The 113855-nt window shown below is 74.1% G+C and carries 105 protein-coding genes, 1 pseudogene and 2 riboswitches (1 of these 108 running past the window's edge); of the genes and pseudogenes, 60 read left to right on the top strand and 46 right to left on the bottom strand.

The window, feature by feature from the left end:
• Positions 1-255, top strand: partial view of a carboxylesterase gene (locus K353_RS09380; RefSeq protein ID WP_111553120.1) — the final stretch only. 525 nt of this gene lie to the left of the window's left edge; the window shows 255 of its 780 coding nt (coding positions 526-780); its start codon lies beyond the left edge, outside the window; it ends in the stop codon at positions 253-255.
• A gap of 10 nt (positions 256-265) precedes the next feature.
• Positions 266-904 carry a hypothetical protein gene (locus K353_RS09375; protein WP_233533469.1) on the top strand — a complete coding sequence of 213 codons (639 nt, stop codon included), beginning with the start codon at positions 266-268 and terminating at the stop codon, positions 902-904.
• Positions 905-984: 80 nt separating this feature from the next.
• Here the strand turns inward: K353_RS09375 and K353_RS09370 are convergent, their stop codons facing one another.
• The 5 genes from K353_RS09370 to K353_RS09350 all read right to left on the bottom strand — a co-directional run bounded on the left by K353_RS09370 (position 985) and on the right by K353_RS09350 (position 5096).
• The gene (locus tag K353_RS09370) at positions 985-1758 is read right to left on the bottom strand and encodes an endonuclease/exonuclease/phosphatase family protein (protein WP_111553119.1); all 774 of its coding nucleotides are present in this window, start codon (positions 1756-1758) and stop codon (positions 985-987) included.
• A gap of 187 nt (positions 1759-1945) precedes the next feature.
• Positions 1946-2887, bottom strand: coding sequence for an ROK family glucokinase (locus K353_RS09365; protein ID WP_111553118.1), 942 nt, complete (start codon positions 2885-2887; stop codon positions 1946-1948).
• A 196-nt stretch (positions 2888-3083) separates the two neighbouring features.
• Positions 3084-3461 carry a DUF5304 family protein gene (locus K353_RS09360; RefSeq protein WP_111553117.1) on the bottom strand — a complete coding sequence of 126 codons (378 nt, stop codon included), beginning with the start codon at positions 3459-3461 and terminating at the stop codon, positions 3084-3086.
• A gap of 28 nt (positions 3462-3489) precedes the next feature.
• A complete protein-coding gene (locus K353_RS09355; protein WP_111553116.1) occupies positions 3490-4656 on the bottom strand; it encodes an ArsA family ATPase in 1167 nt (388 codons plus the stop codon).
• 8 nt (positions 4657-4664) lie between these two features.
• The gene (locus K353_RS09350) at positions 4665-5096 is read right to left on the bottom strand and encodes an SRPBCC family protein (RefSeq protein WP_111553115.1); all 432 of its coding nucleotides are present in this window, start codon (positions 5094-5096) and stop codon (positions 4665-4667) included.
• 248 nt (positions 5097-5344) lie between these two features.
• Here K353_RS09350 and K353_RS09345 point away from each other — a divergent pair, with 248 nt between their 5' ends.
• On the top strand, positions 5345-7141 hold the full coding sequence (locus K353_RS09345; protein WP_111553114.1) for a long-chain fatty acid--CoA ligase: 1797 nt from the start codon (positions 5345-5347) through the stop codon (positions 7139-7141).
• 70 nt (positions 7142-7211) lie between these two features.
• Here K353_RS09345 and K353_RS09340 read toward each other — a convergent pair whose 3' ends face one another.
• Positions 7212-8357 (bottom strand): glycosyltransferase family 4 protein, encoded by a 1146-nt coding sequence (locus K353_RS09340; RefSeq protein WP_111553113.1) that lies wholly within the window; start codon positions 8355-8357, stop codon positions 7212-7214.
• Positions 8358-8672: 315 nt separating this feature from the next.
• On the opposite strand from K353_RS09340, the gene K353_RS09335 reads away from it, so the two are divergent.
• Together K353_RS09335 and K353_RS09330 are read left to right on the top strand one after the other, a co-directional pair.
• Positions 8673-10031 (top strand): glycosyltransferase family 87 protein, encoded by a 1359-nt coding sequence (locus tag K353_RS09335; RefSeq protein ID WP_111553112.1) that lies wholly within the window; start codon positions 8673-8675, stop codon positions 10029-10031.
• A 140-nt stretch (positions 10032-10171) separates the two neighbouring features.
• Entirely contained in the window at positions 10172-11074 is a 903-nt protein-coding gene (locus K353_RS09330; RefSeq protein WP_111553111.1) for a carbohydrate kinase family protein, read from the top strand.
• Between the two features lie 84 nt (positions 11075-11158).
• On the opposite strand, the gene K353_RS09325 is transcribed toward K353_RS09330, so the two are convergent.
• The 6 genes from K353_RS09325 to K353_RS09300 form a co-directional block, all read right to left on the bottom strand.
• The gene (locus tag K353_RS09325) at positions 11159-12238 is read right to left on the bottom strand and encodes a hypothetical protein (protein ID WP_111553110.1); all 1080 of its coding nucleotides are present in this window, start codon (positions 12236-12238) and stop codon (positions 11159-11161) included.
• 197 nt (positions 12239-12435) lie between these two features.
• Positions 12436-13497: a C40 family peptidase gene (locus tag K353_RS36820; RefSeq protein ID WP_111553109.1), complete on the bottom strand. Its 1062-nt coding sequence runs from the start codon at positions 13495-13497 to the stop codon at positions 12436-12438.
• A 207-nt stretch (positions 13498-13704) separates the two neighbouring features.
• Positions 13705-14799, bottom strand: coding sequence for a C40 family peptidase (locus K353_RS09315; RefSeq protein ID WP_111553240.1), 1095 nt, complete (start codon positions 14797-14799; stop codon positions 13705-13707).
• A 10-nt stretch (positions 14800-14809) separates the two neighbouring features.
• Positions 14810-14963, bottom strand: a riboswitch (cyclic di-AMP (ydaO/yuaA leader).
• Positions 14964-15379: 416 nt separating this feature from the next.
• The gene (locus tag K353_RS09310) at positions 15380-16420 is read right to left on the bottom strand and encodes a C40 family peptidase (protein ID WP_100835843.1); all 1041 of its coding nucleotides are present in this window, start codon (positions 16418-16420) and stop codon (positions 15380-15382) included.
• Between the two features lie 183 nt (positions 16421-16603).
• Positions 16604-17983 carry an NYN domain-containing protein gene (locus tag K353_RS09305; protein ID WP_111553108.1) on the bottom strand — a complete coding sequence of 460 codons (1380 nt, stop codon included), beginning with the start codon at positions 17981-17983 and terminating at the stop codon, positions 16604-16606.
• A gap of 179 nt (positions 17984-18162) precedes the next feature.
• On the bottom strand, positions 18163-18429 hold the full coding sequence (locus K353_RS09300) for a hypothetical protein (protein WP_100835845.1): 267 nt from the start codon (positions 18427-18429) through the stop codon (positions 18163-18165).
• 149 nt (positions 18430-18578) lie between these two features.
• On the opposite strand from K353_RS09300, the gene K353_RS09295 reads away from it, so the two are divergent.
• Together K353_RS09295 and K353_RS09290 are read left to right on the top strand one after the other, a co-directional pair.
• Positions 18579-19382 carry a rhomboid family intramembrane serine protease gene (locus K353_RS09295; RefSeq protein WP_233533468.1) on the top strand — a complete coding sequence of 268 codons (804 nt, stop codon included), beginning with the start codon at positions 18579-18581 and terminating at the stop codon, positions 19380-19382.
• Positions 19379-19660, top strand: coding sequence for an Lrp/AsnC ligand binding domain-containing protein (locus K353_RS09290; RefSeq protein ID WP_111553106.1), 282 nt, complete (start codon positions 19379-19381; stop codon positions 19658-19660). The genes K353_RS09295 and K353_RS09290 overlap by 4 nt, the downstream gene beginning before the upstream one ends.
• A 4-nt stretch (positions 19661-19664) precedes the next feature.
• Here the strand turns inward: K353_RS09290 and K353_RS09285 are convergent, their stop codons facing one another.
• The 3 genes from K353_RS09285 to K353_RS09275 form a co-directional block, all read right to left on the bottom strand.
• Positions 19665-21029 carry an aminotransferase class V-fold PLP-dependent enzyme gene (locus K353_RS09285; RefSeq protein ID WP_111553105.1) on the bottom strand — a complete coding sequence of 455 codons (1365 nt, stop codon included), beginning with the start codon at positions 21027-21029 and terminating at the stop codon, positions 19665-19667.
• A 47-nt stretch (positions 21030-21076) separates the two neighbouring features.
• Positions 21077-21194, bottom strand: a riboswitch (SAM riboswitch).
• A gap of 155 nt (positions 21195-21349) precedes the next feature.
• Positions 21350-22423 (bottom strand): anthranilate phosphoribosyltransferase, encoded by a 1074-nt coding sequence (trpD, locus tag K353_RS09280; protein WP_111553104.1) that lies wholly within the window; start codon positions 22421-22423, stop codon positions 21350-21352.
• Positions 22424-22551: 128 nt separating this feature from the next.
• Entirely contained in the window at positions 22552-22977 is a 426-nt protein-coding gene (locus tag K353_RS09275; RefSeq protein WP_111553103.1) for a hypothetical protein, read from the bottom strand.
• Between the two features lie 304 nt (positions 22978-23281).
• Between K353_RS09275 and K353_RS09270 the strand changes: the two genes are divergently transcribed.
• The 5 genes from K353_RS09270 (at position 23282) to K353_RS09250 (ending at position 28012) form a co-directional block, all read left to right on the top strand.
• Positions 23282-23902 carry a heme-copper oxidase subunit III gene (locus K353_RS09270; protein ID WP_030460978.1) on the top strand — a complete coding sequence of 207 codons (621 nt, stop codon included), beginning with the start codon at positions 23282-23284 and terminating at the stop codon, positions 23900-23902.
• Positions 23903-23994: 92 nt separating this feature from the next.
• On the top strand, positions 23995-24816 hold the full coding sequence (locus K353_RS09265) for a c-type cytochrome (RefSeq protein WP_111553102.1): 822 nt from the start codon (positions 23995-23997) through the stop codon (positions 24814-24816).
• A gap of 8 nt (positions 24817-24824) precedes the next feature.
• Positions 24825-25880, top strand: coding sequence for a ubiquinol-cytochrome c reductase iron-sulfur subunit (locus K353_RS09260; RefSeq protein ID WP_233533467.1), 1056 nt, complete (start codon positions 24825-24827; stop codon positions 25878-25880).
• A complete protein-coding gene (locus K353_RS09255; RefSeq protein ID WP_111553100.1) occupies positions 25877-27538 on the top strand; it encodes a ubiquinol-cytochrome c reductase cytochrome b subunit in 1662 nt (553 codons plus the stop codon). Before K353_RS09260 ends, K353_RS09255 begins: the two co-directional genes overlap by 4 nt.
• Positions 27539-27646: 108 nt before the next feature.
• The gene (locus tag K353_RS09250) at positions 27647-28012 is read left to right on the top strand and encodes a GntR family transcriptional regulator (RefSeq protein ID WP_111553099.1); all 366 of its coding nucleotides are present in this window, start codon (positions 27647-27649) and stop codon (positions 28010-28012) included.
• A gap of 67 nt (positions 28013-28079) precedes the next feature.
• On the opposite strand, the gene K353_RS09245 is transcribed toward K353_RS09250, so the two are convergent.
• The 4 genes from K353_RS09245 to coxB form a co-directional block, all read right to left on the bottom strand.
• Positions 28080-29375, bottom strand: coding sequence for an Ig-like domain-containing protein (locus K353_RS09245; protein WP_233533466.1), 1296 nt, complete (start codon positions 29373-29375; stop codon positions 28080-28082).
• A gap of 170 nt (positions 29376-29545) precedes the next feature.
• A complete protein-coding gene (locus K353_RS09240; RefSeq protein ID WP_111553097.1) occupies positions 29546-29962 on the bottom strand; it encodes a cytochrome c oxidase subunit 4 in 417 nt (138 codons plus the stop codon).
• Positions 29959-31737 (bottom strand): cytochrome c oxidase subunit I, encoded by a 1779-nt coding sequence (ctaD, locus tag K353_RS09235; RefSeq protein ID WP_111553096.1) that lies wholly within the window; start codon positions 31735-31737, stop codon positions 29959-29961. The genes K353_RS09240 and ctaD overlap by 4 nt, the downstream gene beginning before the upstream one ends.
• Entirely contained in the window at positions 31734-32594 is an 861-nt protein-coding gene (gene coxB / locus K353_RS09230; protein WP_111553095.1) for a cytochrome c oxidase subunit II, read from the bottom strand. The genes ctaD and coxB overlap by 4 nt, the downstream gene beginning before the upstream one ends.
• A gap of 363 nt (positions 32595-32957) precedes the next feature.
• Here coxB and K353_RS09225 point away from each other — a divergent pair, with 363 nt between their 5' ends.
• Entirely contained in the window at positions 32958-34361 is a 1404-nt protein-coding gene (locus K353_RS09225; RefSeq protein ID WP_111553094.1) for a cysteine desulfurase/sulfurtransferase TusA family protein, read from the top strand.
• 36 nt (positions 34362-34397) lie between these two features.
• Here the strand turns inward: K353_RS09225 and K353_RS09220 are convergent, their stop codons facing one another.
• Positions 34398-35375 (bottom strand): carbohydrate kinase family protein, encoded by a 978-nt coding sequence (locus tag K353_RS09220; RefSeq protein ID WP_111553093.1) that lies wholly within the window; start codon positions 35373-35375, stop codon positions 34398-34400.
• A gap of 203 nt (positions 35376-35578) precedes the next feature.
• Here K353_RS09220 and K353_RS09215 point away from each other — a divergent pair, with 203 nt between their 5' ends.
• Together K353_RS09215 and K353_RS09210 are read left to right on the top strand one after the other, a co-directional pair.
• The gene (locus tag K353_RS09215) at positions 35579-35797 is read left to right on the top strand and encodes a hypothetical protein (RefSeq protein WP_111553092.1); all 219 of its coding nucleotides are present in this window, start codon (positions 35579-35581) and stop codon (positions 35795-35797) included.
• Positions 35798-35903: 106 nt separating this feature from the next.
• Positions 35904-36512, top strand: coding sequence for a hypothetical protein (locus K353_RS09210; protein WP_111553091.1), 609 nt, complete (start codon positions 35904-35906; stop codon positions 36510-36512).
• A gap of 96 nt (positions 36513-36608) precedes the next feature.
• Here the strand turns inward: K353_RS09210 and erpA are convergent, their stop codons facing one another.
• Positions 36609-36962 carry an iron-sulfur cluster insertion protein ErpA gene (erpA, locus tag K353_RS09205; protein WP_111553090.1) on the bottom strand — a complete coding sequence of 118 codons (354 nt, stop codon included), beginning with the start codon at positions 36960-36962 and terminating at the stop codon, positions 36609-36611.
• Positions 36963-37168: 206 nt separating this feature from the next.
• Here erpA and K353_RS09200 point away from each other — a divergent pair, with 206 nt between their 5' ends.
• Entirely contained in the window at positions 37169-38050 is an 882-nt protein-coding gene (locus K353_RS09200; RefSeq protein WP_111553089.1) for a GNAT family N-acetyltransferase, read from the top strand.
• A gap of 16 nt (positions 38051-38066) precedes the next feature.
• Here K353_RS09200 and K353_RS09195 read toward each other — a convergent pair whose 3' ends face one another.
• From K353_RS09195 to K353_RS09185, 3 genes are all read right to left on the bottom strand, one after another.
• Positions 38067-39449: a pyridoxal-dependent decarboxylase gene (locus K353_RS09195; RefSeq protein ID WP_111553088.1), complete on the bottom strand. Its 1383-nt coding sequence runs from the start codon at positions 39447-39449 to the stop codon at positions 38067-38069.
• 136 nt (positions 39450-39585) lie between these two features.
• A complete protein-coding gene (locus K353_RS09190) occupies positions 39586-40062 on the bottom strand; it encodes an Lrp/AsnC family transcriptional regulator (protein ID WP_100835865.1) in 477 nt (158 codons plus the stop codon).
• An 88-nt stretch (positions 40063-40150) separates the two neighbouring features.
• Entirely contained in the window at positions 40151-41077 is a 927-nt protein-coding gene (locus K353_RS09185; protein ID WP_111553087.1) for an NADP-dependent oxidoreductase, read from the bottom strand.
• Between the two features lie 181 nt (positions 41078-41258).
• Here K353_RS09185 and nadA point away from each other — a divergent pair, with 181 nt between their 5' ends.
• Positions 41259-42440: a quinolinate synthase NadA gene (nadA, locus tag K353_RS09180; protein WP_100835866.1), complete on the top strand. Its 1182-nt coding sequence runs from the start codon at positions 41259-41261 to the stop codon at positions 42438-42440.
• A gap of 134 nt (positions 42441-42574) precedes the next feature.
• On the opposite strand, the gene K353_RS09175 is transcribed toward nadA, so the two are convergent.
• The gene (locus K353_RS09175; protein WP_111553086.1) at positions 42575-42868 is read right to left on the bottom strand and encodes a hypothetical protein; all 294 of its coding nucleotides are present in this window, start codon (positions 42866-42868) and stop codon (positions 42575-42577) included.
• 26 nt (positions 42869-42894) lie between these two features.
• A complete protein-coding gene (locus K353_RS09170) occupies positions 42895-43668 on the bottom strand; it encodes a PspA/IM30 family protein (protein WP_233533465.1) in 774 nt (257 codons plus the stop codon).
• Positions 43669-43887: 219 nt separating this feature from the next.
• On the opposite strand from K353_RS09170, the gene K353_RS09165 reads away from it, so the two are divergent.
• Both K353_RS09165 and K353_RS09160 read left to right on the top strand, forming a co-directional pair.
• Entirely contained in the window at positions 43888-44490 is a 603-nt protein-coding gene (locus K353_RS09165; RefSeq protein ID WP_111553084.1) for a DUF3043 domain-containing protein, read from the top strand.
• 191 nt (positions 44491-44681) lie between these two features.
• On the top strand, positions 44682-45392 hold the full coding sequence (locus tag K353_RS09160) for a class I SAM-dependent methyltransferase (RefSeq protein ID WP_111553083.1): 711 nt from the start codon (positions 44682-44684) through the stop codon (positions 45390-45392).
• Positions 45393-45501: 109 nt separating this feature from the next.
• Here K353_RS09160 and K353_RS09155 read toward each other — a convergent pair whose 3' ends face one another.
• Positions 45502-45702 carry a hypothetical protein gene (locus tag K353_RS09155; RefSeq protein WP_111553082.1) on the bottom strand — a complete coding sequence of 67 codons (201 nt, stop codon included), beginning with the start codon at positions 45700-45702 and terminating at the stop codon, positions 45502-45504.
• 104 nt (positions 45703-45806) lie between these two features.
• On the opposite strand from K353_RS09155, the pseudogene cobU reads away from it, so the two are divergent.
• The 7 genes and pseudogenes from cobU to K353_RS09120 all read left to right on the top strand — a co-directional run.
• Positions 45807-46355 (top strand): annotated as a pseudogene (gene cobU / locus K353_RS09150) (bifunctional adenosylcobinamide kinase/adenosylcobinamide-phosphate guanylyltransferase); the annotation flags it as partial.
• Between the two features lie 11 nt (positions 46356-46366).
• Entirely contained in the window at positions 46367-47485 is a 1119-nt protein-coding gene (locus K353_RS09145) for a nicotinate-nucleotide--dimethylbenzimidazole phosphoribosyltransferase (protein ID WP_111553080.1), read from the top strand.
• A gap of 265 nt (positions 47486-47750) precedes the next feature.
• The gene (locus tag K353_RS09140; RefSeq protein ID WP_233533463.1) at positions 47751-48479 is read left to right on the top strand and encodes an adenosylcobinamide-GDP ribazoletransferase; all 729 of its coding nucleotides are present in this window, start codon (positions 47751-47753) and stop codon (positions 48477-48479) included.
• Between the two features lie 223 nt (positions 48480-48702).
• Positions 48703-50199 (top strand): leucyl aminopeptidase, encoded by a 1497-nt coding sequence (locus K353_RS09135; RefSeq protein ID WP_111553079.1) that lies wholly within the window; start codon positions 48703-48705, stop codon positions 50197-50199.
• A 364-nt stretch (positions 50200-50563) separates the two neighbouring features.
• A complete protein-coding gene (lpdA, locus tag K353_RS09130) occupies positions 50564-51970 on the top strand; it encodes a dihydrolipoyl dehydrogenase (RefSeq protein WP_370447576.1) in 1407 nt (468 codons plus the stop codon).
• 57 nt (positions 51971-52027) lie between these two features.
• Positions 52028-53839 carry a 2-oxoglutarate dehydrogenase, E2 component, dihydrolipoamide succinyltransferase gene (gene sucB, locus K353_RS09125; RefSeq protein WP_111553077.1) on the top strand — a complete coding sequence of 604 codons (1812 nt, stop codon included), beginning with the start codon at positions 52028-52030 and terminating at the stop codon, positions 53837-53839.
• 133 nt (positions 53840-53972) lie between these two features.
• The gene (locus K353_RS09120; RefSeq protein ID WP_111553076.1) at positions 53973-54488 is read left to right on the top strand and encodes a DUF4240 domain-containing protein; all 516 of its coding nucleotides are present in this window, start codon (positions 53973-53975) and stop codon (positions 54486-54488) included.
• A gap of 199 nt (positions 54489-54687) precedes the next feature.
• Here the strand turns inward: K353_RS09120 and K353_RS09115 are convergent, their stop codons facing one another.
• Positions 54688-55191 (bottom strand): GNAT family N-acetyltransferase, encoded by a 504-nt coding sequence (locus tag K353_RS09115; RefSeq protein WP_111553075.1) that lies wholly within the window; start codon positions 55189-55191, stop codon positions 54688-54690.
• A 58-nt stretch (positions 55192-55249) separates the two neighbouring features.
• Here K353_RS09115 and K353_RS09110 point away from each other — a divergent pair, with 58 nt between their 5' ends.
• The gene (locus K353_RS09110; RefSeq protein WP_199528047.1) at positions 55250-56173 is read left to right on the top strand and encodes a TIGR01777 family oxidoreductase; all 924 of its coding nucleotides are present in this window, start codon (positions 55250-55252) and stop codon (positions 56171-56173) included.
• A 387-nt stretch (positions 56174-56560) separates the two neighbouring features.
• Positions 56561-57883, top strand: coding sequence for an FAD-dependent oxidoreductase (locus K353_RS09105; RefSeq protein ID WP_111553073.1), 1323 nt, complete (start codon positions 56561-56563; stop codon positions 57881-57883).
• 54 nt (positions 57884-57937) lie between these two features.
• Here K353_RS09105 and K353_RS09100 read toward each other — a convergent pair whose 3' ends face one another.
• On the bottom strand, positions 57938-59548 hold the full coding sequence (locus K353_RS09100; RefSeq protein ID WP_233533462.1) for a regulator: 1611 nt from the start codon (positions 59546-59548) through the stop codon (positions 57938-57940).
• Between the two features lie 297 nt (positions 59549-59845).
• Here K353_RS09100 and K353_RS09095 point away from each other — a divergent pair, with 297 nt between their 5' ends.
• From K353_RS09095 to K353_RS09065, 7 genes are all read left to right on the top strand, one after another.
• Positions 59846-60619, top strand: coding sequence for a 3-hydroxybutyrate dehydrogenase (locus tag K353_RS09095; RefSeq protein WP_111553072.1), 774 nt, complete (start codon positions 59846-59848; stop codon positions 60617-60619).
• Between the two features lie 58 nt (positions 60620-60677).
• Positions 60678-62033 (top strand): MFS transporter, encoded by a 1356-nt coding sequence (locus K353_RS09090; protein ID WP_111553071.1) that lies wholly within the window; start codon positions 60678-60680, stop codon positions 62031-62033.
• 119 nt (positions 62034-62152) lie between these two features.
• A complete protein-coding gene (locus K353_RS09085; protein WP_111553070.1) occupies positions 62153-64045 on the top strand; it encodes a GAF domain-containing protein in 1893 nt (630 codons plus the stop codon).
• A 113-nt stretch (positions 64046-64158) separates the two neighbouring features.
• On the top strand, positions 64159-64932 hold the full coding sequence (gene lipB, locus K353_RS09080; protein ID WP_233533480.1) for a lipoyl(octanoyl) transferase LipB: 774 nt from the start codon (positions 64159-64161) through the stop codon (positions 64930-64932).
• A 182-nt stretch (positions 64933-65114) separates the two neighbouring features.
• Positions 65115-66071, top strand: a complete 957-nt coding sequence (locus K353_RS09075; protein ID WP_033254401.1) for a lipoyl synthase — start codon at positions 65115-65117, stop codon at positions 66069-66071.
• Positions 66072-66311: 240 nt separating this feature from the next.
• Positions 66312-66464 carry a hypothetical protein gene (locus tag K353_RS09070; RefSeq protein ID WP_199528046.1) on the top strand — a complete coding sequence of 51 codons (153 nt, stop codon included), beginning with the start codon at positions 66312-66314 and terminating at the stop codon, positions 66462-66464.
• Positions 66465-66585: 121 nt separating this feature from the next.
• Positions 66586-67272, top strand: coding sequence for a DUF4191 domain-containing protein (locus K353_RS09065; protein WP_111553068.1), 687 nt, complete (start codon positions 66586-66588; stop codon positions 67270-67272).
• A gap of 169 nt (positions 67273-67441) precedes the next feature.
• On the opposite strand, the gene K353_RS09060 is transcribed toward K353_RS09065, so the two are convergent.
• Positions 67442-67909, bottom strand: a complete 468-nt coding sequence (locus K353_RS09060; RefSeq protein WP_111553067.1) for an RDD family protein — start codon at positions 67907-67909, stop codon at positions 67442-67444.
• A 319-nt stretch (positions 67910-68228) separates the two neighbouring features.
• Here K353_RS09060 and glnA point away from each other — a divergent pair, with 319 nt between their 5' ends.
• On the top strand, positions 68229-69641 hold the full coding sequence (gene glnA / locus K353_RS09055) for a type I glutamate--ammonia ligase (RefSeq protein WP_111553066.1): 1413 nt from the start codon (positions 68229-68231) through the stop codon (positions 69639-69641).
• Between the two features lie 529 nt (positions 69642-70170).
• Here glnA and K353_RS09050 read toward each other — a convergent pair.
• Positions 70171-71451 (bottom strand): glycoside hydrolase family 6 protein, encoded by a 1281-nt coding sequence (locus K353_RS09050; RefSeq protein WP_233533461.1) that lies wholly within the window; start codon positions 71449-71451, stop codon positions 70171-70173.
• 718 nt (positions 71452-72169) lie between these two features.
• Here K353_RS09050 and K353_RS09045 point away from each other — a divergent pair.
• The 8 genes from K353_RS09045 to K353_RS09010 all read left to right on the top strand — a co-directional run bounded on the left by K353_RS09045 (position 72170) and on the right by K353_RS09010 (position 82334).
• Positions 72170-73237: a LacI family DNA-binding transcriptional regulator gene (locus K353_RS09045; protein ID WP_111553064.1), complete on the top strand. Its 1068-nt coding sequence runs from the start codon at positions 72170-72172 to the stop codon at positions 73235-73237.
• A 647-nt stretch (positions 73238-73884) separates the two neighbouring features.
• Positions 73885-75384, top strand: coding sequence for a GH1 family beta-glucosidase (locus tag K353_RS09040; RefSeq protein ID WP_111553063.1), 1500 nt, complete (start codon positions 73885-73887; stop codon positions 75382-75384).
• A 14-nt stretch (positions 75385-75398) separates the two neighbouring features.
• Complete coding sequence (locus K353_RS09035; protein ID WP_111553062.1) at positions 75399-76385, top strand: ABC transporter permease; 987 nt, start codon at positions 75399-75401, stop codon at positions 76383-76385.
• A 3-nt stretch (positions 76386-76388) separates the two neighbouring features.
• Positions 76389-77402 carry an ABC transporter permease gene (locus K353_RS09030; RefSeq protein WP_111553061.1) on the top strand — a complete coding sequence of 338 codons (1014 nt, stop codon included), beginning with the start codon at positions 76389-76391 and terminating at the stop codon, positions 77400-77402.
• Positions 77399-78436, top strand: a complete 1038-nt coding sequence (locus tag K353_RS09025; protein ID WP_111553060.1) for an ABC transporter ATP-binding protein — start codon at positions 77399-77401, stop codon at positions 78434-78436. The genes K353_RS09030 and K353_RS09025 overlap by 4 nt, the downstream gene beginning before the upstream one ends.
• 29 nt (positions 78437-78465) lie before the next feature.
• Positions 78466-79524 (top strand): ABC transporter ATP-binding protein, encoded by a 1059-nt coding sequence (locus K353_RS09020; protein WP_199528053.1) that lies wholly within the window; start codon positions 78466-78468, stop codon positions 79522-79524.
• A gap of 137 nt (positions 79525-79661) precedes the next feature.
• Positions 79662-81356: an ABC transporter substrate-binding protein gene (locus tag K353_RS09015; RefSeq protein WP_111553059.1), complete on the top strand. Its 1695-nt coding sequence runs from the start codon at positions 79662-79664 to the stop codon at positions 81354-81356.
• Positions 81357-81548: 192 nt separating this feature from the next.
• Positions 81549-82334 (top strand): glycoside hydrolase family 16 protein, encoded by a 786-nt coding sequence (locus K353_RS09010; RefSeq protein ID WP_111553058.1) that lies wholly within the window; start codon positions 81549-81551, stop codon positions 82332-82334.
• A 137-nt stretch (positions 82335-82471) separates the two neighbouring features.
• On the opposite strand, the gene K353_RS09005 is transcribed toward K353_RS09010, so the two are convergent.
• Positions 82472-82945, bottom strand: a complete 474-nt coding sequence (locus tag K353_RS09005) for a DoxX family protein (RefSeq protein WP_111553057.1) — start codon at positions 82943-82945, stop codon at positions 82472-82474.
• A gap of 202 nt (positions 82946-83147) precedes the next feature.
• Between K353_RS09005 and K353_RS35430 the strand changes: the two genes are divergently transcribed.
• Positions 83148-83330, top strand: a complete 183-nt coding sequence (locus K353_RS35430) for an FBP domain-containing protein (RefSeq protein WP_370447575.1) — start codon at positions 83148-83150, stop codon at positions 83328-83330.
• A complete protein-coding gene (locus K353_RS35425) occupies positions 83309-83401 on the top strand; it encodes an FBP domain-containing protein (RefSeq protein WP_233533459.1) in 93 nt (30 codons plus the stop codon). The genes K353_RS35430 and K353_RS35425 overlap by 22 nt, the downstream gene beginning before the upstream one ends.
• Positions 83402-83625: 224 nt before the next feature.
• On the opposite strand, the gene K353_RS08995 is transcribed toward K353_RS35425, so the two are convergent.
• On the bottom strand, positions 83626-84201 hold the full coding sequence (locus tag K353_RS08995; RefSeq protein WP_111553056.1) for a TetR/AcrR family transcriptional regulator: 576 nt from the start codon (positions 84199-84201) through the stop codon (positions 83626-83628).
• Positions 84202-84437: 236 nt separating this feature from the next.
• Between K353_RS08995 and dacB the strand changes: the two genes are divergently transcribed.
• From dacB to K353_RS08950, 9 genes are all read left to right on the top strand, one after another.
• Positions 84438-86051 (top strand): D-alanyl-D-alanine carboxypeptidase/D-alanyl-D-alanine-endopeptidase, encoded by a 1614-nt coding sequence (gene dacB, locus K353_RS08990; RefSeq protein WP_111553055.1) that lies wholly within the window; start codon positions 84438-84440, stop codon positions 86049-86051.
• A gap of 140 nt (positions 86052-86191) precedes the next feature.
• Positions 86192-86809, top strand: coding sequence for a TetR/AcrR family transcriptional regulator (locus K353_RS08985; protein ID WP_111553054.1), 618 nt, complete (start codon positions 86192-86194; stop codon positions 86807-86809).
• Positions 86806-88164: an MFS transporter gene (locus tag K353_RS08980; RefSeq protein ID WP_111553053.1), complete on the top strand. Its 1359-nt coding sequence runs from the start codon at positions 86806-86808 to the stop codon at positions 88162-88164. The genes K353_RS08985 and K353_RS08980 overlap by 4 nt, the downstream gene beginning before the upstream one ends.
• On the top strand, positions 88161-89627 hold the full coding sequence (locus K353_RS08975) for an aspartate aminotransferase family protein (protein WP_111553052.1): 1467 nt from the start codon (positions 88161-88163) through the stop codon (positions 89625-89627). Before K353_RS08980 ends, K353_RS08975 begins: the two co-directional genes overlap by 4 nt.
• 230 nt (positions 89628-89857) lie before the next feature.
• On the top strand, positions 89858-90226 hold the full coding sequence (locus K353_RS08970; protein ID WP_158585375.1) for a type VII secretion target: 369 nt from the start codon (positions 89858-89860) through the stop codon (positions 90224-90226).
• A 2-nt stretch (positions 90227-90228) separates the two neighbouring features.
• Positions 90229-91992, top strand: coding sequence for an alpha/beta hydrolase (locus tag K353_RS08965; RefSeq protein ID WP_111553050.1), 1764 nt, complete (start codon positions 90229-90231; stop codon positions 91990-91992).
• Positions 91989-92486, top strand: a complete 498-nt coding sequence (locus K353_RS08960; RefSeq protein WP_100835908.1) for a hypothetical protein — start codon at positions 91989-91991, stop codon at positions 92484-92486. The genes K353_RS08965 and K353_RS08960 overlap by 4 nt, the downstream gene beginning before the upstream one ends.
• A 104-nt stretch (positions 92487-92590) precedes the next feature.
• A complete protein-coding gene (locus K353_RS08955; protein ID WP_111553049.1) occupies positions 92591-93163 on the top strand; it encodes a hypothetical protein in 573 nt (190 codons plus the stop codon).
• Between the two features lie 353 nt (positions 93164-93516).
• Positions 93517-94431, top strand: a complete 915-nt coding sequence (locus K353_RS08950) for an ABC transporter substrate-binding protein (RefSeq protein WP_158585374.1) — start codon at positions 93517-93519, stop codon at positions 94429-94431.
• Positions 94432-94506: 75 nt separating this feature from the next.
• On the opposite strand, the gene K353_RS08945 is transcribed toward K353_RS08950, so the two are convergent.
• Positions 94507-95787 carry a PP2C family protein-serine/threonine phosphatase gene (locus K353_RS08945; RefSeq protein WP_111553047.1) on the bottom strand — a complete coding sequence of 427 codons (1281 nt, stop codon included), beginning with the start codon at positions 95785-95787 and terminating at the stop codon, positions 94507-94509.
• A gap of 322 nt (positions 95788-96109) precedes the next feature.
• On the opposite strand from K353_RS08945, the gene K353_RS08940 reads away from it, so the two are divergent.
• Both K353_RS08940 and K353_RS08935 read left to right on the top strand, forming a co-directional pair.
• Positions 96110-96469, top strand: coding sequence for an arsenate reductase family protein (locus K353_RS08940; RefSeq protein WP_111553046.1), 360 nt, complete (start codon positions 96110-96112; stop codon positions 96467-96469).
• A gap of 196 nt (positions 96470-96665) precedes the next feature.
• Entirely contained in the window at positions 96666-97547 is an 882-nt protein-coding gene (locus K353_RS08935) for a siderophore-interacting protein (RefSeq protein ID WP_111553045.1), read from the top strand.
• A gap of 125 nt (positions 97548-97672) precedes the next feature.
• Here K353_RS08935 and K353_RS08930 read toward each other — a convergent pair whose 3' ends face one another.
• Positions 97673-98071 carry a VOC family protein gene (locus K353_RS08930; RefSeq protein WP_111553044.1) on the bottom strand — a complete coding sequence of 133 codons (399 nt, stop codon included), beginning with the start codon at positions 98069-98071 and terminating at the stop codon, positions 97673-97675.
• Between the two features lie 129 nt (positions 98072-98200).
• On the opposite strand from K353_RS08930, the gene K353_RS08925 reads away from it, so the two are divergent.
• Positions 98201-99283 (top strand): YafY family protein, encoded by a 1083-nt coding sequence (locus K353_RS08925; protein ID WP_111553043.1) that lies wholly within the window; start codon positions 98201-98203, stop codon positions 99281-99283.
• A gap of 20 nt (positions 99284-99303) precedes the next feature.
• On the opposite strand, the gene K353_RS08920 is transcribed toward K353_RS08925, so the two are convergent.
• Positions 99304-99855, bottom strand: a complete 552-nt coding sequence (locus K353_RS08920; RefSeq protein ID WP_111553042.1) for a DUF1697 domain-containing protein — start codon at positions 99853-99855, stop codon at positions 99304-99306.
• Positions 99856-99925: 70 nt separating this feature from the next.
• Here K353_RS08920 and K353_RS08915 point away from each other — a divergent pair, with 70 nt between their 5' ends.
• Positions 99926-100399, top strand: coding sequence for a pyridoxamine 5'-phosphate oxidase family protein (locus K353_RS08915; RefSeq protein WP_111553041.1), 474 nt, complete (start codon positions 99926-99928; stop codon positions 100397-100399).
• A 104-nt stretch (positions 100400-100503) separates the two neighbouring features.
• Here the strand turns inward: K353_RS08915 and K353_RS08910 are convergent, their stop codons facing one another.
• The 5 genes from K353_RS08910 to K353_RS08890 all read right to left on the bottom strand — a co-directional run bounded on the left by K353_RS08910 (position 100504) and on the right by K353_RS08890 (position 105483).
• A complete protein-coding gene (locus tag K353_RS08910; RefSeq protein ID WP_111553040.1) occupies positions 100504-101544 on the bottom strand; it encodes an NAD(P)-dependent alcohol dehydrogenase in 1041 nt (346 codons plus the stop codon).
• A gap of 147 nt (positions 101545-101691) precedes the next feature.
• The gene (locus tag K353_RS08905; RefSeq protein ID WP_111553039.1) at positions 101692-102447 is read right to left on the bottom strand and encodes an SDR family NAD(P)-dependent oxidoreductase; all 756 of its coding nucleotides are present in this window, start codon (positions 102445-102447) and stop codon (positions 101692-101694) included.
• Between the two features lie 130 nt (positions 102448-102577).
• Positions 102578-103357, bottom strand: coding sequence for a TetR/AcrR family transcriptional regulator (locus K353_RS08900; RefSeq protein ID WP_233533458.1), 780 nt, complete (start codon positions 103355-103357; stop codon positions 102578-102580).
• Between the two features lie 122 nt (positions 103358-103479).
• Positions 103480-104223 carry a hemerythrin domain-containing protein gene (locus K353_RS08895; RefSeq protein WP_111553038.1) on the bottom strand — a complete coding sequence of 248 codons (744 nt, stop codon included), beginning with the start codon at positions 104221-104223 and terminating at the stop codon, positions 103480-103482.
• 225 nt (positions 104224-104448) lie between these two features.
• A complete protein-coding gene (locus K353_RS08890) occupies positions 104449-105483 on the bottom strand; it encodes an esterase family protein (RefSeq protein WP_111553037.1) in 1035 nt (344 codons plus the stop codon).
• Between the two features lie 335 nt (positions 105484-105818).
• Here K353_RS08890 and K353_RS08885 point away from each other — a divergent pair, with 335 nt between their 5' ends.
• The gene (locus tag K353_RS08885) at positions 105819-106607 is read left to right on the top strand and encodes an SDR family oxidoreductase (protein WP_111553036.1); all 789 of its coding nucleotides are present in this window, start codon (positions 105819-105821) and stop codon (positions 106605-106607) included.
• A gap of 84 nt (positions 106608-106691) precedes the next feature.
• On the opposite strand, the gene K353_RS08875 is transcribed toward K353_RS08885, so the two are convergent.
• From K353_RS08875 to K353_RS08855, 5 genes are all read right to left on the bottom strand, one after another.
• Positions 106692-108806, bottom strand: a complete 2115-nt coding sequence (locus tag K353_RS08875) for a carbohydrate binding domain-containing protein (RefSeq protein WP_233533457.1) — start codon at positions 108804-108806, stop codon at positions 106692-106694.
• Positions 108807-109126: 320 nt separating this feature from the next.
• Positions 109127-110299, bottom strand: a complete 1173-nt coding sequence (locus tag K353_RS08870) for a macrolide family glycosyltransferase (RefSeq protein WP_370447574.1) — start codon at positions 110297-110299, stop codon at positions 109127-109129.
• A gap of 257 nt (positions 110300-110556) precedes the next feature.
• Positions 110557-110895 (bottom strand): P-II family nitrogen regulator, encoded by a 339-nt coding sequence (locus K353_RS08865; RefSeq protein WP_111553035.1) that lies wholly within the window; start codon positions 110893-110895, stop codon positions 110557-110559.
• Positions 110892-112220 (bottom strand): ammonium transporter, encoded by a 1329-nt coding sequence (locus K353_RS08860; protein WP_111553034.1) that lies wholly within the window; start codon positions 112218-112220, stop codon positions 110892-110894. Before K353_RS08860 ends, K353_RS08865 begins: the two co-directional genes overlap by 4 nt.
• A gap of 183 nt (positions 112221-112403) precedes the next feature.
• The coding region (locus K353_RS08855; RefSeq protein ID WP_199528045.1) for a M4 family metallopeptidase at positions 112404-113855 on the bottom strand (1452 nt) is incomplete at its 5' end.

The raw sequence follows: 113855 nt of genomic DNA, 5'->3' as shown, positions 1-113855 counted from the left end.
CGGGCGGGAATGCCGGCGGTGACCCAGCCGGTTCTGCTGATGCACAGTCCGCAGGACCACGTGGTCTCGCCGCGCAACTCGGCCATGGTGCTCGCCCGGATATCCTCGACCGATGTGACGGAGCTGCTGCTCGACCGCAGCTTCCACGTGGCCACGCTGGACCACGACGCCGGTCTGATCTTCGGGGCGAGCCTCGACTTCGTCCGGCGGCTGGCCCCGGCAGCGGCGGTCGATGCCGGGAACCACTCGGGCTGAAAGGCCGAATGTGAACGAGACCAGCAAGGCGAACGACGACGAGGACCTGCCCCGCGAGGACTCCCAGGCGGCCGGGCCGGAGACCGCCGGGTCGGAGGCCGCCGGGGCCGTCGGGGCCGGGCCCGAACCGGCTCCGCGCCGCCCCGCCGCGGGCAGCCAGGCCGAGCAGGACGCGATCTTCGCCGCGCTGGTCGCCCAGTTCGACGATCCGGTCGACCTCACCGATCCGGCCTGGCCCGAGGTGGAGAACCTGCGGGCGCAGGACGAGCGGGAGCGGGGGCGGCGGGGCCCGACCGCCCCCACCACCAGCAACGGCGGCCTGGGCGACTTCACGCCGCGCCCGGTCCCCCGGCCGGGGGACGGACCGCGCGACTACACGCCGGCCGAGGACGAGGACGAGGGCCACTTCGTGCCGCCGGAGCCCCCGCCGCTGCCCGCCGCCGACACCACCGCCAAGTTCGCCTGGCTGGCGGTGCTGGGCGGGCCGGCGCTGCTGCTGTTCGACGCGGTGGTCTGGCGCGAGGTCTCCGGCTGGCCCGCCTGGGTCGGCATCCTGTCCTTCCTGGGCGGCTTCGGCACCCTGGTGGCCCGGATGAAGGACCGCGACGAGGACGAGCCGGAGGACCCGAACGGCGGCGCCGTGGTCTGAGCGGGCCGCGCCGCCCGGGGCCGGACGACCGCCCGGCCCCGCCCACCGCGCCCCGCCCGGCCGGCTCGCTCGCTCGCTCGCTACGGCGCGGTCTGCTCCGGCGCGGGGATGCGCAGCGTCGCGAGCACCGGCAGGTGGTCGGTGGCCGCCCGCAGGTCCGCCTCCGTGACGCCCGGCAGCGGGTAGGGCACGCCGCAGCCCAGCACCTCGACGTCCGGGGTGGCGAACACCCCGTCGATCCGCTGGTAGGGCTGCTTGGGCACCGAGGTGTACGTCCCGCCCCAGGGGGCCTTGGCGTGCGCGTCGGTGAGTTCCGCCGCGAGGGCGCGCCAACCCGGCCCTTCCGGGGGCTCGTTGAAGTCTCCGGCGATCACGCCCGGTTCGCCGGGGCGGAGTTGGGCCCGCAGCAGGGCGAACTGCCGCAGCCGCTCGGCCGGTTCGAGGCTCAGGTGGCAGCTGGTCACCGAGAACGGGCGGCTGCCGCCGATCCGCAGCAGCGCACTGGCGAAGCCGCGGGCGTGCAGCCCGCGGGTCTTCGGCAGCAGCGCGTCCCGCAGCTCCAGCAGGTCGACCCGCAGGTTCCCCAGCAGCAGCGGTCCGGCCGCCACCCGTCCGCCGCCGGCCAGGATCACCGTCCCGGTCCGGTGGGCGAGCCAGGCCGCCGCCTTCTCGGTCTTCCAGTAGCGGGGCGACTCCTGCACGCACACCACGTCCGGCTCGCAGGCCCGGATCACCCGGGCCACCGCGGCCCGGTCGTCCCGCAGCGACCGCACGTTGTAGCTCAGCACCCGCACCCGCCGCGCCCCGTCCGGCTCCACCCCGGAGGACGCCAACCCAGCCTCAGTGTCCGTCACCTGACCGACAGTAACAGGCGCCGGGCGCGCGCAGCGCGAAAAACCGGGCGCGCGGGGAGGGGCCCGGGGACGGGCGGGCGGCGGTGCGCGAGCAGGGGCGCGGGGCCGGGTGCGCGGCGTTCACCCGCCGCCGCGTGCCCGGCCCCGCGCCCCTGTTCTCCGCTTCTCCGCGCGGTGCGCCCGCGCGTCAGATCCGGGCCAGGTCGGCCGCGCCGGCGATGCCCGCGGCCGAACCCATCGACGCCAGCACCACGTTGGCGCGGGGCCGGGCCGGGCCGCCGGTCAGGTACGTCCCGAAGCTCGCCGCGACCGGGTCGAGCAGCAGGTTGCCGGAGTCGGAGACGCCGCCGCCGAGGACGAAGACGCCCGGGTCGAACAGCGCGGCGAGGTCGGCCATGCCGCGGCCGAGCCAGTCGGCGAGCTCGGCGTAGCAGGACAGCGCCAGCGCGTCGCCCTCCTCGGCGGCCTCGGTGATGTGGATGCCGCGGATGGTCTCGGCGACGCCGTCGTTGAGTTCGAGCATCCGCTTGCCGGCGATCGGGTCGGCGGCGGCGCGCTCGCGGCCGTAGCGGCGCAGCGCCCGCCCGGAGCCGTACTGCTCCCAGCAGCCGTGGCCGCCGCAGCCGCACTCCAGGCCGTCGGGGACCATGTTCAGGTGGCCGATCTCGCCGGCCACGCCGAACCGGCCGCGGTGCAGCCGACCGTCGAGGACGATGCCGCCGCCGATGCCGGTGCCGACGGTGATCAGGACCATGTCCTCGTACTCGGCGGCGGCGCCGAACCGGAACTCGGCCCAGGCGGCGCAGTTGGCGTCGTTCTCGACGACGGTCTCCAGGCCGGTGAGTTCCTCGACGCGCTGCTTGAGGGGCTCGTTCTCCCAGGCGATGTTGGGCGCCATCAGGACGGTGGAGCGGTCCCGGTTGACGAAGCCGGGGGCGCCGACGCCGACCGCCGCGACGTCGGGAAACTGGTCCTTCAACTCCCGTACGCCCTGGGCGATGGCGTCGACCGCCCACTGGGGGTCGGCCGGGGTGGGCACCCGGGTCTTGGCCAGAATCTCGCCGGACTCGTCGACCACGCCTGCTGCGATCTTGGTACCGCCGACGTCCACGCCGATGGTCAGAGCCATGTGTCCCTCAGCTATTCACTCGTTCCCGCTCAGCGGAACCGTACCCGCTGAGGGGTACCCACGTATACAGCCTGGCGTACATTATTCGAAGGCAATTCCCGACCCATTGGTCATGGTGCCTTCAGAAGTCATACCAACGGTACCGTTCGGTAATGCATTGCCACCCTAGCGTGACAATGCCATTCGGCCGCCTTAACTACTTGTCGGGGGCTTCGGCGGCCCCGTCCAGGTCCACCCGTTCGGTCCCGGCGTGTTGGGGCGCGGACCAGCTCCGTTCGTGCCCGGCCACGGCGGCCCGGTAGGCGGCCAGCAACTCCCCGCCGGCGGCGGCGAGGTGGCCGTACACCTCGGGGTTCGACTCGCGCAGCCGGCCGCCGAACTCCACGGCCTTGCCGCCCAGTGCGGTGGCGAACTTCCGCACCTCCTCCACCAGCGGCGCGAACTCCCCCGCGCCGCCGGGCCGCTCCTGGCCCTGCTCCCGCTCCCGGCCCTGCTCCTGCTCCTGCTCCTGGCCCGGGTCCTGCTCCTGGCCCGGGTCCTGGCCCTGCTCCTGGTCCTGCTGTTCCGTGCTCACCGCGCCACTCCTCGTCCCTCGGTACCGGCTAGCCCCGCGGCCACAGCGCGGGATCGGGCGTGAACCGCACCGACAGCACCCCGTCCGCCAGCCCGGCCCCGCTGACCGTGCAACGGCGCAGGGCGGACGGGAGTGCCAGGACCCGCCGGTAACCTCCGACGCCGAGCACCAACTCGTCGCCGCGGCGCAGCAGTTCCAGGTCGCCCCGGTCGGCGCCGGGCAGCGGCAGGTGCCAGAGCAGCCGGTTCTCGGCGGCCAGCCGGTCCTCGACCCGCGGGTCGGCGGGGGCGGGCGGCCGGGGGGCGCCGGCGGCGTAGAGCCGTTCGGCCAGCGCCTCCGGGCCGCCGTCGGGCTGCCGGGCGACCAGCACCGGGACTTCGCCCAACTGCTCGGCGACAGCGGCCAGTTGCTCGTCCTGCCGGGCGGCCGTGGCGGCCAGCCAGGGGTCCGCGGAGCCGAGCGCGGCGGCGGGCAGCGCGCCGTGCGCGACGACGGCGTCCAGCGGCAGGCCGTGCAGGGCCAGCCCGGCCCTGATCCGGGCCAGCGCCCGGGGGGCGGGCCGGGCGGCGTCCAGCACCAGGCGGACGGTGGTGCCGGGGGCGGTGATCGCGGCGGCGGCCTCGGCGAGCGCGGCGGAGGCGGCGGCCCGGGCCTCGAACAGCCGGTCGGTGGGCATCGGGACGCCGGCCAGGTTGGCCAGCAGCGGGCGCAGCGCGCGGGCGGCCTGGCGCTGCTCGGGCAGCAGCCGGGCCAGGTAGCGCTCCAGTTGGGCGGGCAGCGCGAGGGTGGCGATCAGTTCGGCGGGCGGCGGGGCGGCGACCACCAGCACCTCGGCCTTGGCCCGGGGCAGGGCGCGCAGCAGGGCGAGGGCCCGGGTGCCGGGCAGCGGGGCGAGTTCGTCGGGGTCGAGCGGCTGGGCGCCGATCAGGTCGAGCGCGGGGGCGAGCCGGTCGCGGTAGCCGTCGAGGGCGGTCCGGAAGGCGGCCTGCTCGTCGAGCCGGGCGGCGGCCAGGTGCGGTTCCAGCTCGACGGGCTCGGGGCCGAGCCGGACGCCGAGCAGGTCGTCGGCGGTGCGGTGCGGGTCGTCGGCGGCCAGCAGCAGGGTGTCGCTGCCCCGCCGGGCGTGGTGCAGGGCGGTGGCGGCGGCGATCCGGGCGGACTCCGGGCCGGTGACCAGTACGGTGCGGGTGGCCACGAGCCGGATCAGCCCTCGACGCGCTTCTTCAGGCCGGCCAGGGCCCGGTCGATGATGACCTTCTCGGCCTTGCGCTTGATCATGCCGAGCATCGGGATCTTGACGTCCACGGCCAGCTGGTAGGTGACCTCGGTGCCCTTGTCGGCGGCGGCGAGCGCGTACGAGCCGTCCAGGGCGCGCAGCATCTGGCTGCTGACCAGCGTCCAGCCGACCTCGCGGTCGCCGTCCCAGGTGTAGGCCAGGGTGTGCTCGTCGCGGATCGCGCCGGCGTCCAGCAGCAGCCGCACCTTGGCGGCGCGGCCGTCGGGGCCGGTCTCCAGGACGTCGATCTCCTTCACCTCGCCGGTCCACTCCGGGTAGGCGGCGAAGTCGGCGATCACCGCCATGACCTCGGCCGGGGTGGCGTCGATGACAATGCTCGACCTGGTGTGCTCCGCCATTGCGGCCTCCGCGATCTCCCTGTGCTGCTGTGCGCCCAGCAGAGGCTATCGCGGGCGGGGCCGCCCGCTTCCCGCGCGGGCACCTACCGGCGGGTCACCTCCGCGCTGCCGTAGGGTTCGGTTCGGTCCACCCGCCCTTCCGACCTGCGGTGTGACGATCGGAACACCCGGGCCGACCCCCCTGGCCGAATCCGCCTACCCGGCAGTAACGTCCAGTCGTCCCGCAGCGTCGCAGACGAGGAGCAGTCTTGCTCGACGAGTTCAGCCTTCCGGCCCGCTACCAGGTACCGAGCGACGGCAACCTCGCCGACCTGGTCCACCAGAACGCGGAGCGGCACCCGGGCGTCGCTGTGCTCAGCCGCAAGTCCGCCGGGCAGTGGCAGGACCTCACCGCCGCCCAGTTCCTCGCCGAGGTGCACGCCGTCGCCAAGGGCCTGGTCGCCACCGGCGTCGCCCCCGGCGACCGGGTCGCCGTGATGTCCCGCACCCGCTACGAGTGGACGCTGCTCGACTTCGCGATCTGGACCGCCGGCGCGATCACCGTCCCGGTGTACGAGACCTCCTCCGCCGAGCAGGTGCAGTGGATCCTCGGCGACTCCGGCGCCCTCGCCGTCGTCACCGAGACCGACCAGCACGCCGCCGTGGTCGACGACGTCCGCGGCGCCCTGCCCGGGCTGGCGCACACCTGGCAGATCGAGCGGGGCGGCATCGCGGCCCTGACCCTGGCCGGCGCCGGCGTGGACGACGCGGTGATCGCCGAACGCCGGGCGCTGGCCGGGCCGGACTCGATCGCCACCATCGTCTACACCTCCGGCACCACCGGCCGCCCCAAGGGCTGCCAGCTCACCCACGGCAACTTCCTCGCCGAACTGGGCAACGTCACCGCCCGGATGCCCGAGCTGTTCCGCACCGGCGAGTCCTCCGTCCTGCTGTTCCTGCCGCTGGCCCACGTGCTCGGCCGGATCGCCGAGATCGCCGCCGCCATCGCCCCGGTCAAGCTCGGCCACGTCTCCGACGTCAAGAACGTCACCGAGGAGCTCGGCTCCTTCAAGCCGACCCTGATCCTCGGCGTCCCCCGGGTCTTCGAGAAGGTCTACAACACCGCCCGCGCCAAGGCCCAGTCCGACGGCAAGGGCGGGATCTTCGACCGCGCCGCCGACACCGCCGTCGCCTACAGCCGCGCCCTCGACACCGGCCGCCCCCCGCTCGGCCTGCGCCTGCGGCACGCGGTCTTCGACCGGCTGGTCTACCGCAAGCTCCGCAGCGCCCTCGGCGGGCGCTGCCGGTACGCCATCTCCGGCGGCGCCCCGCTCGGCGAGCGGCTCGGCCACTTCTACCGCGGCATCGGCTTCGTCGTCCTGGAGGGCTACGGCCTCACCGAGTCCTGCGCCGCGACCGCCTTCAACCCGCACGACAAGCCGAAGATCGGCACCGTCGGCCAGCCGCTGCCCGGCTCCGCGGTCCGGATCGCCGAGGACGGCGAGGTCCTGCTCAAGGGCCCGCAGGTCTTCACCGGCTACTGGAACAACCCCGCCGCCACCGCCGACGCCCTGCGGGACGGCTGGTTCGCCACCGGCGACCTCGGCTCGCTGGACGACGAGGGCTACCTGACCATCACCGGCCGCAAGAAGGAGATCATCGTCACCGCCGGCGGCAAGAACGTCGCCCCCGCGGTGATCGAGGACCGGATCCGCGCCCACGCGATCGTCGGCGAGGTCATGGTGGTCGGCGACCGCAGGCCCTTCATCGCCTGCCTGGTCACCGTGGACGACGAGTTCTTCCCGCGCTGGAAGGCCCTCAACGGCAAGCCCGCCGACGCCACCGTCGAACAGCTCCGCGACGACCCCGACCTGCTCGCCGCCGTCCAGGCCGCGATCGACGACGGCAACCAGGCCGTCTCGCACGCCGAGGCGGTGAAGAAGTTCCGCCTCCTCACCACCACCTTCACCGAGGCCGGCGGCCACCTCACGCCCTCCCTCAAGCTCAAGCGCAACGTCGTCCTCAAGGACTTCGCCGCCGAGGTCGAGGCGCTCTACACCAGGTGAGACGGCCAGGTGAGACGGGCCCGGGGGCGCGGGGAACCGCGCGGCCGGGCCCGCCTCCCGTCCCGCCGGCCTACCGCTCGGGCGACAGCAGCCCCGTGAGCCGCTCCGCGAGCATGTCCCAGCGCCAGGCCGCGTGCACCCACGCGCGCCCGGCCTCGCCCAGCTCGCGGCGCAGCCCCTCGTCGCCCAGCAGCCGCACCAGCCGTTCCGCGAGCAGCGCCTCACCGCCCACGCCCGGCACCACGTACCCGGTCTCGCCCTCGCGGACTGCGTCCGGCGCCCCGCCCGAGTCCCCGGCGACCACCGGCAGTCCGGTCGCGGACGCCTCCAGGTAGACGATGCCCAGGCCCTCGACGTCCAGGCCGCCCCGGCGGGTGCGGCAGGGCATGGCGAAGACGTCGCCGGCCCCGTAGTGCGCGGGCAGTTCCTCCCAGGGCACCGCGCCGGTGAAGACCACCGAGGAGCGGACGCCCACCGTGTCGACGAGCTTCTCCAGCTCGGCCCGGTACGGCCCGCCGCCGACGATCAGCAGCACCGCGTCGGGCTGGGCGGCCAGCACCCGCGGCAGGGCCCGGATCAGCGTGTCCTGGCCCTTGCGCGGCACCAGCCGCGACACGCAGACCACCACCGGCCGGTCGCTGAGCCCGAGCCGGGCCCGCACCGCGTCCCCGCCGGAGTCCGGCCGGAAGGTGGACTCGTCGACGCCGGGCGGCAGTTGGACCATCCGGCGGGCGGCGGCCGGGCCGACCGCCCGGGCGATCCGGGCGCGAGTGTACTCGCCGAGGTAGGTCAGCACGTCCGTCCCGGCCCCGATCCGGCGCAGCAGCTGGGCGGAGACCGGGAGTTGGGCCCAGGCGGCCTCGTGCCCGTGGGTCATGCCGAGCAGCCGTCCGGCACCGGCCCGGCGCAGCGCGGGGGCCATCAGGCCGAGCGGGGCGGCGGCGCCGAACCAGACCGAGGCGCAGCCCTCCGCCCGGAGGATCTCGGCGGCGCGGCGGGCCACCCGCGGTGTCGGGACCATCATCCTCGTCCGGTCCCGGATCACCGGGAAGGGCTGCCGGGCGTCGAACTCGGCGGCCTCCCGGCCGTCCCGCCAGGTGGAGGCGTACACCACGACCGACCCGGCGGGCTGCCGGACGGCCATGTTGTGCACGAACGCCTGGATTCCGCCGGGCCTGGGCGGGAAGTCGTTGGTGACGATGAGGGTCTTGTGCATGCCGCGGCTCGCTCGGTCGGGGGGTGCTCGGACTACCTGTGAGTGGTCCGTACGATAGGTCACCGTGCCCGTCCACCGGGAACGCGGGCCGCGCCGCCGGCCGCCCCGGCCACCGCACCGCCGACCGCACCGCCGGTCCGGCGGACGGGGGCCGGAACGGCACCGGACCGGAGCCGCCCGCCGCCCGGGCGGTCCGGACACGGTTCGGTGACGTCGGGAGCGCCGCCGCAACCGTTCGGGCCGGTCGGCGGTCCTTCCGGTGGGGCCCCGTCCGCCCGGTGTTCCGGCGTGCACGCGACGACCTGAAGGAGCGCAGTGGAGTCAGCCCAGGCCGAGAGGCCCGGTGGCGCGGAGCCGTCGGCGCCGGCATCCCCGGCCGTTGCCGCGCCGAGCCGCCGTCCGCTGTGGGCGCTGGCCGGCGGCTGGGTGGCGACCAGGGTGCTGGTCGTCCTGATGGCTGTCAACGTGCTGAAGATCGGCGACGTGAGCTCCGACATCTCGGTGATCTACCACAGCTGGTACGAGGTGCTGCGCACCGGCACCTTCCCGCTGGACGACGTGACCTGGCAGTACCCGCCGGGTGCGGCGCTGGTGATCCTGCTGCCGGGGCTGCTGCCCTGGTCGTACCTGGTGTCGTTCTTCGTGATCTGCGGGGTGGTGGACGCGGCCGCGATGGCGCTGCTGATGCGGGCGGGCGTCCGCCGGGGCGGCAGCTACCTGGGCGGCTGGTACTGGGTGGTGGGCGTGCCGCTGCTGGGGCCGACGGCGTACTGCCGGTACGACATCATCGTGACGGCGCTGGCGGTGGCCGGCCTGCTGGTGATGCTGCGGCGCCCGGCGCTGAGCGGGGTGCTGCTGGGCCTGGGCGGCCTGTTGAAGGTGTGGCCGCTGCTGGCGCTGATCGGCTCGCCGCGCGGGCGGCGGACCCGGCGGGCGTGGACCTCGGCGGTGGCGTTCGCGGCGGCGCTGGGGTTCCTGCTGACGGCGGGCATGAACGGGGCGTTCGAGTTCCTGAAGTTCCAGTCGGAGCGCGGCATCGAGATCGAGTCGGTGGGCGCGCTGCCGCTGCACTTCGCCCGGCTGGCGGGGTCGTGGCACGGCACCGTCACGATGAACTACGGCTCGACGGAGTTCCTCGGGCCGTGGGTGCCGGTGATCTCCAAGGTGATGGTCGGGCTGTCGGTGCTGGGCTTCGGCTGGCTGCTGGTGTGGCGGCTGCGGGCGGCCCGCTGGACGGCGGCGACCACCTTCGACGCGGCGCTGTGCGCGCTGCTGATCTTCGTCACGACCAGCCGGGTGATCAGCCCGCAGTACCTGATCTGGGTGGTCGGCCTGGTCGCGGTCTGCCTGACGGTGCGCGGCAGCAGCCAGCGCCCGGTGGCGGTGCCGGTGCTGGTGGCGGCGGCGCTGACCACCCTGGAGTTCCCGGTGATGTTCGGCTCGGTGAACCACAGCGAGCTGGACGGCGTGCTGGTGCTGGCCGCCCGCAACCTGCTGCTGGTGGCGTGCACGGTGCTGTCGGCGTACCGGCTGTGGCGCTCGACCCGGCAGCGGGAGGCGCCGACCACGGTGGTGCTGCCGGCCGGGCAGGTCGGCCCGCAGTACCCGGTGCGCCCGGGCATCGCCTACGAGCAGGACCTGCTGGACGACCTCACCCCGGCCGACCGCCCCTGACCCGGCCCTCCCCGGTACTGCCCCGGCCCTCCCCCGGTCCTGTCCCGGCCCCCCGGTCTTGTCCCGGCCCGCCCCGGACCACCCCCTGCAAGTTTCTGAAATTCCTTGCAGTGCGGGTCCCGGGCTGCCACCATCGCCGGATGATCGACTACGACATCCTGATCGTCGGTGGCGTCGGCGTGGACACCATCGTGCGGGTGGACCGGCTGGAGGTCCCGCCGGGCCGCGACTCGCTGGCCGTCCCCCCGGTGCTGGACTACCCGGCGCACACCGGCAACGGCGTGGCCCTGGCCTGCCTGGCGCTCGGCCTGCGCACCAAGTTCGCCGACTTCCTCGGCGACGACCCGCAGGGCGCCCTGGTGCTGGCCGAGTACGCCCGCCGCGGCCTGGACTTCAGCCACCTGCCCGCCCCGGCCGGCACCCCGCGCAGCGTCAACCTGGTCGACCGGGACGGCCTGCGGTTCTCCTTCTACGACGGCCGGCACCCGGCGGACGCCCGGCTGCCGCGCGCGTTCTGGCTGCCGCTGCTGGAGCGCTCGGCGCACGTCCACCTGTCGATCACCGGCGTCAACCGGGACATGTACCCGGACATCGAGCGGCTGGGCCGCAGCAGCTCCACCGACCTGCACGCCTGGGACGGCGCCGACGAGCACCACCTGCACTACGCCCTCCGCTCGGACCTGGTGTTCCTCTCCGCGGCCCGCCTCGGGGGCCGTCCGGAGGCGGTGATGCGCGCGGTGCTGGCCCGGGGCCGGGCCGAGCTGGTGGTGGCCACCGCGGGCGCGGACGGCGCCTTCCTGCTGACCCAGGAGGACGCCGCGCCCCGGCACTTCCCGGCGGTCGACCCGGGCGCCCCGGTCGTGGACAGCAACGGCGCGGGCGACGCCTTCGTCGCCGGCTTCCTGCACCGGCGGCTGGCGGGCCGCCCGGTGGAGGAGTGCATGCGGGCCGGCGCGGTGGCCGGGGCGTACACCTGCACCGTCGCGGGCACCCACACCGCGTTCCTGGACGCGCCCGGCCTGGAGCGGGCGCTCGACGCCTGAGCGCGGCACCCGGCCCGGTCCAGCCCAGCCCGGACCGACCGGACCGACCCGACCCGACCGGACCCGCCCGCCCGCTCGCCCGGATCAGCTCCGGAGCCGGGCCACCTCGGCCGTCCACTCCTTGGTGAACTCCGCGACGCCGATCCCGAGTTGGGCCTTCATGGCGCGCTCCAGCCCGCCCTCGCCGAAGGCCCCGACGGTGCGGTAGAGCGCCACCAGCCGGTCCTGCCCGTGCCGGCGGGCGATCAGGTCGCAGGCCAGCCAGGCCAGCTCGTAGGCCTGGGCGATGCCGGCCGCACCGGCCGTGAACGCCTCGTTGGCGGGCAGCGCGGCGGGCAGCCGCCCGGCCTGGACGTCCTTGGCCAGCTCGGGGGCGATCTGCCGGGCGGTGCGCCCGGCGTCCCGGTAGCCGGTGTAGTCGGCGACGCCCTCGGAGAGCCACAGCGGCGTCCAGGACCTGGTGTCGGCCCGGGTCGCGACGTGGGTGGCCTCGTGGGTGACCACCACCCGGCGGCCGAGTTCGCTGAGCTGCCGGTACGCGTCGGGGTTGACCACGATCCGGTCGGCGGGGGTGTGCACGGGGGCGCCGCCGACCGCCAGGGTGACCGCCGCTATGCCCTGGTAGGCGTCCGCGGAGACGTCCATCCGGCGGGCGAACTGCTGCTCGGTGAGCGGCAGTTCGAGCAGCAGCCGGCCCGCGAACGGCCCCCAGACGGCCTCCACCGCGGGCACCGCCCGGTCCGCCAGCTCGGCCAGCGCGGCCAGTTCCGCCGCCTCGCCGAGGCCGAGCACCAGGCCGCGCCTGCCCTCCGCGGTCCGGACGGTGCCCAGGTCCCAGGGCGCGGCCGCGCCGGTCGGCACCTCCCGGGCCACCCGCCAGCCGGCCGCCTCGCGCACCAGCTCGACCTGCCGCTCCAGCAGCACCGGGTAGTCGTCCACCCCGGCCAGCCGGTAGCCCAGTTCGGCGCCGACCCGCACCCGGTCCGCGTCGGCGGGCGGCTCGGCGAAGGAGGTCAGCTTCAGCGTGTAGGCGGCGAAGCGCAGCCCGGCGGTCCGGGTCAGCAGGTCCCGGTCGGCCTCCTCGGCGCCGTCCGCGGAGCCCGCCAGCAGCCCGGCGGTGTCCCGGCCGGCCACCGCGCGGGCCCGCTGCTCCAGCAGCCGCACGGCGGTCTCCCGCAGCCCGGGCGGTGGCGCGGGCGGCGCGGCGGGGGCCGGCCGGGCGGGCCGGACCGGCGGGAGCGAGAGCTGGGCGGCCCCGGCGGCGGCCAGCAGCAGGGCGGCCCGCCGGGACAGCGGAGCGCCGGCCCGGCCCGGCCCGGTGGCCGTCGCCGGGTCGGTGACCGGGGGCTCGTCGACGAGGCTCAGACCCGTACCACCGTGTTGACCGGCATCGCGCCGACGCTCTCGTAGCGGACCCGGGCCCCGGGGTAGGGGGCGTGCACGACGACGCCCCCGCCGGCGTACATGCCGACGTGGTGCCTGTCGCTGTAGAAGATCACCAGGTCTCCGGGCCGGGCTTCGGCGAGGCTCACCCGCCGGCCGGCCGTGGCCTGTCCCTGCGAGGTCCGCGGCAGGGTCACTCCGGCCTGCCGCCACGACCAGTACATCAGACCGGAGCAGTCGAAGGTGCCGGGGCCGGTCGATCCGTAGACGTAGGGGGAGCCGATCTTGGAGAGGGCGGCGGCCAGCGCGGCGGCGGCCCGGTCGGAGGAGGGCGGCTGGTCGCCGAGGTCGATCCGGTCGGTGCCGCGGGTGGCGCGCTGCCGGGCCGCCCGGGCGTCGTCGGCCGTCAGGCGGGCCCGCTCGGCCGGGGCGAGGCCGTTCAGCAGCCGCTGGGCCCCGGCCAGCCGCTCGCGGACCTCGTCCTTGGCGGCGGACAGCCGCTGCCTGGCCCGCTCCAGCTCGTCGAGCTTGGCGCCGGCCTCGTGCCGGCGCTCGTCGAGCCGCCGGGCCCGCTCGGCCAGCTCGCGCAGCCGGTCGCCCTGCCGGGCGGTGGCCTGTTCGAGCGAGCGGGCGCCGGTCAGGTAGCCGGCCGGGTCCTGGTCGAGCATCAGCCGGACGGCGGGGTCGATGCCCTGGGACCGGTACTCGGCGGCGGCGACGGCGCCCAGGTCGCCGCGCATCCGGTTGAGCTCCTCCTGCCCGGCGGCGACCTGGTCCTGGAGGGCGCCGGCCTCGGCCTGGAGCCGCCGCTGCTGCTCCAGCGCGGCGTTGCACTGCTCGGAGGCCCGCTCGGCCTCCTCGTAGAGCTGGTCGACCCGGGCCTTGACCTCGCCGCGGTTGGGCGGGTCGGCGGGGCTGAGCGGGGCCGCGGCGGCCCCGCCCACGGTCAGGCCGAGCGCGCCGGTGGCGGCGGCGGTGAGCGCCAGGGCGCGGGCGAGGCGCTGGACGCCGGGCAGTGGGGTGCGGCGGGGCACGGACACGCGCGACGGCTCCGTTCTGCGGCCGGCCTCCGCCGCCGCCCGCGGTCGGACGGCCGTCCTCGCGGGGGCCCGGGGGCAGAGGTTAGCGATTCGGAGCGATCCAGTCCAAACCCTGACAGCACCGAATATTTGACCCCGAATCGGGCATCCGAACGAGAGCGGCCCGGCACCCCGTGCGGGGTACCGGGCCGGGGCCTCGACGGAGCGTCAGATCCGGACGATCCGGTTGATCGGCATCGCGGTCGCCGACTCGTAGCGGACCTGCGCGCCGGTGTGCGGGGCGTGGATGATCTGCCCGTTGCCGACGTACATGCCGACGTGGTGCTGGTCGCCGTAGTAGATGATCAGGTCGCCCGGGCGGGCGTTGGCGATGTTGGTGCCGAGGCTGGTGCCGGCCCCGGCCTGCGCCTGCGAGGTGCGCGGGATGGACACCCCGGCCTGCTTGTAGGCCCACTGCATCAGCCCGGAGCAGTCGAAGGTGCTCGGTCCGGCCGCGCCGTAGGAGTACCAGCTGCCCAGCTTGGAGGCCGCCGCACCGACCGCGTTGCCCGAGAAGCTGGAGGACGCCGGGGCGTTCAGCTCCGCCCGGCCGCTGTCGCGGGAGGCCCGCGGCTGCTGCTGCTGTTGCTGCTGCTGCGCGGAGTCGGCCTTCGCCTTGGCGTCCGCGGCGGCCTTGGCCTCGGCGGCGGCGAGCTGCTCGCGCTCCTGCTGGGTCAGCGTGTTGAGCAGTTCCTGGGCCTTGGCCAGCTTCGCCTGGACGTCCTCCTTGTCGGCCTTGAGGGCCTTGGTGGTGGTGTCCAGTTCGGCGAGCTTGCTCTCGGCCTCCTCGCGCTGCGCGTCGAGCTTGGCCTGCTCGTTCTGGAAGGTCTTGAGCAGGTCGGCCTGGGTGGAGCCGACCGCGTTCAGCGCGCCGGCCTGGCCCAGGAAGGTGTCCGGGCTGCTGGAGAGCATCAGCTGCATGGTCTGCGGCATGGTGCCGGTGCGGTACTGCTCGGCGGCGATGCCGGCCAGCGACTCCCGGGCGGAGGTCACCTGCTCCTGCTGCCGGGCGAGCTGGTCCTGGAGCTGGCCGACCTGCTTCTGCAGGTCCTGCTGCTTCTCGACCGAGGCGTTGAGCGCCTCCGTCTTCACCTCGGCCTGCTCGTTGAGCTCGTCGACCTGGGCCTTGACCTGGTCCTTGGTCGGTGCCGGGTCGGCGTGCGCCCCGCCCTGGGCGGAGAGCGCCACGGCAGCGGCGGCGGTGGCAGTGAGAATCGAGACCCGGGCACGGCCGATGGGCTTGGGACGGCGATGGGACGCCACGAAGGCGGACTCCTTCTTCCTCACACCGCCTACCGGGTGAGCTGACGGGTTCGGGCTGGAAGAGATGCCCTACGGCGCTTCACCGACCGCGCGCGGCGGTCGGCCCGGCGCCGATTCACCCCGGGGGAACGTGGTTCCCCGGCTCCGTTCGACAGCACCCCCGCAGGGGTATCCCCGTCGGCAGACCCAGTGTTGACGGTCTGCCCGCTGCGTCACGGACTCGGCGGCGACCTCCGCCGCCGCCCCCTTGGGCGATCGACACTGCGGTGGTCGAAGCACGACCCTAGTAACCGATCCGTGATCCGTTCAAATCCTTGTCGGAAAAAAATCTGGTTCTGAATCAAATACCGCGACACTTATGACCGAACGTGATCGGTTCACCACCCAGCACGGAGCAATTCTCACCCTGCGGTCGAGAAACACCACACCCGGGCGTGTCACGGATCACAGCAGGATCCCGACCCGCCCGGGCGTGTCACAGTGCGTCAGTTGTCGCCCGGTGGGGCGTTTGTCCGATTCGCCGGGCCGTCGACCAACCCCGGCCGGAGTCGGTCCGCCGGGTCAGACCCGACCCGCCCGGTCAGACCCGGCGGATGGTGGAGATCGGCAGGGTGTCGACCTTCATCGTCTTCACCACGTCACCGGTGCGCGGCGCGTGCACCACCAGGCCGTTGCCGATGTACATGCCGACGTGGTGCCGGTCGCCGTAGTAGATGACCAGGTCGCCGGGCTGCGCGTTGTGCCAGTCGGTGCCCACGTTGGTGCCGTAGCTGCCCTGCGACTGCGAGGTGCGCGGCAGCGAGACGCCGGCCTGCTTGTACGCCCACACCATCAGGCCCGAGCAGTCGAAGGTGCTCGACCCGGTGGCGCCCCAGACGTACGCCGAGCCCTGCTTGCCCAGCGCGGCCGCCACCGCGGTCGCCGCGTATCCGCTGGCCGGCGGCAGGGTGGACGGGTCGACCCGGGAGGCGCTGCGCGAGGCGGTGCCGCCGCCGGAGCCGCGGAGGATGGAGGCGCGGTCCGCGGCGTTCAGCTTGGAGAGCAGCTTCTGCGCCTCGGCGAGCTTGGCGTTCACGTCGTTCTTGGCGTCGTTGAGCGCCTGGGTCTGGCTGTCCAGCTCCTGGAGGACCTGGGAGGCCTCCTGCTTCTGCTGGTCCAGGCGGCGCTGCTGGTCCTTGAGCGACTTGAGCGTCTCGGCCTGGGTGCTGGCCGCCTGCCCGAAGGAGGTGGCCTGGGTGAGGTACTGGTCCGGGTTCGAGGAGAGCATCAGCTGCATCGACGGGTCGACGCCGCCCTGCCGGTACTGGTCGCCGGCCACCGCCGCCAGCCCGGAGGCCAGCTCGGTCAACTGCTCCTGGCCGCGGGCCACCTGGTCCTGCAGGTCGTCGGCCTGCTTGCGCAGCTGGTCGGCCCGCTCCTTGGCGCCGTTGTACTTCTCGGCGGACTGCTCCTGCTCCTCCAGCAGCTTGTCGACCTGCGCCTTCACCTCGTCCTTGTTCGGCTGGGCCGGGGCGGCGTGCGCGCTGGCCTGGGCCGTCAGGGCGACCGCGGTCGCGGCGGCAGCGGTGAACACGGAGATCCGCGCACGGCTCGGCTGCTTGGGACGGCGGTGGGAGGCCAAGGGGGAGCTCCTTCTTCCTGCTGGACTCACCCCGACGAGTGATGGTCCGGAATATAGGTTTGACGCCAGACCCTAGTGAAGTCCCGGCCCCCGCGTCCACTCCCGGGGGCTTCCGGATGCCCGCCCCCGCCCCCTTTCACGGGACCGTCACACTCCGGCCGCCCGGGGGCCTCCGACCGCCCCTCAGCTGCGCGCCAGCCGGTTCAGCAGCAGCACCGAGGCCACCGGCCGCGCCCCCGCCGTGCGGACCCCGTCGGCGACCTCCCGGTCGGCGGAGACCACCACCACCGGACGGCCCTGCGGCTCGGCCCGCACCAGCCGGCGGATCAGCTCGTCCGCGGTCTCCCCGGTCCGGCTGAAGCGCACCCGCACCCCGCGCGGCGGGGCCATGATCACCGGCACGTCCAGGTCCTGACCGTCGAACACGCAGGTCACCTCGGCCTGGGTGCGCTGGGCCAGCATCGCCAGCCCGCCCAGCAGCCGCATCCGCTGCTGCTCCAGCGGCAGTTGGGGGTAGCCGGTCTTGGTCACGTTGTAGCCGTCCACCACCAGGTGGACCTGCGGGATGGCCAGCAGCTGGTCCAGCAGCGCCGGGTCGTCCTCGGCCAGACCGCGCCGGGCCACGTCGTGCGGCGAGGCCGAGCCGGGCTCGACCGCCTCCACCAGGTCGGCCGGGCGCAGCGCGGTCACCGGCAGCGCCAGCTCGCGCTGGAGGCCCTGGGCCGACTGCAGCACGCTGTCCAGCAGCAGCCGCAGCCGCATGTCCTCGACGCTGCGGCCCTCCCGGGCGGTGCGCCGCCCGCTCTCCACCGCGGCCTCCAGCTCGGTGACCCGGTGCCGCAGCCGCCGGGCCTCGCTCTCGGCGGTGCTGCGCTCGGCGGCGGCGGCGGCCCGGACCTCGGCCAGCTCCCCGGACAGCCGGCGGTTCTCGGCCTGCGCCCGCCGGGTGTCCGCCTCCAGCGAGCGGACCTTCTTGCGCAGCGACTCCGCCTCCCGGCGCACCCCCTCGGCCTCGGCCCGGTGCCGCTCCAGCTCGCCGCGGGCCGCGGCCCGGGCCTCGGCCAGCTCCTCCTGGAGCTTCCCGGCCAGCCGGGCGGCCTCGGCGGCGGCGCCCTCGGCGTCGACCCGCTCGGCCTCCTCGCCGGCCTCCTCCACCAGCCGGGCCCAGCCGGACGGGCGGACCAGGTAGGCGGCGGCGGCCACGTCCATCGGGTCGGCGGCGGCCGGGACGGCGCCCGACTCCAGGGCCTGCACCAGGTCGGGCTGGCCGAGCCGCAGCCGTTCGGCTATCCGGACCCGGAACGCCGGGTCCGACTCCAGCGCGGCGGCCAGCGCGGTCCCCGCGTACTTGGCCCGCCGGGCCGGGGTGAACTTGGCGTACGGGCGCAGCGAGGCGGGCAGCTCGCCCGGGGCGATGCCGCCGAGCGCGTCCGAGGCGATGCCGACCACCCGCCGGCGCACGCCCTCGGGCAGGGGGCGCCCGGCCGTCTCCGCCGCGTCGTCCCGGGCCGGGGCGGGCGCGGTCCCGTCCGGGCCCGCCGGCGCGTTCGCTGCCTCCGCCACTGTCCTCGGCTCCGATCCTGGTCCTGGCGGGCCCTCCCGGCGGGTGCCGGGCGGGCGTTGGTGTCCGCCGCTGCTGCCAATTGTCCCGTCTACCGTGCCGCTCCGACAGCACCCCGCCGACGAGTGCGCCCCGCGCCCCCGTCCGGGCCGGACGGGAACGCGGGGCGGTGGGGACGGCGTCAGCCCTGCTGGGCCCCGCCCTCCGCGGACTCCTCGGCGCCGGGACGGGCCACCAGCTCGACCTGGTCGACGGCGTTGCACCAGCGGCAGCGCACGGACTCGATGGTCTCCGCGAGCACCTGGGTCTCCTCGACCTTGGACTCGCCGGAGAGGTCGAAGTGCAGGAAGTCGGTCACCCGGGACGAACGGGTGACGTCGAAGCGGGTCAGGTTGCCGCACAGGGTGCAGCGCCAGCGGGTCTCGGCGGTCGGCGCGGCAATGCTCATCAGTGGTCCCTCTCGGCTGGTCCCGGTTCCGGGCCTCCAGCCTATTGCCTGCCGCCGGACGGGCGGATCACCGGTCCACAGCCCGGACGCTCACCCGCCCGGAGCAGCGCCCGGTGTCGCGGGTGCGCCCCCGAGGAATGCTGACCGGCATGGTGCTCTCCGCCCCCGCCCGGGCCGGTTCGCCGGCGGCCGAGCGGGCCGCCCGCACCCCGGTCGCCAGCTACCTGCTGATCGCCCTGGCCGCGCTGGCCATGCTGCTCGGCCCGTCCGGCCCGAACCCGCTGTACGGCAGCGGCGACGCCCGGGCCTGCGCCGAGCAGCGCTACGAGCACCGCTGGGGCGCCGTCCCGGCCGAGCTGCTGGGGGGCCGTCCGCTGACGGCGGCCCAGCTGTCGGCGCTCCCCCCGGCGGCGCCCGGCTGCGTGCTGCCGGCCACCCCCGGCAAGATCCCCGAACTGTCGGTGCTGACCGCGCTGTTCGTCCACGCGGGCTGGCTGCACCTGGTGGGGAACCTGCTGTTCCTGTTCGTCTTCGGCCCGGCCGTGGAGGCCCGGCTGGGCCGGGTCCGCTTCCTGGTCGGCTACCTGGCGATCGGCTACCTGGCCACCTACGGCTACGCGCTGGCCGAGGCGGGCACGCCGGACGCGGTACGGGCGCTGGTCGGCGCGTCCGGCGCGATCGCCGGGGTGCTGGGCGCGTTCCTGCGGCTGTACCCGAGGGCCCGGGTGACCGCGCTGGTGCCGGCCCTGCTCTTCCTGCCGCTGCGCTTCCCGGCCTGGCTGGTGCTCGGCCTGTGGTTCGCGCTGCAGTTCTGGTCGGTCACCTCCGGCGGCGACGGGGTGGCCTACCTGGTGCACGTGATCGGCTTCGTGACGGGCTGGCTGTTCGCGTGGGCCGCCCGTCCGGCGGGCGATACCCTGGGCGCACCTTCTCGAACGGGAGTCGCCCAGTGATCACCGCGATCGTCCTCATCAACACCGACGTCGACCGGATTCCCGAGATCGCCGAGGCGATCGCCGCGATCGAGGGCGTCAGCGAGGTCTACTCCGTCACCGGCACCTACGACCTGGTCGCGATGGTCCGGGTCCGGGGCCACGAGGACCTGGCCGAGGTGATCCCCGGCCGCCTCAACAAGGTCCCGGGCGTCTCCAACACCGAGACCCACATCGCCTTCCGCACCTACTCCCAGCACGACCTGGAGGCCGCGTTCTCGCTCGGCCTGGACGGCTGAGCGCTCAGCGCTGCTGCTGGGTGTCGACCACGCAGCGGCCGCCCTCGTTGCGGTAGGTCCACTTCGCGCCGTCGCTGACCAGCTCGCGCACCGCGGTCAGGAACCGGTCCAGGTGCTCGACGGGCGTCCCGGCGCCGAAGCTGACCCGGATCGCGTTCAGGCTGCGCTCGCCGGGCAGCGAGGACTCCGGCGCCCCGCACTCGCTCGGGGCGCTCTCCTCACCGCCGAGCAGGGTGCGCACCAGCGGGTGCGCGCAGAACAGCCCGTCCCGGACGCCGATGCCGTACTCGGCGGAGAGCGCGGCCGAGAAGTGCGAGCTGTTCCAGCCGCGCACCACGAACGACACCACGCCGACCCGGTCGGAGCCCTCGCCGAACAGGCTGAGGACCCGCACCTCGGGGACCGCCGCCAGGCCCTCGGTCAGCTTCGCCACCAGCGCCCGCTCCCGGGCCTCCAGCGCCTCGAAGCCGGCCTCGTCCAGCGCCCGGCAGGCCGAGGCGATCGCGTACGCGCCGATCACGTTCGGCGAACCGGCCTCGTGCCGCGCCGGGCCGGTGTGCCACTCCACCGCCACCGCGCCGTCCAGCTCGCGGGCCACCGTCCGGCTCGCCCCGCCGCCGGCCAGGTACGGCTCGGCGGCGTCCAGCCAGTCCGAGCGGCCCGCCAGCACCCCGGCGCCGAACGGCGCGTACAGCTTGTGCCCGGAGAACGCGACCCAGTCGACGTCCGACTCCCGCACCGAGACCCGGTGGTGGGGTGCCAGCTGGGCCGCGTCCAGCACCACCCGGGCACCGTAGCGGTGCGCGACGGCGGTCAGCTCCCCGACCGGCCACAGCTCGCCGGTCACGTTCGACGCCCCGGTCACGCAGAACAGCTTCGGCCCCTCGGCCGCCCCCAGCAGGGCCTCCTCCAGCGCCGCCACCGCCTCCGCGTGCGACCGCGGCGCCCGCAGGTAGCGCACCGTCAGGCCCTCGCGCCGCCACGGCAGCAACGAGGCGTGGTGCTCGGTCTCGAAGGCGAACACCTCGGTCCCGGCCGGGACCGCCCCCGCCAGCAGGTTGAGCGAGTCGGTGGTCGCCCGGGTGAACACCACCTGGTCCCCGTCCCGCAGGTCCAGGAACTCGGCGACGGTCCGCCGGCTCTGCTCGAACAGGTCGGTCGACAGCTGCGACAGGTACCCGGCCCCCCGGTGCACCGACCCGTAGTACGGCGCGTACGCCGCGACGTCGTCCCAGACCCGCTTCAGCGCCGGAGCGCTCGCCGCGTAGTCCAGCGCCGCGTAGCCGACCTTCTCGCCGGAGGCCAGCGGCACCTCGACGTCCCCGCCCAGCACCGCCAGCGGCTCACAGATCTCGGTGGTCACAGACATGGGTGCACTCCTCCACGGGGCCAGGACCCCGGAGGAGCTGCACCGGAAGTCCGCGCTTGCCGCGCGGGCTCGTCGCCGCACGGCCTGGTCCTCACCCAGGGCACCCCGCCACGGACGGAGGGTTGCCGGACAGCCAGCTGGGGCTTCGCGCTGTCACTCATGACCTGGCGAAAACAGTACACGAGACACGTCCCGTCTCAACACCCGTCCACATGGCGAGAAGGCGCGGGACGGCCGGGGGCCGGGCAGCCGAGGGGCCGGGGACCAGGCAGCCGAAAGGGCCAGGGCGACGGCGGCCCCGGCCCCCGGACGGGCGTCCGCTACGCCTGCGTCGCCTCCGCCCAGCGCTTCAGCAGCGCCCCCGCCGCCCCCGAGTCGATCGCCGCCGCGGTCCGCTCCATCGCCGCCGCGATCTGCGCGGTGAGCGGCGCCTCCCCCAGCTCCAGCGCGACCAGCGCGGCGGCGCTGTTGAGCAGGACGGCGTCCCGCACCGGCCCGCGCTCGCCGTTCAGGACCCGCCGGGCGACGTCCGCGTTGTGCTCGGCGTCGGCGCCGCGCAGGGCCTCGATCCCGACCAGCTCGATCCCCACGTCGCGCGGGTCGAAGCCGGTCTCCGTCACCTCGCCGTCGCGGATCACCCAGACGTGCGAGGTGGTGGTGACGGTCAACTCGTCGAGCCCGTCGTCCCCCCGGAAGACCAGCCCCTGCGCGCCGCGCCGGGCCAGCACGCCGGCGATCAGGCCGGCCAGCCGGGTGTCGAAGCAGCCGACGGCGTGCGAGGTGACCCTGGCCGGGTTGGTGAGCGGGCCGAGGATGTTGAAGACCGTCGGGACGGCCAGTTCGGCGCGCGCCTGGGCGGTGTGCCGCATCGAGGGGTGGAACCTGGCGGCGAAGCAGAAGGTCAGGCCGACCTCCTCGGCCACCGCCGCGACCCGGTCGGCGGGCAGTTCCAGGTTGATGCCGAGGCGGCCGAGCACGTCGGAGGAGCCGGAGGCCGAGGAGGAGGCCCGGTTGCCGTGCTTGACCACCTTCGCCCCGGCGGCGGCGGCGACCACCGCGGACATGGTGGAGATGTTGACCGTCCTGGCCCGGTCGCCGCCGGTGCCGACGATGTCGACCGCCGGGCCGGGGATGTCCAGCGGCACCGCGTGCGCGTACATCGCCTCGACCAGGCCGGCGATCTCCTCGACCGTCTCGCCCTTGCCGCGCATCGCGATCAGGAAGCCGCCCACCTGGACGGGGCTGGCCTCGCCGCTCATGATCCGGTCCATCGCCCAGGCGGTGTCCGCCTGCGAGAGGTCGTCGCCCTGGAGCAGCGAGCTGAGCAGGTCGGGCCAGGTGCGGACCACCTGCGCGGGCTCGCTACCGCCGTTCGCAGAGTGCGCGTTCACCATGGCTGACTCCAGCTCTCGTCATCGTCCCGGAGGAATCCCGAAGAAACGACGTCAGCCTATCGAGCGAGCGGGGACGGCCGCCCCGGGTTGCCGCCCCCTTCTCTCCAGCTGAGACGCGGCGGCCCCGGTCAGCGCCCGGCGGGCGCCCGCCGGGCGAGCCGGGCCCGCAGCAGCGCGGTCGCGGCGTCGGCGAGGCCGACCGGGTCGACCGGGTGGGAGATCGCGGCGTCGGCCCGGCTCCAGGCGGCGAGCCAGGAGTCCTGCGGCCGGCCGATCACCACCAGGACCGGCGGGCAGCCGTAGATCTCGTCCTTCAGCTGCCGGGTCAGGCCGAGACCGCCGACCGGGGCGGCCTCGCCGTCCAGGACGCAGAGGTCGACGCCGCCCTTCTCCAGGGCGCGCAGCACCGCGGGCGCGGTGGCGCACTCCAGGTAGTCGAGGGCGGGGACGTCCGCGGCGGGCCGCCTGCCGAGGGCGAGGGCCACCTGCTCACGGGTGTTGCGGTCGTCGCTGTAGACGAGAACGGTGAGCGTCTCGTCGGAGTGCTGCGCCATGGCCCCTGCTTCCTGGTGCTCGTCCTCTTATATGTGTGCCCGCGCCGGGCGGCCCCGACCGAACGGCCCAGTGTGACCCGGGCCACGTCCTTGGACGGATGCTACTCCCGCGCGCCCGTCCTGCGGAGACCCCGACGCGATCTCGCTCAAGCCGCCGCGCCCGGGGGTCACCCCGGCGGCCCAACGCACTCACCCGCTCGAACAACCGTCAGAAAACGGGCGGTGCGCGAGGCGGGCATACCTCACGCACCGGACACTCCGAGGGAGACCCCCCGGCGTGAAGACGGAATAAGGGACCGACATAATGTCCGTCGTGGCGACAGCAACAGCAACAGAAACCGGACACGCGCACGGAGCGGTCAACAGGCCGAACCTGGTCAGCGTCGGAACCATTGTCTGGCTGAGCTCGGAGCTGATGTTCTTCGCGGCCCTGTTCGCGATGTACTTCACCCTCCGCTCGGTCAAGGGTGCCGAGTTCTGGCACGAGAAGGCCCATGCCCTCAACGTGCCGTTCTCCTCGGTCAACACCACGATCCTGGTGCTCTCCTCGCTCACCTGCCAGCTCGGCGTGTTCGCCGCCGAGCGCGGTGACGTGAAGAAGCTGCGCTCGTGGTTCACGATCACCTTCGTGATGGGCGCCATCTTCATCGGCGGCCAGATCTTCGAGTACACCGAGCTGGTCAAGAAGGACGGCCTGTCGCTGTCCTCGGACCCGTACGGCACGGTGTTCTACCTGACCACCGGCTTCCACGGACTCCACGTGACGGGTGGTCTGATCGCCTTCCTGCTGGTCCTCGGACGGACCTACGCGGCGCGGCGGTTCACCCACGAGCAGGCAACCGCGGCGATCGTGGTGTCGTACTACTGGCACTTCGTCGACGTCGTGTGGATCGGCCTGTTCGCGACCATCTACCTGATCAAGTAACAGCCGCCCCGCCCCTGGCCCGGCGTCACCTTCGACGCCTGGGAGTCGGGGGCAGGCTGCTGCCGACCAGATCCTGACACCGGGGTTATTCCGTGAAAAAGCTCTCCGCACGACGGCGCCACCCACTGGCGGCGGTCGTCGTTCTACTTCTCGCCCTGGCGGCCACCGGGGGGCTGTACGCCGCTTTCGCGCCCGCCGAGAAGGCGCAGGCCGACAGCTCGGCGCAGTCGCTCGCCATCGACGAGGGCAAGAAGCTCTTCGCCGTCGGCTGCTCCTCCTGCCACGGCCTGAACGGCCAGGGCACTTCTGACGGCCCGTCGCTGGTCGGCGTCGGTTCCGCGGCGGTCGACTTCCAGGTCGGCACCGGCCGCATGCCGGCCCAGCAGCCGGGCGCCCAGGTCCCGCGCAAGAAGAACATCTACTCCCAGGCCGAGATCGACCAGCTGGCCGCCTACGTGGCCTCGCTGGGCCCGGGCCCGGTCGCTCCGGACAGCAAGCAGTACCAGCCCTCCGACGACCCGGTGACCAACGCCGAGCAGGTCGCCAAGGGCGGCGAGCTGTTCCGCACCAACTGCGCCCAGTGCCACAACTTCGCCGGCAAGGGCGGTGCGCTGACCAACGGCAAGTACGCCCCGTCGCTGGAGGGCGTGGACGCGAAGCACATCTACGAGGCCATGCAGACCGGCCCGCAGAACATGCCGTCCTTCCCCGACACCACCATGCCGGAGGAGCAGAAGCGCCAGATCGTGGCCTTCGTCCGCCACACGAACGACGAGCCCAACCCCGGTGGTCTCGCGCTGGGCAGCCTCGGTCCGGTGACCGAGGGCCTGTTCGGCTGGATCTTCGGTCTCGGCGCGCTGATCGCGATCGCGATCTGGGTCGCCGCCCACACCACCAAGGCCAAGAAGTCATGAGCCACGACATGTCAGAGAACCTGCCGGAGGCGCACGACGCCTCCCACGGCACGGCCGTCGCCACCCACGGCGACCCGTTCGCCGACCCGGGCCTGCCGGCCCACCAACCGCGTCGGACCGACATCGACGAGCGGGCCGCCAAGCGGGCCGAGCGCCAGGTGTCGCTGCTGTTCGTGGTCTCGATGCTGGCGACCGTCGGCTTCATCGCGTCCTACGCGTCGATCGACGCCGACAAGCTGGTCTACATCTTCCCGCTGGGCCACGTCAGCGCGCTCAACTTCGCCCTGGGCATGACCCTGGGCGTGGCGCTGTTCTGCATCGGCGCGGGCGCGGTCCACTGGGCCCGCACCCTGATGTCGGACCACGAGATGCCGGCCGAGCGCCACGCGATCGAGGCCGACGACGACGTCCGCAACGACGTCATCGAGCAGTTCAGGACGGGTGCCGCGGAGTCCGGCTTCGGCCGCCGCAAGATGATCCGCAACACCCTGATCGGCTCGATGGCCCTGGTGCCGCTGTCCGGCGTGGTGCTGCTGCGCGACCTCGGTCCGCTGCCGGAGAAGAAGCTGCTCCACACCAACTGGGTGGAGGCGACCCCGGCCCAGCCGATCAAGCTCGTCAACATGAACACCGACGAGCCGATGAAGCCCGAGGACATCGTCCAGGGCTCGCTCACCTTCGCGAAGCCCGAGGGCCTCGAGGAGTCGGCCGAGGACTTCCAGCAGCGGATCGCCAAGGACGCCCTGATGCTCATCCGGATCGCCCCGGAGGACATCAAGGACGACAAGTCCCGCGAGAAGGGCTTCGAGGGCATCCTCGCCTACTCGAAGATCTGCACCCACGTCGGCTGCCCGATCTCGCTGTACGAGCAGCAGACCCACCACGCGCTCTGCCCCTGCCACCAGTCGACCTTCGACCTGGCGGACGGCGCTCGCGTCATCTTCGGCCCGGCCGGCCACCCGCTGCCGCAGCTGAAGATCACCACCGATGAGCAGGGCTACCTGGTCGCCACCGGCGACTTCGACGAGCCCGTCGGCCCGAGCTACTGGGAGCGTCCGCGATGAGTTCCGCAAGCGGCACCAACACCGGCGCCTCCAAGCCGGCCAGCACCCGCGCCAAGCCCGCCAACAAGGCCGAGGCCGCTGCCGACTGGGTGGACGGCCGGGTCGGGATCTACTCCCTGGCCAAGGCCAACCTGCGCAAGATCTTCCCGGACCACTGGTCCTTCATGCTCGGTGAGATCTGCCTCTACAGCTTCATCATCATCATCCTCACGGGTGTGTACCTGACGCTGTTCTTCAAGCCGAGCATGGCCGAGACCGTCTACCACGGCTCGTACCTGCCGCTGAACGGCATCCGGATGTCGGAGGCGTACGCCTCCACGATGAACATCAGCTTCGAGATCCGCGGCGGTCTGCTGATCCGGCAGATCCACCACTGGGCCGCCCTGGTCTTCGTGGCCGCGATGCTCGTGCACATGATGCGCGTCTTCTTCACCGGCGCCTTCCGCAAGCCGCGCGAGATCAACTGGGTCTTCGGCTTCCTGCTGCTGGTCCTGGGCATGTTCGACGGCTTCTTCGGCTACTCGCTGCCGGACGACCTGCTGTCCGGCACCGGCATCCGCTTCATGGAGGGCGCGATCCTGGCGGTGCCGATCGTCGGCACCTACATCCAGATGTTCCTGTTCGGCGGCGAGTTCCCGGGCACCGACATCGTCCCGCGCTTCTTCACCATCCACGTGCTGCTCATCCCGGGCATCATGCTGGGCCTGCTGGTCGCGCACCTGATCCTGGTCTTCTACCACAAGCACACCCAGTGGGCGGGCCCGGGCAAGACCGAGAAGAACGTCGTCGGCATGCCGCTGATGCCGATCTACATGGCGAAGGCCGGCGGCTTCTTCTTCCTGGTGTTCGGCATCATCGCGGCGATGTCCGCGATCGCCACGATCAACCCGATCTGGGCGTACGGCCCGTACCGTCCGGACCAGGTGTCGACCGACGCCCAGCCCGACTGGTACATGGGCTTCTCCGAGGGCCTGATCCGCATCATGCCGGGCTGGGAGATCTCGGTCTGGGGCGGCCACACGCTGAACCTCGGCGTGATGGTCCCGCTGGCGATCTTCCCGATGGTGCTGGTCGCGATCGCGATCTGGCCGTTCATCGAGTCCTGGGTCACCGGCGACAAGCGCGAGCACCACCTCCTGGACCGCCCGCGCAACGCCCCGGTCCGCACCGCGTTCGGCGCGGCCTGGATCTCGCTGTACCTGATCCTGCTGGTCGGCGGTGGCAACGACCTGTTCGCCACCCACCTGCACCTGTCGATCAACACGATCACCTACACGGTGCGCATCGGCTTCTTCGTGGTCCCGGTCCTCACCTTCTTCGTCACCAAGCGCTGGTGCCTCGGCCTCCAGCGCCGCGACAAGGAGAAGGTGCTGCACGGCCGCGAGTCCGGCGTCATCAAGCGCCTGCCGCACGGCGAGTTCGTCGAGGTGCACACTCCGCTGGCGCCGAAGGACCTGCACACCCTCACCGCCCACGAGCAGCCCCGGCCGCTGGAGCTGCCCGCCGAGACGGACGAGAACGGCGTGGCCCGCAAGGCCGGCGTGGTCACCAAGACCCGGGTGAAGCTCTCCGAGGGCTTCTACGGCGAGGGCAACCAGATCGCCAAGCCCACCACCGAGGAGTACCACGAGATCACCAGCGGCCACGGCCACCACTGATCCCGGGTAGCTGTCCCGCCACGTCAGAACCCCCCTCCGGCTCCGGCCGGAGGGGGGTTCTGGCATCTCGGGCCGGAACCGGCCCTGACGCCCTGTTATGTTGACCGGGTGCACGTGGCGATCGATCACCAGTCCCCCGTCCCGCCCTACGAGCAGGTCCGCTCGCAGATCGCGGCCCGGGCCCGTACCGGCGAGCTCCCGGTCGGCCTGAAGCTCCCCACCGTCCGCGCGCTGGCCGAACAGCTCGGCCTGGCCGCGAACACGGTGGCCCGCGCCTACCGCGAGCTGGAGGCCGACGGGGTGGTCGAGACCCGCGGCCGGGCCGGCACCACCGTCGCCCCCACCGGGGACACCTCGCACCGCCTGGCCGCCACCGCCGCCGCCGAGTACGCGGCCCGGGCCGTCCGCCTCGGCCTCACCCGCGACGAGGCGCTGGCCGCGGTCGCCACCGCCCTGGACGCGGCCCACCGCTGACCCGCGGCGGACAGCGGCGAGGTCCGCCCGGCGGGAGCCCCGCTCCCCGGGCGGACCTCGCCGCGCCTCACCGGCCCGTCGGGCTCGCGCTCGGACCCGGGTTGACGCTGGGGGCGGGCATCTCGTTCGCCGCGTCCCCGGACGCCGCCGTGCTGACCGGCTTGCCCAGCGCGCTGTGCTTCACGTACTCGTCGAAGCCGATGTTCCAGTCGCCGAACCCGTTGCCGAACGGCTCCATCTCGTGGCCCTTGCTGTTGACCACCTGCACGACGTCACCGACCCGGGTGTTGTCGAAGAACCACTTGGCCTCGTCGGTGCTCATCCCGGTGCAGCCGTGGCTGACGTTCTCCTTGCCCTGCGACGACACGGACCACGGCGCGGCGTGGACGTACTCGCCGCTCCAGGTGACCCGGGTCGCCCACTTCACGTCCAGGTCGTAGGCCTCGCTGCTGCCGGCCGCGATGCCGATGGTCTCGCTGCTCATCCGGACGTCGGACTCCTGCCCGAGCACCACCTTGACGCCGTTGCGGGTGTCGAAGCCGGGCTTGCCGGTGGTGACCGGGATGGTCTTCACCACCTCGCCGTTGCGCTTGTACGTCAGCTGGTCGGTGGCCGCGTCGACCAGCGCCTCGATCCGGTCGCCGGTGCGGAGGTCGAGGGTCTGCTCCTCGCCGCCGTAGACGCCGGCGGAGAGCGGGAGGCCCGGCAGGTCGTAGGAGAGCTTGACGGTGGTGTTGGCGGGCCAGTAGTCCTGCGGCCGGAAGTGCAGGTTCTCGTCGTCGACCCAGTACCAGGCGCCGGTCACGGCGGGCTGCGAGGTGACGGTCAGCCCGCGTTCGATCTGCTGGCGGGCCGCCGGGTCGGTGACCGGCTCGGAGAGCTTGACGGTGAGCGGCTGGCCGACGCCGTAGACGCCGCTGCCGGAGCTGTCGGGGCCGAGTTCGGCGGTGACGACGTGCTGCGCCTCGGCGGTGGTGAAAGTGGAGCCGGTCTCGCCGTGGCCGCCCTTGCCGTCCTCGGCCGCGACCTTGACGGTGTACGCGGCGCCGGCCCGGAGCGGGTCGGTGGTCCGCCAGTGCTGCTGGTCGGCGGCGAGTTCGCCGGCCACCGGCTTCCCGTCCGGGTCGGTGACGGTGACGGCGTCGAGTTTCGCGGTGCCGTCCGTGGTGACGCTGAACGCCTGCGCCGGGTCGGCCTGCTCCTCGGCGGCCGAGGTGTGGACCAGCGGGGTCACGTCGATCTGACGGGGCGACGAGTCCTTCTCCGCCGAGTCGTTGTCGGAGGAACAGGCCGCGGCGGGGGCCAGCACCAGCATGGCGGCCAGCGCGGTCCGGGTACTGCCGGCTATCCGAGAGCCCTTCAACGGAACCTCCCAGGGGTGTGAACCTGCCTCAGAGCGTAGGAAGGCGTCACCCGGTCGGCACTCCGGGTAACCCGGTCGGGGGACGGAGGCCCGGCCCGCCCCGGGAACGACGGGGGCCGGGCACCCCCGAGGGGGTGCCCGGCCCGCCGTGCGGCCGCGCGGTCCGGAACCTACTGGTTCTGGTTCTCGCCGCGGTAGAACTCGAAGACCCAGCCGAACAGGCCGACCAGGAGGATCGGGACCGACCAGAACAGCAGCCACCAGCCGAAGACCACGCCGAGGAAGGCCAGCGCGCCGCCGATCGCCAGCGAGAGCGGCTGCCAGCTGTGCGGGGCGAAGAAGCCCAGCTCGCCGGCGTCGTCCGCGACCTCGGCCTCGGGGTTGTCGCCCGCGCCGGTGTCCACCCGCTTGGCGGTGAACGCCAGGTAGAAGCCGATGAAGGCGGCCAGGCCGAAGGCCAGGAAGAGCGCGGTGGTGCCGGCGGCCTCCAGGCCGTGGTCCGACTTACCGGTCCAGACCATGTAGGTGATGGCGATGGCCAGGATGAAGACGGCCAGACCGGCGAAGATCTTTCCCTGTTCCTTCATCGGGCGTCACCCTCATTCTTGCCCTTGCCCAGCGACGGACGGTCGTACTGCGCGGGGGTCACACCCTCGAAGTGCTTGGCCGGCTCACCGTGGTTCTCCAGGTAGTCCAGCGCGGCGATCTCCGGGTGGTGCAGGTCGAACGCCGGGGACTCGGAGCGGATCCGCGGCAGGGTGGTGAAGTTGTGCCGCGGCGGCGGGCAGGAGGTCGCCCACTCCAGCGAGCGGCCGTAGCCCCACGGGTCGTCGACGTTGACCTTCTCGCCGTACTTGGCGGTCTTCCAGACGTTGTAGAGGAACGGCAGGATCGACAGGCCGAGCAGGAACGAGCCGATGGTCGAGACGGTGTTCAGCGTGGTGAAGCCGTCCGAGGCCAGGTAGTCGGCGTAGCGGCGGGGCATGCCCTCGGCGCCCAGCCAGTGCTGGACCAGGAAGGTGGTGTGGAAGCCGATGAACAGCGTCCAGAAGGTGATCTTGCCCAGGCGCTCGTCCAGCATCTTGCCGGTCATCTTCGGCCACCAGAAGTGGAAGCCGGCGAACATCGCGAAGACGACGGTGCCGAACACCACGTAGTGGAAGTGCGCGACGACGAAGTACGAGTCCGAGACGTGGAAGTCGATCGGCGGGGAGGCCAGCAGCACGCCGGTCAGGCCGCCGAACAGGAAGGTGACCAGGAAGCCGACCGTCCAGAGCATCGGGGTCTCGAAGCTGAGCGAGCCCTTCCACATGGTGCCGACCCAGTTGAAGAACTTCACACCGGTCGGGACCGCGATCAGGAAGGTCATGAACGAGAAGAACGGCAGCAGCACCTGCCCCGTCACGTACATGTGGTGCGCCCACACCGTCACCGAGAGGCCGGCGATGGCGATGGTCGCGGCGATCAGGCCGGAGTAGCCGAACATCGGCTTGCGGCTGAACACCGGGATGATCTCGGAGACGATGCCGAAGAACGGCAGCGCGATGATGTAGACCTCGGGATGGCCGAAGAACCAGAACAGGTGCTGCCAGAGCAGCGCGCCGCCGTTCGTCGGGTCGAAGACGTGCGCCCCGAACTTCCGGTCCGCCTCCAGGGCGAACAGCGCGGCCGCGAGGACCGGGAAGGCCAGCAGGACCAGCACCGAGGTCAGCAGGACGTTCCAGACGAAGATCGACATCCGGAACATCGTCATGCCGGGCGCGCGCATGCAGATGATCGTGGTGATGAAGTTGACCGCACCGAGGATGGTGCCGAAGCCGGAGAAGGCCAGGCCCATGATCCACATGTCGGCGCCGACGCCCGGCGAGCGGACGGCGTCGCTCAGCGGCGAGTAGGCGAACCAGCCGAAGTCGGCCGCGCCCTGCGGGGTCAGGAAGCCCGCCACCGCGATGATCGAGCCGAACAGGTACAGCCAGTAGGCGAACATGTTCAGTCGCGGGAAGGCGACGTCGGGGGCGCCGATCTGGAGCGGCATGATCCAGTTGGTGAAGCCGGAGAACAGCGGGGTGGCGAACATCAGCAGCATGATCGTGCCATGCATGGTGAACGCCTGGTTGAACTGCTCGTTCGACAGGATCTGGGTGCCCGGACGGGCCAGCTCGGCCCGCATGATCAGGGCGAGCACGCCACCGATCAGGAAGAAGGCGAACGAGGTCGCCAGGTAGAGGGTGCCGATCGTCTTGTGGTCGGTGGTGGTGAGCCACTTGATGATCGCGTTGCCCGGCTTGCGCACCCGCGGAGTCCCCGAGGTGACGGCCCCGGCTCCCCCACCGGCCGCGGCGGGCTCGTTGAGGATGGTCACTTCTCTTCACTACTTCCCGTGGTGGGGAGGATGCCTGCGGGAACCGCGCCGGCCTGGCCCTTGTCGCGGAGTTCCTTGAGGTGCTGCTGGTACTCGTCGGCCGTGACGACCTTGACGTTGAACAGCATCCGCGAGTGGTCCTGGCCGCAGAGCTCGGCGCACTTGCCGCGGTAGGTGCCGAGCGCGGTCGGGGTGACCTGGAACTCGTTGACCACACCGGGCACGACGTCCATCTTCATCATGAAGTTGACGGGCCAGAAGTCGTGGATGACGTCGTTGGAGGTCAGCCGGAACTTCACGGACTCGTTGATCGGCAGGTAGAGCGTCGGAGGCTCCTTGGTGCTGCCGACCTCGTACGCGGCGGTGGTGCTCGCCGGGTCCGGGATCTCGGAGTTCTCGTAGTTGAACGCCCAACTCCACTGGAAGCCCACCACGTTGATCGTGTGCTGGGGCTTCGCGTCGACCTTCGTCAGGGTGGCCTCGTCGCGGGCGACGAAGTAGAACAGCACCGAGACGATGACGAGGGGGACCGCGGTGTACAGCGCCTCGATGGGCACGTTGTACCGGGTCTGAGCGGGGACCTCCACCTTGGTGCGGCTGCGCCGGTGGAAGAACACGCTCCAGAGGATCAGACCCCACATCAATGCACCAACAACCAGAGCCGCGATCCACGAGCCCTGCCACATGTGAAGGACCAGCGGGCCTTCCTTCGTGACGGGACTGGGGAGGCCAAGCCTGGGCAGGTCGTTGGCCGAGCAGCCGGTGGCGGTCGCGATGACGAGGCCCAGTGCCAGCGCCTGAGGCAGCTTCCGCCGCATCGTGCGCCGCGGCGAGCGGTCGGAGCCGTTGGGACTCACGTAGCGCCTTCCCGAAGTCTCGCCCGGGAACGCACCACCGTCCGGAGTCCGTTGTCAGGTCTCCTCGGTGATCCGGCCACGGGCACGGTTTGAATGCTTATGCGGGCCAAACGCTACTCCATCCTTATGCGGCGCTCACGGGCAGCCCCCGGTAACGCGCCGCCCGGCTACCCGATCAGCCCCCGTGGGGTGAACCGCCCCCGCGGGGCGGACGGAGTCGCAGGTCATGGCGGACATCCGAGCCTCCCACGGCCGAACGGGCGACCGTCCTGCGACACGCGGGTGACGGAGCGTCGGCTCCCCGGCGGGCCGGGAGGAATCACCCCGTAAGGGGCACCGCGCGCGGTCGTCTACGGTGGCCCGGTGCCCTACTTCGACGCCGCCTCCACCGCCCCGCTGCACCCCGTCGCCCGGCAGGCCCTGCTCGCCGCCCTCTACGAGGGCTGGGCCGACCCGGCCCGGCTGCACCGCTCCGCCCGGCAGGCCCGGATGCTGCTGGACGCCGCCCGGGAGACCGTCGCCGAGGTGCTCGGCGCCCGGGCCGACGAGATCGCCTTCACCGGGTCCGGCACCCAGGCCGTCCAGTTGGGCGTCCTGGGCGCCCTGCGCGGCCACCGCCGCCGCGGCGCCCACCTGGTGCACTCCGCCGTCGAGCACTCCGCCGTCCTGCACACCGCCGAACGCTGGGAGGCCGACGGCGGCAGCGCCACCGCCGTCCCGGTCGACCGCCACGGCCGGGTCGACGCCGGGGAGTTCGCCGCCGCGCTGCGCCCCGACACCGCGCTCGCCGTCCTGCAGTCCGCCAACCACGAGGTCGGCACCCTGCAGCCGGTGGCCGAGGCCGCCGCGCTGCTCGGCGACGTCCCGCTGCTGGTGGACGCCGCGCAGAGCGCCGGGCGGCTGCCGGTGCCGGAGGGCTGGTCGGTGCTCACCGCGAGCGCGCACAAGTGGGGCGGGCCGGCCGGCGTCGGGGTGCTCGCGGTCCGCAAGGGCGTCCGCTACTCCTCGCCGCTGCCCGCCGACGACCGGGAGAACGGGCGGGTGCCCGGCTTCACCAACGTCCCGGCGATCGTCGCCGCCGCGGCCTCGCTGCGCGCCGTCCGGGACGGGGCGGCGGCGGAGGACGCCCGGCTGCGGGCGCTGGTCGAGGTGATCCGCCGCCGGGTCCCGGAGCTGGTGCCCGCCGTCGAGGTGGTCGGCCACCCTGAGCTGCGCCTCCCGCACCTGGTCACCTTCTCCTGCCTGTACGTGGACGGCGAGGTGCTGCTCACCGAACTCGACCGGGCCGGCTTCGCGGTCAGCTCCGGCTCCTCCTGCACCTCCAGCACCCTGACGCCCAGCCACGTGCTGGCCGCGATGGGCGTCCTCACCGAGGGCAACCTGCGGGTCTCGCTCCCGGCCGGCACCACTGCCGCCGAGGTCGACGCCTTCCTCGACGTGCTCCCCCGGGTGGTCGCCGGGGTCCGCGCCCCGCTCGGCCTCGACCTGCCCCCGGCGGGCGGCGCCGACGCGCTGGTCCTGGACGCGCTCGGCAAGCGCTGCCCGATCCCGGTCATCGAGCTGGCCAAGCACATCGGCGAGGTCGCGCCCGGCGGGCGCGTCGCCGTCCTGTCCGACGACGAGGCGGCCCGCCACGACATCCCCGCCTGGTGCGGGATGTGCGGCCACGCCTACGAGGGCGAGGCCCCCGCCGCGGAGTACGGGGGCGCCCGCGGCACCGCCTACCTGGTGCGCCGGGCCCGGCCGGAGCCGTCGGCCGGCGCGTAGCGGCGGGCCCGGCGGGCGGGCCGGGCCCGGTCCGGCCTAGAGCGCGATCCTGGTGCGGATGTCGGCCGCCGCCTCGGCGCCGTAGGCGGTCTCGAAGCGCTCCAGGAAGTGGCCGCCGCGCAGCTCGTACTCCTGGGTGCCGACGGTCTCGATCACCAGGGTGGCGAGCATGCAGCCGACCTGGGCGGCGCGCTCCAGGCCCAGCTCCCAGGAGAGCCCGGCCAGGAAGCCGGCCCGGAAGGCGTCGCCGACGCCGGTGGGGTCGGCCTTGCGCTCCTCGGCGGGGCAGCCGACCACGATGTCGGGCTCGCCCCGGCGCTGGATGCGGACGCCCTTGGGGCCGAGGGTGGTGACCCGGGTGGTGACGCGCTCCAGGATCTCGTCCGCGGACCAGCCGGTCTTGGACTCGATCAGGGCGGCCTCGTACTCGTTGGTGAAGAGGTAGGCCGCGCCGTCGACGATCTCCCGGATGTCGTCGCCCTCCAGGCGGGCGAGCTGCTGGGAGGGGTCGGCGGCGAAGGCGTAGCCGCGGGTGCGGCACTCCTGGGTGTGGCGCACCATGGCGGCCGGGTCGTCCGCGCCGATCAGCACCAGGTCGAGGCCGCCGACCCGGTCGGCGATCGGCTTGAGCTCGATGTTGCGGGCCTCGACCATCGCGCCGGTGTAGAAGGACGCGATCTGGTTGTGGTCCTGGTCGGTGGTGCACATGAACCGGGCGGTGTGCCGGGTCTCCGAGATGTGCACCGAGTCGGTGTCCACGCCGTGCCGGTCGAGCCAGCTGCGGTACTCGGCGAAGTCGCCGCCGGCCGCGCCGACCAGGACGGGGCGCAGGCCGAGGACGCCCATGCCGAAGGCGATGTTGGGGCCCACCCCGCCGCGGCGGATGTCCAGGGTGTCGACCAGGAAGGAGAGCGACACCGTGTGCAGCTGCTCGGGCACCAGCTGGTCGGAGAAGCGTCCGGGGAAGGTCGTCAGGTGGTCGGTGGCGATCGAGCCGGCGACGGCGATGCGCACGGGGTCTCCTCTGGCGGACCGGCGGTGGCCGGAGCTGGGGGCAACAACCCGCCTACGGTACCGGCCCGACCGGGTGCTACCGAGCGGTAGGGCTGTCTTCCGGCCGCAGGTCGGCCTAGGGTCGCCAGTACGGGGGCCGGACGCGGCCCCCGTCCAGGTCCGCGGCAGCGTGGCCGCGGCACGGCGATCGGAGCTGGGTAGCCATGGTGATCGATCACTCCTCCGGGTGGCGGCCGGGCCGCCGCCGCGACGACGCCGACGCCGAGTCGCTGGCCGAACTGCTGGACTCCTCGCGCCGATTGGGCCGGTTCTGGCCGGTCGCCGGACCGCTCCCGGCGGTGTCGGCCCCGGCCGTGACGCGGGTGCGGGTGCCGGTCGAGGCGCGCCGGGTGGTGGCGGGCATGCCGGAGTACGGCGGCTAGGCCCGCTCCTCCGGCTCCGGCCGGAACCGGTTTCCTCCGGGGCACGTCAAACCGGCGCGGTACCGCTCACCGCGGCGCCGCACGACCCTCGGGAGGAACGCAGATCATGGACGAGAGCACCGCAGCCGTCCCCACCAAGGCCCCGCACCCGCGCCGGGCCGCCGCCGCGCTGTTCGGCGCGGCCCTCGCGGCCGGCCTGCTGACCGCGTGCGGCGGCTCGGGTTCGCCCGCCGCCACGGCCCCCGTCAGCGCCACCGCCACTGCCTCGTCGAGTGCGAGCCCGTCCGCGAGCAGCGACCCCGGCTCGGCGTCCGCCTCCGCCCCGGCGAGCCCGTCGGCGAGCGCCAGCCCGCAGCCCTCGGCGGCCCAGCCGACCACGCCGGGGATAGCCGTCGGCGAGCGCCCGCCGACCGCCGTGAAGATCCCCGCGACCGGGTACCGGCAGGACGGCCCGACCCAGCTGACGGTGTTCTTCACCGCCGGGATCTGCGACAGGTACGGGGTCCGGGTCGAGGAGGCCGCCCCGCCGGTGGTGAAGCTGCGGGTGGTGGTCACCCAGACCGCGGAGCCGGGCAAGGCGTGCCCGCAGCTGGTCAAGGAGCAGCAGGCGACCGTCACCCTGCCCGGGCCGATGACCGGCGGCGGCGTGGTGGACACCGCGACGGGCGAGCAGGTGCCCGTGCAGAGCGGCGTCGCGGGCGGCGACCCGCGCTGAGGGACCGCCCGGCCGCTTCCGGAACGCCGCGAGGGCGGCTCCCCCGTGCTGGGGGAGCCGCCCTCGGCGGGTGCGTGCCGGGCCTCGGCGCGGGGCCTAGCTGAACGAGTCGCCGCAGGCGCAGGAGCCGGTGGCGTTCGGGTTGTCGATCGTGAAGCCCTGCTTCTCGATGGTGTCCACGAAGTCGACGGTGGCGCCGCCCAGGTAGGGGGCGCTCATCCGGTCGGTGACGACCTTGACGCCGTTGAAGTCCTTGACGACGTCGCCGTCGAGCGAACGCTCGTCGAAGAACAGCTGGTAGCGCAGGCCCGAGCAGCCGCCGGGCTGCACGGCGACGCGCAGCGCGAGGTCGTCGCGGCCTTCCTGCTCCAGCAGGCCCTTGACCTTGCCCGCGGCGGCGTCGGTGAGGAGGATGCCACTCTCGACGGTGGTCTCGTCCTGGACGGTCATGCTTACTCCCGGTCTGTGACGACTGTGATCCGCCAGTGCCAACCAGCGGCCTCCCGGATTCATTTCCGGAAGGTGGTGCGTTCGGGGGACATTTTTCGTCGCCCACTCCCCCACGCCCCCCATGCTCGCACACCGGGCCCGGCGGGTCACCGCCCGCTTCGGCAAACCGCTACCGCCCGCGCACCGGGCGCAGCAGGATGTGACGGGTGATCATTCGTCAGCTCAGGGACACCGCGCAGGACGCCGAGGCCGTGGACCGGATCGCCCGGGCGGCCTTCCGCGACCTGGACGACCGGCCGCCCGACGATCCGGACACACCGGCGGACGGGCGCCGCCGGGTCCGCGGCCCGGCCCGCACCCGCCACCTGGCGGTCACCGACCCGGAGGGGTGCTGGATCGCCGAGCAGGACGGCGAGGCGGTCGGGGCGGCGCTGTCGCTGCGCCGGGAGGGGGTGTGGGTGCTGGCGCTGTTCGTCGTGCTCCCCACCGCGCAGGGGCGGGGGGTGGGGCGGCTGCTGCTGGAGCGGGCCACCGCGTACGGGCGGGGCTGCCTGCGCGGCATGCTGTGCGCCTCGCCGTCGCCGGCGGCGGCCCGGCGCTACCGGCGGGCCGGGTTCACCCTGCACCCGACGATGCGGCTGACCGGGCGGGTGGACCGGGAGCGGCTGCTGGACCCGGGCGACATCCCGGTGCACGCGGGCAACCCGACGCACCTGCACCTGCTGGACTCGGTCGACCGCCGGGTGCGCGGCGCGGCGCACGGCCCGGACCACCCGTTCATGCTGGCGCACTTTGAGGAGCTGCTGGTCGCGGACACCCTGGCCGGGACGGGCTACTGCTACCGGGACGGCGGCGACGTGCAGCTGGTCGCGGCGACCTCCAAGCGGATCGCGGTCCGGCTGCTGCGCGAGGCGCTGGCCCGCGTCCCGGCGGGGACGGAGGCGAGCGTCTCCTTCCTGACCGCCGAGCAGGAGTGGGCCGTCGACGTGGGCCTGGACCTGGGCCTGTCGCTGTCCACCCGCGGCTACCTCGGCCTGCGCGGGATGCGCCCGCCGATGCCGTACGTCCCCAACGGCGGCTACCTGTAGGCGCCCGCGGGCCCGCTCACTCCATCGTGGCGAGGATCTCCTCGACCATCTCCGTCGTCGTGCCCGGGTGCAGGAAGGCGAAGCGGGCGACCGTCTCGCCGTCCCAGCCGGTGGGGGTGACGAAGCCGACCTGGTCGGCGAGGAGCTGCCGGGACCAGCGGTAGTAGTCGTCGTGGGTCCAGCCCTTGCGGCGGAAGCAGACGGCGGAGAGCTGGGGGTCGTGGAGCAGTTCGAGGTGCTCGCTGTCGCGGATGAGCCGCGCGGTGTCGCGGGCGAGGCGCAGGCCGGCCTCGATGGCGTCGGTGTAGGCCTGGACGCCGTGGACGGCGAGCGAGAACCAGAGCGGGAGGCCGCGGGCGCGGCGGGTGAGGTGGTAGGCGTAGTCGGTGGGGTTCCACTCGTCGCCCTCGGTGTGCAGGACGTCGAGGTAGGAGGCGTCCTGGGTGTGGACGGCGCGGGCCAGGCGCGGTTCGCGGTAGAGCAGGGCGGCGCAGTCGAACGGGGCGAACAGCCACTTGTGCGGGTCGACGACGAAGCTGTCGGCGTGCTCGATGCCGTCGTAGCGCGCGCGGACGGAGGGGGCGAAGAGGCCGGCGCCGCCGTAGGCGCCGTCGACGTGGAACCAGAGGCCGCGCTCGCGGGCGACCTCGGCGATGCCGGCGAGGTCGTCGACGATGCCCTCGTTGGTGGTGCCGGCGGTGCCGACCACGGCGATGACGGTCTCGGGGTGCGGGTCGGCGTCGAGGGCGGCGCGCAGGGCGGGGCCGGTGAGGCGGCGGTCGACGGCGGGGACGGGGAAGGCCTCGACGCCGATGATGTTGAAGGTGTTCTTGACCGAGGAGTGCACCTGGTCGGCGACGGCGATCCGGAGCCGGGCCTCGGGGCCACCGTGCTCGTTCTTCCGGGCCAGCCGGCGGCGGGCGGTGTCGCGGGCGACGACCAGCGCGGAGAGGTTGCCGGCCGAGCCGCCGGAGACGAAGGTGCCGCCGGCGCTCGCGGGGAGGCCGGCCCGGTCCGCTATCAGGCGCAGCACCTGGTTCTCGGCGGCGATCGCGCCGGCCGCCTCCAGCCAGGAGATGCCCTGGAGGGAGGCGCAGGAGACCACCATGTCGAAGAGCAGCGCGGCCTTGGTGGGGGCGCAGGGGATGAAGGAGAGGTAGCGCGGGCTGTCGGCGGAGATGACGGCGCGGGAGAGCTCGTGGTCGTAGAGCTTGAGCACGTCGGCGGGGGCGTTGCCGTGGTCGTTCAGCAGTCCGGCGAGGGCCTGGCGCAGGTGGGTGCCGTCGCCGGGGTGGTCGAGCGGGACGGGGTCGTACTGCAGGCGTTCGCGCATGTAGTCGAAGACGAGGTCGACCAGCTCGTTGTCCGGCTTGTGCATGCGGTCGGGGGCTGCGTACACGGGTGTCCTCTTCGCTGCGGGCGGTGCTGGGGGCGTGATCAGCGTAGGCAGCGGGGGTGGGCGGGCGCGCGTCGGAACGCGGCCGTCCGGGGCCGGTTTCCTGCGTGTTCGGGCGGGGGCGCGCAGGAAAGCTGCGTCAGATGAGCTGGGAGAGGACGACGGAGGAGCGGCTGCGCTGGACGCCGGGCTCCTTGCGGATGCGCTCGATGACGGCTTCCAGGTGGCGGGTGTCGGCGGCGCGCAGGTGGACCAGGGCGTCGGGGTCGCCGGTGACCGTCCAGGCGGCGGCGACCTCGGGGAACTGGCGCAGCGAGGCGAGCAGTTCCTCGGGCGAGGTGCGGGGGCGGCAGTAGACCTCGACGAAGGCCTCGGTGCGCCAGCCGAGCAGGGCGGGGTCGAGGACGACGGTGAAGCCGCGGACCGCGCCGCGCGCCCGCAGCCGGTCGATCCGGCGGCGGACGGCGGTGGCGGAGAGGTTGGTGAGCAGTCCGATCTCGGCGTAGGAGGCGCGGCCGTCGCGGCTGAGGTGTTCGAGCAGCAGGCGGTCGGTGTCGTCGAGGGCCGGCCCGTCCGGCCGGACGGGCCCGAGGTCGGGCGGCCGGTGGGTGCTCATGGCGGGGCTCCACGGTGGTGCGGGTGAGGGTGGTGAGCCGTGGGGGGACGGCTCTGCGGAGCCCATTGTCGCGGACGGCCGGACCGGGTCAGTCCACCAGCAGGACGATCTTGCCGCGGGTGCGGCCCTCGGCGTTGAGGGCCTGGGCGGAGGCGGCCTGGGCGAGCGGGAAGGTGGAGGCCACCGGGACGGTGAGCAGGCCCTCCTCGGCGAGCCGGGCGACGGCGGTGAGGTCGTCGTGGTCGGGGCGGGTGAAGACGTAGCGGCCGCCGCGGGCGGTGACGGTGTAGTCGACCGTGGAGGCGATCCGGGCGGGGTCCTCGACCAGCCCGAGGGAGGTCTCGACGGCGTCGCCGCCGATCAGGTCGAGTGCGGCGTCGACGCCCTCGGGGGCCAGCGCGCGGACCCGGTCGGCGAGGCCGGGGCCGTACTCGACGGGTTCGACGCCCAGGCCGCGCAGGAAGGTGTGGTTGTGCTCCCCGGCGGTGCCGATGACCCGGGCGCCGAGGGCGGTGGCGACCTGGCAGGCGATCGAGCCGACGCCGCCGGCCGCGGCGTGGATCAGCACGGTCTCGCCGCGGCGCAGCCCGAGCGCCCCGACCAGGGCCTGCTGGGCGGTGAGCCCGGCCAGCGGCAGGCCGCCGGCCTCGGCCCAGTCGAGGGCGGCGGGTTTGCGGGCCAGGGTGCGGACGGGGGCGGCGACGAGTTCGGCGTAGGTGCCGCTCTCGACGACGTCCTTGCGGACGTAGCCGATCACCTCGTCGCCGGGGGCGTACTCGGTGACGGCGCCGCCGACGGCCTGGACGGTGCCGGCCAGGTCGAAGCCCATGACCAGTGGGAAGTGGGAGTCGAGGACGCCGTCGAGGTGCCCCTCGCGGATCTTCCAGTCGACGGGGTTGACGCCGACCGCTCGGGTGCGGACGAGTACGGTGTCGGGGCCGACCTTCGGGTCGGGGAGCTCGGTGTACTCGACCACGTCGGGGCCGCCGTAGCGGTTGATCACGATTGCCTTCATGCCTCCCAGCCAACCGCCGGTGCGGCGGGTCCTCGCGCCGGAAGCATCCATCCTGGTGAGCGGTTCTCGTCACATCGACAGAACGGCCATCGTCAGGCTGACGAGAACCGGTTATCATAGATAGCGTCAGATAGACGAGAAGGCTGGTGTCAATCCGGCCGCACCTGGAGGGCAGCCGCCCGTGACCACCACCACCGAAACCTACGGCGTGGACCCCACCCCTTCGCCGCTCGCCCTGCTGCTGCTCGGCCGGGAGGCCGACCCGAACAGCGAGCGCGGCGTGGAGTGCCCCGGCGACCTGCCCGCCGCCTCCGACCCCGACCTGGTGGCGCGCGCCCGCGCCGCGAAGGAGAAGCTCGGCGACCGGGTCTTCATCCTGGGCCACCACTACCAGCGCGACGAGGTCATCGAGTTCGCCGACGTCACCGGCGACTCCTTCAAGCTGGCCCGGGACGCGGCGGCCCGCCCGGAGGCCGAGTACATCGTGTTCTGCGGCGTGCACTTCATGGCCGAGTCCGCGGACATCCTCACCTCCGACCGCCAGCGGGTCGTCCTGCCGGACCTCGCGGCCGGCTGCTCGATGGCCGACATGGCCACCGCCGAGCAGGTCGCAGAGTGCTGGGACGTGCTGACCGAGGCGGGCGTCGCGGACGTCACCGTGCCGGTCTCGTACATGAACTCCTCGGCCGACATCAAGGCGTTCACCGGCAAGCACGGCGGCACCATCTGCACCTCCTCCAACGCGGAGCGGGCCCTGGAGTGGGCCTTCGAGCAGGGGGAGAAGGTGCTCTTCCTGCCGGACCAGCACCTGGGCCGCAACACCGCGGTGCTGCAGATGGGTCTCTCGCTGGACGACTGCGTGCTCTACAACCCGCACAAGCCCAACGGCGGCCTGACCGCCGAGCAGCTGCGGGACGCGAAGATGATCCTGTGGCGCGGCCACTGCTCGGTGCACGGCCGGTTCAGCGTGGAGTCGGTGGACGAGGTCCGGGCGCGGATCCCCGGCGTGACCGTGCTGGTGCACCCGGAGTGCCGGCACGAGGTGGTCACCGCCGCCGACATGGTGGGCTCGACCGAGTACATCATCAAGGCGCTGGACGCCGCCGAGCCCGGCTCGAAGTGGGCGATCGGCACCGAGCTGAACCTGGTCCGCCGGCTGGCCAAGGCGCACCCGGACAAGGAGGTCGTCTTCCTCGACCGCACCGTGTGCTTCTGCTCGACCATGAACCGGATCGACCTGCCGCACCTGGTCTGGGCGCTGGAGTCGCTGGTCGAGGGCCGGGTGCCGAACGTGATCACGGTGGACGCCGAGACCGAGAAGCACGCCAAGGCCGCGCTGGACCGGATGCTGGCCCTGCCGTAACGATTCGCCCTCGTCCCCGGGCTCGGGCTCGTCCCCGGGCTCGTCCCCGGGCTCGGGCTCGGACGGGAGTCGGACGGGAGAGGGCGGGCACCCCTTCCGGGGTGCCCGCCCTCTCGTCACGTGTGGCGCCCGAACTACTCCGGGAGGCCGGGGATCAGGCCGTCGCCCTCGTCCCGCAGCAGCTCGCGGACCTGCTCCAGGGACGCCTCGGCGTCCGGCAGGATCAGGTCCGACGGCTCCAGCGACTCCGGCGCGAGCGGCGTGCCGACCTCCCGGACGGCCGCGAGCAGGCTGCCCAGCGCCGCCCTGAAGGCCGCCTCGTCGCCCGCCTCGACGGCCTGGAGCAGCTCGTCGTCCAGCCGGTTCAGCCGGTTCAGGTCGCCCTCGGCGACCTCGAACTGCCCCTCACCCAAGACCCGCATGATCATGCTGGTGCGTCTCCCCTGCTACCGGCTCACTTGTTGTAGTTGATGGTGGGCGGCGGGGTGTCGTTCTTCCCCTGCTCGATCGCCTGCGGCTGGGCGGCGGGGGTGCCGCCGGTCAGCTCGGCCTTCATCCGGGCCAGCTCCAGCTCGACGTCGCTGCCGCCGGCCACCCGCTCCAGCTCGGCCTCGATGTCGTCCTTGCGGCCGAGGCCGCTGGCGTCGTCGAGCGCGCCGGAGGCCAGCAGCTCGTCGATCGCGCCCGCCCGGGCCTGCATCTGCGCGGTCTTGTCCTCCGCGCGCTGGATCGCCAGGCCGACGTCGCCCATCTCCTCGGAGATGCCGGAGAAGGACTCGGCGATCCGGGTCTGCGCCTGGGCGGCGGTGTAGGTGGCCTTGATGGTCTCCTTCTTGGTGCGGAAGGCGTCCACCTTGGCCTGGAGGCGCTGGGAGGCCAAGGTGAGCTTCTCCTCCTCCCCCTGCAGGGCCTGGTACTGCGTCTCCAGGTCGGTGATCTGGGACTGCAGGTTGGCCTTGCGGCTGAGCGCCTCGCGGGCCAGGTCCTCGCGGCCGAGGGACAGCGCCTTGCGGCCCTGGTCCTCGTACTTGGAGGACTGCTGCTGGAGCTGGGTCAGCTGGAGCTCCAGGCGCTTGCGGGAGGTGGCCACGTCGGCGACGCCCCTGCGCACCTTCTGCAGCAGTTCCAGCTGCTTCTGGTAGGAGTAGTCGAGCGTTTCGCGCGGGTCCTCCGCCCGGTCCAAGGCCTTGTTCGCCTTGGAGCGGAAGATCAGCCCCATACGCTTCATGATTCCGTCGCTCATGGGCCTCGATAGCCCCCTTCTTCGGGCCTGGGTTTGCATCTCGTGACAGGTCGAGTGTATGCGCGGCACGGTCCCCGGCGCAGTGCACCAGCCTGCAACAATGCTGCTACAGCGGCGGCCCGTTCGGCATCGTCCTCAGGATCGATATCGGTTCGCGTCCGGGGGCGCGCCGGAAAGCGGCCGGTCAACCCGTACGCTGGGAGTGTGTTTCGACGCCGCTCTGATGAATCCGCCGCCTCCTCCTCCACCGTCACCCTGACGAAGGAGGACGAGAGGACGTTCCGCGACCCGCAGGCCCCCAAGGGCCGGCCCACGCCCAAGCGCAGTGAGGCCGAGGCCAACCGGAAGACCCGGGTCACCGTTCCCAAGGACCGCAAGGAGGCCGCCAAGCAGGCCCGCGGGCGGATGCGCGCGGAGCGCGAGAAGCAGCGCACCGCGCTGCTGGAGGGCGACGAGCGCGCGCTGCCGCCGCGCGACAAGGGGCCGGTGCGGCGCTACGTCCGCGACTTCATCGACTCCCGCTGGGCCGCGGCCGAGTTCTTCCTGCCGTACGCGGTGGTGGTGCTGGTGCTCAGCATCACCCGGGTCAACTACCTGCAGCTGCTCTCCACGCTGCTGTTCCTGGTCTTCTTCGTGGTGGTCATCCTGGACTTCGTCCGGATCGGCCTCCAGCTGCGCAAGGGCCTGGCCCAGCGCTTCCCGGACGGGGACACCCGCGGCGCCGTGATGTACGGCCTGATGCGCACCCTGCAGATGCGCCGGCTGCGGCTGCCCAAGCCGATGGTCAAGCGGGGCGAGCGGCCCTGACCGCGGAAGCCGTCCCGCCGTACTGGGCCCCGCCCGCGCAGCCGCCGGTCGGGGCCTTCGGTGCACCTGGCATCCCGGCGCAGCACGGGTACGGGGCGCCGCAGGGGCGGCACGGGCGGCTGCCGGCCCGCGGGGGGCCGTACCACAGCGGGGCCGGCGAGTGGCTGGAGCGGCACGGCGGGCTGCACAACCTGGTCCGCCAGGAGCTGGTCACCCGCCAGCTCGCCGAGCAGCTCACCCGGGGCGTCGCGCTGCGGGTGCTGGACGTGGGCTGCGCCGAGGGCACCCAGGCGCTGCGGCTGGCCCGGGCCGGGCACTTCGTCACCGGCATAGACCCCGACCCGGCCACCCTGGGCCTGGCGCACCAGGCGCTGGCGGCCGAGCCGCCGGAGGTCCGCGAGCGCGTCCAGCTGCTCACCGGCGACGGCCACCAGGTCGGGCGCTGGTTCGGGCCGCGCAGCTTCGACCTGGTGCTCTGCCACGGCACCCTGATGTACCTGCCGGACCCGGACCCGATGCTGGCCTCGGTGGCCCGCATCCTGGCCCCCGGCGGCCTGCTCTCGCTGCTGGTCCGCAACGGCGACGCGCTGGCCATGCGGCCCGGGCTGACCGGCGACTGGCGGGCCTGCCAGGAGTCCTTCGACTCCACCCGGTACACCAACCGCCTGGGCCTGCCCGCCCGGGCCGACCGGCTGGCCGAACTCTCCGGCACGCTGTCCGGCTTCGCCGTCCCGGTCCGGCACTGGTACGGGGTGCGGGTGTTCACCGACACCGTGCCGGACGAGGCCGCCCCGGTCGACGGCCGGCAGCTGGGCCAGCTGCTGGACGCCGAGGAGCGGGCCGGCAAGCAGGACCCGTACCGGCGCGTCGCCGCGCTGCTGCACGTCGTCGCCGAGAAGTGACCGGAGAGGTCACCCGGGCGGCGGCCGGGGGCCGCTGACGGGGAGCGACGGCGGGGGGCGCCGGCGGGGGGCGCCGGCGGGGGGCGCCGGCGGGACGGCTGACGGCGCGTCAGCCCTCGTGCAGGCTCATCGGGTAGACGTCCCGCCCGTCCTCGACCAGGACCACCCGGTCCACCCCGTCCTCCAGCAGCGTCTTCCACTCCTCGCCGACCCAGGACTCGGCGTCGCCCTGGCTGGAGAACTCCTCGGCCCCGTTCGCCGGCTCCACCACGGTGCCGTCGTTCTTCTCGTACCGCCAGGTCCACACCATGCCGGGCTCCTCCGCGAGTCGTGCCACTGGGGTTGTGACGGTAGCGTGCCCACCCCGCGAGGGGGCGAAGCTCCGTCCGGCAGGATGATCGCATGGCACTCCCCCGCACCCTGCTCCTCGGCGGCGCCCGCTCCGGCAAGTCCACCCATGCCGAGCGACTGCTCGCCGACCGCCCCGACGTGCTGTACGTGGCCACCTCCGGGCACCGGGACGGCGACGCCGACTGGGCCCGGCGGGTCGACCTGCACCGGGCCCGGCGGCCGGCCTCCTGGCGGACCGCCGAGACCTGCGCGCTGGAGGCGGTGCTCGCGAACCGGGACGACCCGGCGCCGGTGCTGATCGACTGCCTGGCGCTCTGGCTGACCGCCGTCATGGACGAGCACCGGGCCTGGGAGGACGAGGTGTGGCTGGCCGGGGGGCAGCGGGCCGTGGAGGAGCGCTGCGCGGCACTGGCGGCGGCCTGGGCCGGGAGCGGGCGGGAGGTGGTCGCGGTCTCCAACGAGGTGGGGATGGGCGTGGTGCCCGCCACCGCGTCCGGACGGCGCTTCCGGGACACCCTCGGCCGGCTCAACATGGCGGTGGCCGACGCCTCCGAACAGGTGCTGCTGGTGGTCGCCGGACAGGTGCTGACCATCAAAGCGGTGTCCGTGTAGATTGCCGGGCGATGGACACCACCGTGGATCTCGACACTTTCTCCTCGCTCGTCGAGCGGCCCGACGAGGGTGCGCGGCGCGGCGCCGAGGAGCGCTGGCAGCACCTGGCCATGCCGCGCGGCGGCCTGGGCCGGCTCCAGGAGCTGGGGGCCTGGCTGGCGTCCGCCCAGGGCGAGGCCCCGGTCCGCCCGCTGACCGGCGCCCGGGTGCTGCTGTTCGCCGCCGACCACGGCGTCGCCTCGCTCGGCGTCTCCACCCTGGACGCCCGCGGCGGCACCGCCGACCGGGTCCGCGCCGTGCTGGATGGCACCGCGCCGGTCGCCGTGCTGGCCCGCCGCTACGGGGCGGACGTCCGGGTGGTCGACATCGCCGTGGACGCCGACCCCGCCGAGTTCCCCGAGGAGGTCGTCCGCCACCGGGTCCGCCGCGGCTCCGGCCGGGTCGACGTCGAGGACGCGCTGAGCGCGGAGGAGGCCGCCCGGGCCTTCCGGGCCGGCATGGCCGTCGCCGACGAGGAGGCCGACGCCGGCACCGACCTGGTACTGCTCGGCGACCTGGGCGTCGGCTCCACCACGGTGGCCGCGGTGCTGATCGGCGCGCTGTGCGGCACCGACGCCGCCGCCGTCACCGGCCGCGGCTCGGGCGTCGACGACCGGACCTGGATGGTCAAGTGCGCCACCGTCCGCGACGCGCTGCGCCGGGCCCGCCCGGTGCTCGGCGACCAGCTCGCGCTGCTCGCCGCGACCGGCGGCGCCGACTTCGCCGCGATCACCGGCTTCCTGCTCCAGGCCGCCGTCCGCAAGCTCCCCGTCGTGCTGGACGGGGTGGTCTCGGCGGCCTGCGCGCTGGTCGCCCAGCGGATCGCCTTCCGGGCCCCCGAGTGGTGGCGCGCCTCCGCGCTCACCGGCGAGCCCGCCCAGGCCAAGGCGTACGACCGGCTGACGCTGACGCCGCTGCACGAGGCGGGCGTCACCATGGGCGAGGGCGTCTCGGCGGTGCTGGCCCTCCCGCTGCTCCAGGCCGCGGGCGACACCCTCGCCGAACCGGCCGCCGTCCCGAGCGCGAAGCCGCTCCCGCCGCGGGCCCCGGCCAAGCTGCCGACGGCCGCGGACCTGCTGGACCGCTACTGAGACTCCGTCAGGGCACGGGATGAACGGCGAACACGGGCGGCCGGGGGCGGGTCGGCCTGCGGCGGGTCGGCCGGAGGCGGGGCAGTCGGCGGGTCGGCCGGAGACCGGGCAGGCGGAGGCCGGGCGGGCGGCGGAGCCGTCGGCGGAGGGCTGCGCGTCGCGGTCTTCCGGACCCGCGCAGTTCCCCGCGCCCCTGACGGGGCGGGCGGCGGGCGGCGAACGGACTGGGGCGGAGGCCGGGCGGGCGGCCGGGGTCGGGGCCGGGTTGCGGTTCGCGTTCGGGACGTTGACGGTGTTCCGGGTGCGGGTGGACCGGTGGGACCGGTCGGCGGGTGGGGCGGCGATGGTGCTGGCGCCGCTGGTCGGGCTGGTGGTGGGCGCGCTGGCCGGGGGCGTCGGCGCGCTGCTGGCCTGGCGGGGCGGGGCGCTGCTGGGCGGGGTGGCGGCGGTCGCGGTGGGCGCGCTGCTGACCCGGGGGCTGCACCTGGACGGGGTGGCGGACGTCGCGGACGGGCTGGGCAGCGGGAAGCCCGCCGAGGACGCGTTGCGGATCATGAAGCAGTCGGACATCGGGCCGTTCGGCGTGCTGACGCTGCTGCTGCTGATGCTGGCCCAGGTCGCGGCGCTGGCCGGGCAGTTCGGGGTCTCGCCCGGGCGCGGGGCGCTGGCCGCGGCGGTGGCCGCGACGGCGGGGCGGGCGGCGCTGGCCTGGGGGTGCCTGCGTCCGGTCCCGGCGGCCCGGCCGGGCGGGCTGGGGGCGATGGTGGCGGCCACCGTGCGGCCGGCGGCGGCGGTGGCGGTGACGCTGCTGGTGGCCGGGGCGGCGGCGGTGCTGCGCTGGCAGCTGGGGGTCGCGGTGCTGCTGGGCGTGCTGGCGGCGGGGGTCCTGCTGCGGCGGTGCGTGCGCCGGTTCGGCGGGGTGACCGGGGACGTGCTGGGCGCGCTGGTGGAGACCGCGGCGACGGCGGTGCTGGTGGCGGTCGCGCTGCTGTGAGCGGGCCTCGGTCCGGCCTCCGTACGCGAACTCACGCACTGTCACGGATCGCGGCGGTTCGTGCACGGGGCAGGCGGGGCGGCGGGATCCCAATATGCGGACTACCATGCGGTGAGCACCCTGGCCCTGCGCCCCGTTTCGCCGCGGAGTCTGCCCGGGTTTTGCCGGTCGGCAACGGAGCCGCCACCGGCTGTGGACCGCGAAAGAACAGGACGCATTTGTCGTGACTGCACTGTCTGTGAGCACCTCTTCCGCCGTGAGCCTGCGGGCGGACGCCCTGGTGGTCGGTGTGGCGAAGGGGCCCAAGGGCCTGGTCGTCGCCCCGGGCGCCGAGGCGGTCGTCGAGGCGTTCGAGGGCAAGCTGGCCGAGGTCCTCACCACCCTGGGCGCCACCGGTGCCGAGGGTGAGGCGGTCAAGCTGCCCGCTCCGGCCGGGGCCAAGGCGCCGCTGGTGCTGGCCGTGGGCCTGGGCCCGGCCGCCGACGGCGCGTACGGCGCCGAGGAGCTGCGCAGGGCGGCCGGTGTGGCCGCCCGCACGCTGGCCGGTTCGAAGAAGGTCGCGCTGGCCCTGCCGGCGGCGGCGGCCGACGAGTTCGAGGCGGTCGCGCTGGGCGGCCTGCTCGGCGCGTACTCCTTCGGCAGCTACAAGGGCGAGGTGGCCAAGGCCCCGGTCGCCGAGCTGGTGCTGCTGGCGGACCGCAAGGGCTCGAAGGACGCCAAGGCCGCCGCGGAGCGCGCCGCGGCGGTCGGCGAGGAGATGAACCGCGCCCGCGACCTGGTGAACACCGCCCCGAACGACCTGAACCCGAAGTCCTTCGCCACCCTGGCGCAGACGGTGGGCAAGGAGCACGGCCTCAAGGTCGAGGTACTGGACGAGAAGGCGCTGGCCAAGGGCGGCTTCGGCGGCATCCTGGGCGTGGGCGCCGGTTCGGCGAACCCGCCCCGGCTGGTGAAGGTGGCCTACACCCACCCGAAGGCGACGGCCTCGCTGGCGTTCATCGGCAAGGGCATCACCTACGACTCGGGCGGCATCTCGCTGAAGCCGGCCGGCCACAACGAGACCATGAAGTGCGACATGGCGGGCGCCGCCGCGGTGTTCGCCGCCGTGGTCGCCGCCAAGCGCCTGGGCCTGCGGGTCAACGTGACGGCGTGGCTGGCGCTGGCGGAGAACATGCCGTCCGGCTCGGCCACCCGCCCGGGCGACGTGCTGCGGATGTACGGCGGCAAGACCGTCGAGGTGCTGAACACCGACGCCGAGGGCCGGCTGGTGCTGGCCGACGCGATCGTCCGGGCCGGCGAGGAGCAGCCGGACGTGATCGTCGACGTGGCGACCCTGACCGGCGCGATGGTGCTGGCCCTGGGCACCCGCACCTTCGGCGTGATGGCCAACGACGAGGCGCTGCGCACCCGCCTGCACGAGACCGCGGGCGCGGTGGGCGAGGCGTCCTGGCCGATGCCGCTGCCGGCCGACCTGCGCAAGGGCATGGTCGAGTCGACCATCGCGGACCTGGCGAACATGGGCGAGCGGATGGGCGGCGGCCTGGTGGCCGGCCTGTTCCTCCAGGAGTTCGTCGCCGAGGGCGTCGACTGGGCGCACCTGGACATCGCCGGCCCGGCGTTCAACGAGGGCGGCCCGCACGGCTACACCCCGAAGGGCGGCACCGCGAGCGCGGTGCGCACCCTGGTCCGCTTCGCGGAGGACACCGCCGCGGGCGAGTGATCCGACGCGTGGGGCCCGGCACCGGTGGGTGCCGGGCCCCACGCGCATTACCAGCCGGTAGTGGGGCGGGCCAATTCGATGGCGTGTTCGCCTCCGGCGAAAATTGATTCCGCAGGGCGGAACCGGAACCGCGAAGACCCCCGGACGGAGTACCTCCGCTTGCCGATTTCCCGGCTGTGAGCTGCGACGATACCTCCGAGAACGGGTCGTACCGCCGCCACGCGGACCTCCCCGGGTGCGCCCCGGGGCACCCGCCGACGCCACCTGCCGCCAACAAGTGCAAAGATGTATTTCCGGCACGACTGGGCGCTCTTACAAGGGCACTCACCCACCGGACCGCGACCGGCCCGGCGATCCGCACCTTTTGCATGGAGGACGTGACGTGGCGAACGACGCCAGCACCGTTTTCGACGTAGTCATTCTCGGAGGCGGAAGCGGCGGTTACGCCGCGGCGCTCCGTGGCGCTCAGCTCGGCCTGAGCGTCGCGCTGATCGAGAAGGGCGAGCTGGGCGGCACCTGCCTCCACCGCGGCTGCATCCCGACCAAGGCGCTGCTGCACGCCGCCGAGGTCGCCGACGAGACCAAGGAAGCCGCCGAGTTCGGCGTCCTCGCCACCTTCCAGGGCATCGACATCAACGGCGTCCACAAGTACAAGGACGACGTCGTCGCCGGCCTGTACAAGGGCCTCCAGGGCCTGGTCGCCTCCCGCAAGGTCACCTTCATCCAGGGCGAGGGCAAGCTCTCCTCTCAGACCTCCGTGGACGTCGACGGCCGGCGGATCGAGGGCCGCCACATCGTCCTCGCCACCGGCTCCGTGCCGCGCTCGATCCCGGGCCTGGACATCGACGGCAACCGGATCATCTCCTCCGACCACGCGCTGAAGCTGGACTACATCCCGAAGTCGGCGATCATCCTCGGCGGCGGCGTCATCGGCTGCGAGTTCGCCTCGGTCTGGAAGTCCTTCGGCGTCGACGTCACCATCGTCGAGGGCCTGCCCCACCTGGTGCCGCTGGAGGACGAGAACTCCTCCAAGCTGCTGGAGCGCGCCTTCCGCAAGCGCGGCATCAAGTTCGAGCTCAAGTCCCGCTTCTCCGGCGTGGAGTACACCGCCGACGGCGTCCGGGTCTCGACCGAGAACGGCAAGTCCATCGAGGCCGACGTGCTGCTGGTCGCGATCGGCCGCGGCCCGGTCTCGGCCGGCCTGGGCTACGAGGAGCAGGGCGTCGCGATGGACCGCGGCTACGTCCTGGTCGACGAGTACCTGCGCACCAACGTGCCGACCATCTCCGCCGTCGGCGACCTGGTCCCGACCCTGCAGCTGGCCCACGTCGGCTTCGCCGAGGGCATCCTGGTCGCCGAGCGGATCGCCGGCCTCAAGGTCGTCCCGATCGACTACGACGGCATCCCGCGGGTGACCTACTCCAACCCGGAGGTCGCCTCCGTCGGCCTGACCGAGGCCAAGGCCGTCGAGCAGTACGGCAAGGAGAAGGTCGTCACCCTCAAGTACAACCTCGCCGGCAACGGCAAGAGCAAGATCCTCAAGACCGCCGGCGAGATCAAGCTGGTCCAGGTCAAGGACGGCGCCGTCGTGGGTGTCCACATGGTCGGCGCCCGCATGGGCGAGCAGGTCGGCGAGGCCCAGCTGATCTACAACTGGGAGGCCCTGCCCGCCGAGGTCGCGCAGCTCATCCACGCGCACCCGAGCCAGTCCGAGGCCCTCGGCGAGGCCCACCTCGCGCTGGCCGGCAAGCCGCTGCACGCGCACGACTGATCGCGCCCCGTCCCCCTTCATTCCTGTACGCAAGACTTGATAGGAGTCGCTGGAACCATGGCGGTCTCAGTAACACTGCCCGCGCTGGGCGAGAGCGTGACCGAAGGCACCGTCACCCGTTGGCTCAAGGCCGAGGGTGAGCGCGTGGAGATCGACGAGCCGCTGCTCGAGGTCTCCACCGACAAGGTCGACACCGAGATCCCGGCGCCGGCCTCCGGCATCCTGGCCTCGATCAAGGTCGGCGAGGACGAGACCGTCGAGGTGGGCGCCGAGCTGGCGGTCATCGACGACGGCTCCGGCGCCCCGGCCGCCGCCGAGGCGCCCGCCGCCGAGGCCGCTCCGGCTCCGGCGCCCGCCGCCGAGGCTCCGGCCGCTCCGGCCGCCCCCGCCGCGGAGGCCCCCGCGGCCGCCGAGGCTCCGGCCGCCGAGGCTCCGGCCGCCGCCGCGCCGTCCGGCGACGCCACCCCGGTCCTGCTGCCCGCGCTGGGCGAGTCGGTCACCGAGGGCACCGTCACCCGCTGGCTGAAGGCCGAGGGCGACACCGTCGAGGTCGACGAGCCGCTGCTCGAGGTCTCCACCGACAAGGTCGACACCGAGATCCCCTCCCCCGTGGCGGGCACCCTGGTGAAGATCCTGGTCGGCGAGGACGAGACCGCCGAGGTCGGCGCCCAGCTCGCGCTGATCGGCGCCGCGGGCGCGGCCCCCGCCGCCCCGGCCGCTCCGGCTCCGGCTCCGGTTGCCCCCGCGGCTCCGGCCGCCCCGGCTCCGGCCCCGGCCGCCCCGGCTGCTCCGGCTCCCGCTGCCGCCGCCCCGGCTGCTCCGGCTGCCCCCGCCGCTCCGGCTCAGGCCGCCCCCGCTGCCCCGGCCGCTCCGGCCCCGGCGGCTCCGGCCCCGGTGGCCGCTCCGGCCGCCCCCGCCGCTGCTCCGGCCGCGGACGCCGGTGACGCCTACGTCACCCCGCTGGTGCGCAAGCTCGCCGCCGAGCACGGTGTCGCGCTCTCCTCGGTCGCCGGCACCGGCGTCGGCGGGCGCATCCGCAAGCAGGACGTGATCGCCGCCGCCGAGGCCGCCAAGGCCGCGCCGGCTCCGGCCGCCGCCCCCGCCGCTGCCGCCGCCGCCCCGGCGAAGGCCGCCGCCGCGCCGTCCGCGCTGCGCGGCCAGACCGTCAAGCTGACCCGCATGCGCAAGGTCATCGGCGACAACATGCTGAAGGCCCTGCACGAGCAGGCCCAGCTGACCAGCGTGGTCGAGGTGGACGTCACCCGGATCATGTCGCTGCGCGCGAAGGCGAAGGACTCCTTCCTGGCCCGCGAGGGCGTGAAGCTGTCCCCGATGCCGTTCTTCGTGAAGGCCGCCGCCCAGGCGCTGAAGGCCCACGCGGTCATCAACGCCCGGATCAACGAGGCCGAGGGCACCGTCACCTACTTCGACACCGAGAACATCGGCATCGCGGTGGACTCCGAGAAGGGTCTGATGACCCCGGTCATCAAGGGTGCGGGCGACCTCAACATCGCCGGCATCTCGAAGAAGACCGCGGAGCTGGCCTCGAAGGTCCGCGACAGCAAGATCACCCCGGACGAGCTGTCCGGCGCGACCTTCACCATCTCCAACACCGGTTCGCGCGGTGCGCTGTTCGACACCGTCATCGTCCCGCCGAACCAGGTCGCGATCCTGGGCATCGGCGCGACCGTGAAGCGCCCGGTGGTCATCGAGGCCGACGGCGGCACCGCCATCGGCATCCGCGACATGACCTACCTGTCGCTCTCCTACGACCACCGCCTGGTGGACGGCGCGGACGCCGCCCGCTACCTGGTCGCGGTCAAGGAGATCCTGGAGTCCGGCGAGTTCGAGGTCGAGCTCGGTCTGTAGGGCGCCCCGCCCAGGAGCCCTTCCCGGGAGCCCCGCGCCGTCCCCGGACGGCGCGGGGCTCCCGCGCGTTCCGGCCGGGTCGGCGGTCCGATCGGGTGCGCGCGGGGCGGCGATCGTGGAGGCTGGAGCGGTGATGGACGAGACGGGATTCTGGCAACTGGTCGACGAGGCCCGGAAAGCGGCCGCGGGCGACCCGGACGAACAGGCCGAGGTGCTGGTCGAGCGGCTGCTGCGGCTCACCCCGGACGAGGTGCTGGACTTCGCCCGGCAGTTCGAGGCGCGCTTCCAGCGGGCGTACACGGTGGAGCTGTGGGGCGCCGCGTACCTGATGCTCGACGGGGCCTCCGAGGACGGCTTCGACTACTTCCGCTGCTGGCTGATCGGCCAGGGCCGGGACGTCTTCGAGGGCGCCGTGCACGAGCCGGACGCGCTGGCCGAGCTGGTGCCGGACTTCGACGAGGCGGAGGACGGCGACGCGGAGGACCTCGGCTACGCCGCCGACGAGGCGTACGAGCGGCTGACCGGGCTGCCGCTGCCGGACCTGGGGGTGCGCCAGCCGCCGGGCCCCGAGGGGGTGTCCTTCGACTTCGCGGACGGGGCGGTGATGGCCGCCCGCTACACGCGGCTGTGGGAGCTGTACGGGGACTGACCGCCGTACGGGCCGGGCGGGGCGGGCCTTTCGGGTGGCGGCCGTCCGGGTGCCGTGCGGGGCCCGGCGGGGCGGCCCCGGCGGTCGCCGTACCGCTCCGGTCGACCGGCCCGGGGGCGGGGGCGGTTCCGGACCGGCCCCGGCAGGCGTGCTGACGGTCCGTCAGCGACCCGTCCGCGGGCCGGTCGGCGGCCGGCGGTCAGTCCAGGGCGCGGCCCATCCAGACGTCGTCCGCGTAGCCGCCCTCCAGCAGGAAGTGTTCGGGCAGGACGCCGAGGACCCGGAAACCGTTGCGCTCGTAGAGCCGGCGGGCCGGGGCGTTGTGGGCGAGCACCCGCAGTGTCATCCGGCGGGCCCCGTCGGCGCGGGCCGCTTCGCAGGCGGCGGTGAGGAGGGCGTCGCCGACCCGGCGGCCGCGGGCCTCGGGCAGGACGCCCAGGCCTTGGATCTGGCGGACGTGCGCGTTCGACGGGAGCGGGATCTCCCGCACCTGGCGGACGTAGCCGACCACCCGGCCGTCCAGTTCGGCCAGCAGGTACTGGCCGGGGTGGTGGTCGCGGTCGAAGACCGGGGCGTCGGCGGGGCCGCGCGGGGAGACCTCGCTGAGCGGGGACCAGACGGCGTGGTCGACGGCGCGGATCGCGCGCTCGTCCTCGTCCCGCGCCGGACGGATGATCACATCGGTGGAGGGCATGGCGGACATGGTAGACGCCGCTCCGGTCCGGGGTTTCTGACCGGATGGACCCGGGCGGGCTGCGAGGATGGCCGGTATGCGAATCGCGGTGACAGGCTCCACGGGGTTGATCGGGTCCGCGCTGGTGGACTCCCTGCTGACGGACGGGCACGAGGTGCTGCGGCTGGTGCGGCGGCGCTCGCGCACCGGCCCGCAGCCGGACGGGACGGTCGGGGTCGGCTGGAACCCCCAGCTGATGCAGATCGACCGGCCCGCGCTGGAGGGCGTCGAGGCCGTGGTGCACCTGGCCGGGGCGGGCGTCGGCGACCGGCGCTGGACGGACTCCTACCGGCGGGAGATCCGGGACAGCCGGGTGCTGGGCACCGAGACGCTGGCCGCCGCGCTGTCCCGGCTCGAGGAGCCGCCGCGGGTGCTGGTCAGCGCCTCCGCGATCGGCTACTACGGGCAGACCGGCGACCAGGTGATCGACGAGGGCTCGCCGTCCGGCAGCGACTTCCTGGCCGAGGTCTGCCAGGAGTGGGAGCGCGCCGCGCAGCCCGCCGCGGACGCCGGGATCCGGGTGGTGCACCCGCGCACCGGGCTGGTGCTCGACCCCGGGGGCGGTGCCGGGGCGCGGCTGCTGCCGCTGTTCCGGCTGGCGCTGGGCGGACGGCTGGGCAGCGGGGAGCAGTACTGGTCGCTGATCTCGCTGGCCGACGAGGTGGCCGCGCTGCGCTTCCTGATCGACCGCCAGGAGCTGTCCGGGCCGGTCAACCTGGTCGGGCCCGACCCCGTCACCAACGGTGAGCTGACCGCGGAGCTGTCCCGGCAGCTGGGGCGTCCGGCGGTGTTCGCGGTGCCGGAGTGGGCGCTGCGCGCCGTGCTCGGGGAGATGGCCGTCGAGGTGGTGGGCAGTCACCGGGTGGTGCCGAAGGCGCTGCTGGAGGCGGGGTTCGAGTTCCGCGACCCCGACGCGGGGGCGGTCGTCGCGGCGGCGCTCGGGCTGCGGTAGGGGGCAAGGCGGGGGACGGCGCGGGACGTCAGCGGGGGACGGCGCGGGGCGTCAGCGGGGGACGGCGCGGGGCGTCAGCGGGGGGCGCACGGGTGCAGCCGGGCGGCGCGCGAGGTGCGGGCGGTGACGGTGCGCGCCCGCTCCCGCCCGGCGCGCCCGGTTTGGTGCACGCTGGGTGACCGATCGGACTCGCTCCGTGCCCGTGCCGGTGTGATGAGCCGATTGAGTGTCACCCGGCGGTCTGGAGCGGCGGATGACGGGGCATCACCAGTGCGGACCACGTCCGCCCCCCGCTGCCCGCCCCGGCACCGACCCGCGCGCTCACCCGCGGGCACCGCCGCGCGCGGCGGCCACCGGGGGGCTCCGCCAGGGAGGGAGCACCCACTCGTGCCCGCACAGGACTTCACCGGCCGCGCCCGGCGCGGCCAGTCCGGCGAACCCGACGCGATCGTCGTCGGCGCCGGCCTCGCCGGACTGACCGCCGCCGGCGCACTGGCCGCCCGGGGCCTGCACGTCCAGGTCCTGGAGGCCACCGAGCGCGTCGGCGGCCGGATGGCCACCCGCGAACTCGACGGCTTCCGGCTCGACCACGTCGGCCACCTGCTCAACACCGCGCATCCGGAGCTGGCCCGCCGGCTCGACCTCGACCGACTGGACCTGCGCCCGCTCGCCCCCGGCGTCCTGGTGCACAGCGGCGGACGCACCTACCGGTCCGGCGACCCGCAGCTCACCCCGGCCCGGCAGGCCGCCGTCCGCGGGCCGCTCGGCACCCCGCTCGACAAGGCCCGGCTCGCCGCCGCCCTGGCCCGGCTCGCCGCGACGCCCACCGCCCGGATCCACGCCCGCCCGGAGACCACCGCCGCCCGGGCCCTGGCCGACCGCGGCCTGCCCGCCCGCACCGTCGACGGCTTCCTGCGCCCGCTGCTCGGGGCGCTGCTGTCCGACCCGGCGCTGGGCACCTCCAGCCGGGTCGCCGACCTGGTGCTGCGCGCGTACGCCCGGGGCCGGCTCTGCGTTCCGGCGGCGGGCAGCGGGGCCGTCCCCGCGCAGCTCGCCGCCCGGCTCCCGGAGGGCGGCCTCCGGCTCGGCGTCCGGGTCACCTCGGTCGGGACGGACGGCGTCGGGACCGCCGGGCACGGCCGGATCGGGGCCCGGGCCGTGGTCGTCGCCACCGACGCCGCGACGGCGGCCACCCTGCTGCCTGGCCTGCGCCAGCCCGGCTTCCACCCCGTCACCACCTACTACCACGCGGCGGAGCGCTCGCCGCTGGGCGAGGCGGTCCTGCTGCTGGACGCCGAGCGGTCCGGGATCTCGCACTCGCTGGTGCTCAGCGACGCCGACCCCTCGTACGCCGCCGACGGCCGCGCGCTGATCGCCACCACGGTGCTCGGCCGCCGCGCCTTCGACTCCGGCGGGGCGGCGGGCGACGAGCCGGCCGTCCGGCGGCGGCTGGCGGAGCTGTACGGGACCTCCACCGCGGGGTGGGAGTTCCTGACCGTCCGCCACGTCTCCGACGCGGTCGTCTCGATGCCGCCGCCGCACCACTTCCGCCGCTCGGTCCGGCTGCTGGCCGGGCTGTACGTCTGCGGCGACCACCGGGACACCGGGACCGTCCAGGGCGCGCTGGTCTCCGGCCGGCGGGCCGCGGAGGCGGTCCTGCACGACCTGGGCGTCCGCACCGGGACGGAGGCCGCGGAGGCGGCGGCGTAGGGGTGCGTCCGGGGGCCCGGGAGGGCGCGCCCTCCCGGGCCCCCGGACGCCTGCTCAGATCACCCCCGCCTGGCGGGAGGCCTCTTCGAAGGCGCGGGCGGCGGGGGTGGTGCGGTAGGGGGTGAGGCGGCGGTGGAAGTCGCGGAGGTACTCGACGGTGCGGGCGGAGCGCATCTCCCCGGCGGCGCGGAGGGAGTCGGTGGCCATCGAGCAGGCTTCGTCGACGTCGCCCATGCCGAGCCGCGCGGAGGCGAGGACCAGGCGGCACAGGATGCGGCTGCGGGCGTAGGCGGGGGCCCGCAGCCGGAGGGACTTCTCGGCGTGCTGGGCGGCGGGGCGCCACTGCTGGAGGTCCCGGTAGCAGTGGGCGAACTCGTCGGCGAGCTGGGCGTCGTCGAAGTAGCGGGCCCAGGAGGGGACTTCGTCGGCGCCGCGGGCGGTGCCCAGGGCGCGTTCGCAGCGGACCAGGGCGGTGGTGCAGGCCCGGACGTCGCCGGCCAGGGCGTGGCCGCGGGCCTCGGCGGCGTGCATCAGTGCCTGGACGACGGGGGCGGCGGTGGTGCCGACGCCCTGCTGGGCGACCCGGGCGAGCTGGATGGCCTCGCGGGCGTGGCCGAGGTGGACGGCCTGCTGGCTCATGGTGGTGAGGACGAAGCCGCCCAGGACGCGGTCGCCGGCGGCCTGGGAGAGCCGCAGGGCCTGGACGAAGTAGCGCTGGGCGAGGCCGTGCGCGGCGATGTCGAAGGAGGTCCAGCCGGCCAGCCGGGTCAGGTCGGAGACGGCGCCGAACAGGGCGCGGCCGATCTGTTCGCCGTACCGGCCGCGGAGCATGGGTTCGGCCTCGCTCTCCAGGTACCGGACCAGGGCCTGCCGGGCGTGGCCGCCGCCGTAGGCGTGGTCGAGGGCGCGGAACAGGTCGCCGACGGCGCGGATCGCGGCGATGTCGCCGCGGCCGACCCGGACCGGGGGCCTGGACTCCCGGGCCTCGGTGCCCGGTTCGGCGCCGGAGGCGTTCGCCGGGCGGCGCGGTGCCTGCTGGGGGACGCGGGCGCCCTGCGGGGGCGTGCGGAGCTCCTCGGGGGTGAGGGTGGTGCCGTCCCGGGCGACGCGCTCGTCGGTGCGGCCGATCAGCCAGTCGCGGCTGGGGACGACGAGTCCGGCGGGGGTGAAGGCGATCTTGCGGAGTTCGGCGTAGGGGCCGTTGTCCTTGCGCCACATGGAGGCGACGATGTCGACGGCCTCCTGCGGGGTCTCGGCGAACTCCAGCCCGGCGTAGACCGGGGCGCAGGCGTCGAGGCCGACGTCCTGGGCGGTGAGGCGGCGGCCGAGGCGGCGGGTGAAGACCTCGGCGATCAGGGCCGGGGTCGCGCCGCGGGGCTGCTGGCCGCGCAGCCAGCGGGTCACCGAGGTCTTGTCGTAGCGCAGGTCGAGGCCGTGCTCCAGGCCGAGTTGGTCGACCCGGCGGGCGAGGCCGGCGTGCGAGAAGCCGGACTCCTCGATGAGTGCGGCGAGTTGGGGGTTCTGGGCGCGCCCGGCCGCGGGAGCCGGGAGTTCGGTTCGCTCGGGGGCGCGCGGAGGGGTCTCGGCCGCTCCGGTCGGGCGCGGGTCGAGCGGGTCGTCGAGCGGTCGGTACGCGGGGCTGTCGATCACTGGCCGTTGGGGCATAGCAGTCCACACCTCTCAGGCGCCGTTCCGGCCCCTCCTGCCCGGACGGCGCCCCCTGATCGGGAATCGGCGCGAATGTAGCGAGCATTGGGACGCTATGGGCGGATTCGGGCCACCCGTCCTCCGAACGGGTGAACCAGCCCCGCCCGTTGTGAGGAAGCACGGGCGTCGCGTGTTTGAGTTCGGGAGCCGCTGCCCGCGGTGCGGGCGCATGGCTGTGCGCACCACATGTCCGGGTGGTGCTGTGGTGTCCGCCCACATCGTTGCGGGGCCCGCGGATTCCTACCGTTCTCGGCCATGGACACCACTTCTGCCCCGCCCTCCGCGCCGCCGCTGCTCGGCCGCACCGCCCTGGTCACCGGGGCCGCCTCCGGCATCGGCCGGGCCTGCGCGGAGGCGTTCGCCGCGGCGGGCGCGCACGTGTACGTCGTCGACCTGGCGGCCGGCCCCGCCGAGGAGTTGGCGGCCCGGATCGGCGGGACCGCGCACGTCGCGGACCTGTCGGACCCGGAGGCGGTGGAGGCGCTGCCGGCGGACGCGGACATCGTGGTCAACAACGCGGGCCTCCAGCACGTCGCGCCGGTGCACGAGTTCCCGGTGGAGCGGTTCACCCTGATCCAGCGGGTCATGGTGGAGGCCCCGTTCCGGATCCTGCGCCGCACCCTGCCGCACATGTACGAGCGCGAGTGGGGCCGGGTGGTCAACATCTCCTCGGTGCACGGCCTGCGGGCGAGCGCCTTCAAGTCGGCCTACGTGACGGCCAAGCACGCCCTGGAGGGCCTGAGCAAGACGGTGGCCCTGGAGGGCGCCCCGTACGGGGTGACCAGCAACTGCGTGAACCCGGCGTACGTGCGGACCGCGCTGGTGGAGAAGCAGATCGCCGCGCAGGCGCTGGCGCACGGCATCCACGAGGACGAGGTGGTGGAGCGGATCATGCTCGACCGCACCGCCGTCAAGCGGCTGATCGAGCCGGACGAGGTGGCGGAGCTGGCGGTCTGGCTCTGCTCGCCCGGCGCCTCGTACATCACCGGCGCGAGCCTGCCGGTGGACGGCGGCTGGACCGCGCACTGAGCTCCGCCCCCTCCCTCCTCCTCTCCCCCATCTCCCCTCAGCTGCAAGGGAATTCGCCATGTCCAGCTCTCCCGACGACGTGAGACCCGCCTCCCTGCCCCGGGTGGTCGCCGCCTCGCTGATCGGCACGACCATCGAGTGGTACGACTACTTCCTGTACGGATCGGCGGCGGCGCTGGTCTTCGGGCACGTGTTCTTCCCGAAGGCCGACCCGCTGACCGGCACCCTGCTCTCCTTCCTGACCTACGCGATCGGGTTCGCCGCCCGGCCGCTGGGCGCGCTGGTGTTCGGGCACTTCGGCGACCGGATCGGCCGCAAGCGGCTGCTGGTGTTGAGCCTGCTGCTGATGGGCGGCGCGACCACGCTGATCGGCTGCCTGCCCACCTACGACCAGGTCGGCGTCGCGGCGCCGGTGCTGCTGACCGTCCTGCGGCTGGTCCAGGGCTTCGCGCTGGGCGGCGAGTGGGGCGGGGCGGTGCTGCTGGTCTCCGAGCACGGCGACCGGCGGCGGCGCGGCTTCTGGGCGTCCTGGCCGCAGGGCGGCGCGCCGGCCGGCAACCTGCTGGCGGCGGGCGTGCTCTCGCTGATGACGGCCGTCCAGTCGGACGCGGCGTTCCTCGCCTGGGGCTGGCGGGTGCCGTTCCTGCTGTCCGCGCTGCTGGTCATGGTCGGCCTGTGGATCCGGCTCGCGGTGGACGAGTCGCCGCTGTTCAAGGCCGCGCTGGCGGCGGCCGGACAGCGCGGCGGACGGGAGAAGCCGCCGCTGGTGGCGGTGGTGCGCGACCACTGGCGGGACGTGCTGGTGGCGATGGGCGCCCGGATGGCGGAGAACATCTCGTACTACGTGCTGACCACCTTCGTGCTGGCGTACGCCGTCACCCAGACCCACCTGCCCAAGCAGACCGCGCTGAACGCCGTACTGATCGGCTCGGCCGTCCAGTTCGCGCTGATCCCGGCCTTCGGGGCGCTCTCCGACCGGGTCGGCCGCAGGCCGGTCTACCTGGTGGGCGCGCTCGGCGTCGGCGGCTGGGCGTTCGTCTTCTTCCGGATGGCCGACACCGGGAGCTTCGTCCAGCTGACCGCAGCCGTCACCGTCGGCCTGTTCTTCCACAGCATGATGTACGCCCCGCAGGCGGCGTTCTTCTCCGAGCTGTTCGCCACCCGCACCCGCTACTCGGGGGCCTCGATCGGCGCCCAGTTCTCCTCGGTGGCGGCCGGCGCGCCCGCCCCGCTGATCGCCACCGCGCTGCTGAAGGACTACGGCAGCGCCACCCCGATCGCGGTCTACGTGGCCCTCGCCGCGGTGGTCACGGTGGTGGCCGTGCTGTGCGGCCGGGAGACCCGCGGCGCCGACCTGGAGGACGTCGGCGCGGACGCTCGGGTGGACTCCGTGAAGGCGCCCGCTAGCCTCTGAGCACTTCGGCAGGATCAGGGCCGCGTCACCGGGCGACCGGGGGCGCGGCCCCGGCCCGTTCCCGCGGCGGGCCGGGGGGCACGAGGGCCACGGGGGGCACTAGTGACAGGGAAGACCGCATGGACCGCCACACCACCGCCGCGCCGGCGCTGCGCAGACTCCTCGACCTGCTGGCGACCGGCGCCGCCACCGAGGACTTCGGCGAGGTGCTCGCCGACGCCCGCCGCCGGGGCGCGCCCGCCGAGGTGCTGACCGAGATCGACGACGCCACCTGGCAGGCGCTGCGGGTGCACCGGACCATGCGCCAGCACCGCCGCCGCGAGGCCGAGCTGACCGCCCTGTTCGACACCGCGGGCGACCTGGCCGCCTCCCGCGACCTGGACGCGGTGCTCCAGGCCATCGTCCGGCGGGCCCGGATGCTGCTGGGCACCGACACCGCGTACCTGACCCTCCCCGACGAGCGGGCCGGGGACACGTACATGCGGGTCACCGACGGCTCGGTCTCGCCGATCTTCCAGACCTTGCGGCTCAGCCTGGGCGACGGTCTGGGCGGCCTGGTCGCGCAGACCGCCCGGCCCTACGCCAGCCACGACTACCGGGTCGACGAGCGGTTCCGGCACACCGGGCAGATCGACGCGGGCGTGCTGGACGAGGGCCTGGTGGCGATCATCGGGGTGCCGCTGCTGCTCGGCGGCACCGTGATCGGCGTGCTGTTCGCCGCCGACCGCTCGCCGCGGGCCTTCTCCCCCGACGAGGTCGCGCTGCTGTGCACCCTGGCCGCGCACGCCGCGATCGCCCTGGACACCGCCAAGTCGCTGGCCGACACCCGGGCCGCGCTGGCCGAACTGGCCGCCGCCAACGCCGTCATCCGGGCGCACGCCGCCGCCGTCCAGCGCGCCGAGCAGGCCCACGACCGGCTCACCGACCTGGTGCTGCGCGGCGCGGAGGTGGCCGACGTGGCCGCCGAGGTGGCCGCGCTGCTGGACGGCGCGGCCTCGGTGCACGACGCCGAGGGCGCCCCGCTGACCGGCCCCGGCGGCGCCCCCGACGGCCTGGCCGAGGCGGTCACCGCCTCCCGCGCGGGGGGCCACGCGGTCCGGCACGGCACCGAGTGGGTGTGCGCGGTGCTGGCCGGGCAGGAGCTGCTGGGCGCGCTGGTGCTGCACGGGCGGCCCGAGCTGGACGACGCGGACCGGCGGGTGTTCGAGCGGGCCGGCGTCGTCACCGCGCTGCTGCTCCTGCTGCGCCGCTCGGTCGCCGAGACCGAGAACCGGGTCCGCGGCGAGCTGCTGGCCGACCTGCTGACCGCGCCCGGCCGCGACCCGGCCGGGCTGACCGCGCGCGGTCGGCGGCTGGGCGTCGACCTGAACCGGCCGCACCTGGCCCTGGTGGCCGTCGCCGAGGACGCCCTCGCCCAGGGCCGGCTGGCCGGGGCGGCGGCCCGGTACCTGTTCGGCTCGCGCGGCATCAGCGCCGAGTTCGGCGAGGGCGTGGTGCTGCTGGTGCCGCACGAGGGCGGCGGCGACGGCGCGGTGGCCGCGCTCGCGGCCGAGCGGCTGGCCCGGCTGGCGGGCGGCCCGGTCACGGTCGGCACCGGCCGCGCCGCGAACGGCCCGGTCGCGCTGGCCGCGGCGTACGCGGAGGGGGTGCGCTGCGTGCGGGCCCTGCGGGTGCTGGGCCGGGCCGGGGACGGGGCGTGCGCGGCCGACCTGGGCTTCCTGGGCGTGCTGCTGGGCGACGGGCACGACGTGGACGGCTTCGTCCGGGCCACCCTGGGCCCGCTGCTCGACTACGACGCCAAGCGCGGCACCGAGCTGGTGCGCACCCTGCGCGCCTACTTCGACTGCGGCGGCGGCCTGACGAGGGCCAAGGACCTGCTGCACGTCCACGTGAACACGGTGGTGCAGCGGCTGGACCGGGTGGAGGTGCTGCTGGGCCGCGACTGGAACCAGCCGGAGCGGGCGCTGGAGCTCCAGCTGGCGCTGCGGCTCCAGCTGTTGGCGGGGGGCTGAGCGGACCGGCCCGCGGCGGGCCGGGCGTGCCCGGGCCGGGCGTACAGTGGTGAGGTTGGGCTGGTCGGCCGGCAGGGAGTGCTGTGGTGAGCGAGAACGTGCGGTTCGTGCGGATGGGGATAGGCGAGCGGACCGTCCCCTACCAGGAGGCGTGGGCGGAGCAGCAGCGGCTGCACGCGCTGCGGGTCGCGGACGAGATCCCGGACACCGTGCTGCTGCTGGAGCACGACCCGGTGTACACGATGGGCAAGCGCACCAACCCGGCCGACCTGCCGCTGGACGGGACGCCGGTGGTGGAGGTCAACCGCGGCGGGGAGATCACCTGGCACGGCCCCGGGCAGCTGGTCGGCTACCCCATCGTGAAGCTGCCGGACCCGATCGACGTGGTGGCGTACGTGCGGCGGCTGGAGGAGGCGCTGATCCGGGCCTGCGGCGAGTTCGGCGTGGAGACCACCCGGATCGAGGGCCGCAGCGGGGTGTGGAAGCTGGGCGCGGAGATCCCCGGCGCGGTGGTCGACCCCGCGCAGGTGGTGGAGATCGGCAAGCTGACCCTGCGGATGGGCCTGCCGCTGGGCATCGACCCGCGGCTGGCCGGACCCGAGTACGCGCCGTCCAACGCGGGCCAGCGCGGCGACGACCGGAAGCTGGCGGCGATCGGCGTGCGGGTGGCCCGCGGCGTGACCATGCACGGCTTCGCGCTGAACTGCGACCCGGACATGACGTACTTCGACAAGATCGTCCCGTGCGGCATCCGGGACGCCGGGGTGGCCTCGCTGAGCGGGGAGCTGGCCCGGCCGTTCGGGGTGCCGGACGCGGTGGCGGCGGTCGAGCGGAAGCTGGCCGAGGTGCTCGCCGAGCTGCCCGAGCCGGTGGCCGCCGTCCGGTAGCGGGCTGGTGACCGTCCGGTAGCGGGCCGATGGCGGCCGGTCACCGCCCGATGGCGTCCGGTAGCGGAATCGGCGCGGCGCGCCGCGCGTTGCCTTTCGAAGGCAAGCCCCGGGCCGGGCGCCGGCCGTTGAAGCGCAGGCGTACCCTGAGGGGTACCCCGTCTAGTTCTAGGAGTCGCATCGTGTCCGCTGTCGCACCCGACGGCAGGAAGCTCCTCCGGCTGGAGGTCCGCAACAGCGAGACCCCCATCGAGCGGAAGCCCGAGTGGATCAAGACCAGGGCGAAGATGGGGCCGGAGTACAACGCCCTGCAGTCCCTGGTGAAGAAGGAGGGGCTGCACACGGTCTGCCAGGAGGCCGGCTGCCCCAACATCTTCGAGTGCTGGGAGGACCGCGAGGCGACCTTCCTGATCGGCGGCGACCAGTGCACCCGCCGCTGCGACTTCTGCCAGATCGACACCGGCAAGCCCGCCGAGTTCGACCGGGACGAGCCGCGCCGGGTCGCCGAGTCCATCGTCACGATGGACCTGAACTACGCCACCATCACCGGCGTCGCCCGCGACGACCTGGCGGACGGCGGCTCCTGGCTATACGCCGAGACGGTCCGCCAGGTGCACGCGATGACCGCCGCCCGCGAGGCCGGCCGCACCGGCGTCGAACTGCTCATCCCGGACTTCAACGCCGTCCCCGAGCAGCTCGCCGAGGTCTTCTCCGCCCGCCCCGAGGTGCTGGCGCACAACGTCGAGACGGTGCCCCGGATCTTCAAGCGGATCCGCCCGGCGTTCCGCTACGAGCGCTCGCTGGACGTGATCACCCAGGCCCGGGCGGCCGGGCTGGTCACCAAGTCCAACCTGATCCTGGGCATGGGCGAGACCCGCGAGGAGGTCAGCGAGGCGCTGGCCGACCTGGTCGACGCCGGCTGCGAGCTGATCACCATCACCCAGTACCTGCGGCCCTCGCTGCGCCACCACCCGGTGGAGCGCTGGGTGAAGCCGCAGGAGTTCGTCGAGCTCCAGCAGGAGGCCGAGGAGCTGGGCTTCGCCGGGGTGATGTCCGGTCCGCTGGTGCGCTCCTCGTACCGGGCCGGGCGGCTGTACCGGCAGGCGCTGGAGCACCGGGAGCGGGCCGCCGCGGTCTGACCGCGTCGCGTCCGTGCGGGTGCTGCCCGCGGGGCGCTGGGGTGCTCGCCGGGTGCCGGGCCGTACCGGTGAGGGACGGGTCCGTCCGGGCCGGTGAGGGACGGGTCCGTCCGGGCCCGTCCCTCCGGCGCGTCCGGGCTAAGCGCCGACGTTTCACGTGGCATTGACGGACGGGTCACCGTACGGTAACGGGCGTCCGGGACGCTGGAGCGGTACCCGGGTCGAGGAGTTGGTGTGGTCATGCGTACCGGAATCCGGATCGCCCTTCGGCGGGCCGAGCAGATGCTGTTGATCCGCGGCGCGCGCCGCAACGCGTGGGCCGCCGTGTGCGAGAACCGGCGGCTGGCGGGCGAACGCGAGCAGTCCGGGCAGGTGTTCGGACGCGGCGCCTGAACCCCTGGTGGGGGCCGGGGCGGACCCCCGGCGGGAGCCGGGGCCTCCTCGGGGAAAGACCAGGGTCACGAACCGGCACCGCCTTGGATGATCGCGTGTGCCGCCACGTACCATGAGCGGTATGGCGAGGCAAAAATCCGATACTCCTGGGCGGCTCGCACAGATCCGCCAGGCATATGTCATGACCAAGCAGGTCGACACCAAGATCGGCCTGATCATCGCCGGCGTCGGCCTGCTGACCTTCGGCGTGTTCCTCGCCATCGGCTTCGCACTGGACCACCCGGTCTACCTGGGCATCCTCGGTTTCGTGGTGGCGGTGCTGGCGGTCGCGATCGTGTTCGGCCGGCGGGCCGAGCGGGCCGCGTTCGGGCAGATGGAGGGCCAGCCGGGCGCGGTCGCGGCGGTGCTGGGCAACATCCGGCGCGGCTGGAGCGCGAACCAGACCCCGGTGGCGGTCACCCGCAGCCAGGACGCGGTCTACCGAGCGGTCGGCCGGGCCGGCATCGCGCTGATCGGCGAGGGCAATCCGAACCGGGTGCGGCCGCTGCTGGTGTCCGAGAAGAAGAAGATGGCGCGGGTCGTCGGCGACATCCCGGTGCACGACATCATGGTCGGCAACGACGAGGGCCAGATCCCGCTCAAGAAGCTGCAGATCCACCTGATGCGCCTGCCCCGGTCGATCAGCGCCGCCCAGGTCACCGAGACCAACGACCGGCTGCGCGCCCTGGGCGACCTGCTCTCCAAGGCGCCGATCCCCAAGGGCCCGATGCCGAAGGGCGCCCGGATGCCCAAGGGCGGCATGCGCTAGGCGCGACTCCCCCGTTCCGCACCACGGCCCCGCCCGCGAGGTTCCCCTCCGCGAGTGGGGCCGTTCGATGTTCCGGCGCCGCTCGGGGGGCGCTTGGCCGCCTCGGGGGACACTTGGCCGTCTCGGGGGGACGCTCGGCCGTCTACCGGGGCGCTCGGCCGGGAGCGGCTCAGATCCGGACCTCGACGGTGCCGACGGCCTTGTCGTGCAGGCCGCGGGTGTCGCGGTCCCAGACGGCGGCCGGGACGACCAGGCAGAGCAGCAGGGTGCGCAGCAGCACCTGCGGGATGGTGGCGCGGGTGCCGTCCAGCCGGACCACCCGCAGGCCGAACAGGCGCTTGCCGACGGTGGTGCCGGTGGTGGCCAGGAACAGCGCCGTCACCGCGTAGAACAGCGGGGTGGTCCACAGGTTGGCGGTGCTCCGCTCGCCGCCCGCGAGCAGCCCGTACGCGACCAGGCTGACCAGCCAGCCGTCGACGAACAGCGCGCCGATCCGGCGGCCGGGGCCGGCCAGCGAACCGGGCCCGGTGCGCGGGAGGCCGAGGCGCTCGCCGCGGTAGCCGAATTCGGCGCCCATCTTCTCGGCGGCCGCCTTCGGGCCGTCGATCCACGATCCGAGTGCTTCTCTGGTGTCCACGAATCCACCCTAACCGGGCTTACGGCCGGGGCCGGTGGCGGCCCCGGGCGGCGGCGCGCCGCCGGGTTTCCCGTCGGGGTGAACCCGGTGCGCCCGACTGCCACAAGTGGTCTGGACCAGTTGCGGATCTACGGCCCGGCGGGGCCGGGAATTTGCCCGGAACCGTACCGCTTTGCCGCCCGCCCGAATGGCCCGGTTAACATGTGGGAAACAAGCGAGTCACGAGCCGGAAACGGGTCGTTCCTATCGTGAGCCCCTGCACCGGGGCTCCTGTCGCCCCTGACGGAGACTCAGACGTGCACGCCGAGGAGGAGTACGGATGTTCACCAACGCCGACGAGGTGAAGCAGTACATCGCGGACAACGACATCAAGTTCGTCGACGTGCGGTTCTGCGACCTGCCGGGCGTGCTGCAGCACTTCTCGGTCCCGGCCGCCACCTTCGACCCGTCCGAGACCCTGATGTTCGACGGCTCCTCGATCCGCGGCTTCCAGGCCATCCACGAGTCCGACATGGCCCTGGTGCCCGACCTGGCCACCGCCCGGCTGGACCCGTTCCGCGCCGAGAAGCACCTCAACATCAACTTCTTCATCCAGGACCCGATCACCGGCGAGGCCTACAGCCGCGACCCGCGCAACGTCGCCCGCAAGGCCGAGGCGTACCTGGCCTCCTCCGGCATCGCCGACACCGCCTACTTCGGGCCCGAGGCCGAGTTCTACGTCTTCGACTCGGTCCGCTTCGAGACCTCCGCCAACGCCTCCTACTACCACATCGACTCGGTCGCGGGCGCCTGGAACAGCGGCTCCGCCGAGGGCGACGCGCGCGGCTACAAGGTCAAGTACAAGGGCGGCTACTTCCCCGTCCCGCCGGTCGACCACTTCGCCGACCTGCGCGCCGAGATGTCCCTCGAACTCGCCGCGGCCGGGCTGGAGGTGGAGCGCCAGCACCACGAGGTCGGCACCGCCGGACAGGCCGAGATCAACTACAAGTTCAACACCCTGCTGCACGCCGCCGACGACCTGATGCTGTTCAAGTACATCATCAAGAACGTCGCCTGGCGGGCCGGCAAGTCCGCCACCTTCATGCCCAAGCCGATCTTCGGCGACAACGGCTCCGGCATGCACGTCCACCAGTCGCTGTGGACCGGCGGCTCCCCGCTCTTCTACGACGAGCAGGGCTACGCGGGCCTGTCCGACACCGCCCGCTACTACATCGGCGGCATCCTCAAGCACGCCCCCTCGCTGCTCGCCTTCACCAACCCCTCGGTGAACTCCTACCACCGCCTGGTGCCCGGCTTCGAGGCCCCGGTCAACCTGGTCTACTCGCAGCGCAACCGCTCCGCCGCGATCCGCATCCCGATCACCGGCTCCAACGCCAAGGCCAAGCGCATCGAGTTCCGCGCCCCCGACCCGTCCTCCAACCCCTACCTGGCCTTCTCCGCCATGCTGATGGCCGGCCTGGACGGCATCAAGAACAAGATCGAGCCGCTGGAGCCCGTCGACAAGGACCTCTACGAGCTCGCCCCCGACGAGCACGCCGCCGTCCCCCAGGTCCCCGCCTCCCTCGGCGCCGTCCTCGACGCCCTGGAGGCCGACCACGAGTACCTCCTCGCGGGCGGCGTCTTCACCACCGACCTGATCGAGACCTGGATCGACTACAAGCGCACCCACGAGATCGCCCCGATCGCGCTGCGGCCGCACCCGCACGAGTTCGAGCTGTACTACGACCTGTAGGTCCATCTCCGAACCGCGGAAACGCGGTTTGATCTCTCATCGTTTCCGCAGGTCAGGACCTTTCCTGACCTGCGGAAACGCGTGGAGAGGGGTGGGCCGCAGTGCCTCTGGGCCTCGCGATGTGAAATGAGTGTGGAATGAGCAGGGGTGGATCGAACTCACGGTGACGCCTTCCCGCTCTTGCCGGCACCGGACAGTACGCCGTCTCGCTGCCTGACACCCACCACCTGCGGATCGGCCACACCGACGGGAGCGCCCGCGTCGGGAACATCATCGTGAACGGCGGTACCCCGGCCCACCGGTTTTTCCGGCAGCGGGAGGTGGAGCGTCCCGCGGACCGGGGCCGTCGTCCTGCTTGCCGGGAGCGACACCGTCCGGTGCGGCGACTCCGACGGCTGGGCTGCCTGCGTCCCCGTCCTCCGGCGGTCGGGCCGCTCGGAAGAAGTGGCACCGGGCCGCTGGGTGCGCCTCCCCCAGGAGGTGATCCGGCGGCCCGGTGGTGTTGTCGCGGCGGGGGCGAAGTCCGGTCCTAGCGGCCGAGGTTGAAGGTGAGGGCGGGGTTGGCGTTGCGGGCCAGGGTGTGGGCGAAGTCCGGCCACCAGGCGCCGGCGGCGGGGTCCTCGCTGCCGTACTCGGGGTCGGCGGGGCCCGGCGTGCCGCGGTGGCAGGTCCCGTCCGATTCGCCGATGGTCTTGACGTAGAGGTAGGCGTCGGCGAGGGGTTGGCCGGTGTCGGCGGTGGGGCGGACGCCGATGCCGCGGCCGGGGGCGTTGCACCAGGGCTCGGCGTCGGTGTACTTGCCCGCCGGGGGGATCCAGGCGCCCTGGCCGTTGCGGCTGTTGTCCAGGACGTAGTGGGTGAGGTCCTTGACGGGGGGCTTCCCGACGGTCCGGTCGAACCAGGCGTCGACCCACTTCCAGGTGGAGGGGTCGGCGAAGTCGACGGCGTTGCCGGGCTGTCCGTCGTTGGGGGCGGCGGGCGAGTAGTACTGGCTGGCGCAGGTGTCGGTCCGGCCGCGGGCCTCGGCCGGGCCCTCGGTGGCGTACCAGACGCAGGTGGAGACCCAGGTGGCGTACCGGTTGAGCTGGTCGGTGGGCTGGTAGTTGGAGACGTTCAGCGAGAAGCCTTGGGTCTTGGACAGGTTCGCCTTGATCAGCCGTCCGGCCAGCTCGCCGACCGGCTGCCAGTTGCTGCTGCCGCCGTCGAGGTAGACGGAGGTCTTCGGCTGGGCCTCCATGATGTCCACCGCCGCACGGATGTTGGCGTAGCGCTGCTCGGTGCGGGTGCCGTCCGGGTCGCCCTCGGGGCAGTCATTGGGCAGCAGGGCCAGGCCGTCGGGTTCGACGATGACGGCGGCGCGGCCGGTGCCGATGCCGTCGGCGACGCCCTGGACCCAGGCCCGGTACGCCGCCGGGTCGGCCGCGCCGCCGGCCGAGTAGAAGCTGCAGTCGCGGCCGGTGACGTTGTAGAGGACGAAGACCGGGACGGTGCCGGTGGCCTTGGCCGCCAGCATGGTCTTCCGGACGACCTTCCCGATCTCGGCGGGGGTGCCGTAGTCGAGCCAGATCGCCTGCGGCCAGCTGGCCAACTGGGCCATCCGCAGGGCGTCCTGGACCTTGCCCGCCTTGAGGTCGGCGACCGCCTGCCGGGCCGCCCCGGCCTCGGGGTCGACGTAGAAGCGGGTGTTCCCGGGCAGGGTGTGGTCGACCGCCGCGGTGCCGGACGCGGCAGCGGCCACTCCGCCGCCCAGGCCGCCGGAGGCGAGCGCCGCGCAGGCCACGGGGACGAGCAACCGTCGCACTCTGCTCATGGGGAAGGTCTCCTTCGTACGGGGTGGGGCGGGGTGGGTGGGGGTGTGCCCGGCGGCGGGGTGTGCCCGGCGCCGGAGTCCGGCGGATCGGCGGCACGCGGGGCCGGGCGGCGCGCCGCCGGAGGCACGGGCCGGTGGTGCGGGCGGCGGTGCGTACGTGCGCGCGGGCGGGCGGGAGGCACGGGGCGGGCGGGGCGGTCGACAGGGCGTCGGAAGGCTCGCGGGGTGGAAGCGCTTCCAGTTTTGTCGCCGGCCCGGGCTGCCGTGGGCACTCATGGTGGGGGGTGCGCGACGGACGTGTCAAGAGCTGGCCGGGCGGCCGGGCGGCGGGGGCGCCGCCATGGGCGGGCGGTCGGCGGCGCCCCGCGCGACGGCGGTCAGGTGCGGTCCGGAGTGGCCGCCGAGGGGAGCCAGGGGGTGGTGTGGTTCTTCTTTTCACAGCTCGGAGCGGTGGGTGGGGCGGGTTGGGGCGGGCCCGAGGGGGCCGGGTGCCGCACGTCGGGGCGTCGGGGCGGCCCGGCGACGGACGGGGGCGGGTGGCGGCCGGGACGGTCGGTGCGCCCGGGGTGGGGCGGGTGGCGGGTCGGCGGCCGGAAGCGCTACCGGAAAAACCGGGCGTGCGCGGGCGTCGGCTCCGGTGGGTCACGGTCCGGACGGCCGGGGGCGTGGGATCATCGCAGTGTCCGCCGCCACGTGAAGCCGAGGAGCAAGTGTTTCGATGGAGCCGTCGCCCAGGCGCATGCCGACCCTCGACGAAGTAGCGGAACGGGCCGGCGTCTCGCGTACCGCCGCCTCGCGCGTGATCAACAACGTGCCGCACGTCAGTCGGGCGAAGCGGGAGGCGGTGGAGCGGGCGGTCAAGGAGCTGGGCTACGTCCCCAACCCGACCGCGCGGGCGCTGGCCACCCGCAAGGTCGGCGCGGTCGTGCTGGCCGCCTCCAGCGACGAGGCCGGGCTGTTCGCCGATCCCTTCTTCGCCGAGGTCGTGGTGGGGGTGAGCGCCGCGCTGGAACAGTCCGACCTGGAGCTGATCCTGCTGCTGGCCAACACCCCGCGCGGCCGGGAACGCCTGCGGCAGACGGTCCGCTCGCGGCGGGCGGACGGCATCATGCTGATGCCGCTGGACGGCGACGACCCGCTGGGCGGGCTGGGCGAACAACCCGGCGTCCCGGTGGTCTTCGGCGGCCTGCCGCTGACCGGCGAGCCGCGCTGGTACGTGGACGCCGACAACCGCGGCGGCGCCCGGCTGGCGGCCGAGCACTTCGCCCGGACCGGCCGGCGGCGGCCGGTGATGATCACCGGCCAGGCGGACCAGCGGGTCTCGTCGGCCCGCCGACAGGGCTTCACCGAGGGCCTGTTGCTGGCCGGCGTCCCCCTACTGGACGCGGCCTCCGGCGACTTCCAGGAGGAGGGCGGCGTCCGGGCGATGGCCCGACTCCTGGACGCGCACCCGGAGTTGGACGCGGTCTTCGCCGCCTCGGACGGCATGGCGATCGGGGCGCTCCGGGAACTGCGCCGCCGGGGACGCCGGGTGCCCGAGGACGTGGCGGTGATCGGGTTCGACGACCTGGCCAGCGCCCGGCTGACCAACCCGCCGCTGACCACGGTGCACCAGCCGGTGCGGGCCCTGGGCCACGAGATGGCCCGGATGCTGGTCGGCGCGATCGACGGCCAGGACCCGAGCCCGCTGATCCTGCCCACCCGACTGACCGTCCGGGAGTCCGCCCCGTCCCCCGCCCTCCCGGCCCCGGCCGCCACCCCGGCCGCGACCCGCGGGACCCGCTGAGGGGCGGGAGGGAACCCGCCGCCCGCACCGGTGGCGGCGGGCCGGTCGGGTGCGGCAGCAGACGCACGGGCAGGACTCCGGCCGAAGGCCGAAGGCCGACGGCGGACGGCGGACGGCGCCGATGTTCGGCGGCGCGATCGGCGGCCGGCCGGGGCTCGAACCCGCCGCGAGCCGGGCGACACCCGCAGGGGCGGATGGGAAGGGCGCGAGGTCCCGGCTTCACCGGGCGGTTCGGGGACGACGCGAACGCCAGGACGGGGCGCGGCGAACGGCGTTGACGTGTGGCGGAGGCCGGATCGGCGACCCGGCCCCGGCTGCCGCCACCCGCCCCGGCGGCGGCGATTCGTTCGGGTGCGGTGGGGGCGTCGGGGTGGTGCGCGGGCAGGCGGCGGGGCGGGCGGCGTTGAGGTGGGGCGGGGCACGCGGCGACTGGAAGCGCTTCCAAATTGTTTCCGGTTCACCCGGGCAACACCCTTGACACCCTGACCTCACACAGCCGAAACTTCCGGCACGGCCGTGGAAGCGCTTCCAGTATCGCGCTTCCGGCCGAAGGACCACGGAAATCCCCCTCCGCACCAGCAGTCGTCCGGCCCGGCCGGCGACGCAGCGCAGCCTTGCGTCACGCCCACGAATGGGAGCGCTCCCACATGTCTTCTGTCCAGGCCCGACCGGCCCCCGCCGCCGTCTCCGTGGACTCCACGGACTCCACGGAGTCCACGGGCTCCGTGAACCTCCGGGAGGACGCGGAGGACGTCCGCCGCTTCCCCGCCGGCTTCCTGTGGGGCAGCGCCACCTCCGCGTACCAGATCGAGGGCGCGGCGAACGAGGACGGGCGCGGCGCGTCGATCTGGGACACCTTCTGCCGCACGCCCGGCCGGGTGCACCGGGGCGACACCGGTGACGTGGCCGCCGACCACTACCACCGCTGGCGCGAGGACGTCGCGCTGATGAAGGAGCTGGGCCTCAACGCGTACCGGTTCTCGGTGTCCTGGCCGCGGGTGCAGCCGACCGGGCGGGGCCCGGCGGTGGAGCGCGGGCTGGACTTCTACCGGCGGCTGGTGGACGAACTGCTGGAGGCCGGCATCACGCCGGTCGCCACGCTCTACCACTGGGACCTGCCGCAGGAGTTGGAGGACACCGGCGGCTGGCCGCGGCGCGCCACCGCCGAGCGTTTCGCGGAGTACGCCCGGCTGGCGGGCGAGGCGCTGGGCGACCGGGTGCGGCACTGGACCACCCTGAACGAGCCGTGGTGCTCGGCCTTCCTGGGCTACGGCTCCGGGGTGCACGCCCCCGGCCGCACCGACGCCGGTGACGCGCTGCGCGCGGCGCACCACCTCAACCTGGCGCACGGCCTGGGCGCGGCGGCGCTGCGCTCCGTGCTGCCGCGCGGCGCCGAGCTCTCGGTGTCGCTCAACCTGCACCAGGTCCGGCCGCTCACGGAAAGCCCGGCGGACCTGGACGCCGCCCGGCGGATCGACGCGGTGGGCAACCGGGTCTTCCTCGGTCCGATGCTGCGCGGCGCCTACGACGAGGACCTGCTGGCGGACACCGCGCACCTGGTGGACTGGGACGGGCTGGTCCGGCCCGGCGACCTGGCCACCGCCGCCGCCCCGATCGACCAGCTGGGCCTGAACTACTACACCCCGGCGGTGGTCTCGGCGGGCGGCGGCGCCCGCAACGACGCGCACGGCCGCAGCGAGCACAGTCCGTGGTCGGGCGCCGAGGGGGTGGCGTTCCACCAGCCGCCCGGCGAGGTCAGCGCGATGAACTGGAGCATCGACCCGTCCGGTCTGCGCGACCTGCTGGACCGGGTGCACCGGGAGCGTCCGGGCCTGCCGATCGTGATCACCGAGAACGGGATGGCCTGCGAGGACTACGTCTCGCCCGAGGGCGTGGTCAACGACACCGAGCGGATCGCCTACCTGCACCAGCACCTGGGCGCGGTGCACGAGGCGATCGAGGCCGGGGTGCCGGTGGCCGGGTACTTCGCCTGGTCGCTGATGGACAACTTCGAGTGGGCGTACGGCTACGCCAAGCGCTTCGGCCTGGTCTACGTGGACTTCGCCTCGCAGCGGCGCACGCCGAAGAACAGCGCGCTCTGGTACGGCCGGACCAGCCGCCGCGGCGGCCTGACCCGGCGGCCCTGAAGGAGCGCCCGCAGATGCGAACGATCCTGCGCCGTCTCGGCTTCTACCTGCTGGCCGGCTTCGCGGCGGTGACCGCCAACTTCTTCCTGGCCCGGCTGCTGCCCGGCAGCGCGCTGCAGAACGTGCTGTCCAAGCTGCGCTCGGCCAACCTCGACCAGGAGGCGATCAAGGCCCTGGAGGCCCAGTACGGCGGGGGCCACGCGAGCCTGCCCTCGCAGTACCTGACGTACCTGGGCCACCTGCTCCGGGGCGACCTGGGCGTCTCCACCTCGCAGTCCTCGCCGGTGGCGACCATCCTGGGCGAGAGCCTGCCGTGGACGCTCGGACTGGTCGGCACGGCGACCGTACTGGCCTTCCTGGTCGGCACGGTGGGCGGCATCGTGATCGGCTGGAAGCGCAGCGGGCTGCTGGACGGCCTGCTGCCGGCCACCACCTTCTTCCAGGCCGTGCCGTACTTCATCCTGGCCTTCCTGGTGATGATGACGCTGGGCTTCTTCGGCGGCCTCTTCCCCTACCAGAACGGCTATGACATCGGCCGGGACGCCGACCTGACGCACGGCTGGAACGGCCCGTTCGTGCTCAGCGTGGTCGAGCACGGCGCGCTGCCGGTGCTGACCGTGGTGCTGGCCTCGCTGGCCGGCTGGGTGGTCGGGATGCGCAACCTGATGATCACCACGATGGACGAGGACTACGTCCTGGTCGCCGCGGCGAAGGGCCTGCCGCAGTGGCGGGTGGCGGCGGTCGCCGCGCGCAACGCGATCCTGCCGACCATCGCCAACTTCGCGCTGTCGATCAGCCTGGTGGTGACCGGCTCGCTGGTGACCGAGATCGTCTTCACCTACCCGGGCGTCGGCTGGCAGATCTATCAGGCCGTCCTCACCGGCGACTTCCCGCTGCTCCAGGGGATCCTGCTGGTCGTCGTGTTCACCGTGCTGGCCGTGAACCTGGTCGCGGACATCGCCTACGTCGCCCTCGACCCCCGCGCCCGCAAGGAGGCCTGAGCGATGCCCCGGATGCTCCGCTCCCGCAAGGTGGCCACCGGCCTGGTGCTGCTGCTGGTCCTGCTGCTGCTGGCCCTGGTCGGTCCGCTGCTCGCCCCGCATACACCGGACTTCCAGGCCAACCGCAGCAGCGGGCTGCCGCTGCCGCCGTCCGCCGAGTACTGGCTCGGCACCGACCAGCAGCAGCACGACCTGTTCTCCCGGCTGCTGTCCGGCGGCCGCGACACCCTGCTGATCTCCTTCCTGGCCGGCGCGCTGGCCAACGTGCTGTCCGTCCTGGTCGGCGTCACCGCCGGGTACCTGGGCGGGCTGGCCGACGAGGTGCTCTCCGCGCTGACCAACATCTTCCTCGCGCTGCCCGGCCTGCTGATCCTGATGGTGATCATGAAGCCGCTGCCGCCGTCGGAGACCTCGAACCCGTTCCTGATCGGCTCGGTGATCGCGGTCACCGCGTGGGCCTGGGGCGCCCGGGTGCTGCGGGCCCAGACGATGGCGCTGCGCGGTCAGGACTACGTCGAGGCGTCCAAGGTCATCGGCGAGCGCACCTGGCGGATCATCCTCTTCGAGGTGGTGCCGAACCTGCTGCCGATCCTGGCCTCGGCGTTCATCTTCACGGTGATCTACGGCATCGGCACGTACACCGCGCTGGCCTGGCTCGGCGTGATCAGCCCGGCCTCGGTGACCTGGGGCACGGTGCTCAACGAGGCGCAGGCGTCCGGTGCGGCGATCAACGGCTACTGGTGGTGGTACCTGCCGCCGGCGCTGGCGGTGGCCCTGGTCGGCATCGCGCTGGCGCTGATCAACTTCGGCATCGACGAGATCACCAACCCGCGGCTGTCCTCGGTGCGCGGCGGCCGGGGCGTCAAGGTCCGCTTCCGGCTGGGGCTGACCCCGGTGCTGCGGACGGCGGCGCCGACGCGGGAGGAACCGCCTTCCGCGGAGGGCGAGTTCACGCCCACGGCGGTGCGGACCGCCGCGCGGAGCGAAGACCCGAAGACCCTGGAGGCCCAGCCGTGACCGGCGAACCCATCCTCGAAGTGCGCGACCTGTGCGTCGACTACGGCCTGGGCGACCGGGCGGTGCGCGCCATCACCGACGCGAGCCTCACCCTGCGCCGGGGCGAGGTGCTCGGCCTGGCCGGCGAGTCCGGCTCCGGCAAGTCCACCCTGGCGTACGCGCTGACCCGGCTGCTGCGCGCCCCCGGCGTGATCACCGGCGGCGAGGTCCGCTTCCACGGCCGGGACGGCTCGCTGGACCTGCTGGCGGCCGACGCGGCCGAGCTGCGCCGGGTGCGCTGGAACCAGATCTCGGTGGTCTTCCAGAGCGCCATGCACGCCCTGAACCCGGTGGCCCGGATCGACGCCCAGCTGACCGACGCGCTGCGGGCGCACCGCGCCGGGCCGACCGCCGCGCAGCGCACCGAGCGGGCGGCGGAACTGCTGCGGCTGGTGGGCATCAGCGCGGACCGGCTGCACAGCTACCCGCACGAGCTGTCCGGCGGCATGCGGCAGCGGGTGATGATCGCGATGGCCCTGGCGCTGGACCCGGAGATCGTCGTCATGGACGAGCCGACCACCGCGCTGGACGTCGTCACCCAGCGCGAGATCCTCACCGAACTCCTGCGGCTCAAGGACGCGTTGGGCTTCGCGATCGTCTTCATCACGCACGACCTGTCGCTCCTGGTCGAGCTGGCCGACACCATCGCGATCATGTACGCGGGGCGGCTGCTGGAACGCGCCCCGGCCCGGGCGCTGTTCGAGGGCCCCCGGCACCCGTACACGGCCGGCCTGCTCGACTCCTTCCCCGCGCTGCACGGCGAACGGGTGCGGATGGAGGGCATCCCCGGCTCGCCGCCCGCCCTGACCGCACTGCCGACCGGCTGCTCCTTCCACCCGCGCTGCGCGTTCGCGCTGGAGCGCTGCGCCGTCGACTTCCCGCCCACCACCGTGCCCGCGGGCGACTCCGCCGGGCGGCTGGCCGCGTGCTGGCTGCACGGGGGCGGCCGCGAACTGCCGGCACCGCTGGCCCGATCCCTGGGGAGGAACCTGTGACCGGCACCGTCGACCCCACCGCGCCCCGCGTGGTGCACGGCCCCAAGCGGCCGGGCGTCCCGGCCCTGGAGGCCCGGGGCCTGACCAAGCACTTCCCGGTGCACCGGGGGCTGCGCGGCCGCGCGGTGGTGCACGCCGCCGAGGACATCTCGCTGGCGCTGCCCGAGGCGACCGTGACGGCGGTGGTGGGCGAGTCGGGTTCCGGCAAGTCCACGCTGTCGCGGCTGCTGACCCGGCTGATCACGCCGACCTCGGGCGAACTGCTGCTCGACGGCGAGCCGGTGGGCACCTCGGCCCGGGAGCGCCGGGCGTACACCAGCCAGGTCCACCTGGTGCTCCAGGACCCGTTCTCCTCGCTGAACGGCGTGCACGGCGTCCGCTACCACCTGGAGCGGCCGCTGAAACTGCACCGCGGGGCACGCGGCGAGCAACTGGACGCGCTGGCCAAGGAGTTGCTGGAGCGGGTCAGCCTCACCCCGGCCGACCGCTACCTCGACAAGTTCCCGCACGAGCTGTCCGGCGGACAGCGCCAGCGGGTCGCCATCGCCCGCGGCCTGGCGGTGCGCCCCCGGGTGCTGCTGGCCGACGAGCCGGTGTCGATGCTGGACGTCTCGATCCGGCTGGGCGTGCTCAACCTGCTGGACGAGCTGCGCGAGCGCGAGCGGCTGGCCATCCTCTACGTCACCCACGACATCGCCTCGGCCCGCTACCTGGCGGACACCGTGGTGGTGATGTACGCGGGACAGGTGGTGGAGTCCGGCCCCGCGCAGCAGATCACCGACTCCCCGGCCCACCCGTACACCCGGCTGCTGCTGAGCGCCGCGCCGGACCCGCACCGCAGCGGGCCGGTGGTGCTGCGCGGCCGGGGCGCGCCGCCCAGCCTGATCGACCCGCCGGGCGGCTGCCGCTTCCACCCGCGCTGCCCGTTCGCGATGCCGGTCTGCGCCGAGGCCGCGCCGCCCACCCTGCCGGCCGGGCCCGACCAGGTCGCGGCCTGCTGGCTGCTGAGCCCGGACCGGACGGCGGAGGCCGCGGAGGCCGCCGCCGTGGCCGGGGCCGACGGCGCCACCTCCCACCCCGGCGCGTAGCGGGCCCGTCCCGCGCCCCTGATCCCCGTACGTCCGCGTACGGCGCTTCCCACCGAAACCCCGCCCGGCGGCGTGCGACCGCCGGGACTCGACGCCGCCGCCGAGTCGGCGCCGAACCACAGAAGGAGCACGTCACCATGAGCCGTTCCACCGCTTGGAGAGCCGCCGCCCTGGTCGCGGCGATCGGCCTCGGTATCACCGCCTGTTCCGGCTCCGGCGCGGGCTCGGGCAAGGCCGCGAAGGACCGCACCCTGGTGGTGGAGTCCAACCCGGTGCCCTCCTTCACCGAGAACTACAACCCGTTCGACGGCAACTCCTTCCTGACCCTCGCCAACGCCCGCTCGCTGGTGTGGGAGCCGCTGTTCCAGTTCAACACCCTCACCGAGCAGGACCCGATCCCGTGGCTGGCCAAGGGCTACGCGTGGTCGAACGGGAACAGGACCCTCAAGCTGACGCTGGCCCCGGGCGTCAAGTGGAGCGACGGCCAGGCGTTCTCCTCGGCCGACGTCAAGTTCACCTTCGAGCTGTTGAAGGCCAACCCGGCGGCCAACGGCGGCGGCGCCCCGCTGCCCGGCACCATCGAGACTCCCGACGCCGACACCGTGGTGATGAGCTTCGACGTCCCGCAGAAGGCCAACTTCGCCGGCATCGCTAACCAGCTGATCGTGCCCCAGCACGTCTGGTCGGGCATCAAGGACCCGGCCACCGCGGTCGTCAAGGCCGACCAGCTGATCGGCACCGGCCCGTACCTGCTGGACAAGTTCACCAGCCAGAACGTCACCTTCAAGGTGAACCCGCAGTTCCGCGAGACCCCGAAGGTCAAGCGGATCTCCTTCCCCGCCTACGCCACCAACGACGCGGCCACCCTGGCGCTCAGCTCCGGCGAGATCGACCTCGCGGGCAACAACATCAACAACGTGCTGAACACCTTCGTCGGGAAGAACCCGCAGCACCACCACCTGTTCCAGCAGGACGCGCCGTACTTCCCGGCGTCCAACACCGTCTCGCTCTTCCTCAACACCAAGAGCGAGAGCGCCCCGGCGCTGGCCGACCCGGCGGTGCGGCAGGCGATCAGCGCGGGCATGAACCGCAAGGCGTACACCAGCCAGTGCGAGACCGACTACGCGCTGCCCGCCACCTCCTCCAGCGGCCTGCTGCTGCCCAACGACGCCAAGGCGCTGGACCCGGCGCTGAAGGACGACCTCAAGCCGGAGGCCGACGCCGCCAAGGTCGACGCGCTGCTGGGCGCGGCCGGCTGGAGCAGGACCGACGGCAAGTGGACCAAGGACGGCCGGACGATCAAGTTCACGATCATCGACCCGAACTCGTTCACCGACTACTGGTGCGCGGCCCAGGCGATGGCCAAGGACCTCAACGCGCTCGGCTTCGACGTCGACGCGAACGGCGCGTTCGACTTCAACAGCTGGAACACCGCGATCACCACCGGGAAGTACGACGCGGCGATCCACTGGGGCCAGGGGGGCACCGCCTACCAGCGCCTGCAGTACGTGCTGGACCCGCGGATGGGCGCCGAGACCGGCAAGGTCGCGGCGGGCGACTTCAGCAAGTACGACCCGGCGAAGTCGCTGGACGCGGTGAAGGCCTTCGAATCGGCGGCCGACCCGGCGGCCGAGCAGGCCGCGCTGCACGACCTGCAGCGGATCATGTCGCAGGACGTGCCCGCCGTGCCGGTCTTCTACGGCCCCGCCTGGTACGAGTACAACGACACCCAGTTCACCGGCTGGCCGAACGAGAGCGACCCGTACATGAACCCGTCGCCCAACAGCCAGGCGTACGAGTACATCATCCTCAAGCTGGCCCCGCGCGACTGACCCGCGCACCGGGCGGCAGAGCCGTACGCCCGCGGGTGGAAGCGCTTCCGGACCCGCCGGACGGGAGCGCTTCCCCCACCACCCCAGAGTTCCGCGCGCGACCCGACGGACCCCCACCGGCGTCCGCACGCGGCGCACCACAGGCACCACAGGCACCATCCCCCACCCACCCGTGCCCCAAGGAGGCCGACCATGCGATCCTCTGCGCCGTCCCGTCAACCCCGCGGCCGTCGCTGGCTGCTCGCCCCGCTCGCCGCGCTCGCGCTGACCGTCAGCCCGATCGCCAGCCCCGCCGCCAACGCCGCCATCGGCGGCAGCTTCACCGACAACTTCGACTCCTTCGACACCGGCCGCTGGCACAAGGCCGACGGCTGGACCAACGGCGGCATGTTCAACGCCGGCTGGCGCGCCGACCACGTCTGGTTCAACGGCGGCGTGATGGGCGAGAACCTCGACACCGCCACCTGCCCCAGCGGCTGCTCCGGCCGGCCCTACGCCTCCGGCGAGTTCCGCTCCAACGACCTGTTCTCGTACGGGCGCTTCGAGGCCCGGCTCCAGGCCGTGAAGAACCCGGGCACGGTCACCGGGTTCTTCACCTACACCGGGCCGAGCGACAACCAGCCCTGGGACGAGATCGACGTCGAGATCCTCGGCAAGAACCCGACCCAGCTCCAGACCAACTACTTCACCAACGGCGTCGGCGGCCACGAGACCGTCATCAACCTCGGCTTCGACGCCTCCGCCGGGTACCACAACTACGCCATCGAGTGGTGGAACCAGGGCACCATCAACTGGTTCGTCGACGGCAAGCTCGTCCACCAGGAGAACGGCTCGCGCGGCGCCCTGCCCACCCACCCGATGCGGCTCATCGCCAACCTGTGGCCCGGCACCGGGGTCGACAGCTGGCTCAGCCCCTTCACCTACCCGGGCACGCCGCTCACCGCCCGCTACGACTGGATGAAGTACACCAAGTACTGAGCGCCGGCCGGTGCGGCGGTGAAGCGGTGAAGCGGTAAGCGGTAAGCGGTAGGACGGTGAGCCGTCCGGCGCGGGGTCCCCCATCCCGCGCCGGGCGGCTTTCGCGCGTCCGCGCGTTCGCGGCCGGGCGGCCGGGGTCAGGCGGTGGCGGCGGCGGGCTCCGGGGCGGTGGCGGGCTCCGGGGCGCCGGTGCGGCGGCGGGTCGGGAGGAGGGCGTCGAGGGCGAGGGCGCCGGGGCCGGTGGCGGCGAGGAGCAGGAAGGCCCAGGCGAAGAGGGCGGCGGCCTCGCCGCCGTTCTGGATCGGGAGCAGGCCGTTCTCCTGGTGGACGGAGAAGTAGGCGTAGGCCATCGAGCCGGAGCAGACCACGGCGGCCGTCCGGGTACCGAGGCCGAGCAGGACCAGGGTGCCGCCGACGAGTTGGATGACGGCCGCGTACCAGCCGGGCCAGGACAGCGCCTCCACCGTGCCGCCGCCCTTGGCGCCGCCCAGGACGCCGAACAGCGAGGCCGCGCCGTGGCAGGCGAAGAGCAGGCCGGTCGCGGCGCGGGTCAGGCCGACGAGGTAGGGGCGGGCCGCTTCGACCGTGCGGTGAGGAGCGGACGGGGACATGGGGGCCTCCATGGGCGGGCGACGCGTTCGGCGCGTTCACAACAGAAACTTAGGTTAGCCTCACCTATTTTTGATTGAAGGGGCAACCACTTTCGCACATTCTCCACAACCGGACGGCCACGGACCGCTCATAGACCGCTCACGCACCGGAGCGGCCGGGTGGGGCGAGGGGCGGGCCGGGGCCGGGGCCCGGCAGGGGGCCGTGTGCTCGATCTGCCTGACGGTGCACGCGGCGTCCGGGGTGGCGCTGCTGACGGCGCGGAAGGCGGGGCGGCCGTCCGGGGAGGAGTACGCGTCGGCGGGCGAGTACGTCTGCGGCGACCTGGCGCGCTCGCTGTACGTGCGGGGGCACCGGCGGGCGGGGTGCGGATGCGGGAGAGCCTGAGCATCGAGGAGCGGATCGCCCGGGTCCGGGTGAACCTGGGCGCGTTCCTGGCCCGGGTGGTGCGGCCGTGAGCGGCGGGGCGGAGGCGGGAGCGCAGGCGCGGGCGGGCGCTCCGGCGGCGCGGGCGTCCGTCGACGGCAGGTGGTGCGGCCTGCGCTGGTGCGGGCGGCGCTGGTGTTCGGGGTGGGGGCGCTCGCCCCGCTGACCGGCACCGCGGCGGACGGTCCGGCGGCGAGCGTCCCGGTATCGAACGTCCAGGCTTCGAAAGGGAGTTGCGGCGGCGACGCTCCGGGGGTCAGCGGGCCGGGGGCCAGTTCTCCAGGAGGTGGTGCAGGCCGGTGGTGATGCGCCGCCAGGAGTCGGCGGCGGCGCGCGGGTGGTTGAAGCCACCGGCGCTCTCGATGCCGATGAAGCCGTGGAAGGTGCTGCGCAGGAGGCGGGCGGCGTCGGTCAGGTCGGGTTCGTCGAGGCGGTAGTGGCGCATCACCGCGTAGGTCAGTTCGATGCTCCGGGCGAACACCGTGGTGTCGGTGAACCGGTCCGGGTCCAGCGGCAGTTGGGTGGCGGCGTAGCGGCCGGGGTGGGCCAGCGCATAGTGCCGGTAGGCGTCCGCGAAGGCGGTCAGCGCCTCGCCGCCGGAGCGGCCGGCGATGGCGGCGGCCAAGGCCTGGTTCAGCTCGTCGGAGGCCAGCAGGGCGACCCGGACCCGAATCTCCTGGAGGTTCTTGACGTGCGAGTAGAAGCTGGCGTCCTTCACCCCGAACCGGCGGGCCAGCGCGGAGACGGTGACCTTCTCGATGCCGACCTGGTCGGCGAGTTCGGCGGCGGCGCGGGTGATGCGTTCGACCGTCAGCCCAGCGTGCGCAGCCATGTTCCCCGTCCTGTGCGTGGCCCTTCGAGCGGGTGGCCAGTTTATCGGGATTCGGGTGCGACCTTTTCCGGCGCCGACGCGTCGGTAGGGGGTGGGGACGTCGGCGCGGGCCGTACGGCCGGGGTTCCGCAGGGCCGGGGGAAGATCATCCGATACCCCGACAAATGGTAATGTTCATGCCAAAACGGGGGTGCGGGTGACGTGCGCCCCCGGCCGATCCGCACCCTGGAGCACCCTTGCCCGGACGCCCGTCCCGCCACCACCGGTACCGCCGCGGCCTGCCGCTGGCCGCCGCGGTCCTCGCCGCCTCCCTGCTCGCCGGCTCGGCCCAGGCCGACGACCCGGCCCCGGCCGACGCCACCCTGGCCGCCGACCTCGACGCCCTGCTGTCCGACTCCCGGCTGGCCAACGCCCAGACCGGCGTCGAGGTGCTGGACGCCGCCACCGGGCAGGTGCTGTACGCCCGGCAGCCGCAGGCGCTGCTCACCCCGGCGTCCACCCTGAAGACGGTGACCTCCACCGCCGCGCTCGACCTGCTCGGCGCGGACTACCGGTTCACCACCGAGGTGCGCACCACCGGCAGCCGGTACGGCTCCAAGGTGGTCGGCGACCTGGTGCTGCGCGGCGGCGGCGACCCCACCCTGCTGGTGCAGGACCTCGACGACCTGGCCGCGCAGGTCGCGGCGTCCGGGATCACCACCGTCACCGGCCGGGTGCTGGCCGACGGCACCCGCTACGACAGCACGCCGCTCGGCCCCGGCTGGGCCTGGGACGACGAGCCGTACTCGTACAGCCCGCAGATATCCGGGCTGACGGTCGCCAACGACCCCGAGTACCTGATGGACACCGTGCAGGTGACGGTCGCGCCGGGCGCGGCCGCCGGGCAGGCGGCGCAGGTCACCCTGAACCCGGCCGAGGCGCCGATGGCGTTCGCCGGGTCGGTGGCCACCGGCGCGGCGGGCAGCGGCTCGTCCGTCGGGGTGGACCGCGGGCGCGGCAGCAACGGGCTGGCGCTGTCCGGCAGCATCGCGGCCGGGGCCGCGCCGGTCACCTCCTGGGTGACGGTCGAGGACCCGTCGACGTACGCGGGCCGGGTGTTCGCGGGCGCGCTGGCCCGGCACGGCGTGCGGGTGGCGCACGGCGGCGCGCAGGCGGCGACCGGGCAGGAGGGCTCGCAGCCGCTGGTCTCGCACCGCTCGCAGACCCTCGCCGAGCTGGTCGTCCCGATGCTGAAGGTCAGCAACAACGGCATGGCCGAGCACCTGACCAAGGAGATCGGCAAGGTCAAGGGCGGCCGCGGCGACTGGGCGACCGGCATCGCCCAGGTCCAGGCGTTCCTGAGGGCCAACGGGCTGGACACCCCCGCCGGGCGGCAGGTCGACGGCTCCGGCCTGTCCCGCTACGACCTGATCACCCCGGCCAAGATGGCCGACCTGCTCCGGCTGGTCCAGGACCGGCCCTGGTTCGGCGCCTGGTACGACGCCCTGCCGGTGGCCGGCAACCCGCAGCGGATGGTCGGCGGCACGCTGGCCGCCCGGATGACCGGCACCAAGGCCGCGAACAACGTGCACGCCAAGAGCGGCTCGATGGGCGGCGTCGACAACCTGGTCGGCTACGCCACCGCCCCCGACGGCCGCCGCCTGGTCTTCGCCGTGCTGATCAACGACTTCGCCGGCACCAGCCCCCGCCCGGTCCTGGACGCGATCGCCGTCCGCCTGGCCACCGGCCCCGCCACGGCGCCCGCGGCCGGCGCGCCCCAGCGGAAGGCCCGGTCGCTGAACGCCCCGGCCGCGGACGACGGCTACTCCGGCACCCGCTGGGAGGACTGCGAGGCCGTCGCCCACTGCTGAGCCCCGCCGCGCCTTCCCGCCCCGGACCCCGCCGCACCGCGCGGCGGGGTCCGGGGCGGTTTCCGGCGGCTGCGGATTTCACACGGCCGTCATCCATCAAACGGTTGATTGAGGCGGGTGGCGCGCGTACGCTCCCCGCCATGACCGAGCCACCGGCGCCGAGCGCGCCGCAGAGCCAGGCCGACCTGAGTCGGGAGCGGATCGTCGCGGCGGCGACCGCGCTGTTCGCGGAGCACGGGTACGACGGGACGACCACCCGGACGATCGCCGCCGCCGCGGGGTTGAACGTCGCCACCGTCGCGTACCACGTGGGCGGGAAGGGCGACTTGTACCGCGAGGTGATGCGGCGGGCGCACGAGGCCGAGCGGGCGGCGGTGGCGGGGGCGCTGCGGGAGTTCGGGGCGCGGGCGGGGGCGGACCCGGCGGGGGCGGCGGTCGCCTTCGCGGACCGGTACCTGGACTTCTGCCTGGAGCGGCCGGACGTGCCCGCGCTGTGGATGCGGCGCTGGCTGGCGGACGCCGCCGAGTTCGCCGGCCTGGAGGAGGAGTACACCCGGCCGCTGCTGGAGTCGGTGCGCGACGCGCTGGCCGCCGCGCTGCCGGGAGTCCCGCCGGAGCGCGCCGAGTTGGCGGTATGGACGGTGCTGTGGACGGTGCACGGCTTCTGCCGGTCGATGATCCGCGGGCAGGTCCCCAGGTTCCGGGCCCACCTGCACGCGCTGGTGCTGCGCGAGCTGGGGATCGGGGGGACGCCGTGAGCGCCGGGGGCATAGGCCGGCGGGAGCTGGCCGGGTACGCGCTCGGCTCGGTCGGGACGGGCATCCACGCGACCGTTCCCGGCCTGCTGCTGCTGTACTTCATGACCGACGCGCTGGGCGTGCCCGCCGGGGTCGCGGGCCTGGTCGTGGCGCTGCCGAAGGCCTGGGACGCGCTGTTCAACCCGACCGTCGGCGCCGCCAGCGACCGGGAGGCGCTGCGCACCGGCCGCCGCGGCCGGATCCTGCTGGCCGGCGCGCTCGCGCTGCCCGTCGCCTTCGCCGCGATGTTCCTCTCCCCGCTGACCGGCGCCGGCGCCGCCGCCTGGGTGGCCGTCACCTTCGTGCTGGCCTCCAGCGCGTTCGCCCTGTTCCAGGTCCCGTACGTGGCGCTGCCCGCCGAGATGTCGGACCGCCCCGAGGTGCGCACCCGGATCACGGTGTGGCGGATCGTCTGCTTGACCGTCGGCATCCTGGTCGCGGGCGGCCTGGCCCCCGCCCTGGTGTCGCTGGCCGGGGGCGGGCGGCGCGGGTACGCGGTGATGGGCGCGGTGGTCGCCGTCCTGCTGCTGGCGACGCTGCTGGTGCCCGCGCTGGGCGCCCGCCGGGTGGCCGCCCGGCCCGGCCCGGAGCCGCTCGGGCTGCGGGCCGCGCTGCGCACCGCGCGCGGCAACCGGGCGTTCTTCGCGCTGCTGGGCGCGTTCGTGCTGCAGGCCGCCGCGGTGGCGATCATGCTGGCCGCCGCCCCGTACACCGCCGCCTACTGGCTGGGCGGCTACGGCCTGACCTCGGTGCTGTTCGTCTGCCTGGTCGCGCCGAGCGCCGTCGCCGTACCGCTGTGGGGCCGGGCCGCGGCCCGCTGGGGCCGGCTGCGCTGCCTGGGCGCGGCGACCGCGCTGTTCGCGCTGGCCGCCGCCGCGCTCTGGCCCACCGCCGGGACGGGGGCGGCGCGGGTCACCGCCACGCTCGCGCTGTGCGCGGTGCTCGGCGTGGCGTACGCGGCGCTCCAGGTGCTGCCGCTGTCGCTGCTGCCGGACACCGTGCACGCGGACGCGGCGCGCACCGGGCGCCTGCAGTCCGGGGCGTTCACCGGCCTGTGGACGGCGGGCGAGACGGCCGGGCTGGCCGCCGGGCCCGGGCTGTTCTCGCTGGCGCTGGCCGCCGCCGGTTTCGCCTCCTCCACCACCGACCACCCCGTCGCGCAGACCGCCACCGCCCGGGCCGGCGTCCTGCTCGGCTTCAGCCTGGTCCCGGCCGTGCTGATGCTGGCCTCGCTGCCCGCCCTGCGGGCGTACGGGCGGCGACGAGCCGCCGTTCCCGCCGTTGTCGTCGATTCGCTTGCTGGAGAACTCTCGTGACGGACCGTCAGAACGGGCTGCCGGCCGCCGGCCGCCCCGCCGAGGAGCTGCTCGCCGAGCTGCGCGCGCTCACCGCCGCCGACCTGCCCACCCGCGGCGGGCGCACCACCGCCTACACCTACGACGCCGGGCGGCCCGGGGTGCGGGCCGCCGCGGAGGGCGCGTACCTGGCCATGCTGGAGGTCAACGGCCTCGACCCGACCGCGTTCCCGAGCACCGTCGCCCTGGAGCGGCAGGTGGTCGGCGCGGTCGCCGCCCGGCTCGGCGGGGACGGGAGCACGCCCGGCATCTTCACCAGCGGCGGCACCGAGTCGATCCTGCTCGCCGTCAAGGCCGCCCGGGACGCCCGGCCCGAGGTCGCCGAGCCGGAGATCGTGGTGCCCGCGACGGCGCACGCCGCGTTCTTCAAGGCCGGGGCGTACCTGCGGGTCAAGGTCGTCACGGTGCCGGTCGACCCGGCGACCTTCCGGGCGGTGCCGGAGGCGGTGGCGGCGGCCTGCACCGACCGGACGGTGCTGGTGGTCGCCTCCGCGCCCTCGTACGCGCACGGGGTGGTCGACCCGGTCGCCGCGATCGCCGCGGCGGCGGCCGAACGCGGCCTGCCCTGCCACGTGGACGCCTGCGTGGGCGGCTGGCTGCTGCCCTGGCTGGCCGAGGCCGGGGCCGAGGTCCCGCCGTTCGACCTGTCGGTGCCCGGCGTCACCTCGCTCTCCTGCGACCTGCACAAGTTCGGGTACGCGCCCAAGGGCGCCTCCGTGCTGCTCTTCCGCGACCGGGCGATGCGGCTGGCCGCGTACTTCGCCTGCGCGCAGTGGCCCGGCTACCCGGTGGTCAACTCCACCGTCCAGAGCAGCAAGGGCGCCGGACCCCTGGCCGGGGCCTGGGCCACCCTCCAGGCCCTCGGGGCGGACGGCTACCGGGAGTTGGGGCGTTCGGCACTCGCCGCGACCCGACGGCTGATCGCGGGCGTCGGGGAGATCGACGGGCTGCGGGTGCTCGGCTCGCCGGACGCCACGCTGGTCGCGATCGGCACCGAGGGCGAAAACCCCCCGGACCTCTGGGAGTTGGCGGACGAGTCGCGCGAGCGCGGCTTCTTCCTGCAACCCCAGCTGAGCGTCGACGGCCTGCCCGCCAGCCTGCACCTCACCCTCACCGGCGTCAGCGGGGAGGGCGTCGAGGACCTGCTCGCGGCCCTGCGCGCGAGCGTCGCCGCCGTCCGGGCGCGCGGGCCGGTGGCACCGCCCACCGAGATCCTCGCCCTGCTCGACCAGCTCGACTTCACCACCCTGGACGACGCGACCTTCGCCGCCCTCCTCCCGGCCACCGGCCTCGACCTCTCCCCCGGCTCCACCACCCGGATGGCCGGCGTCAACCGCCTCCTCGACGGCCTCCCCCCGCACCTGCGCGACCGGCTCGCCACCCGGTTCCTCTCCGCGCTGTACAGCCCCTACCTGGACGCGTAGCGGCCGGGGCCCGGGGCGGGGGGCGGGGCGCCTGGGCGGGTGGCGGGGCACCGGGGGGGGTGGCCGCGGCGGGGCGGTCGCGATCCGTCCGGTCCGGCACCCCGGCCCGGCACCCCGGTCCGGTAAAGGAAATCCCAAGGGGTGCCCAAGCGACGGAGGGGCGAGCGGGGTGCGAATGTGGTGAACGCGCGCGGTTGCGGCGGGTCGGTTCGCTAGCATGGCGCGCTCAAGTGGTCGGACTGACACCGGTGGTGGGGGATGGCGTGCTGAGCGTGGGGCCGGACGGCAGTGGCGGCGGTGGCGGCGACGGGTTCCAGGTGGAGCCGGGCGAGTTGGACGGGGCGGGACAGACCGCGGGCAGCGTCGCCGAGCAGGTGCCCGGCGGGACCTCGCGGGTGCTGGGGGCGTCGGACGACGCCGAGGCCGGGCTGCGCGGGTGGACGACCGGCGGGGAGCTGAACGCCTGCACCGACGAGTGGAAGCGGCTGCTGGACAGCCTCTCCGCCGAGATGGACCGGCAGGGCGGCAACCTGCGGCGGACCGCGGCCAACTACCGCCGGGCCGAGCAGGACGCGGCCGGCGGACTGACGGGGCGGTGAGCATGGACGTCCCCACGCTGCGCGACGCGGACCCGGACCGGCTGTTCACGGCCGCCGACGCGTACGCCTCGCTGGCCGCCGCGTTCGCCGGCCACACCGACACCTGGCGGGACGGGGTGGACGGCCGGGTGCGCGACTCCGGCTGGCGCGGCCGGGCCGCGGACGGCGCCCGGCAGTCGCTGGCCCGGACCACCGGCAAGCTGACCGCCGCGCACCTGGAACTGGCTCGGATCGCGCCCGTGCTGCGGGAGGGCGCGGAGGCGTTCCTGCTGGCCCGCTCCAAGCTCCGGGCGGCGCTCGCCGAGGCGGACGCGGGCGGCTTCGCGGTCGGGGACGACGGCGGGGTCTCCTGGCCGCCGCCGAGCGCCGCCGAACGGCACGACCCCGACGCCCCCGACCGCTCCCGGCGGGGCACCGAGCTGCGCGACCGGATCGCCGACGCGCTGTCCGAGGCCGCGCACGCCGACCAGGTCACCGCCCAGCGCCTGCGCCAGTACACCGACGACGCCCGGACCGGCGCCGGCCTGGACCCGGGCACCGCCGCGATGCGCCTGAACAGCGCGGTGCTGGGCGCGCTCAACCCGTTCGGCGGCCCCGAGGACCTGGTCCGCGCGGGCATGCCGGGCCAGGACGCCCCGCCGTCCGAAGTCAACGCCTGGTGGAAGTCGCTCCCCCCGGACGAGCAGCAGCGCCTGATCCGGGCGTACCCGGCCGAGCTCGGCAACCGCGACGGCCTGCCGACCCCGGCCCGCGACCAGGCCAACCGGATCACCCTGGACCGGATGGTCCAGGACCTGTCCTCCCGCACCGACCTGTCCGACGGGGACCGGAAGAAGCTGGAGGGCTTCCGGGCGATCCAGGACCGGCTCCGCGACGACACCGGCAAGCAGCCCCCCGCGTACCTGATGGTGATCGGCGACCAGGGCCAGGGCCGGGCGGCGATCGCGTACGGCAACCCGGACACCGCGGACGACGTGGTGGCGTACGTGCCGGGCCTGAACACCGAGGTCAAGAACATGGGCGGCGGCGACGCCAACCGGGCCCGCGACCTGTGGCAGACCGCGCACGACCTCGACCCGAGCCGCTCCACCGCCTCGATCGCCTGGCTAGGGTACGACACCCCGCAGGTCAAGGGCCTCAGCCCGGACATGTTCGCGGTGGCCGGCAAGGAGCGCGCCGAACAGGGCGGCGCGGCCTACCAGGAGTTCCTGCAGGGCCTGCGCGCCTCGCACGAGGGGCAGCCCGCGCACCTGACCGCGCTCGGGCACAGCTACGGCTCGCTCACGGTCGGCCAGGCCGCGCAGCGCCCCGGCGGCATCCCCGCGGACGACATCATCCTGGTCGGCTCGCCCGGCACCGGCGCGCAGCAGGCCGGCCAGCTGGGCGTCGGCGCCGACCACGTCTGGGTGGGCGCGGCCGAGCACGACCCGGTCTCCCACCTGCCCAGCCACGACGACGCGAAGGGCATCGGCATCGGCGCGGGCATCGGCGGGGTGCTGGCCGGACCGCTGGGCGCGGTGGCCGGCGGATTCCTCGGCGACAAGATCGCCGGGCACGGCGACCCGCACGAGCTGTGGTTCGGCCAGGACCCGGCGAGCGGCGAGTTCGGGGCGCACCGCTTCGACGTCGCGGACGGTCCGCTGGGCTTCGAGTCGCACTCGGACTACTGGAACCAGGGCGACGGCCGGGACGGCCACTCGCTGCGCAACATGGGCTTGATCGTCTCCGGCCACGGCGACCGGGTGTCCGGACAGGAGTACCGATGAACGACGACCTGGCGCGCGACCTGCTCGCCGCCCGGGCCGCGGTGGACGAACTGCTGGACTCCGCGCCCGCCGCGCTCACCCCGCCGGTGGTCTGGGCGGACGGCCCGTACGTCGCGGTCTCCCACGAGCACGCGTTCACCCGCGAGCCGGACGGCACCGCGCACCTGGAGAAGCGCCGCTACCTGCTGACCCGGGTGGCCGAACACCGCTACCCGGAGCTGCTTGCCCAGTTGGGCCGGGCCTGGCGGGAGCGCGGCTGGGCGGTGGACGGCGAGGACGACCCGGTGGTGCCGGTGCTGCGGGCGAAGTCCCCGTTCGGGACGGCCGAGTTCCGGATCGGCTTCGCGGGCAACGGGACGCTGCTGGCCCGGGTCGACGGGCTGGCCGCGCCGGACACCTCGTACCCGTTCGGCGGGGACAGCACGGTGCCGATCGGGCCGGACGGGTCGATGGACACCATGCCCCGGCGGCAGGACCCGTTCTGGTCGGTCTAGGGTCGGAGGCGACGGCCGGCCGGCCGGGGCGGGCAGGCAGGCGGACGGGCGGTGCGGACGGGACCGCCGGGCGGACCGGGAATCGGCGGGGAGCGGGAGGTCGGATGAGGCTGCGGGTGGCGGGCGCCGTCGCGGTGCTGGCGCTGGTGCTGGGCGCGGCGGGCTGCGGCGCGTCCGGGGACGGCGGGACGGCGCGGCGCCCGGCGGTGGCGCCGGACGTCGCCCGGAGCCGGTTGCAGAACGTGGTGGACGGCACCACCGGGGCGCTCACCCCGGCGGTGCGGTACGCCGACGACGCGTTCCGGGCCGTCCCGCACGAGAACGCGGCCCGCGACCCCGACGGCACCGCGCAGTTGACGCTCCGCCGGTACGTGCTGACCAGGATCGCCGCCGCCAACCAGCCTCGGCTGCTGGAGCAGCTCAGGACGTACTGGAAGGGCCTCGGCTACACCCTGCACGACACGGACTCCCCCTACGAGGCGAGCGCCGCCGCCCCCGACGGCACCGGCGTGACGGTCACCATCGGCGTCCCCGGCAACGTGACCGTGGTGGCCGACACCTGGATCGCCGACCCCGGCACCACCGCCCCGTTCGGCCCCGCCCCCAGCCCGCTGCCCACCGGCGCGGACGGCGGCCCCGACACCATGCCGACCTTCGACGACCCGGGCTGGTCCTGAACCGCCACCCGTCCGCGCCCGTCCGTACTGTCCATGCCTGTCCGTACCGTCCGCGCCCGTTCGTGCCCACACCGGGCGGGCCGGGGGCGGGCCGGGGCGGCGGGGTCGGCGGCGGGACGAAACGGGCCGATGGGGGCTGATCGGGCGTCAACGCGAGTCTGACGGAGGGTAGTTGGCGGATGGCATTGGGCTGTCGTGACCATGCTGGCTATCATCGGAACGATCTAGCCGGAACGGCGGCCGGCCGAGGGGTCTTCCTCGGTATCGCCATGCCGCGTTCCGCCGTCATGCCGCCGTGCCGTCCGTCGTCCCTGGGCTTGTCGCGTTCCGCGTCGACCACGGGGAGAGACGACATGGCTCAGTTGGACGGGCGGGGGCGCGCCGCGCTCGCCGCCGTGATGGGCGGGGTGCTGCTGTTGAGCGGCTGCGGCGTCGTCGGCATCGGCGGTGACTCGCACCGGCCGACGGACCTGCGCGCGCTGCTGCCGGAACGGGTGCGCAAGTCCGGGGTGCTGACCGTCGGCGCCTCGTTCACCGCCGCGCCGGTGGTGTACCGCAACGACCGCAACGAACCGGACGGGCTGGACCCGCACCTGGCGCAGAAGCTGGGCTCGCTGCTCGGCATCCGGCTGGAGTTCCAGGACGCCGGGCCGTTCGCCAACGTGCTGCCCGGGCTGCTGGGGCGCAAGTACGACATCGCGATGTCCGGCATCACCGACACCCGGGAGCGCGAGCAGGGCGTCGACAAGGACGGCAAGCAGGTCAACGAGGGCGTGGACTTCGTCGACTACTTCATGGCGGGCATCGGCATCGCCGTCGACAAGGGCAACCCGCAGAACATCCACGAGATCGACGACCTGTGCGGGCACACCGTCACGGTCAAGAAGGGCACCACCCACGCCGACCTGGTGAGCCGGCAGAAGACGGTCTGCGACCACAACGGGAAGCCGCTGACCGTCATGGAGACCGACAGCGACAACGCCGCCATCGAGAACCTCAAGGGCCGCGCGGACGCCTACATGACCGACTACCCCAAGGCGACGTACGCCGTGCAGACCGTCGACAACGGCGGCACCCTGCAGATCGGCGGCCCGCAGCTCCAGCCCCGCCCGTTCGGCATCGCGCTGCGCAAGGACGACGAGCAGCTGCGCGACGTCCTGATGCGGGCGATGAACCGGCTGATCACCGACGGCACCTACGACCAGGTGCTGGCCGACCACCAGTTGCAGGTCGGCGCGATCCAGAACGCGGTCACCAACGGACCGTGAGCCCGGCGCCCGCGACGCGCGGGCTCGGGACGCGGACGCGGGGTCGGGCTCGGGACGCGGACTCGGGACGCGGGCTCAGGCGGGGGTGAAGGCGAGCACCGCCACGTCGTCGGTCAGGGAGCCGGCGTGGCGGCGGACGTCCCGGTCGAGGAAGGCGACCACGGCGTCCGGGTCGGTGGCGGGCAGGGCGGCCAGGCGGGCGGCCAGCGGGTAGAACGCGCCGGCCCGGTCGCGGGCCTCGGTGACGCCGTCGGTGTGTAGCAGCAGGGTCCGGCCGGGCGGCAGCGGGACGGTGGCGGGCGGCTCGGGCGGACCGGCGGCGAGGTGGCCCAGGCCCAGCGGGAGGTCCTCCGCGCAGCGGACGGTGCCGACGCTGCCCGGGGCCACCAGCAGCGGGGCGAGGTGGCCCCGGTTGACCAGGTCGATCTCGGCGGAGCCGGGACGGTGCTGGAGCAGCACCGCGGTGACGAACAGCTCGCGGTCGCCGCCCTGTTCGGCATCGCGGCACACCTGCCGGTCCAACTGGTCGGCCAGCTCGCCGAGTTCGGCGGTCTCGTGGGCGGCCACCCGGAACGCGCCGATCACGTCGGCGGCGGTGCGCACCGCGTCCAGCCCCTTGCCGCGGACGTCCCCGAGCAGGATCCGGGTGCCGTACCGGGTCTCGCACACCTCGTACAGGTCGCCGCCGATGCCGACGTCCGCCTGCGCGGGGTGGTAGAGCCCGGCGGTGCGCAGGCCCCCGGCGCGGGCCGGGACCGGGCGCAGCACGGCGTGCTGGAGGGTGTCGGTGACGGCCTGCATCCGGACCAGGTCGCGGGCCTGGCGGCGGCGCTGCGCGGCGAGCCCGGCACCGATCGCGCCGGCCAGCACGGTGGCCAGGTAGGTCCACAGGTGGTGCTGCTCGGTCAGGTGCCCGGCCCGCAGGGCGAGCAGCGCCTGGAGGGCGACGGTGACCACGGCGGAACCGGCGACCAGCGCGGACCCGCCGCTGGACGCGACCACCACCGGGATCACCGTGAGCAGGAAGCCCGCCGCGACGGAGCTGGGGATCGACCACTCCAGGACCAGGTCCGCCACCAGCAGCAGGACCGGCAGCAGCCGCACCCAGACGGGCACCCGCAGCGCCCGGGCCATCGCGGCCTCCCAGCGCGCCCCGGCCTGCCGGGGGTCGCGGCCACCGCCGCTCCCGCCACCGTTCCCGCCGCTGTCCCGGCTGCCGCTCCCGCCACTGTTCCCGCCGCTGTCCTCGACGCCGCTCCCGAGACCGTGCCCGGCGGCGCTCTCCGGCGGCGGGGCGGCGGCCGGGCGCGGGATGGGGCCGGCGCTGCGGACTGCGGTGGCGGGCGACGCTGCCATGCTGACCTCCTGGACGACCGGTACGGGGGCGGACTTCCTTCCATCGTGGAGTGCGGCGGGTCCCGGACACTGCTCGCCAAGGTCCCGACGGTTCGGGACCTTGGACCTGTTCCGGCCGGGCGGGGGGACATGCTGTGAGCCGGATCACCGGGAAAGCCGGTGGGCACGGGAATGCGGGCCTGCCTCCGCGACAGTCCGGCGCGCTCCGGTCCAGAGCCGCCACGCGGCGGGGCCGACGCCCGCCCTGCTGGCGCACCGCCCGTGAGTGACGGTGGCGGCGGACGGCGGTGGCGGACGGCCGGGCTCGGTAGGCTGGGCGGCCATGGAAATCTGGATCAACCCGCGGTGCGGCAAATGCCGCACCGCCCTGGGCGAACTCGATGCGGCCGGGGTGGAGTACACCGTGCGCCGCTACCTGGACGAGCCGCCGACGGCCGCCGAACTCACCGAGGTGCTGGGCCGGTTGGGCCTGGAGCCGTGGGACGTGGCCCGGCTGGACGAGGCCGTGGCCAAGGAGCTGGGCCTGCGCTCCTGGGGCCGCGAGGAGGCCGACCGGGCCCGCTGGACGGCGGCGATGGCCGCGCACCCGGCGCTGATCCAGCGCCCGATCATCACCGCGGACGACGGCTACACCGTGATCGGGCGCACCCCGGACGCGCTGAAGGACGTCCTCGCGCACTGACATCCCCCGTGAGCCGCCCGTGCGCTGCCGCCCGCACGCTGCCGTCCCGCGCGCCGGAGTTCCGCGCGCCGGAGTTCCGCGCGGGGCCCGCGGCCGGTGGTCCCGTCCCGGGCGGTGACAGCGGGCTGACAGCGGTCTGTGAGCGGGCCCCGGCAGGCTGGGGCGGTCCATCCCCCGAGCCTGCCGGGAGCGCACCGTGTCCGACCTGCCGATCCGCCGCCTGACCGTCACCGGGGTGCACCGGCCCACGCCGCGGACCGCCCGGGTCACCTTCGCGCTGCCGCCCGGCGGGTTCGCCCTGGCCGGGCCCGACCAGCAGGTCAAGCTGTACTTCCCCCGCCCCGGCCAGGACGCCCCCGAATTCCCCGTCCCGGCCCCCGGCCAGGACCTGATGAGCTGGTACCACGCCTGCCACGCCGTCCCCGAGGACCGCCGTCCGTGGATGCGCTCCTTCACCCTGCGCGCCCACGACGCCGAACTCCACACCGTGGACGTCGACTTCGTCCTGCACGGCACGGCCGGAGCGGGCGGAGCGCCCGGAGCGGGCGGACCGGCCGCCGCGTGGGCCGCGCAGGCCCGGCCCGGGCAGGTGCTGGCGATGTTCGGGCCCTCCCCCGAGTTCGCCCGCCCGTTCCCGCTGGACGGCGGACTGCCGCTGCTGTTCGCCTGCGACGAGTCCGCGCTGCCCGCCCTCGGCACCCTGGTCGAGGCCCTGCCGGCCGGTGCCCGGGCCCACGCCTGGATCGAGGTGGCCGGCCCCGAGGAGGAGCAACCCCTGCTCGGCTTCGGCGAGTTGACCGCCCACTGGGTCCACCGCGGGGACGCCCCCCACGGCGCCCGCCTGCTCGCCGCCCTGCGCGCCGCCGAACTCCCGCCCGCCCCCGGCCCCGCCTGGCTGGCCGGCGAGGCCACCACCGTCCGCGCCCTGCGCCGCCACCTGATCGAGGACCGCCGCCTCCCCCGCCCCACCGTCCACTCCACCGGCTACTGGCGCACCCGCCTCACCCAGGACGACGCCCCCACCCCCGAGGACCTCGCCGACGCCCAGGAGACCCTCCGCCAACTCCAGGGCAACTGAGCGCCACCGCCCGGCGCCCGGAGGCCCGGCCGAAGCGGCGGACCGGCCCGCCGGCGGGGCGGAGACAGCCCTGCCGCCGGTGCGGCTGCGCACCCCCCAGCAGCCGCAATTTTTCTGACGCTGCGTCAGACTCTTTGCCTGGCACGGGCCTCCGCCGTCACCGGCGTGAAGAAGTTGACCAGCGTGCCGTCCGGGTCGCGGAGCAGCAGTGAGCGGTTGCCCCACGGCAGGGTGGTCGGTCCGCTGACGAACTCCGTTCCGCCGTCGGCCAGTCGGCGGTGCAGCAGGTCGACGTCCTCGACCAGGAACTCGACGATGGCGCTGCGGTTCGCGCCCGGCTCGGCCGAGCCGGGCGCGAACAGCGGCACGGTGCGGGTGCTGCCGATCGCCAGCGTCCCGGCAGGCGTGCGGAGTTCGGCGAAGTCGGGGGTGGACCGGACGGCGGTCAGGCCGGTGGCCCGCTCGTAGAACGCGACCAGGCGGTCGACGTCGGCGGTGATCAGTCGGACGGAGACGAGGTGCATGCGGGGGCTCCCGTGCGGTCGGTGCGGTGGTCCGGGCCGGTGTTCCGGTGCGGTCGGTACCGACGCTAACGGCGGTACCGGACAGAATCCGCCCGGTATCGGGAAGGGATCGGGAGGAGAATCGTCGGCATGACCCGACCCGTGGCCCGCGTGCTCACCCTGCTGGAGCTGCTGCAGTCCGGCGGTGTCCGCACCGTCGCCGAGCTGGCCGAACGCCTGGAGGTGGACGAGCGCACCGTCCGCCGGTACGTCGCGCACCTGGTCGACCTCGACCTGCCGGTGGAGTCGGTCCGCGGCCGGTACGGCGGCTACCGGCTCGCGCCCGGACACCGGATGCCGCCGCTGATGCTGACCGACGAGGAGGCGCTGGCCGCCCTGTTCGGCCTGGTCGCCGCCGAGCGGGCGGGGCTGTCCGCCGCGTCCGCGACCGCGGGCGAGACGGCCGCCGCGAAGATCCGCCGGGTGCTGCCCCGCCGGCTCGCCCACCGGCTGGACGCCCTGCTGGAGGCGCTGGCCTTCACCCCCGCGCCCGCTCCCCCGGCCCCCGCAGCCACCGACACCACCGCCACCACGGCCGCCCCCGGCGCGCCCGATCCGGCGGCGCTGCTGACCGTCGCCGACGCAGTGCGCCACCGCCGTCCGCTGGCCTTCCACTACACCGGCGCGGACGGTCGCACCGGCGAACGGGCCGTCGAGCCGCACGGGCTGGTGCTGCACGCGGGCCGCTGGTACCTGACCGGGCGGGACACCGGCGCCGACGCGGAGCGCCTCTTCCGCCTCGACCGGCTGGCCGCGCCCCGCCCGCTGCCGGGCACCTTCGACCCGCCCGCCGGGCCGGACCCGGCCGCGCGCGTCCTGCGCGCGCTGGCCACCGCCCCGCACCGGCACCGCGTCCGGCTGCGCATCCGCGCGGACGCCGACCGGATCCACCGGCACCTGCCGCCCGGCCTGGCCCTGATCGACGGACCGGACCTCGACGGGCCGGACGTCGAAGGCCAGCCGGACGTCGAAGGCCAGCCGGACGCCGAGGGCCAGCCGAATGTCGAAGGCTGGTCGAACGTCGAACTGCGGGTCGCCGAACTCGACTGGCTCCCGGCCGCGTTGGCGGCCATCGACCGCCCGTTCACGATCGAGGAACCGGCCGAACTCCGCCGCCTGGTCGCCGCGTTGGCCGATCGGCTCGCCGCCGCGGCCCGGCCCCCCGGCGGCTGAACCGAACCGGCCCCGGGCACTCAGCCCTTGCGGGCCGCGGCGGCGATCTTCGCGGTGGTGTGGAAGAACCGCGAAGTCGCCTGCCCGGTGTAGGACTTGGGGAAGGCGGTGGCCGGGTTGCCGTTCAGCCGGCCGTTGCGCAGGTACATCACCACGAACGCCGCGTCCGCCGTGGCGCCGATCAGCTCCCAGTCGCCCTTCGGCGAGGCGACCGGCAGCGCGGTCGCGACCTCGGGCGGCAGCGGCTCGGACAGGAACAGCACGCACAGCCGCCTGTCCTCGCCGGGCTCCACCCCGGCGAACGGGTCGAGCGCGAGCAGTGCCTCGACCTCCTCGACCGTCCGCAGCATCACCGGCACCGGGTACCCGAGCCCGGCCGCCAGGCCCGCCTCGATCCGGGCCGTCAGCGCCGCCCGGTCGGTCTCCGCGCTGCGGAAGAACACGTTCCCGCTCTGGATGTACGTCCGCACGCCCTCCAGGCCGAGCCCCGCGAACAGCTCCCGCAGCCGGTCCATCTTCACGGTGCGTCCGCCGACGTTGACCGCCCGCAGGAAGGCGATGTAGGTCTCCATGCGACCGAGTGTAGGCCGGGCCGCCGGCACGTCCCGGGAACTGTCGGTCCCCCCGCCTACACTGCGCGCCATGACGACCTGGCAGGAGTTCGAGCAGCAGGCCCCCGACCTCGCCCCGCGGATCCGGGCCCGTTTCGAGGCGCACAAGCACCACGTCCTCGCCACCCTCACCCGGGACGGCTCGCCCCGGGTGAGCGGCACCGAGGTCGACTTCCAGGGGCCCGAGCTGTTCCTCGGTTCGATGGCCGGCGCGGTCAAGGCGGCCGACCTGCGCCGGGACGGCCGCTGCGCGCTGCACTCCAACCCCGGGCCCGGCACCGACATGGTCGGCGGCGACGCCAAACTCTCTTCGCGCGCCGTCGAGTTGACCGACCCGGCGGAGATCGCGGCGTACGAGGCGGCACTGCCCGGGCCACCGCCCGGCCCGTACCACGCGTTCCGGCTGGAGCTCACCGGGGCGGTGCTGACCGAGGTCGCGGACGACCACCTGGTGATCAGCAGCTGGCGCCCGGGCGAGGCCGTCCGGGTCGTCGAACGCCGGTAGCGCACGGCACGGCGGTGGCTCCCCGTCCAGGACGGGGAGCCACCGCCGCAGGGCCGCGGGGCCCCACCGCCGCAGGGCCGCGGGGCCGCGGGAGCACCCGGCCGTCAGCCGTTGGGGAGGATCACCGCCCGGCCGTTGATCTTGCCCGCGTGCAGCCGCTCGTAGGCGAGCGGCGCCTCGTCGATGCCGTACGTCTCGACGTGCACGTCGACCGCGCCGGCCCGGGCCAGGTCGAGGACCTCGATCAGCTCGGCCCGGCTACCCCAGTACGGGGAGGTGACGGAGACCTCGTACGGCAGCACGCCGAAGCCGACCGCCAGGCTGCCGCCGCCGATGCCCACCAGGGTGACGTCGCCCTCGACGGCGGCCAGCTGCCCGGCCAGGGCCGTGGTGGGCGGGGCACCGACGAAGTCGAAGACGGCCTGCGCGCCCAGCCCGGCGGTGAGTTCGCGCACCTTGCCGGCCGCCGCGTCGTCCGAGAGCACCGCCTCGTGCGCGCCCACGGTGCGGGCCAGCGCGAGCTTCTCCTCGGTGACGTCGAGCGCGATCACCCGGGCCGCGGTCATCGCCCGCAGCAGCTGGATCGCCACGTGCCCGAGGCCGCCGGTGCCGATCACCACCGCCGTGGAGCCGGGCACCAGCTTCGGCAGCGAGCGCTTGATCGCGTGGTACGGCGTCAGTCCGGCGTCGGTGAGCGGAACGGTGCGGACCGGGTCGAGGTCGCCGAGCGGGACGAGGTGGCGCGGGTCGTCGACCACCAGGTACTCGGCCATCGCGCCGGGCGCGCCCAGCCCGGGCGGCCGGATGCCCAGCTCGGTGGCGCGCAGGCAGTAGTTCTCCTTGCCCTCCGCGCACTTGGCGCAGCTGCCGCAGCCCCACGGGCCGTACACGGCGACCGCCTCGCCCTCGGTGAAGCCGGTGACGCCCGCGCCGAGCGCGGCGATCGTGCCGACGCCCTCGTGGCCGAGGGTCAGCGGCAGCGGGAACGGCAGCTGCTCGGCCGACCAGCTCATCACGGCGATGTCGGAGTGGCAGACCCCGGCGGCGGTGACCTTGAGCAGGACCTGCCCGGGGCCGGGCTCGGGGTCGGGGACGGTGACCACCTCGGGGTGGCCGCCGACGGTGCGGTACTGGACTGCCTTCATGTTCGACGCTCCTCTGCGCGCGGACCCCCGGAACGGACCCCCCGGAACGGACCCCCCGGAACGGAACCCCCGGAACGGAACCCGGGAACGGACCCCCCACGGACGATCCACGTGGACGCCCCCCGTGGACGGTCCCCCGGCGGTGGCTCAGCGGGCGGCGTAGCCGCCGTCGACCAGGTGGTAGCTGCCGGTGACGAAGGACGCCCGGTCGGACAGCAGGAAGGCGGTCAGCTCGGCGACCTCCTCGGCCCGGCCGAGGCGCCCGGCGGGGTGCAGCGAGATCAGCAGCTCGCGGCCCTCGGGGTCGGTGTCCTTGAGCAGCGGGGTGTCGATGAAGCCGGGGCCGACCGCGTTGACCCGCACGCCCTGCGGGGCGTACTCGATCGCGGCGGTCTTGGTGAGGCCGACCACGCCGTGCTTGGCGGCGACGTACGCGGGCGAGCCGGCGAAGCCGTTGGTGCCGAGGATGGAGGCCATGTTGACGACCGAGCCGCCGCCGGCCGCCAGGATCTCCGGCAGTTCGTAGCGCAGCGAGTAGAAGACGCCGTCCAGGTTGGTGGCGAGCACCCGGCGCCACGCCTCGGGGTCATACTCGCCGGTGGGGGCGACCGGGCCGCCGATGCCCGCGTTGTTGACGGCGAGGCTGAGCGGGCCGAGGCCGTCCACGGTGGCGCGGACGGCGGCCTCGACCGAGGCCGCGTCGGTGACGTCGAGCTGCACGGCCAGCGCCTTCGCGCCGGTGGCCTCCAGCCCGGCGACGGCCGCGCGGGCGCCGTCCAGGTTGTAGTCGGCGACGGCGACGGCGGCGCCGCGCTCGGCGAGCAGGGTGGCGGTGGCCAGGCCGATGCCGGAGGCGCCTCCGGTGACGAGGGCGGTGCGGCCGGCGAACTCCTGGGTGGTCATGGGTGGTTCCTCTCGTACGCCGCGCGCGGGTGGGCGCGGGTGGTGCTGTTCCCGTCCGGCGGGTGGTCGGCGGGTGGTCTGCGGGGGTCGGGCGGCCCGGGGGCGGCCCGGGTCGGCCGGTCCGGGGCGGTCAGCCCGCGGGTTCGGCCGCGGCCAGGTCGAAGGCGCGGTCGAGCAGGGTGGGCAGGCCGCCCGCGGGGTCGCGCACCCAGGTGCGGGTGGCGGCGTGCAGGGCGGCCACGCCGAGGCCGACGGCGATGGCGGGCCGCAGGTCGGTCTCCGGGTGCAGGCCGAGCCGGGCGGCGACCAGCCGGATCGAGCGCTCCTCCTCGGCGACCGCGATCCGCCGGAACGCGGCGGTCAGCGCGGGCTCCTCGTCGATCAGGACGAACAGGTCGCGCATGCCGGGACGGCGGTGCCAGGCGGGGTGCTCGGGGTCGGGGTCGTGCAGCCAGGCGGCGACGGCGGCCCGGTAGGCGGCGACCGGCGGTTCGGCGGCGGGCCGGGCGGCGAGCGCCTCGTTGATCCGGGCGAAGTCGGCGCGCAGGCAGTCCAGGACGGCGTCCTCGCGGGAGCCGAAGTGGCGGCTGAAGGTGCGGCGGGAGACGTCGGCAGCGTCGGTGACGTCCTCCACGGCGAGGGCGGCGAAGCCGTGCGCCAGGGTGAGGCGCAGCGCGGCGGCGGCCATCGCCTCGCGGGTGCGGCGGGCCTTGCGGTCGCGCCGCCCGTGCTCCTCCCGGGACGGCCCCGTCTCGGACGGCCCGGACCCGGGCAGCCCCGCCCCGGACAGTCCCGCCCCGGGCGGCGCGGTGTCGTGCGCAGCGGGGGCGCCGGTGCCGCGCGGCCCGGGGACGCCCGAGGTGTCGGCGGGCGCGGTCTCGGCGGGCGGTGCGGACCGGTCGGTGCTCATGGCCCCACCGTACTCCTGAAAATGTCCCGGCGGGACATCAGTCCCGCCGGGACATCACGACCCGATCGGCCGGCCCGCGACCCGGGGGCCGGAAAACCCGGGGCCCGGCCCCCGGAGCCCGGCTACTGCCCGGCCGGCCCCCACAGCCGGTCGGTGCAGCGGGCGTACGTGTCGCGCCAGTGCGGCCAGTGGCGGACCGTCTCGTCGTCGCAGTCGGCGAGCAGCCGGTCGACCTGCTCCGGGTGGACGCCCTCCAGCAGCCACACCAGGGCGTCGGACGCGGACGGGCCGTCGGCGATCCGCAGCAGGTCGAGCAGTTCGGGCAGGGTGCCGATCCGGGAGCCGGGCTGGAAGACGCCCGCCATCCGGGGCAGCAGCTGGCGCTCCTCGATCCGCAGGTGGGTCTCCACCCGGGCGGCCAGTTCCTCGACCGCGTAGGAGACCGGCCAGGCGCTGGCCGGGTCGCGGGTGGCGATGCCGACCAGGGTGGTGGTGCGGGTGAAGCACTGGTCGAGGTTGTGGTGGTCGGACTCCAGCCAGTTGAGCAGCAGCCGCAGCTCGGGCGCGAAGCGGCGCAGCACCGGCCAGAGCCGGGTGTCCTGCTGCTCGTGGTGGCAGGTGACCATGGCGGTGACGAAGTCCCAGTGCCGCTTGAGCGCGTCGGCCGACTCGCGGTCCTCGGGCTGGAGCAGGCGCAGCGCCTGCGGGATGCGGGCCAGGTCGCGGCGGACGGCGGCGTGCACCAGGCGCAGGCCGGCGAACGGGAGGGGCTCGACCACCCGGGCGGGTTCGTCCGCCGCGGCGGACGCCTGGTCCTGCCGGGCGGGGGCGGTCGCGGGGCCGACGGGCAGCAGGTGACGGGACATGGCGCTCTCTTCACGACGGTCTGGGGCTGGCCGGAGCGGGGGCCGCGGTGCGGCCGCCCCGGTCCAGTTCTCCGGTCCACGGCTCCAGGGTGACCACAGTCCATCAGGGTCGAATGAACGACCGATTGATGGGCAGGTCAGAGCGTTTTGCGGGCCCCGGTGGACGGTTCTGACGGAGTTGCACCCCGTTCCTTCGTTCCTTCGTTCCTCCGTTCCGGCAGGCCGTCAGTCGGACTCCGGTCCGGCGGTGTTGGCGGTCAGCCACTCCAGCGCGGTGGGGATCATCTTCTTGAAGTCCGAGGTGAGGTGCTTGCCGCCGGGCTGCTCGTAGTACTCCACGGTGGTGGGGGCCTTGGCCTTGGCGACCCAGTTCTTCACCAGCTTGGTCTCGTACGGGTTGGCGCCGCCCGCGGTGGCCAGCATCCGCACGTCGGCGGCGCCGGCGGCGATCAGCTGGTCGGGGCTGTTGGCCAGGCGCTCCTGCTCGTGGCCCTTCCAGAGCGGCGAGTCGGGGTTCCAGTAGCCGTCGATCGGCACCGCGGCCTTGAACACGTCGGGGTGCTGGAGGGCGAGCTTCGCGCTGCAGAACGCGCCGGTGGAGGCGCCCATCACGGCCCAGCCGTCCCGGCCCTTGAGGGTACGGAAGTTGGCGCGGACGAAGTCCGGGACGTCCTGGGACATCCAGGTGCCGATCTTCGGCTGGCCGGGGATGTCGGCGCACTCCAGCGCCTTGGCCTCGTCGGAGTCCAGGTTCTGCACCGGCATGATCATGATGAACGGGTGGGCCCTGCCCTGGGCGGCCAGCTGCTGGTCGGCCTCCTGGATCGGCAGCTGGTCGTCGGTCCAGGTGTTGTACCCGGCGCTCTGCCCGCCCGCGTACAGGGTGAGCACCGGGAAGCCGGTCCTCGCGTACGCGGGGTCGTCGTACTGCGGCGGCAGCCAGACCCAGACCTTGCCACTGACCCCGGACTTGGCGCCGGCCAGGGTGGTCATCAGGATCGGACCGGCCTTGGTGTCGCGGGCCGTGGAGAAGTGGGCGGCCGGGCCGGTCGGCATCAGCACCTTGGTCGGCTTCGGCGGCGCGCTGCTGGGCGGCGCGGCGGCGGACGCGGGGGCGGAGTTCCGGCCGGTGGAGATCGCGGCCCGGGCGGAGTCGGCGCCGCTGCCGGAGCCGCCGCAGGCGGCGAGCGGGACAGCGAGGGCGAGCAGAATGGCGGCCGCCAGCGGGCGGCGGACGGCGGGGCGGGGCTGCGGCAGCACGGTGCTCTCTCCGGGCGGGGTCGGCCCGGCGGCCGGGTCCGGGCCCTGGTCAGTGAGGGTCGGGGACGGGCCGCGACGGTCACCGGCACACCCCGGGTACGGCCCCGGCCGCGCGTGCGGCGGCGGTCCGGGCCTCCCGTGATCCTATGACGTGCCGCTCCCGGGGCCGGTTGCGTCCGGGCCCACAACCCGCCGGTCGGCGGGGGCGGTTCCGGCCGGTCGGCGGGGGTGCGCGGGCCCGCCGGTCGGCGTGTCGCGGCGTCCGGCCGGGGCGCGCCGGGGCGGGCCGGGCTTGGACGGTCCTCCAGCTGACGCGGCGCCCCGGCCCGGCGATCATGGGGGTTCCGCGTTCCGGAACCGTCCCGAGGAGTGTGCGCGTGTCCCAGCAGGTTGCCGTGATCACCGGTGCGGGCAGCGGCGTCGGCCGCGCCGTGGCCCGCGAGCTCGCCTCGGCCGGCTGGCGGGTGGTGCTGGCCGGCCGCCGGGCCGAACCGCTGGCGGAGACCGCCGCCGGGCTCGGGCCGGACCGCGCGCTGGCGGTGCCCGCCGACGTCACCGACGAGCGGCAGGTGGAGGCGCTGTTCGACGCGGCGGCCGGGCACTTCGGCCGGATCGACCTGCTGTTCAACAACGCCGGGATGTTCGGCCCGTCCGCCCCGGTCGAGGAGGTGGCGGCGGCCGACTGGCGGGCCGTGGTCGACGTCAACCTGACCGGCGCGTTCCTCTGCGCGCAGGCCGCGTTCCGCCGGATGCGGGACCAGGACCCGCGGGGCGGACGGATCGTCAACAACGGCTCGATCTCCGCCCACGTCCCCCGCCCGTACGCGATCGCCTACACCGCGACCAAGCACGCCGTCACCGGCCTGACCCGCGCCCTGTCGCTGGAGGGCCGCCCGTACCGGATCGCCTGCGGGCAGATCGACATCGGCAACGCGGCCACCGACATGACGGCGGCGATGGGCGCGGGGGTGCGGCAGGCGGACGGGCGGACCGCGCCGGAGCCGACCATGGACGTCGCGGACGTGGCCCGGACGGTGCGCCACATGGCGGAGCTGCCGCTGGAGGCGAACGTCCAGTTCGCCACGGTGATGGCCACCGCGATGCCGTACATCGGCCGCGGCTGAGCGGCGGGGGCGGCGCGCACCCGCCCGGTGCTCGCGGCGGGTCGGGCGCCCGAGGCTCGCGGCGGGTCGGGCGCCCGGGCCGGGTCAGCCGCGCCAGGTGTCGTTCAGCGTGATCCGGCCGGTGGCCGGGACGGTGGCGGTGCGGTTGGCGCCGCTCTCCCAGGTGACGTTCCCGGCGGCGTCCTTGCGGATGTACTTGTACTGGATCGCGGTGCCCGCGCCGAGCGCCACGTCCAGCTTCCACACCGGGTAGGCGGCGGCGGAGAGCGGCAGCGCCTTCGCGGTGTCCCAGCCGCCCAGTCCGGCCGCGTCGCCGACCAGGTAGACGTTCTGGCCGACCGCGGTGGTGGCGTTGACCGCGAAGGAGGCGCCGGAGCCGGTCGGCGGGGAGGCGGACGCCGAGGTCGACGGGGAGGCGGTGGCGGCGGCGCACGGGTCGCCGCTGCCGACCGCGCCGTCCTTGACGGTGATGCTGCCGGTGCCCAGGGCGTAGTTGTTGCCGCCGTTGTTGTCCCAGGTGCCGTTGCCGTTGTTGAAGGTGGCGGCGAGGCCGGTGGCGCCGCCCAGGCTGACGGTCTTCTTCACCCAGCCGGTGCAGGCCGCGTCCATGGCCACGCCGGGGACGGTGGTCCAACTGCCGCCGTTGGGCGCGTAGTGCAGGTCGTAGGCCGACCAGTTCCGGTCCGTCGAGTAGAAGACGGTGGCGCTGTTGCCGCCGGTCGGCGGGACGGACGGCGAGGCGGAGGCGGACGGGGTGGGCGTGGCGCCGTTGCCACCGGCGCCGACGTACAGGGCGACCGCGTCGCCCGCGCCGACGGTGGCGGTGAACCTGCCGTCCGCGCCGACGGTGTAGGTCGGGCCGGTGCAGCCGCCGCCGTTCACCGGGTCGCCGTGCTGGACGTCGCAGTAGGCGCCGGCCGGCAGCGAGGTCTGGAAGGTCCGGGTGATCGCGCCGGACTCGCGGTTGATCGCCACGTAGCCCTTGGTGCCGCGGCCGAAGGCGATCGCGTTGTTGCCGTTGGACCACCAGTCGGTCATGCCGGTGCCGGAGACCGCGTTGCGGAAGCCGACCATGTTGGCGACCTGGCGCCAGGCGTGGGTGCAGTTCCAGCCGTCCTGGTAGCAGGCGTTGACGGTGCCGCCGTTGGGCGGGCCGTCGTCGTTGCCGCCGAAGGCGTAGCCGGAGTAGACGTTCGGCGAGCCGTAGGGGTCGGCCAGCAGGAAGACGTTGGCCAGCGTGTAGGCGGAGCCGTACGTGTAGGTCAGGGTCGAGCCGTTGCGCTCGGTGTCCCAGTTGTCGACGAAGGTGCGGGCCTGGGCGGAGCCGAGCAGGCCGCTGCCCCAGCTCTGCAGGTCGGAGATCCGCCCGCCGTTGAAGGCGCTCTTGAGCCAGGTCGCGGAGCGGAACTCGTCCACGTCGCCGTTGCCGGTGTACTCGCCGGGCTGGACGGCCTCGCCCGCGCCGTAGATGACCTCCTGCACCCAGTAGGCGTTCGGGTTGCTCAGCTTGGACTTGATCGCGGCCAGGTCGCTCGCGGCGATGTGCTTGGCGGCGTCGATCCGGAAGCCGTCGACGCCCAGGGACAGCAGGTCGTTCAGGTAGTCGGCGATGGTCTGCTGGACGTGGCCGGAGCCGGTGTCGAGGTCGGCCAGGCCGACCAGCTCGCAGTTCTGCACGTTGGAGCGGTCGCCGTAGTTGCTGATCGGGGTCCGGCAGGAGTGGAAGTCCTGGTCCTGGTAGGAGCCGGGGTAGGTGTACTTGCCGTAGGCGGTGCCGCCGGTGCCGGTGCCGCTGCCCGCGCTCATGTGGTTGACCACCGCGTCGGCGATCACCTTGACGCCCGCGGCGTGGCAGGTGCCGACCATGCGCTGGAACGAGGCGCGGTCGCCGAGCCGGCCGGCGATCCGGTAGCTGACGGGCTGGTAGGAGGTCCACCACTGGGCGCCCTGGATGTGCTCCTGGGCCGGGGAGACCTCGACGGAGCCGTAGCCCTTGGGGCCGAGCGTGTCGGTGCACGCCTTGGCCACCGAGTCGAACTTCCACTCGAACAGGGTGGCGGTGACGTCCTTGCCACCGGGTGGGGTGGCGGTGGCGGCGGGCGCGAGCGAGAGCCCGGCGCCGACTGAGAGGCCGAGCGCCGCGAGCGCGGTGGCGGCGGCGGCGAGGCGCCGGCCGCCGAGGGGGGTGGAGAGGGGCAAGGGAGCACTCCTGGGGGAAGCCCGGGCCGCGGACGCGGGTCGCGGAACGGGGGGCGGCGGGGTGGGGGGCCGCGACGGCGGGGGTGGTGCCGTCAGTGCGACGGGTGGGGGTCGCTCCTGCAAGGACCTGCAAAATCGTTGAAACTTGCTGGAAACTTGCAGTGGCATGACCATAGGGTCCGCCCGGACGGCCGTCAAGGGAGGCTGCGGGCCCCTGCGGACGAGAGAACCGACGGGAGAACGGACGGGGAAAACGGACGCGCCGGCCTGCCGCTGACGGTTCGTCAGCGACAGGCCGGCGCGGGCCCGGGCCCCGGAAGTCAGCCCAGCTGCCGCTCGATCAGGTCGCAGGCGCGGGCGGTGCCGCCCTCGGACTTCGCCCGCGCGCTCAGCTCGCGCGAGCGGGCCGCGACCGCCGGGTCCGCGACCAGCTCGGCCAGCGCCGAGCGGAGCGCCCGCGGCGTCGCGTCCGCGGTGTCGATCCGACGGGCCACGCCGAGCTCGACCAGCCGGTCGGCGTTCATGAACTGCTCGGCGGCCTGCGGCACCGCGATCATCGGCACCCCGGCCAGCAGGCCCTCCCCGCAGCCGCCCATCCCGGCGTGCGTGACGAAGGCGTCGGCCTGCTCCAGCACCGCCCGCTGCGGCACCCAGGGGTGCACCTCGACCCCGGCCGGGACCTCCCCCAGCTCCGCCGGGTCGGTGTGCCGGCCGATCTGCAGCACCAGGTGCCAGCCGGGCAGGTCGCCGAAGGCGGCCAGGCAGGCGCGGTAGAACTCCGGCTGCCGGGTGAACGCCGAGCCCAGCGACACCAGCAGCACCTTCTCGGCCCCGGCCGGGCGCTGCCAGCCGCCCTGCTCGGCCCCCAGGTCGAAGCACGGGCCGACGAAGTCCACCGCCTCCCGGTCGACCCGGTCGGCGTGCGGCTGCATCGCCTCGGTGATCATGGCGACGGCCCGGGCCGGGCGGCCGGAGAAGTCGTCCACGTCGGTCGTGGTGGCGCCGCTGCCGGCCAGCCACTCGGCGAAGCGGGCGAAGTAGGCGTCCGCCCTCGGGAGGCCGCGCAGGTGGGCGCCGACCTCCTCCCGGTACCCCTCCCAGCCGACCAGCGTCGGCGAGAGCTGGACGACCGGCCGGCCCTGCGCCTCGGCGAGCGCCCGGGCCGCGTAGGCGCCGATGTCGTACAGGTAGAGGTCGGCCGGGTCGGCGTCGTAGTGGGCGCGCAGCCGGGGCAGCACGGCGATCGCGTCCTCCAGGAAGACGCGCATGGCGCCGATCGCGTCCGCCGGCCAGTCGTGGTCGGCGACCGGGAGGGTGGAGGGGTAGGGGACGAGCTCGGCGCCGGTGGGGGCGATCAGCTCGGCGACGGCGGGGTCGTTGGCGTACGTCACCCGGTGGCCGCGGGCGACGAGTTCGCGGATCACCTCCAGGCCGGGGCGGACGTGGCTGACGGCCGGGATGCCGACCATGGCGATGTGGGCGCGGCGGGGCATGCGGAGAGCACCTGCTTCCGGTTCTACGGGGCGTGGACAGGACACCGCACCTGCCCGGGCGCCGCGGAGGGGCGCGCACGGGCGGGCGGGACGCGTGGGCTCGGGGCGCCGCCCCGGCCGCGTCAGCCGTAGATCTGGTGGAAGGAGGACATGCCGGGACACTAACCCGGAACCGGTCGGGCCGCACGCGAATTACCGCGCGCGGCCCGACCCGGGGTGCCACAACACCCCGTGAAAAAAGGCGGATTGACCGATCGTCAGACCGCGTCCGGTCCGCGCTCGCCGGTGCGGACCCGGACGATGCCGTCCACCGGCACCACCCAGACCTTGCCATCGCCGATCTTCCCGGTCCGGGCGGCGGCCACGATCGCGTCGGTGACCCGCTCGGCGTCGTCGTCCTCCACCACCACCTCGATCCGGACCTTCGGCACCAGGTCGATCCGGTACTCCGCGCCCCGGTACACCTCGGTGTGCCCGTGCTGCCGCCCGTAGCCGCTGGCCTCGGTGACGGTCAGCCCGTGCACGCCGAGCTCCTGCAACGCGGTCTTGACCTCGTCCAGCTTGAACGGCTTGACGACGGCGGTGATCAGCTTCATGCGGGGCGGGTCCTGTCGGAGGCGGGCGCACCGTGCGGGTGCATGCTGGCGTGGGCGGTGGCGGAGCCGTGGCCCAGGACGCCGTGATCGTACGCGGTCTCGGCGTGCACGGCGAGGTCCAGGCCGGTGAGTTCGTGCTCGGGCGCGGCCCGGAAGCCCATCAGCCGGTCGATCGCCCGGCCGATGCCGTACGTCGCGCCGAAGGCGTACCCGGCGACCACCAGGACGGCGGTCAGCTGCTTGCCGAGCTGGCCGATCCCGCCGCCGTGCAGCAGTCCGGCGGGGCCGCCGGTCATGGTGGCGGTGGCGAACAGGCCGATCAGCAGGGTGCCGATGACGCCGGCCACGAAGTGCACGCCGACCACGTCCAGCGAGTCGTCGTAGTCGAGGCGGAACTTCCAGCTGACGGCGTAGCAGCAGACCAGTCCGGCGGCCAGGCCGACGACCAGCGCGCCGAGCAGGTCGACGCTGCCGCAGGAGGGGGTGATGGCGACCAGTCCGGCGACCGCGCCGGAGGCGGCGCCGAGGGTGGTAGCGTGGCCGTCGCGCCGCTTCTCCACCACCAGCCAGCCGAGCAGGCCCGCGCAGCCGGCCGCCTGGGTGTTGAGGACCGCGGCGGCGGCCAGGCCGTTGGCGCCCATCGCGGAGCCGCCGTTGAAGCCGAACCAGCCGAACCAGAGCAGGCCCGCGCCGAGCAGCACCAGCGGCAGGTTGTGCGGGCGCATGGCCTCCTTCTTGAAGCCCAGGCGCGGGCCGAGCACCAGGGCCAGGGCCAGGCCGCTGGCGCCGCAGTTGACCTCGACGACGGTGCCGCCGGCGAAGTCGAGGGCGCCGAGGTTGCGCAGGATCCAGCCGTCGGGGGCGAACACCCAGTGCGCGACGGGCACGTAGACCAGTAGCGTCCACACCGCGGTGAAGGCCACCCAGGAGCCGAACTTGGCCCGGTCGGCGATGGCGCCGGAGATCAGCGCGGCGGTGATGATCGCGAAGGTCAGCTGGAAGGTGGCGAACAGCAGGGTGGGGACGTGCCCGGTGAGGCTGTCCGGGGTGATGCCGGCCATGCCGAGGTGGTCGGGGGAGCCGATCAGCCCCCAGCCGGCGTCCTTGCCGAAGGCCAGCGAGTAGCCGGCCAGCAGCCAGACCACGGTGACCACGGCGATCGACACGAAGCTCATCATGATCATGTTGAGCACGCTCTTGGTGCGCACCATGCCGCCGTAGAACAGCGCCAGGGCCGGGGTCATCAGCAGCACGAGCGCGGTGCAGGCCAGCAGCCAGGCGGTGTCGCCGCTGTCCAGGGTGGGTGGGGAGTCAGCGAGGAGCATGCGGGGAGTGTCGCCGGGCCGGATTTCGGGCCGCCGTCACGGGTGTTTCGACGGTGTTTCGTGTTGCCCGGGGGTTTCCGGAATCTCACCGCCCGGACACCCGGCCGGGCCGCGCCGGGAGCGGGCGCGCCGGTGCCCGGCGGCCGCTGGTGCGGCCGCCGGGCAGCGGTGGGTGCGGGTGCGTCAGCTGGTCTGGATCGCGGTGTCGTCGATCACGAAGGAGGTCTGCAGCGAGGAGTCCTCGACCGCGTTGAACTTCACCGTGACGGTCTGGCCCGCGTAGGCCGACAGGTTGATGCTCTTCTGGGTGTAGCCGGTGGCGGCGTTGGCGTTCGAGTACGTGGCGACCGAGGTGCCGTTGACGGTGACGGTCAGCTTGTCGTACGCGGTGGTGCCGGTCTCGGCGGTGTCGATGTGCAGCCAGTAGCTCAGCGTGGCCGAGCAGCCGGCCGGGATGGTGACGGTCTGGGCGATGCTGTCGGTGTGGGCGGAGCCGTAGCCGTCCAGCCAGGCCTTCCAGGAACCGCTGTGGGCGGCCTGCGAGCTGGAGTTGTCGACCACGCCGGAGGTGCCGGTCCACGGCGCGGCGCTACCGGTCTCGAAGCCGGGGTTGCCGAGCAGCTGGGCCGGGGTGCAGCCGGTGCCGCCGCCGGAGGTGACGGTCCAGGTGAAGGAGGCGGTGCCGGTCTTGTTGGCGGCGTCCTTGGCGGTGACGGTCACGTTGTAGGTGCCGGCCGCGGTGGCGGTGCCGGTGATCTTGCCGGTGGAGGCGTTGATCGACAGGCCGGTGGGCAGGCCGGTGGCCGAGTAGCTGAGCGGCGCGGTGCCGCCGCTGGCCGCGATCTGCAGGTTGACCGAGCCGTTCAGCGCGGTCGACTGGTTGCCGGGGCTGGTGACGGTCGGCCCGCCGGTGCTGGGCAGCGAGCCGACGTTGACGGCGGCCCAGGCGGTAGCGGTGGCGTTGTACTCGGCGGAGCCGGCGCCGTACAGGTCGGTGGCGGCGGAGAGCATGCCGGCCCGGGCGTTGGCGTAGTTGGTGGTGGAGGTCCAGTACGTGGTCAGTGCCCGGTACCAGATCGCCGCGGCCTTGTCCCGGCCGATGCCGGTGACGGTGATGCTGTTGACGGTGGGCGAGTTGTAGCTGACGCCGTTGATGGTCTTGGCGCCGCTGCCCTCCGCCAGCAGGTAGAAGGCGTGGTTGCCGACGCCGGACGAGTAGTGGACGTCCTTGTTGCCGACGGTGGAGGACCAGCTGTCGGCGGACGCGCCGTCCTTGGAGGGCTTGTCCATGTAGCGCAGCGGCGTGCCGTCGCCGTTGATGTTGATCAGCTCGCCGATCAGGTAGTCCGGGTTGTCGGTGGACAGGTTCGCGTAGAACTCGACCATCGTGCCGAACACGTCCGAGGTGGACTCGTTCAGGCCGCCGGACTCGCCCGAGTAGTTCAGGCCCGCGGTGTTGGAGGTGACGCCGTGCGTCATCTCGTGGCCCGCGACGTCGAGTTCGGTCAGCGGGTGGGTGTTGCCCGAGCCGTCGCCGTAGGTCATGCAGAAGCAGCTGTCGTCCCAGAACGCGTTGACGTAGTTGCTGCCGTAGTGGACCCGGCTGTACGCGCCGACGCCGTCGTTGCGGATGCC

The organism is Kitasatospora sp. SolWspMP-SS2h (assembly GCF_003259315.1).
Lineage (GTDB): Bacteria > Actinomycetota > Actinomycetes > Streptomycetales > Streptomycetaceae > Kitasatospora > Kitasatospora fiedleri.
The sequence above is the reverse complement of the archived record's forward strand: the minus strand, read 5'-3'. Positions and strand labels throughout refer to the sequence as shown.

What these genes read in the sequence shown, in the direction of transcription:
- K353_RS08945 (WP_111553047.1), bottom strand. Translation starts at nt 95,787, where the DNA reads ATGGCAGCGTCGCCCGCCACCGCAGTCCGCAGCGCCGGCCCCATCCCG.
- K353_RS09005 (WP_111553057.1), bottom strand. Translation starts at nt 82,945, where the DNA reads ATGTCCCCGTCCGCTCCTCACCGCACGGTCGAAGCGGCCCGCCCCTAC.
- K353_RS08865 (WP_111553035.1), bottom strand. Translation starts at nt 110,895, where the DNA reads ATGAAGCTGATCACCGCCGTCGTCAAGCCGTTCAAGCTGGACGAGGTC.
- K353_RS09035 (WP_111553062.1), top strand. Translation starts at nt 75,399, where the DNA reads ATGCGAACGATCCTGCGCCGTCTCGGCTTCTACCTGCTGGCCGGCTTC.
- K353_RS09340 (WP_111553113.1), bottom strand. Translation starts at nt 8,357, where the DNA reads ATGCACAAGACCCTCATCGTCACCAACGACTTCCCGCCCAGGCCCGGC.
- K353_RS09295 (WP_233533468.1), top strand. Translation starts at nt 18,579, where the DNA reads ATGGTGCTCTCCGCCCCCGCCCGGGCCGGTTCGCCGGCGGCCGAGCGG.
- K353_RS09185 (WP_111553087.1), bottom strand. Translation starts at nt 41,077, where the DNA reads ATGAAGGCAATCGTGATCAACCGCTACGGCGGCCCCGACGTGGTCGAG.
- K353_RS08955 (WP_111553049.1), top strand. Translation starts at nt 92,591, where the DNA reads ATGAGGCTGCGGGTGGCGGGCGCCGTCGCGGTGCTGGCGCTGGTGCTG.
- K353_RS09045 (WP_111553064.1), top strand. Translation starts at nt 72,170, where the DNA reads ATGGAGCCGTCGCCCAGGCGCATGCCGACCCTCGACGAAGTAGCGGAA.
- K353_RS08950 (WP_158585374.1), top strand. Translation starts at nt 93,517, where the DNA reads ATGGCTCAGTTGGACGGGCGGGGGCGCGCCGCGCTCGCCGCCGTGATG.
- K353_RS09175 (WP_111553086.1), bottom strand. Translation starts at nt 42,868, where the DNA reads ATGATCATGCGGGTCTTGGGTGAGGGGCAGTTCGAGGTCGCCGAGGGC.
- K353_RS08915 (WP_111553041.1), top strand. Translation starts at nt 99,926, where the DNA reads ATGACGACCTGGCAGGAGTTCGAGCAGCAGGCCCCCGACCTCGCCCCG.
- lipB (WP_233533480.1), top strand. Translation starts at nt 64,159, where the DNA reads ATGGGGATAGGCGAGCGGACCGTCCCCTACCAGGAGGCGTGGGCGGAG.
- K353_RS09015 (WP_111553059.1), top strand. Translation starts at nt 79,662, where the DNA reads ATGAGCCGTTCCACCGCTTGGAGAGCCGCCGCCCTGGTCGCGGCGATC.
- K353_RS09350 (WP_111553115.1), bottom strand. Translation starts at nt 5,096, where the DNA reads ATGGCGGAGCACACCAGGTCGAGCATTGTCATCGACGCCACCCCGGCC.
- K353_RS09050 (WP_233533461.1), bottom strand. Translation starts at nt 71,451, where the DNA reads ATGAGCAGAGTGCGACGGTTGCTCGTCCCCGTGGCCTGCGCGGCGCTC.
- K353_RS09090 (WP_111553071.1), top strand. Translation starts at nt 60,678, where the DNA reads ATGTCCAGCTCTCCCGACGACGTGAGACCCGCCTCCCTGCCCCGGGTG.
- K353_RS08905 (WP_111553039.1), bottom strand. Translation starts at nt 102,447, where the DNA reads ATGACCACCCAGGAGTTCGCCGGCCGCACCGCCCTCGTCACCGGAGGC.
- K353_RS08925 (WP_111553043.1), top strand. Translation starts at nt 98,201, where the DNA reads ATGACCCGACCCGTGGCCCGCGTGCTCACCCTGCTGGAGCTGCTGCAG.
- sucB (WP_111553077.1), top strand. Translation starts at nt 52,028, where the DNA reads ATGGCGGTCTCAGTAACACTGCCCGCGCTGGGCGAGAGCGTGACCGAA.
- K353_RS09065 (WP_111553068.1), top strand. Translation starts at nt 66,586, where the DNA reads ATGGCGAGGCAAAAATCCGATACTCCTGGGCGGCTCGCACAGATCCGC.
- K353_RS09275 (WP_111553103.1), bottom strand. Translation starts at nt 22,977, where the DNA reads ATGGCGCAGCACTCCGACGAGACGCTCACCGTTCTCGTCTACAGCGAC.
- K353_RS09270 (WP_030460978.1), top strand. Translation starts at nt 23,282, where the DNA reads ATGTCCGTCGTGGCGACAGCAACAGCAACAGAAACCGGACACGCGCAC.
- K353_RS09040 (WP_111553063.1), top strand. Translation starts at nt 73,885, where the DNA reads ATGTCTTCTGTCCAGGCCCGACCGGCCCCCGCCGCCGTCTCCGTGGAC.
- K353_RS09070 (WP_199528046.1), top strand. Translation starts at nt 66,312, where the DNA reads ATGCGTACCGGAATCCGGATCGCCCTTCGGCGGGCCGAGCAGATGCTG.
- K353_RS09115 (WP_111553075.1), bottom strand. Translation starts at nt 55,191, where the DNA reads ATGTCCGCCATGCCCTCCACCGATGTGATCATCCGTCCGGCGCGGGAC.
- K353_RS08965 (WP_111553050.1), top strand. Translation starts at nt 90,229, where the DNA reads ATGGACGTCCCCACGCTGCGCGACGCGGACCCGGACCGGCTGTTCACG.
- K353_RS09030 (WP_111553061.1), top strand. Translation starts at nt 76,389, where the DNA reads ATGCCCCGGATGCTCCGCTCCCGCAAGGTGGCCACCGGCCTGGTGCTG.
- glnA (WP_111553066.1), top strand. Translation starts at nt 68,229, where the DNA reads ATGTTCACCAACGCCGACGAGGTGAAGCAGTACATCGCGGACAACGAC.
- K353_RS09215 (WP_111553092.1), top strand. Translation starts at nt 35,579, where the DNA reads ATGGTGATCGATCACTCCTCCGGGTGGCGGCCGGGCCGCCGCCGCGAC.
- K353_RS08895 (WP_111553038.1), bottom strand. Translation starts at nt 104,223, where the DNA reads ATGTCCCGTCACCTGCTGCCCGTCGGCCCCGCGACCGCCCCCGCCCGG.
- K353_RS09210 (WP_111553091.1), top strand. Translation starts at nt 35,904, where the DNA reads ATGGACGAGAGCACCGCAGCCGTCCCCACCAAGGCCCCGCACCCGCGC.
- K353_RS08920 (WP_111553042.1), bottom strand. Translation starts at nt 99,855, where the DNA reads ATGGAGACCTACATCGCCTTCCTGCGGGCGGTCAACGTCGGCGGACGC.
- K353_RS09330 (WP_111553111.1), top strand. Translation starts at nt 10,172, where the DNA reads ATGATCGACTACGACATCCTGATCGTCGGTGGCGTCGGCGTGGACACC.
- K353_RS09100 (WP_233533462.1), bottom strand. Translation starts at nt 59,548, where the DNA reads ATGCCCCAACGGCCAGTGATCGACAGCCCCGCGTACCGACCGCTCGAC.
- K353_RS09170 (WP_233533465.1), bottom strand. Translation starts at nt 43,668, where the DNA reads ATGAAGCGTATGGGGCTGATCTTCCGCTCCAAGGCGAACAAGGCCTTG.
- K353_RS09190 (WP_100835865.1), bottom strand. Translation starts at nt 40,062, where the DNA reads ATGAGCACCCACCGGCCGCCCGACCTCGGGCCCGTCCGGCCGGACGGG.
- K353_RS09085 (WP_111553070.1), top strand. Translation starts at nt 62,153, where the DNA reads ATGGACCGCCACACCACCGCCGCGCCGGCGCTGCGCAGACTCCTCGAC.
- K353_RS09095 (WP_111553072.1), top strand. Translation starts at nt 59,846, where the DNA reads ATGGACACCACTTCTGCCCCGCCCTCCGCGCCGCCGCTGCTCGGCCGC.
- K353_RS09155 (WP_111553082.1), bottom strand. Translation starts at nt 45,702, where the DNA reads ATGGTGTGGACCTGGCGGTACGAGAAGAACGACGGCACCGTGGTGGAG.
- K353_RS08960 (WP_100835908.1), top strand. Translation starts at nt 91,989, where the DNA reads ATGAACGACGACCTGGCGCGCGACCTGCTCGCCGCCCGGGCCGCGGTG.
- K353_RS09145 (WP_111553080.1), top strand. Translation starts at nt 46,367, where the DNA reads ATGGACACCACCGTGGATCTCGACACTTTCTCCTCGCTCGTCGAGCGG.
- K353_RS08860 (WP_111553034.1), bottom strand. Translation starts at nt 112,220, where the DNA reads ATGCTCCTCGCTGACTCCCCACCCACCCTGGACAGCGGCGACACCGCC.
- K353_RS08985 (WP_111553054.1), top strand. Translation starts at nt 86,192, where the DNA reads ATGACCGAGCCACCGGCGCCGAGCGCGCCGCAGAGCCAGGCCGACCTG.
- K353_RS09255 (WP_111553100.1), top strand. Translation starts at nt 25,877, where the DNA reads ATGAGTTCCGCAAGCGGCACCAACACCGGCGCCTCCAAGCCGGCCAGC.
- K353_RS09240 (WP_111553097.1), bottom strand. Translation starts at nt 29,962, where the DNA reads ATGAAGGAACAGGGAAAGATCTTCGCCGGTCTGGCCGTCTTCATCCTG.
- K353_RS08870 (WP_370447574.1), bottom strand. Translation starts at nt 110,299, where the DNA reads ATGCCCCGCCGCGCCCACATCGCCATGGTCGGCATCCCGGCCGTCAGC.
- K353_RS08910 (WP_111553040.1), bottom strand. Translation starts at nt 101,544, where the DNA reads ATGAAGGCAGTCCAGTACCGCACCGTCGGCGGCCACCCCGAGGTGGTC.
- K353_RS09010 (WP_111553058.1), top strand. Translation starts at nt 81,549, where the DNA reads ATGCGATCCTCTGCGCCGTCCCGTCAACCCCGCGGCCGTCGCTGGCTG.
- K353_RS08995 (WP_111553056.1), bottom strand. Translation starts at nt 84,201, where the DNA reads ATGGCTGCGCACGCTGGGCTGACGGTCGAACGCATCACCCGCGCCGCC.
- K353_RS09365 (WP_111553118.1), bottom strand. Translation starts at nt 2,887, where the DNA reads ATGGCTCTGACCATCGGCGTGGACGTCGGCGGTACCAAGATCGCAGCA.
- K353_RS08930 (WP_111553044.1), bottom strand. Translation starts at nt 98,071, where the DNA reads ATGCACCTCGTCTCCGTCCGACTGATCACCGCCGACGTCGACCGCCTG.
- K353_RS08885 (WP_111553036.1), top strand. Translation starts at nt 105,819, where the DNA reads ATGGGGGTTCCGCGTTCCGGAACCGTCCCGAGGAGTGTGCGCGTGTCC.
- K353_RS09110 (WP_199528047.1), top strand. Translation starts at nt 55,250, where the DNA reads ATGGCCGGTATGCGAATCGCGGTGACAGGCTCCACGGGGTTGATCGGG.
- K353_RS08940 (WP_111553046.1), top strand. Translation starts at nt 96,110, where the DNA reads ATGGAAATCTGGATCAACCCGCGGTGCGGCAAATGCCGCACCGCCCTG.
- K353_RS09285 (WP_111553105.1), bottom strand. Translation starts at nt 21,029, where the DNA reads ATGTCTGTGACCACCGAGATCTGTGAGCCGCTGGCGGTGCTGGGCGGG.
- K353_RS08900 (WP_233533458.1), bottom strand. Translation starts at nt 103,357, where the DNA reads ATGAGCACCGACCGGTCCGCACCGCCCGCCGAGACCGCGCCCGCCGAC.
- trpD (WP_111553104.1), bottom strand. Translation starts at nt 22,423, where the DNA reads ATGGTGAACGCGCACTCTGCGAACGGCGGTAGCGAGCCCGCGCAGGTG.
- erpA (WP_111553090.1), bottom strand. Translation starts at nt 36,962, where the DNA reads ATGACCGTCCAGGACGAGACCACCGTCGAGAGTGGCATCCTCCTCACC.
- K353_RS09300 (WP_100835845.1), bottom strand. Translation starts at nt 18,429, where the DNA reads ATGAGCATTGCCGCGCCGACCGCCGAGACCCGCTGGCGCTGCACCCTG.
- K353_RS09120 (WP_111553076.1), top strand. Translation starts at nt 53,973, where the DNA reads ATGGACGAGACGGGATTCTGGCAACTGGTCGACGAGGCCCGGAAAGCG.
- K353_RS09260 (WP_233533467.1), top strand. Translation starts at nt 24,825, where the DNA reads ATGTCAGAGAACCTGCCGGAGGCGCACGACGCCTCCCACGGCACGGCC.